Here is an 83,497-nt window from a genome sequence, read left to right as displayed (position 1 = left end):
AACCCCGGAGAGGGGAGTGAAATAGATCCTGAAACCGTATGCGTACAAGCAGTGGGAGCCCACTTTGTTGGGTGACTGCGTACCTTTTGTATAATGGGTCAGCGACTTATTTTCAGTGGCGAGCTTAACCGAATAGGGGAGGCGTAGCGAAAGCGAGTCTTAATAGGGCGTCTAGTCGCTGGGAATAGACCCGAAACCGGGCGATCTATCCATGGGCAGGTTGAAGGTTAGGTAACACTGACTGGAGGACCGAACCGACTACCGTTGAAAAGTTAGCGGATGACCTGTGGATCGGAGTGAAAGGCTAATCAAGCTCGGAGATAGCTGGTTCTCCTCGAAAGCTATTTAGGTAGCGCCTCATGTATCACTGTAGGGGGTAGAGCACTGTTTCGGCTAGGGGGTCATCCCGACTTACCAAACCGATGCAAACTCCGAATACCTACAAGTGCCGAGCATGGGAGACACACGGCGGGTGCTAACGTCCGTCGTGAAAAGGGAAACAACCCAGACCGTCAGCTAAGGTCCCAAAGTTATGGTTAAGTGGGAAACGATGTGGGAAGGCTTAGACAGCTAGGAGGTTGGCTTAGAAGCAGCCACCCTTTAAAGAAAGCGTAATAGCTCACTAGTCGAGTCGGCCTGCGCGGAAGATGTAACGGGGCTCAAACCATACACCGAAGCTACGGGTATCACTTAGGTGATGCGGTAGAGGAGCGTTCTGTAAGCCTGTGAAGGTGAGTTGAGAAGCTTGCTGGAGGTATCAGAAGTGCGAATGCTGACATGAGTAACGACAATGGGTGTGAAAAACACCCACGCCGAAAGACCAAGGTTTCCTGCGCAACGTTAATCGACGCAGGGTTAGTCGGTCCCTAAGGCGAGGCTGAAAAGCGTAGTCGATGGAAAACAGGTTAATATTCCTGTACTTCTGGTTATTGCGATGGAGGGACGGAGAAGGCTAGGCCAGCTTGGCGTTGGTTGTCCAAGTTTAAGGTGGTAGGCTGAGATCTTAGGTAAATCCGGGATCTTAAGGCCGAGAGCTGATGACGAGTTACCCTTTGGGTGACGAAGTGGTTGATGCCATGCTTCCAAGAAAAGCTTCTAAGCTTCAGGTAACCAGGAACCGTACCCCAAACCGACACAGGTGGTTGGGTAGAGAATACCAAGGCGCTTGAGAGAACTCGGGTGAAGGAACTAGGCAAAATGGCACCGTAACTTCGGGAGAAGGTGCGCCGGTGAGGGTGAAGGACTTGCTCCGTAAGCTCATGCCGGTCGAAGATACCAGGCCGCTGCGACTGTTTATTAAAAACACAGCACTCTGCAAACACGAAAGTGGACGTATAGGGTGTGACGCCTGCCCGGTGCCGGAAGGTTAATTGATGGGGTTAGCTAACGCGAAGCTCTTGATCGAAGCCCCGGTAAACGGCGGCCGTAACTATAACGGTCCTAAGGTAGCGAAATTCCTTGTCGGGTAAGTTCCGACCTGCACGAATGGCGTAACGATGGCGGCGCTGTCTCCACCCGAGACTCAGTGAAATTGAAATCGCTGTGAAGATGCAGTGTATCCGCGGCTAGACGGAAAGACCCCGTGAACCTTTACTATAGCTTTGCACTGGACTTTGAATTTGCTTGTGTAGGATAGGTGGGAGGCTTTGAAGCGTGGACGCCAGTTCGCGTGGAGCCATCCTTGAAATACCACCCTGGCAACTTTGAGGTTCTAACTCAGGTCCGTTATCCGGATCGAGGACAGTGTATGGTGGGTAGTTTGACTGGGGCGGTCTCCTCCTAAAGAGTAACGGAGGAGTACGAAGGTGCGCTCAGACCGGTCGGAAATCGGTCGTAGAGTATAAAGGCAAAAGCGCGCTTGACTGCGAGACAGACACGTCGAGCAGGTACGAAAGTAGGTCTTAGTGATCCGGTGGTTCTGTATGGAAGGGCCATCGCTCAACGGATAAAAGGTACTCCGGGGATAACAGGCTGATACCGCCCAAGAGTTCATATCGACGGCGGTGTTTGGCACCTCGATGTCGGCTCATCACATCCTGGGGCTGAAGCCGGTCCCAAGGGTATGGCTGTTCGCCATTTAAAGTGGTACGCGAGCTGGGTTTAGAACGTCGTGAGACAGTTCGGTCCCTATCTGCCGTGGACGTTTGAGATTTGAGAGGGGCTGCTCCTAGTACGAGAGGACCGGAGTGGACGAACCTCTGGTGTTCCGGTTGTCACGCCAGTGGCATTGCCGGGTAGCTATGTTCGGGAAAGATAACCGCTGAAAGCATCTAAGCGGGAAACTTGCCTCAAGATGAGATCTCACTGGAACCTTGAGTTCCCTGAAGGGCCGTCGAAGACTACGACGTTGATAGGTTGGGTGTGTAAGCGCTGTGAGGCGTTGAGCTAACCAATACTAATTGCCCGTGAGGCTTGACCATATAACACCCAAGCAATTTGCGAACTCGAGAGAGGCCAGATTGCGGTGTGTGAAGACGAAATGAACCGAAAGTTCGAGAGAAACACACAAACTATCGCATACCCAATTTGCTGAAGCGTCGAAAGACGAGTCGGCACACCGAATTTCTTGACGACCATAGAGCGTTGGAACCACCTGATCCCATCCCGAACTCAGCAGTGAAACGATGCATCGCCGATGGTAGTGTGGGGTTTCCCCATGTGAGAGTAGGTCATCGTCAAGATTAAATTCCGAAACCCCAATTGCGAAAGCAATTGGGGTTTTGTTTTGCCCGCAGGAAAGTGGTTTGCTTTCCGCGCAAGGCGCTGCAAGGGGAGGGACGGCCGTTCCAACCGTCGCCAGGACTGCCATTGGGGAAAAACCTTCTGAAGTGGTCACTCGGTTTTTGGTATGGTGCAGCTCGTTTTTAATGGACTGATGTCATGCCCACGGATCGGCACTCAATTTTTGTCAAAGAGTTGCTGTAGAAATGCCAGAACCCATCCCGATCAAGGATCACGAGAAAGAGAAGCGCCTGGTCAACAAGCGGTTGATCGCCTGTGCTCTGTTCGTTTTTGCTATCAGCTGTGCGCTGGTAGTGCGCCTGTATATCCTGCAAGTGGTTGAATACGACTACCACTCGACCATCTCCGAAAACAACCGCGTGCACGTCTTGCCGATCCCGCCGACTCGCGGCCTGATCTATGATCGCAACGGTGTGCTGCTCGCCGATAACCGCCCCAGTTACAACCTGATCATCACCCGCGAACGCGCCACTGACGTCAATCAGGAGCTGGACGAGGTCATCAATCTTCTGCATCTGCCGGCAGAAGACCGCACCGTTTTCGATAAAGCCATGAAGCAGTCCCGCCACCCGTTTACCCCGGTGACGCTGTTCTACGAGCTGACGGAAGAACAGATCGCCGTGTTGGCGGTTAATGAATTCCGCTTGCCGGGTCTGGATGTCGAGCCGCAGTTCGTTCGGCATTATCCGCTGGGCCCGCATTTCGCACATTCAATCGGCTACGTTGGCCGGATCAACGAGAAAGAGTCCAAGACGCTGGACTCGGTCGAATACCGCGGCACGCAATCTATCGGCAAAACCGGCATCGAACGCTTCTACGAAGCGCAGCTTCACGGCCACGTTGGTTATGAAGAAGTGGAGACCAATGCCCAAGGCCGAGTACTGCGGGTGCTGAAACACACCGATCCGGTGCCCGGCAAAAACATTGTGCTGAGCCTCGACGTCAAACTGCAGGAGGCTGCCGAAGCCGCACTAGGGGACCGTCGTGGTTCGGTGGTGGCACTGGATCCGTCCACTGGCGAAGTGCTGGCCATGGTCAGCAACCCGAGTTTCGACCCGAACCTGTTCGTCACCGGTATCAGTTCCAAGGAATACTCGGCGCTACGCGACTCCATCGACCGGCCGCTATTCAACCGTGTGCTGCGCGGCTTGTACGCGCCAGGTTCGACGATCAAGCCGGAGGTGGCGATTGCCGGTCTCGATACTGGTGTGGTTACTCCGCAGACCCGGGTCTTCGACCCGGGCTACTACCAACTCCCCGATTTCGATCACAAGTACCGCAACTGGAACCACAGCGGCGACGGTTGGGTGGACATGGACGCGGCGATCATGCGTTCCAACGACACGTATTTCTACGACCTGGCGCACAAGCTCGGCATCGATCGGCTGCATGACTACATGGCGATGTTCGGTCTCGGCGAAAAAGTTTCGCTGGACATGTTCGAAGAGTCGCCCGGTTTGATGCCGTCGCAGGCCTGGAAGCGCGCCACACGCCGTCAGGCGTGGTTCCCGGGGGAGACCGTGATCCTCGGCATCGGTCAGGGCTATATGCAGGTCACGCCGCTGCAGTTGGCCCAGGCCACTGCGCTGATTGCCAACAAGGGGGTGTGGAACCGTCCGCACCTGGCCAAGACAGTCGATGGCGTGGCACCGGTCGACGAACATCCAATGCCCAACATCCTGCTGAAGAATCCGCGTGACTGGGATCAGGTCAACCATGGCATGCAGATGGTGATGCACGATGCCCGAGGCATTGCCCGCGCGGCTGCGGCCGGCGCGCAATACCGCATTGCCGGCAAGAGTGGTACCGCGCAAGTGGTGGCGATCAAGCAGGGCGAGCGCTACAACCGCGAGAAAACCCTCGAACGCCATCGCGACAACGCCTTGTTTGTCGGCTTTGCCCCGGCGGAGCATCCGAAGATTGCCATCTCGGTAATGATTGAAAATGGCGAGGCCGGTGGTCGGGTGGCCGGCCCTGTGGTACGGCAGATCATGGACGCCTGGTTACTGGACCAGTACGGCCACCTTAAGCCGCAATACGCTGCACCGGCCAAGCCTCCCGGTGATCCGCACGTGTAACCGGAAGCTGCTTCACAGCACAGGCTCAAGTAGGTTGAGCCTGTGCGGGAAGATGTTTGGGCAACTGACTATTTGCAGCTGTAACCCTCAGGCATCGTGACGCTGTAGTTGCGTTGCACACGGTCCTGAAAATTCAGGTTCTGCAGACCTTGCCCCACCAGAAAGGCCTCGACCTTGGCGGCCTGGCAGTCCTCGTTATAAGACGACGCCCGAAGCAGATACACCGTACGTTTGCTGACTTCATCCCGGGCAGTGGCAACGAAGGTACTGAGGGTGGTGTAGCCGATTCGCTCTGAAGTACCCACCGGGCCATAGGTCGTATTGGGCTTACTGGTGCAGGTCAGTCGGTCATCTTTTTTCTTGGTGTTCTTGCACACGGTCGTAGTGCTGGTCGGCACTTGCCCATAGTCGGTGGCGGTATAGCGGTAAGACACCTGTCGGCTGCCGATATCGAGAGTGATGGTCATTTTGATCGGCGCGTGGTTCCTGGGCAGGCTGGCGTCGGTGTAGACCTCCTGGAAGCCCCTGTCTTTCAGTGCGTTGACCATGTCGCGAAGATAGTAGCGGGCATTGAGTGCGTTCTCATCGGCGCCGTTCGCCGAGGTCACAAGTACTGTTGCCTTTCGGTCGAACTGATAGTCCGGATCAGGTATTGCATTGAGTGCTACGTCTATTTGCGTGGCGCAACCGCCAAGCAACGCTGTGAGCATTAGTAGGACGCAGAACAAATAACGGGACATGACAAAGACGCCTTGCAACTAAGGATTGAATAGAGGTTAAACGGATGAGGCGCGCGATAAATAACTCATCGTCAGCAAGGCTCAGTCTTTCTGGTATTCCAGCAGATCACCTGGCTGGCAATCGAGCGCTGCGCAGAGTTTGTCGAGAGTGGCCATTTTCACGCCCTTGACCTTGCCATTTTTCAGCAATGACAGGTTGGCCTCGGTGATGCCCAGCAGGGTGGCTAACTCTTTCGAGCGAATTTTTTGCGTGGCCATGACAACGTCAAGGCGGACGATAATGGTCATTGTATTGTTCTATATGTATTGACTTTGCTCATCGCTGAGAACTTTTGCGTCACGCATGATAATTGAAAATATACAGAGCAATACGCCTTTGATTATCTCGTAGGCAGAAGCGGAAGACAGGCCGATCGAGAACTGAAAAATCCGATCCCCCGGCGGCAGATCTATCGACAACGCCAAACCTTGCAAGGTCTCCACCAGCGGGTAGGTTGCCGGCGAAACAATGCACAGTACGCCCACTCGCCACAGGACCCTGATGTTGCGGTCGGTCCAGGTTTCGCCGCGCGACAAACGCAGGAAAAACAACCCTGTTAGCCATAACGCGTAGCCCGACAGAACAACGGGCAGGAAATCCAGAAAAACGATCAGGGCAGTGACCATTGACGACAGCCATGTGTCGGGATCAAGCAGCGCGCCCTCGACAAACGGGTCAAGCAATTGCGGTGAGCCTTCAGCAAAGGCGTAGAGCAGGCCCGCCAGTATTTCATCCTTTTTGATGAACCAGATCGTCGCGTTGCCGCTAACCTCCGTCACACCCAGAACCCAGACAAGAATCGCTGCCAGCAGCCCGACCCAATGCATGCGTTGCGGCGCCAATCCGTTGATGTGAGTACGCATGAAAATTCCTGGTTGTTTCAATTAGGTAGCGAATTCTCGATGATAAATTATCGATTAACAATAATTAATTTTGATTTGTTTGCGTCGGTATCCTCTTCTCGATCGGCTCCGCACGGCTGCTTTTAACGGTGCGGGGAGTCGATTTACTAGCCAGCGCGCCGAAGGTGCTCTAAATGTGGGTCAGCAAACCTACCGGCAAGACCGAAACCATTACAAAATCAGGCCCCTGGCACCGGGCAACTCATGTCGCCTTCCTCACACTTCAAATACTGCTTCAGCGCTTCGACCCGCACCTTGGTCACCCCGGTCAGGCAGTTGCTGTAAATCAACGGATAAACGCTCCCGCCGCCTACCCCGGACGCCGAAAACTTGCATTCGGCATCACGAAACTCGATCCATGCCCGCTGTGCACTCACCAGCATTTTTTTGGCGTCGGCGTTGCCCTTCAATCGACCGGTGATCTGCTGATACACCGCGTTCAGCTCCTTGTCCGCCGCCTTGAATTCCTGCCCGGCACACTGGTTCATGGTGGCCTGATCGCTGGCATTGGCGCAGTCGACGGCGGCGTGGGCGATAGGCGTGAACAGGAAGGGTGTCAGGACCATGAGCAGGCGTGGGGACATGGGTAATCTCACTGTGTCGGATGAAAGTGCAGAGCAGTTTAGCGGCTGTGGTGCTTCTATTCAGGAACGCGTAGCCGGGAGGCTTCGAGCAGGCGATCTGCGGTGGCTGCAATCTCCTCGCCGTCATGGAGCATTTCCAGCCAGTGGGCAGGAATCGCCCGAACGCCATAATAGGCCCCGGCCAATTGACCGACGATCGCGGCAGTGGTGTCGGCGTCATCGCCCAGGTTGGCGGCTTGCAGAATCGCTGCTTCGAAACTGTTGGTGTGATGAAAACACCACAGCGCGGCTTCCAATGACTCAACGCTGTAGCCACTGCCACGGATTTCAGTGGCTGACCTGGCCAGATAATCTCCTCGAGCAATTGCGGCGACTTTAGGTTGAGTGAAGGTTGAGAGCGGCAGTCTGCACAGCTCGGTTTTGGAGGCGCCGAGCAGCGCGTTGGCGATCAGTTCGGCAAACAACTGGCAGCATTCGATGGCTTCGGGGGCCGCGTGGGTTGTCCGCGAACTGTCACTGGCGAACTGGCGGATTTGCTGGACGACAGGGAAGAAAAACAGCACCACCGGCGCCAACCGCATCAGCGAGCCGTTGCCGGCGGTAAACGGGTCGGTTGATCCAGCAAAGGGCTGACCGGTTTGCTGGTACTGCGACAGTGCCTGACTGACGGTCATGCCAATATCGAAACAATCCCCCGTCGAGCTGAGATACCCCCATTGCCACCAGTTCAGATAGCGTCCCATCTGGTCCGTCGCATCGAATGTGTTTCTGGTCAGCAGACTCTCTGCCAGGCACAGCGCCATCGAGGTGTCATCCGTCCATTGCCCAGGCTTCAAGTGAAAGGGGCCTCCGCCGACCATGTCTGTCAGCGGCTGGAATGAGCCCCGCGGTTTGAACTCCACCGTGGTGCCAACGGCGTCGCCGCAAGCCAGGCCGAGCAGGGCGCCGCGATAACGTTCTGATAGGGAGGGCTGCATGCTTCGTCCTTGTTTGTTTCCGTTTCGCTGGAAAAGGTAACAGGTTCACTGGGAGGGGGGCGTCAGTCATTCACTCTTTCAACGATCGGAAATGCCGCCGAATGTTTCCTTTGGACAGAACAGGTGCAGCCCTTTGATACAACTTCAGGTTGGACATGTGGTCATACAAGCCTACTGTTCAGAACAGGAGGTGACTTATGAAACCAGTACCCAATAGTTTCGAACGCAAAATCATGCTCAAGGCACCGCGTTCTTATGTCTGGCGCGCATTGGTCGATGCCGAGGCGTTTGGTCAGTGGTTTGGTGTGGCGCTGGAGGACAGGCGGTTCATTGCCGGTGAATGGACCCAGGGGCAGGTCACCTATCCGGGTTATGAACACGTGTTGTGGAACGTGCTGGTCGAGCGGGTCGAGCCGCAGCAGTTGTTTTCGTTTCGCTGGCACCCGTACGCGGTCAATCCGAAAATCGATTACTCCCAGGAGCCGACGACGCTGGTCAGGTTCGAGCTGCAGGATTACGAGGGTGGCACGTTGCTCAAGGTGTCCGAATCCGGTTTTGCGCATATTCCTGATGTGCGGCAGAAGGAGGCGTATTACATGGACAGCCGTGGCTGGGAGGAACAACTGAGTCGACTTGAACAGTTTCTCGCCGAAAGCGCCAAGACCCGCGAGCGTGCCGATGACTGATAGCACCATGTTCAAGCCGTGGTTACAACGCTGGGCGCTGGTGCCAGACGGTGAACCGATCATCACCCCGGGCAGTCGTCTGTTACGGGTACGTTTCGGCGATGCACCGGCCATGCTCAAGATTGCGCTGGATACCGACGAACAGTACGGCAATCGGCTGATGACCTGGTGGGGCGGTGATGGCGCCGCGCAGGTGCTGGCCCATCATGAAGACGGTTTGTTGATGGAGCGGGCCATGGGGCGGCGTTCGCTGATGCACATGGCGCTCAACGGTGAAGACGACGCCGCCACACGGATCATGTGCACGGCGCTGGCGCACCTGCATGCACCGCGTCCGACACCGCCACCGCCGCTGGTGGAGCTGGCGCCGTGGTTCGCGTCACTGCGAATGGCCGCCGCCGAACATGGCGGCGCTTATGCCGTGAGCGTGCGAACGGCTGAAGCGTTGCTCGCTGAACCGCAGGACGTGGTGGTGCTGCACGGTGACATGCACCACGACAACGTCCTCGATTTCGGTACGCGCGGGTGGCTGGCGATTGATCCCAAGCGGGTACGCGGCGAGCGGGGTTTCGATTACGCGAACCTGATCTGCAACCCCGAACTGCCCACAGCTGGCGATCCCGAGCGCTTTCGGCGACAGGTCGAGGTGATTGTCGAGGCAGCCGGACTGGAGCGCCGACGCTTGCTGCAATGGGTGCTGGCGTTCGCGGGGTTGTCCGCCGCGTGGTTTCTGGAGGATGACCAGCAGCAGGCCGCCGGGCAGCTGAAAGTTGCGCACATTGCGGCGTGCATGCTCGACGCCTGACGGGCGTAAGGGTTTTCGGAAGGCGTTCTATAGCGAATGTCTTACACGCATTGGTAGCTTTTTCGACTATTGCCGATTGGATCCACCGCGTAATCTACACCCATCAACTGAGACACAGGGAGTGTTTCAGGATCAAGGATGATCGACCATTAGCAAGGATCGCTGCCGACAGGGAGTCGATAATGGTCTTGGGAAAAACCCGCTTCGGCGGGTTTTTTTTCGCCTGTAGAAACGCCTCTGATACCTCTGTCGGGTGAAATTGTGGTGAGGGGATTTATCCCCGATGGCCTGCCTGGCAGGCCATTTCTTGGGGGCGCTTCGCAACCCATCGGGGATGGGTCCCCTCGCCACAGGGGATCAAACGCTCAAGAGGCGATCAACTGCCGCAACACGTAATGCAGGATCCCGCCGGACTTGAAGTACTCCACCTCATTCAACGTATCGATGCGGCATAGCACTTCGATTTTCTCCTGCTGCCCGTCTTCACGGGTGATCACCAGAGTCAGGTTCATGCGCGGCGTCAGTTCGACGTTGGTCAGGCCCTGAATATCCACGGTTTCCTTGCCTGTTAGATTCAGGCTCTTGCGGTTCTGATCGAGCTTGAACTGCAGCGGCAACACGCCCATGCCCACCAGATTGGAACGGTGAATGCGTTCGAAACTTTCAGCGATCACCGCTTTGACGCCCAGCAGGTTGGTGCCCTTGGCCGCCCAGTCGCGGCTGGAGCCAGTGCCGTATTCCTGACCGGCAATCACCACCAGCGGTGTGCCGTCGGCCTGATAACGCATGGCAGCGTCATAGATTGCCATCTTCTCGCCGCTCGGGATGTAGATCGTGTTGCCACCTTCTTCGCCACCGAGCATTTCGTTGCGGATACGGATGTTGGCGAATGTGCCGCGCATCATCACTTCATGGTTGCCACGGCGTGAGCCGTAGGAGTTGAAGTCTCGTGGTTCCACGCCTTTTTCCCGCAGATAGCGCCCGGCCGGACTGTCAGCCTTGATGTTGCCGGCAGGGGAGATGTGGTCGGTGGTCACCGAATCGCCGAGCAGCGCCAAGACCCGCGCGCCCTTGACGTCAGTGATTACCGGCAACGGGCCGGAAATGTCGTCGAAGAATGGTGGATGCTGGATGTAGGTCGAGTCGTCCTGCCACACATAGGTGGCGGCTTGCGGTACCTGAATCGCCTGCCATTGCTCGTCGCCAGCGAACACCTCGGCGTATTCCTTGTGGAACATCGCGGTGTTGACCTGGCTTACCGCGTCGGCGATTTCCTTGCTGCTCGGCCAGATGTCACGCAGGTACACCGGATTGCCTTGCTGGTCGTTGCCCAGTGGTTCCGTGCTGATGTCGGTGCGCACGCTGCCGGCCAGGGCATAAGCGACCACCAGTGGCGGCGAGGCTAGCCAGTTGGTCTTGACCAGCGGATGCACCCGGCCTTCGAAGTTGCGGTTGCCGGACAGCACCGACGCGACAGTGAGGTCGGCTTTCTGAATGGCTTTCTCGATCGGTTCCGGCAATGGCCCGGAGTTGCCGATGCACGTCGTACAGCCGTAACCGACCAGCGAAAACCCGAGCTGATCGAGGTACTGCGTCAACCCGGCAGCCTTGTAGTAGTCGGTCACCACTTTCGAACCGGGTGCCAGTGAACTCTTGACCCACGGTTTGCGCGTCAGGCCTTTCTCCACGGCTTTTTTCGCCAGCAGACCGGCCGCCATCATCACACTCGGGTTGGAGGTGTTGGTGCAGGAAGTGATTGCGGCGATCACCACCGCGCCGTTTTTCAGGCGATAGGTATGGCCTTCGTATTCGTATTCGGTTTCGCCGACCAGATCGGCGTTGCCCACGGCCACACCACCGCCGCCTTCGCTTTCCAGGCGGCCTTCTTCCTTGCTGGTGGGCTTGAATTGCAGGTCCATGAAATCACTGAAGGCCTGCGCGACGTTCGGCAGCGAGACGCGATCCTGCGGGCGTTTCGGCCCGGCAAGGCTGGCTTCGACGCTACCCATGTCCAGCGCCAGGCTGTCGGTGAACACCGGTTCCTGACCCGGCACGCGCCACAGGCCCTGGGCCTTGGTGTAGGCCTCGACCAGTTTCACCACTTCCGGCGGTCGGCCGGACAGGCGCAGGTACTCCAGGGTCACGTCATCGACCGGGAAGAAGCCGCAGGTCGCACCGTATTCCGGGGCCATGTTGGCGATGGTCGCGCGGTCGGCCAGCGGCAGGTCGGCGAGGCCGTCCCCGTAGAACTCGACGAATTTGCCGACCACGCCTTTCTTGCGCAGCATCTGCGTGACCGTCAGCACCAGGTCGGTGGCGGTGATGCCTTCCTTGAGCTTGCCGATGAGCTTGAAGCCGATCACTTCCGGAATCAGCATCGACACCGGTTGGCCGAGCATCGCCGCTTCCGCCTCGATCCCGCCGACGCCCCAGCCGAGTACACCGAGGCCGTTGATCATGGTGGTGTGCGAGTCGGTGCCGACCAGCGTGTCGGGGAATGCGTAGGTGTGGCCGTCCTCATCCTTGGTCCACACCGTGCGCCCGAGGTATTCGAGGTTGACCTGGTGGCAGATCCCGGTGCCCGGTGGCACCACGCTGAAGTTGTCGAAGGCGCTCTGACCCCAGCGCAGGAACGCATAACGTTCGCCGTTACGCTGCATCTCGATGTCGACGTTCTGTTCGAAAGCACTGGCGGTGGCGAATTTGTCGACCATCACCGAGTGGTCGATCACCAGATCTACTGGCGACAATGGGTTGATTCGCTGCGGATCACCGCCGGCCTTGGCCATGGCGGCACGCATCGCGGCGAGGTCGACCACCGCGGGGACGCCGGTAAAGTCCTGCATCAATACGCGGGCAGGGCGGTACTGGATTTCCCGGTCGGAGCGCCGCTCCTTGAGCCAGGCGGCGATCGCCTTGAGGTCGGCGCCGGTAACGGTTTTTTCATCTTCCCAGCGCAACAGGTTTTCCAGCAGGACCTTCAGCGACATTGGCAGCTTGTCGATATTGCCAAGGCTTTTCGCTGCATCCGGCAGACTGAAATAGTGGTAGGTCTTTTGGTCGATCTGCAGTGTTTTAAGGGTCTTCAGACTATCGAGGGACGGCATTACGATCACTCCTTTGAGTCCGCACGGCTACGGACTGAGGGGACGGGCAGAGCTATCAACGTAGCCCTGTTTTCAGTAGCTGGCTAATAACTGGACTCTATGGGCAAGTCCAAGGTTCCGACATCGGCTATCATGCGCCGGTTTTCGTGACAGGCTTTGCTTCACCGCAAGGCTTGAGCATCGTGCAGGGGCCGAATGTCCGCCCTCTGCCCAGGAGTAAGAATGAACACCCTATTCATGCATTGCCGGCCAGGCTTCGAAGGTGAAGTCTGTTCGGAGATTTCCGACCTCGCCGCCCAGTTGAACGTCGCCGGTTACGCCAAGGCCAAAGCGGCCACCGCGTACGCCGAGTTCGTCTGCACTGAAGCAGACGGCGCTGAACGCCTGATGCGCGGCCAGCGTTTCGCCGAACTGATTTTTCCGCGGCAATGGGCGCGCGGGATCTTTATCGATTTGCCGGAAAACGACCGCATCAGTGTAATCCTCGCGCACATGGCCGATTTCCCGGTGTTCGGCAGCCTGTGGCTGGAAGTCGTCGACACCAACGACGGCAAGGAACTGTCGAACTTCTGCAAGAAATTCGAAGGCCCGCTGCGCAAGGCACTGACCGCCGCCGGCAAACTGGTGGAGGACGCCAGCAAGCCGCGTCTGCTGCTGACGTTCAAAAGTGGTCGTGAAGTGTTCCTCGGCATGGCCGATGCCGGTAACTCGGCGATGTGGCCGATGGGCATTCCGCGCCTGAAGTTTCCGCGCGAGGCGCCGAGCCGTTCGACGTTGAAGCTGGAAGAAGCCTGGCACCACTTCATCCCGCGTGATCAGTGGGACGAGCGCCTGCACAGCGACATGACCGGCGTCGACCTCGGTGCAGCCCCGGGCGGCTGGACCTGGCAACTGGTCAACCGCGGCATGCTGGTGACTGCCATCGACAACGGCCCGATGGCCGAAAGCCTGATGGACACCGGCCTGGTGCAGCACTTGATGGCTGACGGTTTCACCTTCAAGCCCAAGCAACCGGTGGACTGGATGGTCTGCGACATCGTCGAGAAACCGGCACGTAATGCCGCGATGCTCGAAGAGTGGATCGGCGAGGGGCATTGCCGCGAGGCGGTGGTCAACCTGAAGTTGCCGATGAAGCAGCGCTATGCCGAGGTGAAGCGCTTGCTCGAACGCATCGCCGATGGCTTCAAGGCCCGTGGGATCAAGGTCGATATTGGCTGCAAGCAGCTGTATCACGACCGCGAAGAAGTGACCTGCCATTTGCGTCGTCACGACATCAAAAAAAGCAAATCCCGCTGAAACAACACCAAACCCTGTGGGAGTGATCTCTGTGGTGAGGGATAAATCCCCTCACCACAGATGACTGAGCACCCGGCAATGCGCGACAATGCCGGCCAGTTTCAGGAGTGAATCATGAGTGAAATGATCGATACCCCGGTCGACGGCACCCTCGACGCCACCGGCCTCAATTGCCCGGAGCCGGTGATGATGCTGCATCAGCACATTCGTGATCTGGTGCCCGGCGGCCTGCTCAAGGTGATCGCCACCGATCCCTCGACCCGTCGCGACATTCCCAAGTTCTGCGTGTTTCTCGACCACGAACTGGTCGGTCAGCACGAAGAGGCTGGTACTTATCTGTACTGGATCCGCAAGAAACAAGCCTGAGTCCGAGCCAAGCACAGAACCAATGTGGGAGCGGGCTTGCTCGCGAAAGCGGTATGTCAGTCACTATCAATGGCGACTGATACACCGCATTCGCGAGCAAGCCCGCACATTGTTTGTCCAGCGTCAGGCTTTCTTTAGCCAGTGCTGCGACTGATCCGAATACGCTTGCGCGCACTGCGCGTCAGGCGGATCGACAGCATCAGCGCGGCACAGCTCAGGCCGACGATCAGGCCTTGCCACAAGCCGCTCGGGCCACGCGGTTCACCGAGCCAGTCGGTCAGGCCGAGGGCGTAACCCACCGGCAGGCCGATGCCCCAGTAAGCGAACAGGGTCAGGATCATCGTTACCCGGGTGTCCTGATAACCGCGCAGGGCGCCAGCCGCCGTGACCTGAATCGCGTCGGAAAACTGGAACAGCGCCGAGTACACAATCAGCATCGCCGCGATGTGGATCACTGTCGGGTCGGCGGTGTAGATCGAGGCAATCGGCTCGCGCAGCAACAGCATCATGCTCGCCGACAAACAGGCGTAGGCCAGCGCGGCGCCCATACCAACGCCAGCGGCGAAGCGCGCCTCACGCGGTTCTTCACGGCCCAGAGCCTGGCCGACTCGTACGGTCACCGCCATGCCCAGCGAATACGGAATCATGAACACCAGCGAACTGACGTTCAGTGCGATCTGATGCCCGGCAACCACAGTGGCGCCGAGGCTGCCGATCAGCAGGGCGATCACGGCGAAGATGCTCGACTCGGCAAACACTGCGATGCCGATCGGCAGACCGATCGCCAGCAGACGCTTGATCACCGCCCATTGCGGCCAGTCGAAGCGGCTGAAAATCTCACTCGAGCGATAGGCCGGCGCCCAACGTTCCCAACCGGCCAGGCCCAGCGCCATCACCCACATCACAATGGCCGTGGCCCAGCCGCAGCCGACGCCGCCCATGGCCGGCACGCCGAAGTGGCCATAAATGAAGATGTAGTTCAGCGGAATGTTCAGCGCCAGACCGCACAGGCCCAGCACCATCGCCGGGCGGGTACGGCCGATGCCGTCACTGGTGCAGCGCAGCACGTGGTAGAACGCCACCGCCGGCAGGCCGCTGGCAATGCCGTGCAGATACTGCATGCACGGGCCGATCAGCTCGGGATCGACCTTCATCAAGTGCAGTACCGGCTCGGCGGCCACCAGCATCGCCGTCGCGATCAGTCCGACCACCAGCGCCAGCCACAATGCCTGACGCACGATCGGGCCGATCTCGCTGTGGGTTCCGGCGCCGAAACGCTGGGCGACTTTCGGTGTGGTGGCCAGCAGGGTACCGGTCATCAGCAGGAAAACCGGGACCCAGATCGAGTTGCCCAGTGCCACCGCCGCCAGATCCTTTGGCCCGACGCGGCCAGCCATCACCGCATCGACGAAGCCCATGGCCGTGGTCGCCAGTTGCGCGATGATGATCGGCAACGCCAGGGCGAGCAGGTTCTTGAACTCCAGACGAATCCGCGCGGGGCGGGTGAGGGAGACGGCGACAGGTTGTTCAGTTACAGAATTCACAGGCAAAGCGTCCACAGGTGTTGATGCGCAAGGCGCCGCATTCTACGCCGCTGACGTGACAGTCAGGAAAAATCCTCTGTTGCGGATTTGTAATCGCACGGCCTGCTGGCCCAACCGCCCATCTGCACCTAAACTGCCGATCCGCCAAAGGAGCCCGCCATGCTGATTGTTGCCGACGAAAATATCCCGCTGCTCGATGCCTTTTTTGCCGGTTTCGGCGAGATCCGCCGGGTGCCGGGCCGTTCCATCGACCGTGCGACGGTCGAACAGGCCGATGTGTTGCTGGTGCGTTCGGTGACCAACGTCAACCGGGCGTTGCTTGAGGGCAGCAAGGTTCGCTTTGTCGGCACCTGCACCATCGGTACTGATCATCTGGATCTCGAGTACTTCAATGAGGCCGGCATTACCTGGTCCAGCGCGCCCGGTTGCAACGCCCGGGGGGTGGTCGATTACGTGCTCGGCAGCCTGATGACCCTCGCCGAAATCGAAGGCGTCGATCTGACGCAGCGCACCTATGGCGTGGTCGGTGCCGGTGAGGTCGGTGGTCGGCTGGTCAAGGTTCTGAAAGGACTGGGCTGGAACGTGAAAGTCTGCGATCCACCGCGTCAGGCAGCCGAGGGTGGCGACTATGTCAGCCTCGAGCAGATCATCGAGCAGTGCGACGTGATCAGCCTGCACACCCCGTTGACCCGCAGCGGTGGCGGTGCGACCTGGCATCTGTTCGATCAGCAGCGCTTGCAGCAGCTCAAGCCCGGCGCCTGGCTGATCAATGCCGCGCGTGGCCCTGTGGTGGATAACGCCGCGCTGCGCAAAGTGCTGCTGCAGCGCGAAGACCTGCAAGCGGTGCTCGACGTCTGGGAAGCAGAACCCGAGGTCGATGTGGCGCTGGCCGAACTCTGCGTGCTGGCAACACCGCACATTGCCGGTTACAGCCTGGATGGCAAACAGCGCGGCACGGCGCAGATCTATGAGGCGTACTGCGAGTTCATCGGCCAACCGGTGAGCATCCAGCTCAGTGAGCTGCTGCCAGCACCGTGGCTGTCACAAGTGACCCTGCACGCCGACAGTGATCCGGCTTGGGCGCTGGCGATGTTGTGCCGTGGGGTATACGACCCGCGCCGCGACGATGCGGACTTTCGCCGCAGTCTTGTAGGCAATGTCGGTGAGCAGCGTGCGGCGTTCGATGTGTTGCGCAAGCAGTATCCGGTGCGACGCGAGATTGAGGGCTTGAAGGTGCGAATCGAAGGGAACTCGCCGCAGTTGCAACAGATTGTGGCGGCGCTGGGGGCGGAGGCTGTCTAGAACCGAGTCGGCCTTTTTCGCGAGCAGGCTCGCTCCCACATGGATCTCTCATTAACTGAAGATCTCCTGTGGGAGCGAGCCTGCTCGCGAAGGGCGCACTGCGGTCTGATTGGCAGGCAGAAAAAACCCGGCCAAAAGGGGCCGGGTCAGGAAGACGGTGGCTATATCACTTTTGTTCGGCAGGCTTGACCAATCGCTTCTCCAGTTCGCGGCATGCGTTCTGGATCATGTCTTCAGTGATCGGTACTTCACGCCCATCCTTGTCAATAATGGAGCAACCCAGAGGTTGGCCGGGCTTGGTGCGGATCACTTGAATCTTGTCTTCGCTGCTGTGTTGCAAGGACATGGCCTGTCTCCTCATCAGGTTGTACGCGTAGATTAAAACCGCCACGTGACCAGGCTGTGACAACACCTTTGGGTCTGTCAAAAGCGGCACCTCCACTCCAACAGAAATGACCGCTTGTCTCAACCGGGACATTAGACCAATAGCAACTATGGCCTAGTCTTTGGGGGCATATTTAACCTGACTCATTGTGATTTACAGAGTTGCGCCCCATAGAAGGTTTAGGCTAGCCCTTTCACCAACACGGATGTGTACCTGAATGATCTCGAAGCTTTCCTCCCGGCACCGTCGAGCGCTGAGTCTGACCAGTCGATTTCTGGCGCCTTACCGTTGGCAAGTTTGTGGTGCGCTGTTGGCGTTGATCGTCACCGCGGCCGTCACGTTGTCGATGGGGCAGGGGATCAAGTTGCTGGTCGATCGGGGCTTCATGACGCAGTCGCCGCACCAACTGAACCAGAGCATCGGCATCTTCATGTTGATGGTGCTTGGCCTGGCGATCGGCACGTTCGCGCGGTTTTACTGGGTGTCGTGGATCGGTGAGCGCTGCGTGGCGGATATCCGGCGCGAGGTGTTCAACCATCTGGTGTACTTGCACCCCGGTTTCTACGAGAACAACCGCAGTTCGGAAATTCAGTCGCGACTGACCGCTGATACGACGTTGCTGCAATCGGTGATCGGTTCGTCACTCTCGATGTTTCTACGCAACCTGTTGATGGTGATCGGCGGGGTGGTCCTGCTGTTCGTCACCAACCCGAAACTCACCAGCATCGTGGTGATTGCCTTGCCGTTCGTGGTTGCTCCCATTCTGATTTTCGGTCGGCGCGTGCGCAATCTGTCGCGGCTGAGCCAGGACCGGGTCGCGGATATCGGCAGCTACGTTTCCGAAACCCTGGGTCAGATCAAGACCGTGCAGGCCTACAACCATCAGGTGCAGGATGAGCGACGTTTCGCGTCAACGGTCGAGGACGCATTCGACACGGCGCGTAAACGTATTTTTCAGCGTTCCTGGATGATCACCATGGTGATCGTTCTGGTGCTGGGCGCGGTGGCGGTGATGTTGTGGGTGGGCGGCATGGACGTGATTGCCGGTCGAATCACCGGTGGTGAACTGGCAGCGTTCGTCTTCTACAGCCTGATCGTCGGCAGTGCCATCGGTACCCTGAGCGAGGTGATCGGTGAATTGCAGCGTGCGGCGGGTGCCGCCGAACGGATCGCCGAACTGCTGGGTTCGCAGAACATCATCCTGCCACCGACTACCGGACTGGTGACCTTGCCGGAACGGATCAAGGGCGAACTGCAATTGCAGGATGTGCGCTTTTCCTATCCTTCGCGTCCCGAAAGCTACGCTGTCAACGGTCTGACTCTGACCATCAAGGCCGGCGAGACGCTGGCGCTGGTGGGACCGTCCGGCGCCGGCAAGTCCACGGTGTACGACCTGCTGCTGCGCTTCTATGACCCGCTTGAAGGGCGGATCCTGATCGACGGTGTGCCGCTGAGCAGTCTCGATCCGCTGGATCTGCGCCGTAATTTCGCCTTGGTCTCGCAATCGCCTGCGCTGTTTTTCGGCAGCGTCGAAGAGAATATTCGTTACGGTAATGCCGGCGCGACGCTGGAGCAGGTCAAGGAAGCGGCGCGAATCGCCCATGCCCATGACTTCATCGAGAAAATGCCCAACGGTTACCAGACGCATCTGGGCGATGGCGGCCTCGGCCTTTCTGGTGGCCAGCGTCAGCGCTTGGCGATCGCCCGCGCGTTGCTGGTGGATGCACCGATCCTGTTGCTGGACGAAGCCACCAGCGCCCTCGATGCGCAGAGTGAGCACTTGATTCAGGAAGCTCTGCCCAGCCTGATGCAAAACCGCACCACGCTGGTGATTGCGCATCGCCTGGCCACGGTGAAAAACGCCGACCGGATCGCGGTAATGGATCAGGGCAAACTGGTGGCGATCGGTACGCATCAGGAGCTGATCGTGAGCAATCCGCTGTACGCGCGGCTGGCGTCGTTGCAGTTCAATGATGGTCACGGCGCTACAACTAACTCCGTCACCGAACCTGTAATCGACTAAGTGATCGACCCGGCAGCGCACATAAAAAATGCCCTTGTCTTGGGATAAGGGCATTTTTCATTACGCGCTGTCAGCCGTGTAATCACTGATCATCAAAATACCGCTCATGCCAATCCACCAGCGGTTGCGGCGAGTTGAGTTTCTGGCCGTAGATCACCGAATACGACAGCACGTTCTGCACGTACTGGCGGGTTTCGTCGAACGGGATGCTTTCCACCCACACGTCGAAGCTCAGGTGATCGGCGCCGCGCAGCCACTGACGGACGCGACCGGGGCCGGCGTTGTAGGCAGCGGAGGCGAGGACGCGGTTTCCGTTGAACTGGCTGTGCACCTGGCTCAGGTAAGCGGCGCCGAGCTGGATGTTCTTGTCTGGGTCGAGCACTTGCTGTGGCGAAGCCAGCGGGATGCTGAACTTGCGCGCGGTTTCCTTGGCGGTGCCCGGCATCAGTTGCATCAGGCCGCTGGCGCCGACGCCGGAGCGGGCGTCGTCCATGAACGCACTTTCCTGACGGGTGATGGCGAACACCCAGCTCGAATGCAGTCCACGCGTCTTGGCTTCACGCACGAGGGTGTCGCGGTGCGCCATCGGGAAACGGATGTCCAGGTCGTCCCAGTATTGCGCCTGACTGATGGTGCGAATGGCCGGGAAGTACCATTTCAGGTCGTAGGCCAGTCTGGCCTGGGCGACCATTTCGTCACGATTGAAATGACGGCTGACGTGATACCACTCGCGGCGACCGTCGACGATCTGCCCGCGGGCATGGAATTCCAGGGCGCGACGCACGCCGGGGGTGTTGCGCACCTTGTTGATGGTGGCCTGACTGAGTACCAGCGGCTTGTTCATCAGCGAGTAAGGCAGTTGCGAGCGGTCGGCGGCGAGGAAGCCATAGAAATCGCGTTCCTTCGCCAGATTCTTGTACAGCGTCTGTGCTTCCGGGTTCTGTGGCTGTGCCAGTTCCAGGCTGCGGGCCTGCCAGTAACGCCAGCGGTTGGTGGTCGCCAGATCCTGCGGCAGACGACGCGTCAACTGATACGCATCGTCCCAGCGTGCCAGACGCAACAGCAAACGCAGGCGCCATTCGGAAACGGTGTTGTCACGCAGCTCAGGATCGTATTTGGTCATCACGTCAAGCGCACGGCTGTCGAAACGCCGGGCCAGGGTCAGGCCGATTTCCCGGGCAATCGCGACTTTCTCGTCACGGGAGAAATGCATGCTGCTGGCGTAACCGTCGAGCAGGGCCATGGCCTTATCCGGATCCTGACGGGCGAGGCGGCGCAGGCCGAGGCTGACCACGTCGGACATCGGCTCGTCGGCCGGGGTGAAGCGCGACGGCTGGTTGAGCAGCTCGGGTTTCTGCGCCACATCCACCAGCAAGCGACCGCGCGGGGCGAGGGTGGTCAGGCCGTTGACCAGACTGTTGGCCAATGGATAGTTGCGCGCCTGGGCTGCGAGTTTGGTGCGTTCCCAGCGTTTCTGTTCGGTCAACTGGCCGTCGGCGGCCCAGATCCCGAACAGTCCGTCACAGGCCGCCGGTTGCGATTTGCCGGTCAGCCACAGTTTGTCGGCGTTGGCGTAACCATCGGCTTTGTGGCCGCTGCTGATCTGGTACTGCGCATTCAGGCAGTCCAGTTCGGTGAAATTGAGTTTCGGGTCGTAATACTTGACGAAGGTTGCCCAGTCACCACGGTCGGCGAGCCAGCGCAACCAGCGCAGTTTCATCCAGTTGGCCTGAGGCAGGTCACCGTGTTCGGCGAGAAATTTCTCGATCTCGGCGTTGCTCGCGGTCTTTAGACGTGCGGTCAGTTCGTCGTAGGCCAGGTACGGTTCCAGCGGATAATCGGCCAGGGCCTGGCTGTAACGGAAGTACGGGCCGGTATCGCCCTTGGCCAGGGCGCGCTTGGCTTCATCGTAATACTGGCGTTGGGTGGACAGGTCCACCGCCTGGGCGGATTGAGCGGCAGCGGCGGTAAGTAGCAAACAGGACAAGACACTGAAAAGGCGACTGCGCATGAGACATCCGGGCAGAGAAATCATGACAAGCACCGGCCGCAGCCAGCACTGAATTGTCTGTAGCTTAGCCTTTTGCCAGCAACCGGCGAAAGCTTTGCCGGTCTCGCAGCACAAGTTCGCAACAAATGTTGTGCAGAGTGCTTCGACAGACAAATTGCCGGCCTGTTGAGGGCCTAACTCAGGTAGAATGCGCGCCCGGTTTTTGGAGAAGCTCATGACCCTGCTCAAATTCAGCGATGTGTCCCTTGCATTCGGCGCGATGCCGTTGTTGGACAAGGTGTCCTGGCAGATCGCCCGTGGTGAGCGGGTGTGCATCATCGGCCGCAACGGCACTGGCAAGTCCAGCATGATGAAACTGGTCAAGGGCGACCAGAAGCCCGATGACGGCTCGGTGTGGCGTGCCCCCGGTCTGAAAATTGGCGAGTTGCCGCAAGAATTGCCTGTGGCCGACGGACGGACTGTGTTCGACGTGGTTGCCGAGGGTCTCGACGGTGTTGGCGCCTTGCTCGCCGAATACCATCACCTGAGCCAGAACATCGTCACCGATGCCGACCTGGACAAGCTGATGCACGTTCAGCACGACCTCGAAGCCCGTGATGGCTGGCGCTTGCAGACCCTGGTCGACAGCACCCTGAGTCGCCTGCAACTGCCGGCCGACAAGACCCTCGCCGAGTTGTCCGGCGGCTGGCGTCGTCGCGTGCTGCTGGCGCAGGCGCTGGTGTCCGAACCGGATCTGCTGTTGCTCGACGAACCGACCAACCACCTGGACATCGGTGCGATCGCCTGGCTCGAAGAAGCACTCAAGGATTTCCAGGGCGCCGTGCTGTTCATCACGCACGACCGTTCCTTCCTGCAAAACCTTGCCACGCGCATCCTCGAACTGGATCGCGGCGGCCTGATCGACTGGAACGGCGACTACGCCAGCTTCCTGGTACACAAAGAGGCCGCGCTGGCCGCTGAAGAAACCGCCAACGCGCTGTTCGACAAGCGTCTGGCCCAGGAAGAAGTGTGGATTCGTCAGGGCATCAAGGCCCGTCGTACCCGTAACGAAGGCCGCGTGCGCGCCCTGAAAGCCCTGCGTGTTGAGCGCAGCGAACGTCGCGAACGCACCGGCAAGGCCAACATCCAGCTGGAAACCGCCGACAAGTCCGGCAAGCAAGTGATGGTGCTGGAAAATGTCAGCTTCCATCACCCGGACGGCCCGTTCCTGATCAAGGACTTCTCGATGGTCCTGCAGCGCGGCGACCGTATCGGTCTGCTCGGCGCCAACGGTACTGGCAAGACCACCCTGCTCAAGCTGATGCTCAACGGTCTGCAACCGACCAGCGGCAAAGTGGAAGAGGGCACCCGGATCGACGTGGCCTACTTCGACCAGTTGCGTCATCAGCTGGATCTGGAAAAGACCGTGATCGACAACGTCGCCGAAGGTCGCGATTTCATCGACATCGACGGCCAGAGCCGCCACGTGCTGAGCTACCTTGGCGACTTCCTGTTCAGCCCGCAGCGTGCCCGCACGCCGGTCAAGGCGCTGTCCGGTGGCGAGCGTGCACGCTTGTTGCTGGCGAAACTGTTCAGCAAACCGGCGAACCTGCTGGTACTCGACGAGCCGACCAACGACCTCGACGTGGAAACCCTCGAACTGCTCGAAGAGGTGCTGCTGACCTTCAACGGCACTGTACTGATGGTCAGCCACGACCGGGCATTCCTCGACAACGTGGTCACCAGCACCCTGGTCTTCGAAGGTGAAGGCAAGGTTCGTGAATATGTCGGTGGCTATCAGGACTGGATCCGTCAGGGCGGCTCGCCGCGCCTGCTGGGCGTGACCGAGAGCAAGTCGGGCAAGGCTGACCTGAATTCAGCGGTGGTGACCGCTGAGCCTGCTGTGGTTGCTGCGCCTGCTGCCGCACCGGTTGCCAAGAAGAAGCTGAGCTACAAGCTGCAGCGCGAGCTGGAAGCGTTACCGGGCGATATCGACGCGAAGGAACAGCAGATTGCTGCCGTGGAAGCCGAAATGGCTGAAGCTGGCTTCTATCAGCGCCCTGCGGCAGAGACGGCCAAGGTGATTGCTTCGCTGGAGCAATTGCAGGCTGAGCTGGATGCATTGGTTGAGCGTTGGGCCGAGCTGGATGCCTGATTGATCCGGTAACAAAAAAGCCCGGCGCTCAGTGATGAGCGCCGGGCTTTTCATATGCGGGTGGAGACCTAATGGGGGAGCGAGCCTGCTCGCGAATGCGGTGTGTCAGGCGGCATTAATGCTGAATGTGCCGACGCCTTCGCGAGCAGGCTCGCTCCCACAATGAACAGTGTTTCAGCGTTTGATCAGGTGAACGGCGAGGACATCGCAAGGCGCGCCGTGTAGCACGTCATTGGCCGTGGAACCGAGCAGCAATGCCAAGCCATGACGGCCATGGCTGCCGACCACGATCAGATCGCAATGGTTTTCCTTGGCGAAATGATGGATTTCCTGACGTGGCTGGCCATAGGTCAGATGGCAGTTGGCGCCTTCAAGTTCTGAGTATTTGGCTTTCAGGCGCTCAAGACGCTCCTTGGCCTGATCGAACTGTTGCTGTTGCAGTTGTGACAGATCCATCGGCACATCGCCGCCGAACGCCATCGCCATTGGTTCGACGATATGCACCAGCGACAGCTTGGCGCCATTGCTCACCGACAGCTCTCGGGCGCGGTGGATCACTGGGTCGCACTCTTCGGTCAGATCTACGGCGACCAGGATATGGGAGTAGGGCATGAGGTGCTCCTCGTGACGGTTCAATATTGTTAAGTATGGCTGGTTTCAAGCGCATTGGTTCCAAAGTGACACAATGCGCTCACCTATAAGTCGGGAGTAGAGATATGACGGTCTGGTTAGTGGTGTCAATCCTGCTGGTGGTTCTGAGTCCACTGGCATGGTTGCGCCCATCGCGCGTGCAGAGCGGCCGGATGGCCCTGCGCATGGAGGCGCGGCGCATCGGGCTGGCCATGCAGCTGGCGCCTCAGGAGTGGCCGCACTGGCTGTCTCAGGAGCCTCCGAGTCCATGTGCGCAATATCATCGACCGCGGCGTGGCAGTCAGCCAGCGTGCTGGACCTACTGGCAGAAATCGCCTGGTGTGTGGGTCAATCAATGGCAGGAAGTCTGCGAAGACCGGGCGCTGCTCAATCATTTCGAAAAGTTGCCAGGCAACGTCTTCAAGGTCGAGGCAGACAAGCAGATGATCGCCTTGTACTGGGGTGAGAAGGGCGAAGCGACGGTTTTGCAGGATATTGATGCGACTCTGAAAGCGCTGGCGTGACTCGCGGACTTTTCCCACTGCAATGGTGGGGAGCGTCCGGCAGACGAGCAATAAAAAGCCCGACATGATTCATCGGGCGGGGTTGGCCAGGCAGGCCGGTAACTGTTTTTATCGCTGATTCGATTTTGCGCGGTCAACGAATCTCCCTTTAGTCCAGCCAGCGTAGCCTGTTAAACAAGGCTCGCTGCGAATTAGGGCGACTTTTCTAACTATTGATTCTATGAATGGCTTTGCATGCAGCGCCGTGTTGCAGCTCTGCGTGCGACGGAAGTGACCGCAAAGTCGCATTTCAACCCGTATTTTGGGCGATTGACAATTGTTGGAAATTCCGTGAAGGTGACGTACCCAAATCAAACGGGCGTATGAATTGAGCGTTTGTCTTACAGACTGCTCCTACAGAATCCCGACTATCGCGTTGGCGGGTGTGCCGGGTGGATTGGCGTCAGCATCGACGAAAAAGCGTCCTGCCGAGCCGTTTACCTGCGTCCGACGTGTACTGTTCAGCTTCCATATCGTGGAGATCAGTTGATGATTTACGAAGGTAAAGCCATCACGGTTAAAGCTCTTGAAAGTGGCATCGTCGAATTGAAATTCGACCTCAAGGGTGAGTCCGTCAACAAGTTCAACCGTCTTACCCTGAACGAACTGCGTCAGGCCGTAGACGCCATCAAGGCAGATGCTTCGATCAAGGGCGTGATCGTCAGCAGTGGCAAGGACGTGTTCATCGTCGGCGCCGACATCACCGAATTTGTCGACAACTTCAAGCTGCCGGATGCCGAGCTGGTTGCTGGCAATCTCGAAGCCAACAAGATCTTCAGCGATTTCGAAGACCTCAACGTTCCGACCGTAGCAGCCATCAACGGCATCGCCCTGGGTGGCGGTCTGGAAATGTGCCTGGCGGCGGACTACCGCGTCATGTCGACCAAGGCCAAGATCGGCCTGCCGGAAGTCAAACTGGGCATCTACCCAGGCTTCGGCGGTACCGTGCGTCTGCCACGCCTGATCGGCGTCGATAACGCCATCGAGTGGATTGCCGCCGGCAAGGAAAACCGCCCTGAAGACGCCCTGAAAGTCAGCGCCGTCGACGCCGTGGTTGCTCCGGAGAAGCTGCAGGAAGCTGCCCTTGAACTGATCAAACGCGCCATTTCCGGCGAGTTCGACTTCAAGGCCAAGCGTCAGCCAAAACTTGAAAAACTCAAGTTGAACGCCATTGAACAAATGATGGCTTTCGAAACCGCCAAAGGTTTCGTTGCCGGTCAAGCTGGCCCGAACTACCCGGCGCCGGTTGAAGCGATCAAGACCATCCAGAAAGCCGCGAACTTCGGTCGTGACAAGGCGCTGGAAGTCGAAGCCTTCGGTTTCGTCAAACTGGCCAAGACCTCTGCAGCGCAGAGCTTGATCGGTCTGTTCCTGAACGATCAGGAGCTGAAGAAAAAGGCCAAGGCCTACGACGAAATCGCCAAGGACGTGAAGCAGGCTGCTGTATTGGGCGCCGGCATCATGGGTGGCGGTATTGCTTATCAGTCGGCCTCCAAAGGTACGCCGATCCTGATGAAGGACATCAACGAGCACGGTATCGAGCAGGGGCTGGCCGAAGCTGCCAAACTGCTGGTTGGCCGCGTTGACAAAGGTCGCATGACCGCCGCGAAAATGGCTGAAGTACTCAACGGCATTCGTCCGACCTTGTCCTACGGCGACTTCGGTCACGTCGATCTGGTTGTTGAAGCCGTGGTCGAGAACCCGAAGGTCAAGCAAGCCGTGCTGGCTGAAGTCGAAGGCCAGGTCAAAGAGGACACCATCCTCGCGTCCAACACCTCGACCATTTCCATCAGCCTGCTGGCCAAGGCCCTCAAGCGTCCGGAAAACTTCGTTGGCATGCACTTCTTCAACCCGGTGCACATGATGCCGCTGGTGGAAGTGATCCGTGGCGAGAAGTCCAGCGAGCTGGCTGTTGCCACCACCGTTGCCTACGCCAAGAAAATGGGCAAGAACCCGATCGTCGTCAACGACTGCCCGGGCTTCCTGGTCAACCGTGTACTGTTCCCGTACTTCGGCGGTTTCGCCAAACTGGTCAGTGCCGGTGTGGACTTCGTCCGTATCGACAAGGTCATGGAAAAATTCGGCTGGCCGATGGGCCCGGCGTACCTGATGGACGTGGTCGGCATCGACACCGGTCACCATGGTCGTGACGTAATGGCAGAAGGCTTCCCGGATCGCATGAAGGATGACCGTCGTTCGGCCATCGACGTGCTCTACGAAGCCAAGCGCCTGGGCCAGAAGAACGGCAAGGGCTTCTACGCCTACGAGGCCGACAAGAAAGGCAAGCAGAAGAAAGTCGCCGATCCGTCGGTACTGGAAGTGCTCAAGCCGATCGTCTACGAGCAGCGCGAAGTCACTGACGAAGACATCATCAACTGGATGATGATCCCGCTGTGCCTGGAAACCGTGCGTTGCCTGGAAGATGGCATCGTTGAAACCGCCGCCGAAGCCGACATGGGTCTGGTCTACGGTATCGGTTTCCCTCCATTCCGTGGCGGTGCGCTGCGCTACATCGATTCGATCGGTGTTGCCGAGTTCGTTGCCCTGGCTGACCAGTACGCTGATTTGGGCGCGCTGTACCACCCGACCGCGAAGCTGCGCGAAATGGCCAAAAACGGCCAGAGCTTCTTCGGTTAAGCGCCCCCAACTAGAGTGAGAGTGAACTTATGAGCTTGAATCCTAGAGACGTCGTGATTGTCGACTTCGGTCGTACTCCGATGGGCCGCTCCAAGGGCGGCATGCACCGCAACACCCGCGCCGAAGACATGTCGGCGCACCTGATCAGCAAATTGCTGGAACGCAACTCCAAGGTCGATCCTGCTGAAGTCGAGGACGTGATCTGGGGCTGCGTCAACCAGACCCTGGAGCAGGGCTGGAACATCGCGCGCATGGCGTCGCTGATGACCCAGATCCCGCACACCTCGGCCGGCCAGACTGTCAGCCGTCTGTGCGGCTCGTCGATGAGTGCTCTGCACACTGCTGCGCAAGCGATCATGACCGGTAACGGTGACGTGTTCGTGGTTGGCGGCGTCGAGCATATGGGCCACGTGAGCATGATGCACGGTGTCGATCCGAACCCGCACATGTCGCTGTACGCAGCGAAAGCCTCGGGCATGATGGGCCTGACCGCTGAAATGCTCGGCAAGATGCACGGCATCACCCGTGAGCAGCAGGATGCCTTTGGCGTGCGCTCCCACCAGCTCGCCCATAAAGCGACGGTGGAAGGCAAGTTCAAAGACGAAATCATCCCGATGCAGGGCTACGATGAAAACGGCTTCCTGAAGCTGTTCGACTACGACGAAACCATTCGTCCGGAAACCACCCTGGAAAGCCTGGCGGCCCTCAAGCCTGCCTTCAATCCAAAGGGCGGCACCGTGACTGCAGGTACCTCGTCGCAGATCACCGATGGTGCTTCGTGCATGATCGTGATGTCGGCGCAGCGTGCGCAGGACCTGGGGATCCAGCCAATGGCCGTGATCCGTTCGATGGCAGTGGCGGGTGTGGATCCGGCAATCATGGGCTATGGTCCAGTGCCGGCTACACAAAAAGCCCTGAAGCGTGCGGGCCTGGGCATCAACGATATCGACTTCTTCGAGCTCAACGAAGCTTTCGCTGCACAGGCCCTGCCAGTGCTGAAAGATCTGAAAGTACTCGACAAGATGAACGAGAAGGTTAACCTGCACGGCGGCGCGATCGCTCTGGGTCACCCGTTCGGTTGCTCCGGTGCCCGTATCTCCGGCACCTTGCTGAACGTGATGAAGCAGAATAGCGGCACCTTCGGGGTGGCCACTATGTGCATTGGTCTCGGCCAAGGCATCTCCACCGTCTTCGAACGCGTTTAAGCGTCTCGTCGATGGAAGCCGGGGCCAAGTGCCCCGGTTTTTGTTTTTGTGGATTTATTTTTGTATTTATTTTGAAAAAATTTGAGTGAGGGCCAAAACATGCCGATACAACCTGGGCTCTACCAACATTACAAAGGTCCGCAGTACCGCGTATTCAGTGTCGCGCGGCATTCCGAGACCGAAGAAGAAGTGGTCTTTTACCAAGCCCTGTATGGCGATTACGGCTTTTGGGTGCGCCCTTTGAGCATGTTCGTCGAGTCAGTCGAGGTTGACGGCGAGCAGGTGCCACGCTTTGCTTTGGTGCAAGCCGAACCGAGCCTTTTTTCCAAGGCATAAGGCGAGTGCGCACAGAACCCTGTGCTTGACCTCACCTTGTAGCCACTATATATAGCGGTGCCGCGTCAGGCGCCAACCGCCTTTCACTTCTAGAATTCAGGAATTTTCTGATCCATGGGCAAATCGCTGGTCATTGTGGAATCCCCGGCTAAGGCCAAGACCATCAACAAGTATCTGGGCAACCAATACGTGGTGAAGTCGAGTATCGGCCATATCCGAGACCTGCCCACCAGCGGTTCGGCTAGCGCCAGCAAAGAGCCTGCCGCCAAGCGCGGCAAGGCTGCCGCGGGCGAAGGGCCGGTGCTCACGCCGAAAGAGAAAGCGCGCAAGCAGTTGGTCTCGCGCATGGGTGTCGATCCCGATCATGGCTGGAAAGCCAAGTACGAGATCCTCCCAGGCAAAGAGAAGGTCATCGAAGAGCTGCGCCGGCTCGCCAAGGATGCTGACACCATCTATCTCGCAACCGACTTGGATCGCGAGGGGGAAGCCATTGCCTGGCACCTGCGCGAAGCCATCGGTGGTGATGACAGCCGCTACAAGCGCGTGGTGTTCAACGAAATCACCAAGAAGGCGATTCAGGAAGCCTTTTCGGAGCCTGGCGAACTGGACATCGATCGTGTAAACGCTCAGCAGGCGCGGCGCTTCCTTGACCGCGTCGTGGGCTACATGGTCTCGCCACTGCTGTGGTCGAAAATCGCCCGTGGCCTGTCCGCCGGTCGCGTGCAATCGGTTGCCGTGAAGCTGGTAGTCGAGCGTGAGCGTGAAATCCGTGCGTTCAACCCGGAAGAGTACTGGGAAGTGCATGCCGATCTCGGCACCACCAAAGGCTCGACCGTGCGTTTCGAAGTAGCTCGCGAGAAAGGCGAAGCCTTCAAGCCGCTCAACGAAGCTCAGGCCATGGCCGCGCTGGAGAAACTCAAGTCTTCCAGCTACAGCATCGTCAAGCGCGAAGACAAGCCGACCAGCAGCAAGCCTTCGGCGCCGTTCATCACGTCTACTCTGCAGCAGGCCGCGAGCAACCGCCTGGGCTTCGGCGTGAAGAAAACCATGATGATGGCCCAGCGTCTGTATGAAGCCGGCTACATCACTTATATGCGTACCGACTCGACCAACCTCTCGGCCGATGCCGTGACGATGGCGCGTACCTACATCGAAGACGAGTTCGGCAAGAAGTACCTGCCGGAAACGCCAAACGTCTATAGCAGCAAAGAAGGCGCACAAGAGGCTCACGAAGCGATTCGTCCTTCTGACGCCAACACCACGCCGAGCAAGCTGGCGGGTATGGAGCGTGATGCTGAGCGCCTCTATGAGCTGATCTGGCGCCAGTTCCTCGCTTGCCAGATGCTGCCGGCGCAATACCTGTCGACCACCGTCAGCGTAGGTGCTGGCGACTTCGAGCTGCGCGCCAAGGGCCGTATCCTCAAGTTCGACGGTTACACCCGCGTTATGCCGCAGATCGCCAAGCCTGGCGATGACGACGTTCTGCCGGACATGGCACAGGGCGACGTGATGAAGCTGATCAAGCTTGATCCGTCCCAGCACTTCACCAAGCCGCCGGCGCGTTACTCCGAAGCCAGTCTGGTCAAGGAAATGGAAAAGCGCGGTATCGGTCGTCCTTCGACCTACGCAGCGATCATTTCGACCATTCAGGATCGCGGCTACGTGACCCTGCACAACCGTCGTTTCTATTCGGAAAAGATGGGTGACATCGTCACCGAGCGTCTGTCGGAAAGCTTCTCGAATCTCATGGACTACGGTTTCACCGCCGGCATGGAAGAGAACCTCGATGACGTGGCTCAAGGCGAGCGCGACTGGAAAAACGTGCTGGATGAGTTCTACGGTGACTTCAAGAAGAAGCTTGAAGTGGCGGAGAATCCGGACAGCGGCATGCGTGCCAACCAGCCGGTCATGACCGACATTCCGTGCACGACTTGTGGTCGTCCGATGCAGATCCGTACTGCTTCGACCGGTGTGTTCCTCGGTTGCTCGGGCTACAGCCTGCCGCCGAAAGAACGCTGCAAGGCCACCGTCAACCTGGTGCCGGGCGACGAGATTGCTGCGGATGATGAAGGCGAGTCGGAATCGCTGGTACTGCGCGGCAAGCATCGCTGCCCGATCTGCAGCACGGCGATGGACGCCTATCTGCTCGACGAGAAGCGCAAGTTGCACATCTGCGGCAACAACCCGGATTGCGCTGGCTACGAAATCGAAGAGGGCAACTACCGCATCAAGGGCTATGAAGGTCCTAGCCTGGAATGCGACAAGTGCGGCAGCGAGATGCAGCTCAAGACCGGCCGTTTCGGCAAGTTCTTTGGTTGCACCAACCCGACCTGCAAGAACACCCGCAAACTGCTGAAGAGCGGTGATGCGGCGCCGCCGAAGATGGATCCGGTGAAGATGCCTGAGCTCAAATGCGAAAAGGTCAACGACACCTACATCCTGCGCGACGGTGCTTCCGGTCTGTTCCTGGCGGCCAGTCAGTTCCCGAAAAACCGCGAGACTCGTGCTCCGCTGGTGATCGAGATTTTGCCGCACAAGGACGAGATCGATCCGAAGTACCACTTCCTGTGCGAAGCGCCGAAGAAGGATCCTGATGGTCTGCCTGCGGTTATCCGTTACAGCCGCAAGACCAAGGAGCAATACGTGCAGACCGAGGTCGACGGCAAGCCTACCGGCTGGAAAGCATACTACGACGGTGGCAAGTGGACAGTTGAAGACAAGCGCACGAAAGCCAAGGCTGAGTAAGCGTTAGTCCGATACACAAAAGGCCGCATTGATGACCCTAGGGTTTTCATGCGGCCTTTTTGTTTTGTGCTTGCGGTGGGATCGGCTGATCTATGACACTGTCCGGCCTGTGTGACGCAATTATTTCGCTGTGGAGACTGCCGGCATGGCGCACGAACTCTATACCCGCACCAATCAGAAGATCTATTTCGCTGGCCTGTCGCTGGAAGCTCTGGCTCGCGCCGAAGAAGGGCGGGCGATGAACTCGTTGGCGTTGATTCAGGCTGGACGTGAATCGGCGTTGTTTCACCTCTACGGCGCGCTTCTGGGGCTGTGCCATGAGATCGCCGGTTTCTACCGTCTGCCTCAGGCCAATGCGCCGCGGGCAGAGACGCTGCTGACTCCCGAGGTGCTGGAGTCGATTGCGATCCCGGAGCTGGCCGAGATGGTTGAGCTGGCGGGCAATCCTGGAACCTGGTTGGCGAAACTGCTGGTGGCGCATTCGGCGATGTTCCAGCCACCACGAGTGCCACACAAGCCAAAGGGTGATGTGACCCAGCCACTGATTCAGGCCGTTAATCTGGATGAAACAGAGGAGCCGCAGGAGTTGAGTCGCGAAGAACTGGAGAGCTGGCGGCAGAACCTCAAGGGTCTGGCCATCCGTTTTCGCGAAGGCTTGAATGAGTGCTGAGGACAATTGACGCGGTGGCAATCTGAAACATGCTGCTGGTCAAGATCCCGAGCGAAGCCTGAATGATGTCTATATAATCCCTGCCTTTCGTGGAGAACAGACCTATATGCCAACGTCCTTTCTAGAAATTGTCGAGTTACCAGACGGCCGAATCGAACTGCGCAGGGCTGAGGACGAGGGTTCTCTGGTGACGCTGGATTTCTCCGAGGATGCCAAGGCGTTCCTGCAAGGCCAGCACGTGGAAATCGCCAAGGCGATGTTGAGCGTCGGCGTGCAGATGGCCGGTCGTATGGTTGAAGGCGAGTTTGATAAGGAAGAGGGGCCGCGGGTTCTTCACTGATCCCCTGCCTTTCGGCGTTTGCCGATACCGCATCAAGTCGGCTTCTCTGTCCTTGGAGAAGCCATGCGCTTCACACAGCGCGCGTTACAAGTGAATCAACCCAATCGAATGTTCAGGCTCTGAGCGTCGCCCGTGCGTGCAGCGCTGATCAGTTGTTGCCGTGCACCGGTGTTCATTGGGTTGAGCCAGGTCACGACCGTATGGCTTCGACCCAGACGCAGTGCTTCGCAGGCCAGTTGCTGAGCACTTTGCGCGCCCCGGGGTTGCAGCAGCAGAATGCGCTCGCGGTTAAGGCCGGCCTCGCGCAGCCAGGTCTGGGTCAGGCTGGCGGGAGGGGCGATCAGCGTCAGCCAGCGTGCGTCCTGATCTTCGCTCAGTTCGCGAAGGATCGGGGCGAGCAGGTTCAGGCAGTTCCCCGCCGCACCGCGCAGTGACAGCTCACTGAATACTTCCGGTTCGGCATTCCAGGGGCGCTCGACCACGTCTTTCAGGGTCGGCGCCATCGGTTGTGCCAGAAACGCTTCGAATAAAGGCAGTTGTGTTTGCTGAGGTGTGTGTGGGAACTGCATAAAGCCTCCTTTAGCGGCGGATTACGCCGACACTCAAGCCTTCGATCACCAGTTCCTGATCTTTCAGGTCGACTTCGATAGGGGCGAACTCGGGGTTTTCAGCAATCAGCCAGACTTTGCTGCCTTCGCGCTTGAAGCGCTTGACGGTCACTTCATCACCGATACGTGCCACGACGACCTGACCATTGCGTGCCTCGCGAGTGGTATGCACCGCCAGCAGGTCACCGTCGAAGATGCCGATGTCCTTCATGCTCATGCCGTGCACGCGCAGCAGGTAGTCGGCGCGGGGATGGAAGAAAGCCGGGTTGATGTTGCAGGATTCTTCGATGTGCTGCTGCGCGAGGATCGGTGCGCCTGCGGCGACCCGGCCAATGATCGGCAGGGTGGAGTCGTCAGCCTTGGCTTCGAAGCCCGGGATGCGAATGCCGCGCGAGGCGCCCGGGGTCATCTCGATGGCGCCTTTGCGTGCGAGGGCCTTGAGATGTTCTTCGGCCGCGTTCGGCGATTTGAAGCCCAGCTCCTGAGCGATTTCCGCGCGGGTTGGCGGGTAGCCGTTGTCTTCGAGGCAGCGTTTGATAAAGGCCAGAATCTCGGCTTGGCGTGGCGTCAGCTTTAGCATATTGATCGCTCTGTCTTTTTATACAGTGACTGGGATTATATACAGTGAAGCGGTCTTGGCAATGCCCGTTTTTTTGCAGGCCGCCGGACGGTCGGTGGTCGTGCTTATAAATGGGGCGGGCGAGTGTGGTTAAATAGCTGACCGACCATTCCCAAAACGAACTGGCAGGCTTGACAAGGCACAGGCTGAAACGTATGTTTCAAACAAGTGTTTGTCAGGCGGAGTAGCCATGGCCCAGTCGGAAACCGTTGAACGCATTCTTGATGCTGCCGAGCAGTTGTTCGCGGAGAAAGGTTTCGCCGAAACCTCATTGCGTTTGATCACCAGCAAGGCCGGCGTCAACCTGGCCGCGGTGAACTATCATTTCGGCTCCAAGAAAGCGCTGATCCAGGCGGTTTTCTCGCGCTTCCTCGGGCCGTTCTGCATCAGCCTCGACAAAGAGCTGGAGCGGCGTCAGGCCAAGCCTGAAAACAAGCCGACGCTTGAAGAACTGCTGGAAATCCTCGTTGAACAGGCGCTGGTGGTTCAGCCACGCAGTGGTAACGATCTGTCGATCTTCATGCGCTTGCTCGGCCTGGCGTTCAGCCAGAGCCAGGGCCACCTGCGTCGTTACCTGGAAGATATGTACGGCAAGGTATTCCGCCGCTACATGCTGCTGGTCAATGAAGCGGCACCACGCATTCCACCGATCGAGCTGTTCTGGCGCGTGCACTTCATGCTCGGCGCTGCTGCGTTCAGCATGTCGGGTATCAAGGCCTTGCGCGCGATTGCCGAGACCGATTTCGGCGTCAACACCTCGATCGAGCAGGTGATGCGCCTGATGGTGCCGTTCCTCGCGGCCGGCATGCGTGCCGAAACCGGTGTCACCGACCCGGCCATGGCGACAGCCCAACTGCGCCCGCGCAGCAAATCGACCCCGGTGGCCGCCAAGGTTTAACCGCACACGGGTGGGCGCAGCAGTTTACATCCGCTAAGCTAGCCGCCCATGTCGACTCTCGTTTTGAACCCGTTTCCCCTGACCATCGCCAACCTGCCGGGCATTGCCCTCGGTGGCGATGTCGTGCGAGACGGGTTTTTCGTTTTCAAGGAATCTCTATGACTGCTGGCCTGCAAGGCTCGTTGATGGTGGACGTCGCCGGTACCTGGCTGACGGCCGAGGATCGCCAATTGTTGCGCCAGCCCGAAGTGGGCGGCCTGATCATTTTTGCCCGCAACATCGAGCATCCGCGCCAGGTGCGTGAGCTGAGCGCCGCCATTCGCGCGATTCGCCCGGATCTGTTGCTGGCGGTGGACCAGGAAGGTGGTCGCGTGCAGCGCCTGCGCCAAGGCTTCGTGCGCCTGCCGGCGATGCGTGCCATTGCCGACAATCCGAATGCCGAATACCTCGCTGAGCAATGTGGCTGGATCATGGCCACCGAAGTGCTGGCGGTCGGCCTCGACCTGAGTTTCGCCCCGGTGCTGGATCTGGATTACCAGCGCAGCGCCGTGGTCGGCACCCGTTCGTTCGAGGGTGATCCCGAGCGCGCCGCTTTGCTCGCCGGGGCTTTCATCCGTGGCATGAACAGTGCCGGCATGGCCGCCACCGGCAAGCATTTCCCCGGTCACGGTTGGGCCGAAGCCGACTCCCACGTCGCGATCCCGAACGATGAACGCAGCCTCGACGAGATCCGCGCCAATGACCTCGTGCCGTTCGCACGGCTCAGCAAGCAGTTGGCGGCGGTCATGCCGGCGCACGTCATCTATCCGCAAGTCGATTCGCAACCTGCCGGGTTCTCCCGTCGCTGGTTGCAGGACATCCTGCGCGGCGAGCTGCAGTTCGACGGCGTGATCTTCAGTGACGACCTGTCGATGGCCGGTGCCCACGTGGTCGGCGATGCCGCCAGCCGTATCGAAGCTGCGCTCAGCGCCGGTTGCGACATGGGCCTGGTGTGCAACGACCGTGCTGCGGCCGAACTGGCCCTGAGTGCTGCACAACGAATGAAGGTCAAGCCGTCCGCGCGCATTGCGCGGATGCGCGGGCAGGCGTTCGCCAGCACCGACTACCGTCAGGACCCGCGCTGGCTTACCGCCATCGGCGCGCTCAAAGATGCTCAATTGATCGATTAAGGACTCATTCGTTATGACGGTTTACGCAATCATCGGTGGCACCGGCCTGACCCAGCTCGAAGGCTTGACCATTCGCCAGTCGCTGGCAGTCGACACGCCCTACGGCGCGCCATCGGCCGACGTGCAAATTGGCGAATACGCCGGCAAGGAAGTGCTGTTCCTCGCCCGTCACGGCCATCCGCACCGTTTCCCGCCGCACAAGGTCAACTACCGCGCCAACCTGTGGGCACTGAAGCAGGCTGGCGCCGAGGCGATCATCGCGGTCAACGCGGTGGGCGGGATTCACCCGGTCATGGGCACCGGACATTTCTGCGTGCCGCATCAGATCGTCGACTACACCAGCGGTCGCGAACACACGTTTTTCGCCGATGATCTGGAACATGTCACCCACATCGACTTCAGCTTTCCCTACAGCGAGCCGCTGCGTCAGCAATTGATCGCCGCGCTGGCGGCCGAAGGCTGCGAATACAGTGATCAAGGCGTTTACGCCTGCACCCAGGGCCCGCGTCTGGAAACCGTGGCCGAGATCGTGCGACTGGAGCGCGACGGCTGCGACATCGTCGGCATGACCGGTATGCCGGAAGCGGCACTGGCCCGCGAGCTGGATCTGGACTACGCCTGTCTGGCGCTGGTGGTGAATCCGGCAGCGGGCAAGACCACCGAAGTGATCACCATGGCCGAGATCGAGCAGGCGCTGCATGACGGCATGGGCAAGGTGAAGTCGACGTTGGCGCGGGTGTTGGCCAGCTAAGGGCTGCCCATGAGCATTTTCATCGAACAGCTCAAGTCGTTGGCCTGGACTCAGGAATTCACTAGCACCGCGCTGGCCAAGGCTCGGGCTTATGCAGCCGAGGATCGGGTAGAGATCATCGAGATCGATGACAGAAAGATCGAGGCGTTCTGCGTCGGTTCGCAAGATCAGGCGTATGAACAAACCATTTGCCTGTCCGAAGATCGGCTGGGCGTCAACTTGCGTTGCCTGTGCACCTGTCCTGTCGCTATCGACTGCAAGCATTGCGCTGCGGTGCTTTATCACCTGCAGGGCAGTGATCATAGTGCGTCTGAACGTGACGCACAGATCCCGCTGGGTCGGGCGCTGGAACATTGGCTTTCGACAATTCCGGTACCGGCCAAGCCCGCCGTAGAAGGCGCACAAACCGCAGGCACGCGCCTGTTTTACAAGCTCAAGCCAACGTCAGTGAGCGGCAAGTGGCTGCTCGATATTTTCAAGGTCTCCCAGCTCAAGAGCGGCGAGTTACGCGAAGTCAAACCAATGTATTCGCTGGCGGAAATGCTCATGCGTCAGCCCGGCTACCTGTCCGAGCTGGATCTGCGCGTCGCCAGGCTGCTGGTTGCCATGCACTCCCATCACGCCTATTACAGCGGCTATCCGCTGGAAGGCAGCAGCGGCGCCGAACTGCTGGAAATGCTCCTGCGCACCTCGCGGCTGTTCCTCGATTTCGAAGATTTGCGACCGTTGGTGTCGGGCGCGAAACGCATCGGCCAGTTCGCCTGGGCCGAGCAGGCCGACGGCGGCTTCCGCGCGCAGTGGAGCAGTGCCGAGGCTGCGCAAGAAACTGTGCTGGCGCTGGAGCCGCTTTTTTACCTGGATCGTGAACAGCGGCAGATTGGCCCTCTGTTCAATGAACTGGAAGAAAAACTGGCCAGTCATTTGACGCTGGCGCCGGACATTCCGGCGCGTCAGGCCATGCAGTTCAGCCATCGCATGAGTGCGGCAACGAGAATCCCGGCGCCACACCGATTGACCGAACGAGTCATCGACGACGTACTTCCGCAGCCGCAACTGACCCTCGTCAGCGGTCGTGAGCGGTCTCGCTGGGAATACGTTCTGGAGCACCGCGCCGCCCTGGTGTTTACCTACAACGGCCAGCCGACGGTGGATCGCAACCCGGAAGTGATGATCCTCAACGGCACCGAAACCCAGCGCATTCAACGCCAGCCAGCGGTGGAAAAGAAACTGCGCCAGATCCTGCAAAAGCTCGGCTTCAAGAAAGCCACGCGCAAGAGCTCGCTGGATCGTCCCGGTGAGACGTTCACCTTGCCGGATGATTCCGCCTGGCTCGGGTTTATGCACGAAGGGCTTGCCACGTTGCGCGCCTCGAACTGGGAAGTGGAGATGAGTCCCGGCTTTCATTTCAATGTGCAACCGGTCGAGCATTGGTACGCCGAGGTCGAAGAAGAGGCTGGGCATCAGTGGTTTGATTTGCAGTTGGGTATCGTCGTCAATGGCCAGCGCTACAGTTTGCTACCGATCCTTCTGCACTTGTTGCGCACCCAGCCGCGCTTGCTTGACCCGGTCAATCTGGCACAACGCAGCGATGACGAAAAACTCCTGATCGAACTGAAGCCCAGCGGTTTTGGCGACCCTTCGGGCGCCAAGGTCGCGCTACCGCTGAGTCGGGTCAAACCGCTGATGGCCACGCTGGGCGAGTTGTACCTGGGCGGTCATCAGGGCGATGCACTGCGCTTGAGTGTCCCGGATGCCGCGCGCTTGAGCATGCTTGATGGTGTGCCGCTGGATTGGCAGGGTGGCGAGCGGCTGCGCACCTTCGCCAAGCGATTGCAGAATTCCAGTCGCACCCACGTCGCTGCGCCGGCCGGTCTTAACGCGCAACTGCGCCCGTATCAGCTCGAAGGCCTGAACTGGATGCAGACCCTGCGTGAGCTTGAGGTCGGCGGCATTCTGGGCGATGACATGGGGCTGGGTAAAACGCTGCAAACCTTGGCGCATCTGCTCACGGAAAAACACGCCGGTCGCCTCGATTGCCCGGCTCTTGCGGTGATGCCGACCAGCCTGATTCCCAACTGGCTCGACGAGGCAGAGCGTTTCACTCCGCAGTTGGAAGTTTTGGCGCTGCACGGCACGGGGCGGCAAAAGGATTTCGCTAATCTGGCTGAATACGATCTGGTGCTGACCACTTACGCTTTGCTGCCGAGGGATCTCGAGGTTCTACAGCCGCAGTTGTGGAGCGTGCTGATTCTCGACGAAGCGCAGAACATCAAAAACCCGATCAGCAAAGCGGCGCAAGCGGCCCGTGATCTGCAGGCCCGCCAGCGCTTGTGCCTGAGCGGCACGCCACTGGAAAACCACTTGGGCGAGCTGTGGTCGCAGTTCCACTTTTTGATGCCCGGTTGGCTTGGCGACAGCAAGTCCTTCAACCGCGATTACCGTACGCCAATCGAGAAGCACGGCAATGTTCAACGCATGCAGCACCTGACAGCGCGGATCAAGCCGTTTCTGTTGCGCCGTAAAAAGGATCAGGTGGCCACCGAGTTGCCGCCGAAAACCGAAATTGTCCATTGGGTCGATCTCAGCGACGGCCAGCGCGATGTCTATGAAACGGTTCGCGTGGCGATGGACAAAAAAGTGCGCGACGAAATCGCCCGCAGTGGTGTGGCGCGCAGTCAGATCATCATTCTCGATGCCTTGCTCAAGCTGCGGCAGGTCTGTTGCGACTTGCGCCTGATCAAGATGCCAATGACGGCCAAAGCGCTGCGTTCCGGCAGCGGCAAGCTGGTCAGTTTGATGGAGATGCTTGAAGAGCTGCTCGGCGAAGGTCGCAGAGTCCTGCTGTTCTCCCAGTTCACTTCGATGCTCGCTTTGATCGAGGAAGAATTGCAGCAACGGGACATTGCCTATTCGCTGCTGACCGGTGACACCACGGATCGGCGCACACCGGTCAAGGATTTTCAGGGTGGCAAGGTGCCGTTGTTTCTGATCAGTCTGAAGGCGGGCGGTACCGGTTTGAACCTGACCGCTGCGGACACGGTGATCCACTTCGACCCTTGGTGGAACCCGGCTGTGGAGAATCAGGCAACCGATCGTGCGTATCGAATCGGGCAAAACAACCCGGTGTTTGTTTACAAGCTGATTGCCCGTGGCACGGTGGAGGAGAAGATACAGGCGTTGCAGCAGGAGAAGGCTGCGTTGGCCGGGGCGGTACTTGAAGGCGGGTCGACGGGTGGCTGGAAGCTGGAGCAGAGTGACATCGAGGCATTGTTCGCGCCGTTGCCTGTTTCCAAGGGTTGAGCCTGGGTTTTAACCGTTAGACCGAGGTGCCCCTATTCGCGAGCAAGCCCGCTCCCACATTGGATCTGTGGCGTTCACCAATCCAGTTTTTACAGGGATCTTGTGAATGCCAAAATTCTAATGTGGGAGCGGGCTTGCTCGCGAAAGCCATCTAATAGGCGACGAGGATCTCAACGCTTATCGAGCTTATCCGGCAACGGCGCAAACAGCGCTTCAATATCATCACTCTGCAACTTCCAGTCCCCAGCCTTGCGCCCATCCAGCACGCCCGCCGCCAAGTCGGATTTTTCCTTCTGCAGGTGCTGAATCTTCTCTTCCACCGTGCCCCGGGCAATCATCTTGTAGACGAACACCGGTTTCTCCTGGCCGATCCGATAAGCCCGGTCGGTTGCCTGATTCTCGGTCGCCGGGTTCCACCACGGGTCGTAATGAATCACCGTGTCCGCTTCGGTCAGGTTCAAGCCAACGCCGCCGGCCTTCAGGCTGATCAGAAAGATCTGACGCTTGCCGCTCTGAAATTCCTTCACCGGCGTGCGCCGATCGCGAGTCTGTCCGGTCAGCAGGGCGTAGGCGACATTGCGTTTTTTCAGTTCGTCCTCAATCAGCGACAGCATCGAGGTGAACTGCGAGAACAACAGAATCCGCCGACCTTCCTCGAACAACTCCTCAAGCATTTCCATCAGGCTGTCGAGCTTGCCGGAACTGCTGCCGCGAGCGGGCAGGGTGGCGTCGTTGACCAGGCGCAGATCGCAGCAGACCTGACGCAGTTTGAGCAAGGCTTCCAGAATGATGATCTGACTGCGCGCCACGCCCTTGCGGGTGATCTCGTCGCGGACTTTCTTGTCCATCGCCAGGCGCATGGTCTCATAGACATCTCGCTGGGCTTCGTTGAGTTCGACCCAGTGGATGATCTCGGTCTTGGGCGGCAGCTCGGTGGCCACCTGTTCCTTTGTGCGGCGCAACAGAAACGGTTTTATCCGACCATTGAGGTGCTGAAGTCTGACTTCACTGGCACGCTTTTCGATGGGTACGCGGTAATCGGCGTTGAAGCTTTTGACGTCGCCGAGCCAGCCGGGCAGCAGAAAGTGGAACAGCGACCACAACTCACCGAGGTGGTTTTCCAGCGGCGTACCGCTCAGGCACAGGCGTTGACGCGCGTTGAGTTCGCGGGCAGCCTGCGCCGCTTTGCTGTTGGGGTTCTTGATGTACTGCGCTTCGTCCAGCACCAGCACGTGCAGCGGCTGTTGCGCCAGGCGCTCGACGTCCTTGGGCAGCAGCGCGTAGGTGGTCAGGATCAGGTCGAAGTCGGCCAGATGGTCGAAATGTTTTTTACGGCTGGCACCGTACAGCGCGACCACTTTCAGTTGCGGCGTGAAGTGCGCGGCTTCGTCGAGCCAGTTCGGAATCAGGCTGGTGGGCATGACCACCATGCACGGTCGATCCAGGCGTCCGGCGTTTTTCTCGCTGAGAATATGCGCCAGGGTCTGTAGGGTTTTACCCAGGCCCATGTCGTCCGCGAGAATCCCGCCGACCTCAAGTTGACGCAGTGACTGCATCCAGCTCAACCCTTCGAGCTGATAAGGGCGCAGCGTCGCGTTCAAACCTTTCGGTGTCTCGGCGGTGTAATCACGAATGTCGCGCAGACGTTGGGCGAAGCTGCGGATCTGTTCGCCACCTTCCCACAGCAGTGGAATGCCTTCCAGCGAGTTGAGCCGCGTGGCGTCGGCCTTGCTCAGACGCAGGGTGGTTTCGCCCGGCTCCTGCAAGTAAAACTCGCCCAGCGTCGCCAATACCGGTTTCAATCGGCCAAGGGGCAGGGCCACCTGCAGCGGCCCGTGCTCACTGTTGCGTTGCGGAATATTGACCAGAATCAGCTCGTCATCGCGCCGGCGCGCCAGGCGTTCCGGGTTGAGGATTTCCGTGTGCGAACGCATCAGGTTGAGCAGGATCGGCAACAGGCTCAGGCGTTCGCCATTGACGATGATCCCCAGTTCCAGATCGAACCAGTCGCGCTCCGGGGCCTGCTCGACGGTGGCGTACCAGTCGTCGACGGCGGTCAGATCGAAGCCGAATTCCTCGTCGATCTGCAATTCCCAGCCTTGGGTGCGCAACTTCGGCAGTTCGTTGAGGGTGAACGTCAGCCAGGCGCTGTCGTTGACCATCTCGTACAGCTCGCCGGCGCTTTCCGGCAGGGCTTTGCTCTGGCGGGTGGCGATACGAAAGCCGAGGATGCGTAACTGTTCGCGGTAGGACTGTTCCACTTCGGGGTGGCGTTTTATCCGCAGGGTCTGTGCTTCCTGGCGGATCAGGATGTCGCTGTTTTTCTGTCCGCTGACGTATTCATCCAGATAGCTGAACGACAGCGCCGCCCGATGCTGGATGTAGCGCTGCATCTTGCCGTTGCGCGGTTCGAACGCACTGAACTCGACGCTGGCCAGCCACAGGCGCGGCACCGGTTGCACGTTGTCCACCAGCACTTGCGGCGGTGCCTTGGGGCTGCGGTTTTCGAGGACGGCCTGGAGCTTTTCCAGCAGTTCGGCGTCTTTTGCGGCGGCAGGGTATTCGAGGGTTTCCTGCACTTGCAGTAGCACCGCTGCGCAGTGTTTGCAGTTGGTTCGTACCGGGCAGGTACAAGCGGCGTCAACCAGCAGCAGGGTGCCTTTGGCTGACTCGCGCAGGTGAATGGTCTGTCGGTAGACGTTACCGCCAGAGCCTTCGCAACTGGCGGTGATGGTGGCGTCGCCGACCTGGGCGATGCGTACTCGATTCTCCAGGGCGTAGCGGCGGCCACGCTCCAGGCTCTGTTCCTTGAATCGGCTGACCCAGGAGGGTGCCAACGGTTTACTCAGAGGCGGGGACATAAGGACTTCGATCAGTCCGGAATCGCTTCAGGGGCTTGCCGTGGGGCGGGCGCCGTCAGGGAGGTAATCTTGATCAGCAGGGCCAGGTGGCCGTTGTCGAGATAATTGAGTTGGCCGTACTTGGTGTGGCTGTCCTGTTTCAGGCGTTCGCTGGCGGTGACCATGCCGTTGGCGTCGATCTGATTGACCCAGAAGTCGGCGTTCACGTCGGTGAAACGTCCCAGTTTCAGCTCCAGGGTACCCTCGATCGGGAACTGACCGAACTGTTCCTTGCCGTCGCTGACGGCCACCTTGGTCGGCGCTTCGCCGAGGGTCTGCTGCCAGGCCTTGTGCAGCAGCACGCTGTAATCGCCGCTGGCGGTGAGTTTGCTGGCAACCTCACCCAGTGCAGGTGTGCGCTGGCTGGCAGCGTCCAGTCGCTGGGCGCCGGCGGCCCAGTCTTCCGGGGCGGCACGGCTGATGATCGCCGGCACGGCGTTTTGCCGCACCAGGATCATTTCGACCTGATACAGGTCATCGGCAAACGCCATCGGTGCTACGAAGGTCAGTAGCAAAGTCAGTGAGCGAAACAGGCGCATGCGGCGTCCTTCAAACAGTTTTCGGGAGGAGGCGCTCGAACAGCGCCTCTACAGTATTAAAGCGCTCTTCCGGGCGCTCCATCGGCACCTGGAACTTGAACATCGTGGCGCCTTCGAATTTGTAGCGTTTTGGCTGAGTCTGGATCAGTTTGATCAAGGTCATCGGGTCGACTGGCGTCTGCGTGGCGAACTCGATGCGTCCACCTTGCGGGCCGCCATCGACCTTCTTGATGCCCAGCTGTTCAGCCTGCAACTTCAGCGCGGTGATGCGCACCAGGTTCTTGGTCGGCTCCGGCAACAGGCCGAAACGGTCGATCATCTCGACTTGCAGATCCTTCAGGCCTTCCTCGTCGGTGGCCGACGCGATGCGCTTGTAAAGAATCAGGCGTGCATGCACATCCGGCAGATAGTCTTCCGGAATCAGCGCCGGCACGCGCAGGTTGACCTCCGGGCCACCGCCGAGCGGTTGGTCGAGGTTCGGTTGCTCGCCCTTGCGGATCGATTTCACTGCGCGCTCGAGCATTTCCATGTACAGCGTGAAACCCACGGCCTGAATCTGCCCGCTCTGACCGTCGCCGAGCAGTTCGCCCGCGCCACGGATTTCCAGGTCGTTGGTCGCCAACACGAAGCCGGCACCGAGGTCCTGAGTATTGGCAATCGCTTCCAGACGTTTTTCGGCGTCCGAGGTGATTTGCTGGCGCGGCGGGGTCAGCAGGTAGGCGTAAGCCTGGTGGTGGCTGCGGCCGACGCGACCACGCAACTGGTGCAGTTGTGCCAGCCCGAACTTGTCGGCGCGCTCGATGATGATGGTGTTGGCGCTCGGCACGTCGATGCCGGTCTCGATGATGGTCGAGGCAATCAGCACGTTGAAGCGCTTGTGATAGAAGTCGCTCATCACCTGTTCGAGTTCGCGTTCGCGCATCTGCCCGTGGCCGATGCCGATCCGTGCTTCCGGCACCAGTTCGGCGAGATCCGCCGCGCACTTCTCGATGGTCTTCACGTCGTTGTGCAGGTAGTAGACCTGGCCACCGCGCAGCAGCTCACGCAGCAGGGCCTCTTTGACCGTGCTCTTGTTCTGCTCCATGACGAAAGTGCGCACCGACAAGCGTCGCGCCGGCGGTGTGGCGATGATCGACAGGTCACGCATGCCCGACACCGCCATGTTCAGCGTGCGCGGAATCGGCGTGGCGGTCAGCGTAAGAATGTCGACTTCGCTGCGCAGGGCCTTGAGCTGTTCCTTCTGACGGACACCGAAGCGGTGTTCTTCGTCGATGATCACAAGGCCAAGGTTTTTGATCTTCACATCGTCGGACAGCAGCTTGTGCGTACCTATGACGATGTCGATCTTGCCCTCGGCCAGATCGGCAATCGCCGCATTCACTTCCTTGGTCGATTTGAAGCGGCTCATCACTTCCACGGTCACCGGCCAGTCGGCGAAGCGGTCGCGGAAGCTGTTGTAGTGTTGCTGGGCGAGCAGGGTGGTCGGCACCAGAATTGCCACCTGACGACCGCCGTGCACGGCGATGAAGGCGGCGCGCATCGCCACTTCGGTCTTGCCGAAACCGACGTCGCCGCAGACCAGGCGGTCCATCGGTTTTGGCGCGAGCATGTCTTCACGCACCGCTTCGATGGTCGACTGCTGGTCTGGGGTTTCTTCAAACGGGAAGCCGGCGCTGAACGTGGCGTAATCGGCTTTCGGGTCGGCAAACGCGTAGCCTTCGCGGGCGGCGCGACGGGCGTAGATGTCGAGCAGTTCGGCGGCGACGTCGCGCACCTGTTCGGCCGCTTTGCGCTTGGCTTTCTGCCAGGTCTCGGAGCCGAGGCGGTGCAGTGGCGCCAGTGCGTCATCGCTGCCGGTGTAGCGGGCGATCAGGTGCAGGTTGGCCACTGGTACGTAAAGCTTGGCGTTCTCGGCGTATTCCAGGGTGAGGAATTCGGCAGCCTGATTGTCGATTTCCAGAATCGTCAGTCCCAGATAACGCCCGACACCGTGATCGATGTGCACCACCGGTGCGCCTTCGCGCAGCTCGGTGAGGTTCTTGATCACTGCGTCGTTGTTGCCGTCTGCACGCTTCTCGCGACGACGACGCTGCATCACGCGTTGCCCGAACAACGGACTTTCCGCGACCAGTGCCAGCGCTGGATCATCCAGCATCAAGCCTTCGTCGAGCGGCGCGATGGTGATCGCCAGACGATCCTTGCTCGCAACGAAATCCGGCCAGCTGTCGACGGTTTTTGGTCGCAGCTTGAGGCGTTCGAGCAACTCCAGCAGGACTTCACGACGGCCCGCAGATTCGGCGGTGAACAGCACGCGCCCGGGGAATTCGTCGAGGAATGCCGAAAGCGCCGCCAGCGGTTGCGTGGCCTTGGCTTCGATCGCCAGATTCGGCAGCGCCTGTGCCGGAAAGCGTTCGCGGCCGGCACCGGTTTCCACGTCCTGCTGACTGGCGACCACGCGTGGCCAGCTCTTCAGGCGGGCAAAGCAGTCTTCCACCGGCAGGAACAATTCGGCGGGCGGCAATAAAGGACGCGAAGGGTCGACGCGGCGCTCTTCGTAGCGATTGCGCACGTCGTTCCAGAAGTTTTCCGCTGCTTGCTCGATGCCCGGCAGCGAGAACACCTGGGTGTCCTGCGGCAGGTAGTCGAACAGGGTCGAGGTTTCGTCGAAGAACAGCGGCAGGTAGTACTCGATACCGGCCGGAGTGATCCCGCTGCTCAGGTCCTGGAAGATCGGGCAGCGACGGAAATCGACGTCGAAACGCTCGCGAAAGCGCGCCTTGAAGCGGGTCACCGCATCTTTCTGCAGCGGAAACTCGCGGGCCGGCAGCAGCTTGACCGAATCGACCTTGTCGATGGAGCGCTGGTTTTCCGGATCGAAGGTGCGCAGGGTTTCGATTTCGTCGTCGAACAGGTCGATGCGGTACGGCAGCTTGCTGCCCATCGGGAACAGGTCGATCAGTGCACCGCGAACGGTGAACTCGCCGTGCTCGTAGACCGTGTCGACGTAGCGATAGCCACTGGCTTCAAGCCGCGAGCGCATCTGTTCGACGTCGAGCTTCTGCCCGACATCCAGCACCAGGCTGCTGCCGAGCAGGAACTTGGTCGGCGCCAGGCGGTGCAGGGCGGTGGTGATCGGCACCACCAGCACACCGTGGGCCAGCTCCGGCAACCTATATAGGCTGGCGATGCGCTGGGAAATGATGTCCTGGTGCGGCGAGAACAGGTCGTAGGGCAGGGTTTCCCAGTCGGGAAAATGCAGGACGGGCAATTCCGGGGCGAAGAAACTCAGCTCCTGTTCCAGCCGTTCGGCACTCTGGCTGTCGGCGGTCAGTAGCAGGGTGAAGCGCTTGGCAGCGCTGGCAGCCTCGGCAATCGCGAGGCTGAGGGCAGCACCGGGCAGATTGCCCCAATGCTGTTTACCTGCCGCAGCAGGGAGAAGCGGTAGACGCAGAACGGGCACGGAAGGTTGAGCTCCAGGCTTTGCGACAAAGTCGGTAATTGTAGCGGCGTCCGGTGCCGCCTGTCAGTTGCAGACTGCGTCTATCTTCGCTGTTTGTACGAAATGTAGTGGTAACCATAAAAACGAGCACTTTTTTTGCGGTTATGTAGTGCCGAAATCGGCTGGTGTTACGGAGGGTTACAGACATCGTCTAACAGTCGTCGAAAAATTGACTTCGCTGAAAGCCCCGGTTTTACTGGGCTTGCGCGGGGCGTAATTTTTTTGAACGGGATTTTGTTACCGATTGCGCGACAAGCGCGCATTGCTACGCGAGGTTCTGGGCGGCATAATGTAGCCCCTTTTTTCTGCCCCTACATGTGGAAGGTTACCGTGACTCAGAAGCCCGACCAGTGTCTTGGTGAATGGATCGACCGTGAAGCACTCGCAGAAGCGATGATCCCGCTTATCGGTCAGCTCTACCGCAATAACAACGTGGTGAGCTCGATCTATGGCCGCAGCCTGATCAACCAGTCTGTCATCGCGATTCTCAAAGCTCACCGCTTTGCTCGCCACCGTTCTTCCGACGACAGCGAACTCTCCGTCCACGAAACATTCCCACTGCTCAAGGCGATGAGCGAGCTCAAGCTCGGCGCGGCTTCGGTAGACCTGGGCAAGTTGGCGTTCAAATTCCGCAGCGAAGGCAATGGCCGCAGTGCCGAGCAGTTCGTTCGCGAAGAACTGGCTGACGTGGTTGGCCAGCAAAACGCTTCGGCCCGCAAAGGCACTGACGTGGTTCTGTACGGCTTCGGTCGTATCGGCCGTCTGCTGGCGCGCATCCTGATCGAGAAAACCGGTGGTGGCGACGGTCTGCGTCTGCGTGCCATCGTCGTGCGCAAAGGCGCCGACAACGACCTGACCAAGCGCGCCAGCCTGCTGCGTCGCGATTCGGTACACGGTCCGTTCAACGGCACCATCGTCATCGACGAAGAAAACAACACCATCACCGCCAACGGTAACCTGATCCAGGTGATCTACGCGAAGAACCCGACCGAGGTGGATTACACCCAGTACGGGATCAAAGACGCGCTGCTGGTGGACAACACCGGTGTATGGCGTGACGCCGATGGTCTGGGTCAGCACCTGCAATGCCCGGGTGTATCCCGCGTTGTTCTGACCGCGCCTGGCAAAGGCAAGCTGAAGAACATCGTTCACGGTATCAACCACAACGAAATCACCGCTGACGACAAGATCGTGTCCGCCGCTTCCTGCACCACCAACGCCATTGTGCCGGTGCTGAAGGCTGTGAATGACAAGTTCGGCATCATTAACGGTCACGTCGAAACCGTTCACTCGTACACCAACGACCAGAACCTGATCGACAACTTCCACAAGGGTGATCGTCGTGGCCGTAGCGCCGCGCTGAACATGGTAATCACCGAGACCGGTGCTGCCACCGCTGCTGCCAAGGCCCTGCCTGAGCTGGCCGGCAAGCTGACCGGTAACGCAATCCGTGTTCCGACGCCAAACGTGTCGATGGCCATTCTCAACCTGAACCTTGAGAAAGCCGCCACCCGTGAAGAGATGAACGAGTACCTGCGCTACATGGCGCTGCACTCCGATCTGCACAAGCAAATCGACTTCGTCAACTCGCAGGAAGTGGTGTCCACCGACTTCGTGGGTTCGCGTCACGCCGGTGTGGTCGACGCTGAAGCGACCATCGTGCAGGACAACCGCGTTGTTCTGTACGTCTGGTACGACAACGAGTTTGGCTACAGCTGCCAGGTCGTTCGTGTGATGGAAGACATGGCCGGTGTAAACCCGCCAGCGTTCCCGCGCTAAGCACTCGCTGCAAATGAAAACGCCCCGACTTAGGTCGGGGCGTTTTTGTTTGTGTGTCCGGTGAATCTCTATTGCCTGTGCTGGCCTCTTCGGGAGCAGGCCCCCTCCCACAGGTTCCCATGATGTTCACAGGTTTCTTGTACGACACAAAACCCTGTGGGAGGGGGGCTTGTTCCCGAAGGCGTCCTAACGGGCGCCGCCGACTATCGAGGCTTGCGCAGTGCGCAATTCATGTTTATTACCCCGGAACAGTACCAGTGTCGCAATCAACCCCAGCACCGCCGCACCGCTGAGCCAGATCCCCGGCGCAGCCTTGTTGTCCAGCACGTGAATCAGGTAAGTGCAGGCTGCCGGCGTGAAGCCGCCGAAGGTTGCGGTCGCCAGGCTATAGGCCAGCGAGAACCCGGTGGTCCGCACTTCCACCGGCATGATTTCGGTCAGCGCCACCACCATCGCACCGTTGTACGAGCCGTACAGGAACGACAACCAGAGTTCGACGATCAGCAGATGACTGAAGCTCGGATTCGCCACCAGCCACGACAGCGCAGGGTAAGCGGTCAGGATCGCCAGAATGGTCGCCGCCAGCAGCAAGGGTTTGCGACCGATCTTGTCGGACAGCGATCCCATCACTGGAAGCCAGAAGAAGTTCGACAGACCGATGCACACCGTCACCAGCAGCGCGTCGAAATCCGACAGATGCAGTTCAGCCTTGCCGAAAGTCGGGGTGTAGGCGGTGATCAGGTAGAACGACACCGTGGTCATCACCACCAGCGCCATGCCGGCGATGACGATGCCGAAGTTCTGGCCGATCGAACGGACGATTTCCCGCAGGGTAGGGCGGTGTTTGCGCGCCTGGAATTCCGGGGTTTCCTCCAGCGAGCGACGAATGATGAAGATCGCCGGAACGATCATGCAGCCAATCAGGAACGGCACGCGCCAGCCCCATTCACCCATTTGCTCCGGACTCAGCCAGTGGTTGAGGCCGACTCCGAGCAGGCCGGCAAACACCACCGCCGCTTGCTGGCTGGCAGACTGCCAACTGACGAAAAAGCCCTTGCGGCCCGGCGTGGCGATTTCCGCCAGATACACCGAGACACCGCCCAGTTCGACGCCGGCCGAGAAGCCTTGCAGCAAGCGGCCGAACAGCACGATCAGTGGGGCGGCGACGCCGAGGGTGGCATAGCCCGGCACGCAGGCGATCAGGATCGTACCGGCGGCCATCAGCGCGAGGGTAATGATCAGGCCCTTGCGACGACCATGGCGGTCAATGTAGGCGCCGAGGAAGATCGCCCCCAGCGGACGCATCAGGAAGCCGGCACCGAACGTCGCCAGGGAGAGCATCAGGGAAGCGAAGGCGCTGTCGGCCGGGAAGAAGGTTTTGGCGATGGCCGTGGCGTAGAAGCCGTAGACCATGAAGTCGAACATCTCGAGAAAATTGCCGCTGACAACGCGAAAAATCGCTTTGCCTTTGCCCGTGGTGGAGGACATTGGTTCGTACTCTCTGTTGGCTGTCTTATTGGAAATCCCTGATCTAGACACGTCCTCGCCGTCACGCGGCAAACTCAGGCAGTACCCGTGAACAGTTTTGTAACCATATGTGTATAAAGATCGTTAGGCAACAACTGGTTAGGGCACTGCTTAAACGATATAGCCATTACGAAGGCCAGCATGACGCTATCAAGCGAATGAAAAACCTGTAGGAGTGAGCCTGCTCGCGATGGCGTCGTATCAGCCAATAGATCTTTTGCTGGGCCACCGCTATCGCGAACAGGCTCACTCCTGCAGGTTCTGGCGCATAATCTTCAGTTTTATACTGTGTCAGAGGATTCGTTGTGGGGAGCAGGGGATTTGTCTAAAGGTTGGCTGATTGGCCTTTTGATGCTGGTGGGCACCTTGTCTGGCTGCGGCAGCGGCGATTCGATGGAAAGCTTCGGTGGCCCGACCATGGGCAGCACCTATTCGATCAAGTACGTGCGCCATGCCGGTCTTCCCGAGCCCGCGCGGGTTCAGCTTGAAGTGGAAAAAATCCTCGCCGAGGTCGACAGCCAGATGTCGACCTATCGCAATGACTCCGACATCGAGCGCTTCAATGCCTTGCCGGCGAACAGCTGTCAGACGATGCCGGCCTCCGTGCTCGAATTGGTCCGGGTTGGCGAACAACTGTCAGCCCAAAGCGAAGGCTCCTACGACCTGACCGTCGAGCCGCTGATGAACCTGTGGGGGTTCGGCCCGCAAGGTCGTGAAGAAAAAGTCCCCAGCGCAGCCGCAGTGGCCGAAACCCTGCAACGGGTCGGCTACCGGCATTTGCATATCGACGCTGACCGTTTGTGCAAGGATGCGCCGGTCGAAGTCGACTTCAACAGCATCGCCGCCGGTTATGCCGTCGACACCATTGCCGCCAGGCTCGAAGCCATGGGCATCCGCGACTATCTCGCCGAAGCCACGGGCGAACTGAAGGCCAAGGGCAAAAAGCTCGATGGCTCGGCATGGCGTATCGCGCTGGAGGAGCCGCGAGATGATCAGCAGGTGGCTGAGCGCGTCATCAATGTCGATGGTTACGGCGTTTCCACTTCCGGTGATTACCGCAATTATTTCCTGCAGGACGGTCGGCGCTATTCCCACACCTTCGATGCGCATAGCGGGGCGCCGGTCCTACACAACCTGGCGTCGGTCACGGTAATTCATCCTTCAGCGTTGATGGCCGATGGACTATCGACGCTGTTGCTGATTCTCGGGCCTGAACGGGCCTGGGACTATGCCGAAAAACATGACATTGGTGCATTCTTCGTGATTCGTGCCGATACAGGTTTCGTCATCCGCACCAGTGCGGCTTTCGAGCGCCTCAGTGGCGCAAAAGTTGACTGAGAACAGTACGAAAGCTGGCGTTGTAGTGCAGGCAAAAGTAGCCTACGACGCGACCAAGGGTTAATGTGCGCGGCGTTGACGCTTCTATAGACTGTGTCCGGGTTCTTTACTGGCCCCCAATTGTTCCTTCGCGCCGCGATTCGGCGTGATTTAGCCGCCGGTGCTGCTGGCACCGCGGCCTGTTCTGAGGAGTACGCATGGCTGTCTACAACTACGACGTGGTGGTGTTGGGTTCCGGCCCGGCGGGAGAAGGCGCGGCAATGAACGCCGCCAAAGCAGGGCGCAAGGTGGCGATGGTCGACAGCCGTCGCCAGGTCGGCGGTAACTGCACCCACCTGGGTACCATCCCGTCCAAGGCCCTGCGTCACTCGGTCCGGCAGATCATGCAGTTCAACACCAACCCGATGTTCCGGGCGATCGGCGAGCCACGCTGGTTCTCCTTCCCGGACGTGTTGAAAAGCGCCGAGAAAGTCATTTCCAAACAAGTCGCTTCGCGTACCGGCTACTACGCCCGTAACCGCGTCGACGTGTTCTTCGGCACCGGCAGCTTCGCCGACGAGCAGACCATCGAAGTGGTCTGCGCCAACGGCGTGGTCGAAAAGCTGGTGGCCAAGCACATCATCATCGCCACCGGTTCGCGCCCGTATCGCCCGGCGGACATCGATTTCCACCACCCGCGTATTTACGATAGCGACACCATCCTCAGCCTCGGCCACACCCCGCGCAAACTCATCGTTTACGGCGCCGGCGTGATTGGCTGCGAATACGCCTCGATCTTCAGCGGTCTGGGTGTACTGGTTGAACTGGTGGACAACCGCGGTCAGTTGCTGAGCTTCCTCGACTCGGAAATCTCCCAGGCGTTGAGCTACCACTTCAGCAACAACAACATCACCGTGCGCCACAACGAAGACTACGACCGTGTCGAAGGCGTGGACAACGGCGTGATCCTGCACCTCAAGTCCGGCAAGAAGATCAAGGCAGACGCCTTGCTCTGGTGCAACGGCCGTACCGGCAACACCGACGCGCTGGGTCTGGAAAATATCGGCGTGAAGGTCAACAGCCGTGGCCAGATCGAAGTCGACGAAGCCTATCGCACCTGCGTGCCGAACATTTATGGCGCCGGTGACGTGATCGGCTGGCCGAGCCTGGCCAGTGCCGCGCACGACCAGGGCCGTTCGGCAGCCGGCAGCATCGTCGATAACGGTAGCTGGCGCTTTGTGAATGACGTGCCGACCGGCATCTACACCATTCCGGAGATCAGCTCGATCGGCAAGAACGAGCAGGAACTGACCCAGGCCAAAGTGCCGTACGAAGTCGGCAAGGCGTTCTTCAAGAGCATGGCGCGTGCACAGATCGCCGGCGAGCCGCAAGGCATGCTGAAGATCCTGTTCCACCGTGAAACCCTGGAAGTGCTGGGCGTTCACTGCTTCGGTTATCAGGCTTCGGAGATCGTGCACATCGGTCAGGCGATCATGAACCAGCCGGGCGAACTGAACACGTTGAAGTACTTCGTCAACACCACGTTCAACTACCCGACCATGGCCGAAGCCTATCGGGTAGCGGCGTATGACGGCCTCAACCGGCTTTTTTGACGGGCTCCGGCCGGTGGCCTGAGCCGGCCGGGGAGACCGATTTCAGCAATTCTCGAGGATGGCAGTGGCCAAACCGGGAAAGTCTGTAATCAGGCTGTCAACGCCGAAGTCGGCGAGTCTGCGCATCAGCGCAGGCTCGTTGACGGTCCACACCGACACATGCAGCCCCTGACGCTGCGCCTTCTGCAAGCGTTCCGGCGTACACAGCGTCCAGTTCAACGCCAGAATCTCACAGCCATAGCTGGCCGCGACCTTCAACGGGTCGAGCCAGGCGTACTCGGCCACCAGTCCCCGTGACACGTCCGGCACCAGATCCAGCGCCGCTTTCAATACTTCCCGCGAACTCGAGGTGATCGTCACCTTGTCGAGCAGGCCATGACGCTGGGCCATTTCGCGAATCGCCAGCACCGTGGTTGCGGCGCGGGTGCGCGAGGCACTTTTGACTTCCAGTTGCCAGTGCTCGAAATCACACTTCTCGAACAACTCTTCCAGCGTCGGAATCGGGCACGGCTTGATCCAGCCCGGGCCGCCCTTGCGCGCGTCGTAGGTCACCAACTCGGCGGCGGAGTGCTCGACCACCTTGCCGCGACGGTCAGTGGTGCGCTTGAGGGTCGGGTCGTGGATGACCATCAACTCGCCGTCCTTGGACAGGTGCAGATCCAGTTCGCAACGGCGTACGCCGTGCTTGAGACATTCCTGAAAACTGCTCAGGGTATTTTCCGGTGCTTCGCCCTTGGCGCCGCGGTGGCCGTAGATGAGGGTCACGGTGCTTCCTTAATTTAAATGCCGGATTCGTTCTGTTCGCGAGCCAGGCGTCGTTCCTGGGCCTGCTTCTGCAAGATATAACGGGCGAGCAACTGGCGCTGGGCGTCGGTCAAGTGTTCGAACTCGGTGCCGACGTCGTAGCCGTCGCCCTTGCGGTCGCAATGGGTGACACGGGCACGCAGCAGCAGGCCGAGCGCCTGGGGCATCAGCACCAGTTTGACCGACAGGTGCGCGCCGCTGGCGAGCGCTGTCGGGTGCTGAAAGTCGATCCCGCCTTCGGAAATGATCACCGGTTGCGGCTCGCCGATGTGGCCGAGCACGGTCAGGGCCACCACCTGGCTGAGCAGGTCGATGCGTTTGTTCTGGGATTTGAGGAACGCGGCAATGGCCCGATCGCGTTCGCTGATCTGGCGCAACAGGTGCTGCGACTCGAATTCGCTCAGGTGCAGTTCGCTGAGCAGGTTGAACAGCGGGGAAGCATCCTGCAACACTTCCTGGCCTGCGGCTTCGGGAGCGGACAGGGGCCGAATTTCCAGTGCGATCGTGTCCTCGATACGGTAGTATTCGCGGCGATCTTCTTCATCTAATGTCGACATGGCGAACCCATGGTAGCGGCGGTGGTCTGAGTGTAAAGCTGGTTATCGACCCCCGCCACAAGGACGTTCCTTTTCCCTCCGAACAAGCCCCGACATGTTCAGACCTCTCTTCGTATTTATCGGCACGCGTTATACCCGTGCAAAGCGTCGCAATCATTTTGTGTCTTTCATTTCCCTGACTTCGATGATCGGGCTCGCCCTTGGCGTGGTCGTGATGATCGTGGTGCTATCGGTGATGAACGGCTTCGATCATGAGATGCGCACCCGCGTGCTGGGCATGGTGCCCCACGCGACCCTTGAATCTGGCGAGCCAATCAACGATTGGCAAAGCCTGGCCGCCAAGGTCAAACGCAACCCGGAGGTGACGGCCGTTGCGCCGTTCACCCAGATGCAGGGCTTGCTGACCAACAACGGTCAGGTGTCCAAGGTGTTGCTCAACGCCATCGACCCTGCGCTGGAGCGCAACGTGTCGATCATCGACAACTTCATGAAACAGGGCAAACTCGACGATTTGACGCCGGGCAGCTTCGGCATCGTCATCGGCGACAAGGCCGCGACCAAGCTGGGCGTGGGCCTCGGTGACAAGGTCACCTTCGTCGCGCCGGAAGTCAGCGTGACCCCAGCCGGGATGTTCCCGCGCATGAAGCGCTTCACCGTGGTCGGCATCTTCCATGTCGGCGCCGGTGAGCTGGATGGCTATCTGGGCGTCACCAACCTGCAGGATCTGGCGAAGATGCACCGCTGGAAGCCTGATCAGGTGCAGGGCATCCGGTTGAAGTTCGATGATCTGTTCCAGGCGCCGCGCGTGGCCTGGACCATCGCCCAGCAGTTGGGCGAAGACCATTACTACGCCCGCGACTGGACCCGTACCCACGGCAATCTGTATCAGGCGATTCGCATGGAAAAAGCCATGATCGGCCTGCTGTTGCTGCTGATCGTCGCGGTGGCCGCGTTCAATATCATTTCCACGCTGGTGATGGTGGTGAACGACAAGAAGAGCGACATCGCCATTCTGCGTACCCTTGGCGCCACGCCGGGGACGATCATGCGCACGTTCATGGTGCAAGGCACGGTGATTGGCGTGGTCGGTACGGCCATTGGCGCGGTGGTCGGGATCTTCGCCGCGCTCAATGTCAGCGCCGCAATTTCCGCCCTCGAAGGGCTGATCGGCCACAAATTCCTCAACGCCGACGTGTACTTCATCGATTACCTGCCGTCGCAGGTGCAGAGCCAGGACGTGGTCATGGTTTGCGCCGCTGCGTTGGTCCTGAGTTTCCTCGCCACCCTGTATCCCGCCTGGCGTGCTGCGCGCACCCAGCCGGCGGAGGCGCTACGTTATGAGTGAGTCGGGCATGAGTGATAAAGCAATCTTGAGCTGCCGCAACCTGGGCAAATCCTACGAGGAAGGTCCGGAGTCGGTGCAAGTGTTGGCCGGTTTGCAACTGGAGTTGCACCCGGGCGAGCGTGTGGCGATCGTCGGCAAGTCCGGTTCGGGCAAAAGTACCTTGCTCAACCTGCTGGGCGGCCTCGACACGCCCACCCAGGGCAGCGTCTGGCTCGATGGTGAAGAGCTCTCGGCACTGAGCGAGAAGAAGCGTGGCCTGCTGCGTAACCGCGCCCTCGGGTTCGTGTACCAGTTTCACCACTTGCTGCCGGAATTCACCGCGCTGGAAAACGTCTGCATGCCGCTGCTGATCGGCAAGACCGCGATCCCCGAGGCGCGTCAGCGCGCCACGGCATTGCTGGAGCGCGTAGGGCTGGGTCATCGTCTGGAGCACAAACCGGCGGAACTGTCCGGTGGCGAACGCCAGCGTGTGGCCATCGCCCGGGCGCTGGTGAACAATCCAGGCCTGGTGATGCTTGATGAACCGACCGGCAACCTCGACTCGCACACTGCCGAAGGCATTCAGGATCTGATGCTGGAACTCAGCACCTCGATGCGCACGGCGTTCCTGGTGGTGACTCACGACATGAACCTGGCCCGCCAGATGGATCGCGTCCTGCAGTTGCAGGAAGGTTGCCTGACCGCCATCTGACCGACCGAAACCCGCTGCCTGTAAAGGCATCGGGTCTTTTATTTTTATACGGTGCCCCAGCGAATGTTCAGACCGTTATCGATCTTTATCGGCACGCGCTATACCCGCGCCAAGCGCCGCAATCGCTTTGTTTCGTTCATTTCGATGACCTCGATGATCGGGCTCGCCCTCGGCGTGCTGGCGATGATCGTGGTGCTGTCGGTGATGAACGGCTTCCAGCGCGAGATGAGCTCGCGGATCCTCGGCATGGTGCCGCACGCGACCATCGTCGGCGTAAAGCCGATTGATGACTGGCAACCGGTGGCCGCCGCCGCGCTGAAAAATCCTGAAGTGACCGCCGCCGTGCCGTTCACCGAGATGGAAGGCATGCTCTCCTACAAGGGCTTGATGCAGCCGATCCAGATCAGCGGCGTCGACCCGGCCCAGGAAGGCAAGGTATCGATTGTCGCCCAGCACATTGTGCAGGGCCGTCTCGATGACCTGAAACCGGGCGAATTCGGCGTGGTGATCGGTGAAATCACCGCGCGCCGCTTCCGCCTCAACGTCGGTGACAAGATCACCCTGATCGTGCCGGAAGTCAGCACCGCACCGGGCGGCATCACCCCACGCATGCAGCGTCTGAACGTGGTCGGTGTGTTCAAGGTCGGTGCCGAGCTGGACGGTTCCATGGGCCTGATCCACGTCGCCGATGCCGCAACCATGCAGCACTGGCAGCCGAATCAGGTGCAAAGCGTGCGTCTGGCGGTAAAGGACCTGTACGCCGCGCCGAAAGTCTCTTCGGACATCGCCGCAGGCCTGGGCGCCGAGTTCAAGGCTGACGACTGGACCCACACCCAGGGCAGTCTGTTCAGCGCGATGAAAATGGAAAAAACCATGATCGGCCTGCTGTTGCTGATGATCGTCGCGGTGGCGGCGTTCAACATCATCGCCACGCTGATCATGGTGGTGAACGACAAGGGCGCGGACATCGCGATCCTGCGCACCATCGGTGCCACGCCGCGGCAGATCATGGCGATCTTCATGGTGCAGGGCACGGTGATCGGCATTGTCGGGACCATTATCGGCGGCGTGCTCGGCGTGATTGCCGCGCTGAACGTCAGTGAGATGGTCGGCTGGGTCGAGCGGGTCACCGGGCAGCACATCTTCAGTTCCGACGTGTATTTCGTCAGTAACCTGCCTTCGGAATTGCAGGGTGGGGACGTGCTGTTGATTTGCTCGGCAGGCTTTATTCTGAGCTTCCTGGCGACGGTGTATCCGGCGTTGCGGGCGGCGAAGATCGAGCCGGCTCACGCATTGAGATATTCGTAAGCGACTCCATGCTCGTTCCCACGCTCTGCGTGGGAATGCCTCAACGGACGCTCCGCGTTCGGCTCTGGAAGGGACGTGGAGCGTCCCGGGCTGCATTCCCACGCAGAGCGTGGGAACGATCAGGTTCGAGGCAGCTCAATCACAAACCGCGTCCATCCTGCTTCAGATTCGCAATGAATCTGCCCACCATGGGCCCGAACGATCGATTGCGTAATCGCCAGCCCCAGCCCCGCATGTTCACTGCTGCCTTCCTGCCGCGCCGGATCGGCCCGATAAAACCGGTCAAACAGCCGTGGCAACAACTCCGCTGAAATCCCTTCGCCACTGTTCTCGACTGAAATGCGTACCGCGTTCGGTTGATCAACGATCCGCAAGCTCACAAAGCCCGCCGCCGGGGTAAAGCGCAACGCGTTATCCAGCAAGTTCGACAAGGCCCGACGCAGCATGCTGCGATCACCCTCAATGCGCGCCAGGCCTTCGCGACTCAGCGTCACCCCGGCGTCCTCAGCCAAGGGCGCAAAAAACTCCAGCAGCACATCGGTCTCATCCGCCAACTCCAGCGGCTCGCGCTTGGGCATCAGCAAACCATGGTCCGCCTTGGCCAGGTACAGCATGTCGTTGACCAGTTGCGCCATCCATTGCAGCTCTTCGAGGTTGCTGTGCAGGGCTTCGCGATAATCTTCGATCGGGCGTGGGCGGGTGAGGGTGACCTGAGTGTGGGTCAGCAGGTTCGACAGCGGTGTGCGCAGTTCATGGGCGATGTCGGCAGAGAACGCCGACAACCGTTGAAACGAGTCGTCGAGGCGTCCGAGCATGGCGTTGAAGCTGTGGGCCATTTCCGCAAGCTCTGGCGGCATGTGCGCTTCCGGCAGTCGGGCGTTGAGCGATTGTGCTGAAATCCCACGGGCGACAGCACTCATGCGCCGCAGTGGACGCAGACCGCTACGCGCTGCCCAGGCACCGAGCAACGCGGTGGCCAATGCCGACAACCCGACGGTCAGCCAGATCAGATGCTGCATGCGCTGCAGGAAATGCTGGTGGTGGGTGATGTCCAGCAACAGCGTCAGTTGTGGCGAGTCGGTTTTGTCCGGGTAGAGCGGGGCGTTGAGCACCCGATAATCAGTGCCTTCCTGACTCACGGTCGCCAGGCCGGATTGTTTTGGCAACTCTGCAGGGATCTGTGTCGAACTGTCGTACCAGCGTTGGCCGTCACTACCAGTAATGCGCAGCGCCAGATCGGCCTGGCGGCTCAGCTCATCCGCCAGCCGCGCCTCACGTTGGCCGGGTTGCACATCCTGCAAGGCCCGGCGCAGGCCGATCAGCTTGCCGTCCAGCAGTTGCTGGTCGAGTTCGATGAAGTGCGTTTCGCTGGCGCGGCTGAACAGTACGCCGGCAAACAGCGAGACCACGGCGGTGCAGGCGGCGAACAGCAAAGCCAGACGAGAACTCAGGGACAGACGACGCATCAGGCGGGACGCTCTTCAAGCACGTAACCCATGCCGCGTACGGTGTGGATCAGTTTGTCGGGGAAATCATCGTCGATCTTCAGGCGCAGGCGGCGGATCGCCACTTCGATCACGTTGGTGTCGCTGTCGAAGTTCATGTCCCAGACCTGCGAGGCAATCAGCGATTTGGGCAGCACTTCACCCTGACGGCGCAGGAGCATTTCCAGCAGGGCGAACTCCTTGGCGGTCAGGTCGATACGTTGGCCGCTACGTTCGACGCGGCGGCGAATCAGGTCCAGGCGCAGATCGGCCAGTTGCAGGCTGGTTTCCTGTGGCGTGGCGCTGCCTCGACGCAGCAGGCTGCGCACCCGGGCCAGCAATTCGGAGAAGGCAAACGGTTTGACCAGATAGTCGTCGGCGCCGAGTTCGAGGCCATGAACCCGGTCCTCCACGGCATCCTTGGCGGTCAGAAACAGCACCGGCGTGTCGAGGCCGGCGCTGCGCACCGCTTGCAGGATCTGCCAGCCACTGCGTCCGGGCAGCATCACGTCGAGGATCAGCAGCGCATAATCACCGCTCAAGGCCAGTTGCTGGCCGCTGTTGCCGTCGGCCACCAGTTCCGTGTTGAACCCGGCCTCGGTCAGCCCCTGGCGCAGGTAGTGGCCGGTTTTCGGTTGGTCTTCGACGATCAGCAGTTTCATGGGCGGCTCGGGTTGATTCAGGTTCTGGAAACGAAAGCTTTATACCGTGAGCGCAGGCGACAGGCGCCAAGCTGACAAAGTTGTAATCTGCCTGTCAGGTAGCTGCCAGCGCAGGCGGGCTAGAGTTTCCCACAGGCTGAACCTTTTCTTGTTGGAGTATGACTATGTTTTTGCGCAACCCTCTGGCCGTCGCCGCCTGTTTGCTGGCGCTGAGTTCACCTGTCTGGGCCGCGCCCGCGCACACGTATGACTTCGGTCAGCCGGCACCGGCGGCCAAGGCCACCCGCAGCATCGAAGTGGTGCTGAACGACATGTCGTTCGACCCCAAGTCCATTCAGGTCAAGGCCGGTGAGACGGTTCGCTTTGTGCTGGTGAATAAAGGCCAGTTGCTGCATGAATTCAACCTCGGTGACGCGGCGATGCATGCCAGACACCAGCAGGAAATGCTGCAAATGCAGCAAAGTGGCATGCTCACGCCTACCGGGATGAAAGAAATGTCCCACGACATGGCAGGCATGGATCACGCGGCCATGGGCCACGGCATGAAGCACGACGACCCGAACAGCGTGCTGGTCGAGCCAGGCAAAACCGCCGAACTGACCTGGACTTTCAACAAGGCCACCAGCCTGGAGTTCGCCTGCAATATTCCCGGACATTACCAGGCCGGCATGGTCGGCAAACTGACTGTCAGTCAGTAAGCACTCAAAGGCGGGAGCAAAGGCTGGTAGAATCCGCTGATTATTCAGTCAGGTTTCCGCCATGCATCCCGCAGCCGAACATTCGCCGCTGGGCAAATCCAGCGAATACATCGCCACGTACACGCCGTCCCTGCTGTTCCCGATTCCGCGCACCGCGAAGTGGGCCGAACTGGGCCTGACCGCCGACACCCTGCCGTACCAAGGTGTGGATTTCTGGAACTGCTTCGAGCTGTCGTGGCTGCTGCCGTCGGGCAAACCGGTGGTGGCGATTGGTGAGTTCAGTATTCCGGCCGATTCGCCGAACATCATCGAGTCCAAGTCGTTCAAGCTGTACCTGAACTCGCTGAACCAGACACCATTTGCCGACATCGCGAGCCTGGAAGCGACGCTGGTCAAAGACCTGTCCGCCGCTGCCGGCAAACCGGTCGGCGTGCGGGTGCGCAGCCTGAAGGATGTCGAGGCCGAAGGCGTCGTGGCGTTGCCGGGCGTGTGCATCGACGATCTGGACATCCGCGTCAGCAACTATGAGCATCCGCGTCCGGAGCTGCTGCGTTGCGATGATTCGAAAATTGTCGAGGAGAGCGTGCACAGCCATCTGCTCAAATCCAACTGCCCGGTGACCAGTCAGCCGGACTGGGGCAGCGTTGTGGTGGAATATCGCGGCGCGGCGCTGGATCACGCCAGCCTGCTGGAATACATCGTCAGCTTCCGCCAGCACTCGGACTTCCATGAGCAGTGCGTGGAGCGGATCTTCCTTGATCTGCAGCGTCTGCTGAAGCCGGAGAAACTCACGGTGTTTGCGCGCTATGTACGTCGCGGCGGGCTGGACATCAACCCGTATCGCAGTACTGAAGCGGTACAACTGCCGAACCATCGCTTGGTGCGCCAGTAAACAACCCCTGTAGGCGTTCGCCTGCTCGCGATAGCGCACTGACATTCAACATTGATGTCGACTGACACACCGCTATCGCGAGCAGGCTCACTCCTACAAAGGACTGCGTTTCGAATCGCGCCCATGAAAAAGCCCTGCCATCACTGGCAGGGCTTTTTGCATTTCAGCGGGAGGGCGATCAGATACCCATGCTGCCCAGCGCATTGACGATATTGCGCAGGGTGCCGGCGATGGTGGGATGGTCAACCTCAAAGCGTTCAACGGCCAGATTCACGCCGTCGGCAATGTTGGAATCTTTGGTCTTGGTTTCGAGTTCAAGTTCCAGTTCGATCTGCGCCATCAGCGCATGCAGATCCTCACGTTCAGCTTCCGACAGCGGCGGATTCTGCTCCAGTTGCTCGCGCAGGGTGTCGAGTTGTTTTTGCAGTTCTTGGGCGGGCATGGTGTGATTCCTTTTATCAAGAGGCACTGGCATTGACCGCAGCCGCGCGCCAAAGGTCTATGGCTGACCTTTAGATTAATCCACTCTGCTTCAACCTGCATGATCCCGATCAGGGCTTTTCGCCTTTGAGGCGGCGCAGGCTGATGTCGGCCAGACAGGTGTCGAGTTCGCCCAGATGATCGATCACCGAATGCACGCCTAGCCCGAACAGCTGCAGGGTTGCCTTGCCGCGCCGCTGTTCGCGTTCCTTCTGGCTCAGGGCTTGCCACTCGCTCGGCGACAGGCCGCACAACGAACCGCAGGACGCCAGGCCAATGGTCCACAGCCCGGCGTTGAGGCCTGATTGCAGCAATCGAGGCTCACCGCTGACCAGTACGCAGCCGTCCAGACGACTGACGTTCAACCCCATCAGCGCTTGCCAGCAGGCATTCGGCGCCGGCCATGGGTTGATTGTTGCTGAATGTTGCGTCGGTTTGATCCACGCCGGCAGCGCGGCCGACAGCGGTCGCGCGAGGGCAGGGGGCAACTCATCGATCCAGGCGCAGGGGATCTGCTGGCGCTGCAAACTGAGCAAGCTGTCGAGGGCACCGGGTGTGGCGTCGGCGTGCTCGGGCAGCGCGCTAGCGTGTTGCTGGGCGCGGGCACCGAAATCCACCAGGCAACCGCTGAGTCCGAACAGCACGGCGGTCAGACCGGGTGCGGCGACAGGCAAGGCTTCAGCGTGTGTCATGAAAACGTCCCTGAAATAGTCATGAGGTTAGGGGACGCCGGTGACAGTTGGATGACAAGCGTGTGAAGGAGGCTTCAGGAAACGTCCTACACTACTGTTCACGGGTGGACTGCCCAAAATGGCTTTTGCGCTTATACTAGCGGTCTTAACGCTTGGGCCGACGGTGCCCGCGCCAGTAAAAATCCAAGGAGCTTTTCTATGCGCTGGAGCAACCCTCTCGCTCAGCTATGTGTATGTGCCAGCGTCTTGCTGGTTCCGTTCGCCGCCAACGCCGCAACGGAAGAAGATCCTTGGGAAAGCGTCAACCGCCCGATCTTCCAGTTCAACGACTTCGTCGACACCTACGCGCTCAAGCCGATTGCGCAGGGTTATGAATACGTGACGCCGCAGTTCCTCGAAGACGGCATCCACAACATGTTCCGCAACGTCGGTGACGTCACCAACCTGGCGAACAACATTCTGCAGGCCAAACCTGCAGCGGCCGGTGTCGATACCGCGCGTATCATCTTCAACACCACCTTCGGCCTGCTGGGCTTCTTCGACGTCGGCACCAAAATGGGCCTGCATCGCAGCGACGAAGACTTCGGCCAGACCCTCGGCTATTGGGGTGTCAGCAGCGGTCCGTACGTGATGCTGCCGTTGCTCGGCCCAAGCACCCTGCGTGATGCACCGTCGAAATACGTCGACAGCTACACCGGTCCGTACCGCTACATCAACGACATTCCGGTGCGTAACTCGACGTTCGGCCTGAACATCGTCGACACCCGCGCCAGCCTGCTGTCGAGCGAGAAGCTGATCAGCGGCGACAAGTACACCTTCATCCGCAATGCGTACCTGCAGAACCGCGAGTTCAAGGTCAAGGATGGTCAGGTCGAAGACGATTTTTAAGCTCGACCGATAAAAACAAGGCGGCCGATGAGGCCGCCTTTTTTGTGTGCGCTTATTTCATCTTCAAGATGGTCAGGCCGAGCTTCTGGCTGTCGCCTTCCTGGGCCTTGACCCAGACCACCTCGGTGTCCGCTTCCAGCCCGCTCAGCGCCGCATGATCGGAGTCGATACGCACGTTCAAACGGTCGCCGACCGCGAACTGGCGCGGCGCTTCGACCTGCATGCCACTGCTGGAGAGGTCGATGCACACGCCTGACACCTCATCCCCTTCATGAATCAGCACGACATCGGCATCGACCCGCATGCGGATGAAATCGCGCTTTTCGCTGTAGTCCCGACCGGTTTGACTCATGGCTTTGTCCTTCCATTGGGTTACGGTTCGAGCTGTTCTTATAACTCTCGGTGATTTGACAAGTAAAGTCGTCAAGCGACCATCGGCGCATGCTTGAAACGCCCCGCGGATGGGAGTACCGTCTGCGCCTTAGAAGGGCACCTCTGGTGCAATCGTGTTCCGGGCCAATGCTCGAAAGCGGTGCAGCAGAGAGGCTAGAAAGCGAATCCAGTAGTCTGAGCCGGGCCGATGCCCCGCCTGCTACGCCAACCTAATTCTGGCGCCGTTTGCCCACATGCCAAAAACCAGTGCCACGCTGCTGATAATCGATGATGACGAAGTAGTGCGCGCGAGCCTCGCGGCCTATTTGGAAGACAGTGGTTTCAGCGTCCTGCAGGCCAGCAACGGTCAACAGGGTCTTCAGGTATTCGAGCAAGACAAGCCCGACTTGGTCATCTGCGATCTGCGCATGCCGCAGATGGGCGGTCTCGAACTCATCCGTCAGGTCACCGAGCGGTCACCGCAAACGCCGATGATCGTCGTTTCGGGTGCCGGCGTGATGAACGACGCGGTCGAGGCGCTGCGCCTGGGTGCGGCGGACTACCTGATCAAGCCTCTCGAAGATCTGGCCGTGCTCGAGCATTCCGTGCGTCGGGCGCTGGATCGTGCGCGCCTGCTGCTGGAGAACCAGCGCTACCGCGAGAAGCTGGAAAAGGCCAACCGCGAACTCGAAGCCAGCCTGAACCTGCTCCAGGAAGACCAGAACGCCGGTCGCCAGGTGCAGATGAACATGCTGCCGGAAAGCCCGTGGCGCGTGGACGAGTTCCAGTTTGCCCACCAGATCATCCCGTCGTTGTACCTGTCGGGTGATTTTGTCGATTATTTCCGGGTCGATGAGCGCCGGGTGGCGTTCTACCTGGCCGACGTATCGGGCCATGGCGCCTCTTCGGCGTTCGTCACCGTGCTGTTGAAGTTCATGACCACGCGCTTGCTGTTCGAGTCCAAGCGCAACGGCACCTTGCCGGAATTCAAGCCTTCGGAAGTCCTTGGTCATATCAACCGGGGGCTGATCAGTTGTAAGCTGGGCAAACACGTCACAATGGTCGGTGGAGTCATCGACGAGGAGACCGGTTTGTTGACCTATAGCATCGGCGGCCATCTGCCGTTGCCTGTGTTGTACACGCCTGACAGTGTTCGTTACCTCGAAGGCCGCGGTTTACCGGTGGGCCTGTTCAACGAGGCCACCTACGAAGATCACGTGCTTGAGCTGCCACCGACCTTCAGCCTGACGCTGATGTCCGACGGCATTCTGGATCTATTGCCAGAACCTACGCTCAAAGAAAAAGAAGCTGCTTTGCCTCAACGGGTGAAGTCGGCGGGCGGCAGCCTGGATGGTCTGCGGCAAGTGTTTGGATTGGCCACGCTAGGGGAGATGCCGGATGATATCGCCCTGTTGGTGTTGAGCAGGAACCTTCAATGAGTACCGGTAGAATCCAGTTCGCCGAGCAGGACGGCACCTTCGTCCTGAAGTTCGTCGGTGAAGTTCGCCTGACCCTGTGTTCGGCGTTGGATGCGACTATTGAGAAAATCTTCACCGCGTTGAATTTCAACGCGATCGTGATCGATTTGACCGAAACCCGTAGCATCGACAGCACCACTTTGGGCTTGCTGGCCAAGCTGTCGATCCTGTCGCGGCAAAAGGTCGGCCTGCTGCCGACTGTCGTCACCACCCACGAAGACATCACGCGTCTGCTGCAGTCCATGGGCTTCGAGCAGGTGTTCAACATCGTCAACCACCCGGTGCCGTGCCCCGAGTGCCTGGACGACCTGCCGGATCAGGATCAATCCGAAGAAGTGGTGCGGATCAAGGTGCTGGAAGCGCACAAGATCCTCATGGGGCTGAACGATTCCAACCGTGAAGCCTTCCATGACCTGGTGAATGCCCTAGAGCGGCATTGATCCCCTGAGGTGATGTTGTCTGGGCTGGCCCCTTCGCGAGCAAGCCCGCTCCCACATTTGAAATGCATTCCCCCTGTGGGAGCGAGCTTGCTCGCGAAGGCTTCAGTTCAGTCAATGCGCCTCTCAATGCAGAATGAAAAAGGGCGAACCCGTGAAGGTTCGCCCTTTTTGCATTTCAACCGCTCAGATCACAGCTTGGCCTGCAACAGCGCCTCAAGTTTCTCCTGGTCACGGGCAAACTGACGAATGCCCTCAGCCAGTTTCTCGGTGGCCATCGCGTCTTCGTTGGATAACCAGCGGAACTGCGCTTCGTTCAGGCTCAGGCGCGCTTCGCCGGTGTGGCCCGGAGCGAGTTTGCGCTCCAGTTTGCCGGTGTCTGCTGCCAGCTTGTCGATCAGGTCCGGGCTGATGGTCAGGCGGTCGCAACCGGCCAGTTGCTCGATCTGGTTCAGATTGCGGAAGCTGGCGCCCATGACCACGGTCTTGTAGTCATTGGCCTTGTAATAGTTGTAGATGCGCGTGACTGACTGTACGCCTGGATCATCGGCGCCGGTGTAGTCGTTGCCGTTGGCCTTCTTGTACCAGTCGTAGATGCGGCCCACGAACGGCGAGATCAGGAACACCCCGGCGTCGGCGCAAGCAGCAGCCTGCGCGAAGGAGAACAGCAGGGTCAGGTTGGTCTGGATACCTTCTTTCTCGAGGATTTCGGCAGCGCGGATGCCTTCCCAGGTCGAAGCGATCTTGATCAGCACACGGTCACGGCCGATGCCGGCCTTGTCGTAGAGCTCAATCAGGCGATGCGCACGCTTGAGCACGGCGTCCTGGTCGAACGACAGGCGCGCATCCACTTCGGTGGAAATACGGCCCGGGATCACTTTGAGGATTTCCTGGCCCACGGCGACGCCAAAACGGTCGCTGGCCAGGCCCACGTCGCCCTTGCAGTCGCTGACGCACGCGTTCAGCAGCTCGGCGTAGGCCGGAATGGCTGCGGCTTTGAGCAGCAGGGAAGGGTTGGTAGTGGCGTCGACCGGCTTGACCCGGGCGATCGCTTCGAAGTCGCCGGTGTCGGCAACCACGGTGGTCATCTGTTTGAGTTGTTCCAGCTTGGAAGTCATGGGTGTGCTCTGTCCTGTGGGTTTGACGACATTACCCGAGCGCTGACAGCCACTCAAGGGCATCAAGGCGTAACGGGTACCCCGGTGGCAACAACCTGAGTACGGCTGTTTGAAAGGTGGGGCGCGGTATCGATGAATACGATGCCAAAATCGGCCGCAGGTTCAAAGCAACTGACGGCCAGCGCCCCCTGAGCGCATCGATGAGAGTTATTGCTGGCTCAATTGGGTTTTGACTGCGGTTTCCGCCGGTTTCGGCTGGCCGTCGGAAGTCAGCAGGCCGAAATTCTTCTCGCGGTCGTTGCTGCCCGTGTCGCTGTTTTTCCATTCGTAGATCGAGGTCAGCGCAATGTTGCGGGTTTTGATATCGGCGACGAACGCACTGATTTTACTGGCCTGACCCTCTGTCCCGCCGTTGGAACTGAGCGCCGAGATGCCCCATTCGCTGATGACCCCAGGCAGATGGAAGTTCTGCTGGATAAACGCCTGGGCATTGCTGATCTGCGTGCCCGTCATGCCGTACGGATGATAGGAGATCGCGCTGAGGCATTTGGGGTATTGGCTGACGATTCGGTTGAGCGCCACCGTGGATGCCGAGCCGGCCGTCGGCGGCCGGGCGAAGCCAAAGCCGATCACTGGGGGCGTCTGAGGTTTGCCCTGCAGCGTCTTGCACGCTGCGCTCATGAACGGCACGAACGTCGTGTCGAAATTGCCGGTCGGCCAGTAGGTGTCCAGGTCCGGCTCATTCCACAGCTCGATCGCGACCAGTTGCGTGCTGTAGGTCGTTGCCAGGCTGGTCAGCGCGTTGGCGTACGCGACGCCAGCGTTTGCCAGATCATTGGTCGGCAATGGCTTGGTCGCACGCAGGGTCATCAATACTGGCAGGCCTGCGGTGCGGGCCACGGCGAACGCATCGCTGATCTGCTTCTGGTAGGCCGGGCTATTCAGGCTGTCGGTCCAGACACCAAAGCGCACGAAACTGAAGCCGGTGCTTTTGACCTGCTGGGCGTCGGCGGCGGAGAAGGTCTGGACCTTGACCTGAACACCGATGGTTTTATTGGCGGGCAGTGCCGGGAACAGTTCATTGGCGTGACTCTGGCCGGTTGCCGCCAGCAGCAACAGCGTCAGGGTGCCCAGTCGTTTGAAAGGTGCTGATTTCATGTCGGTTCTCCGGTGAGAAGTGACAACGGCGAAAAGTATCTCGTGATAACCGATTCGAAACTAACAATGCCACTAAGTGCGCAAATGTTATTTTTTGTCAGGAAACCAAGGCCTGAAAATCACAGTTATTTTTAGTCCGGTAATTCCGTTTGGGCGACTTTTGGTGCTGTGGTACTTAATACGCTGGTACTAACAGGGCGAATCTATTTCTGAGTGCAGGATGATCTAGTGGGTTCACTAAGAATCGCACTAGATGTTGGCAGAATGATATTACACAGGAAAGTAAACCTTGTTCAGAAATATCCTTGTCGTGTGCGTTGGCAATATTTGCCGAAGTCCGACAGCAGAACTTCTGCTGCGTAACGCGCTGACCTCCTCAACTATCTCGGTAACCTCCGCAGGCCTCGCGGCGCGGGTTGGCGAAGGCATGGAAGCGTCGGCGCGCCAGGTCCTCGAAGACCGCGGTCACAGCGCCGAGGGTTTCACCGCCCGGCAATTGACCGCCGATATCGTCAATCAATCGGACCTGATTCTGGTCATGGAAAAACAACACATGAATCAGGTGCTCAAGATTGCCTCGCACGCCAGAGGCAAAGTGTTCCTCCTTGGCAAGTGGCAGAGCGAACGCGAAATACAGGATCCGTATCGTCAAGGTAAGGCCGCTTTTATTCATGCCCATGCATTGATTGAAGATGCTGTTAGCTCGTGGGCGCAGCGCCTCGGACATTGATGAATATTCTTCAGATCAGTGAATGGTAAGAACAGACTTATGCAGTTACCGTCAGTAATCGCCAACCGTGATAACGATCAGGACAGTATTGATCTTCTCGGCATATTTGGCAGTTTGATCGACCAGAAATGGCTGATTGGTGCATTCACCGGTGCCTTCATGGCCGCCGGCGTTGCCTATGCGGTATTGGCGACGCCGGTGTACCTGGCGAACGCGCTGGTGCAGGTCGAACCGAAAAAGAACGACATGCTCGGGTTTTCCGACCTCAGCAGCATGCTCGGCGGGCAATCGCCGTCGGTGACCGAAATCGGCATCATCAAGTCCCGCGCAGTGATCGGCAAAACCGTCGACGACCTGCGCCTGGACATCGACGTTACCCCCAACACGTTCCCGGTGATCGGCGGTTTTCTTGCGCGGCGTTATCGCGGCGAAACCGAGTTCAGCGTGGCGCCGCCGCGTTTCGGCTTCAACAGCTACGCCTGGGGCGGTGAGCGTCTGGAATTCGCCCGGCTCAATCTGCCCAAGGAACTGTTGGGCAAGAAGCTCACTCTGGTGACGGGCGAACAGCAGCACTTTCAGTTGCTCGATGACAACGGCAACCTGTTGGTCGAGGGCGTTGCGGGCGAAGCCTTCGCGCAGGACGGCGTTGAGGGTTTGATCGAGCGCCTGCAAGCCAATCCTGGCACTCGCTTCGAAGTGGTGCGCAATCCACGGATCGTGACCATTCAGGGTTACCAGGATGCGCTGGATATTTCCGAGCAGGGTAAAGAGTCGGGGATTATCCGTCTGGCGCTGGCCAGCGCCGATGCCGCCGAGGCGGTGAAGATCCTCAACAAGATTGCTGCGCTGTATGTCGACCAGAACGTGCGCCGCACCTCGGCGGAAGCGGCGCAGAGCCTGGCGTTCCTGCAAAGCCAGTTGCCGCAGGTCAAGCGCGATCTGGCCAAGGCCAGCGATGCGCTCAACGCCTACCAGACTCACGGCAAGACCGTGAATATTTCTCTGGAAACCCAGTCGGTGCTCGGCCAGTCGGTCGCGCTCGAAACGCGGATTTCCGAGCTGAAAATGCAGCAGGCCGAGATGGATCGCAAGTTCACCAAGCAGCATCCGGCGTACCGCGCCTTGATGTCGCAGATCGGCGAACTGACCCAGCAGCAGAAGTCGCTGGAAGGCAAGGTTGGCGATCTGCCGGCCACGCAGCAGGAACTGCTGAACCTGACCCGTGATGTGGAAGTGGCTTCGCAGATCTACACGCAGTTGCTGAACAAGTCCCAGGAACTGGACATCGTCCGTGCCGGTGCGGTGGGTAACGTGCGTTTGATCGACGCGGCGGATGTCGACCTGACCAGCCCGGTCAAACCGAAAAAAGCCCTGATCGTGCTGATTGCAACGTTCCTCGGCGCGTTTGTCGGCGTGGCGCTGGTGCTGCTGCGCAAGTCCCTGAGCAAAGGCCTGGAAGGCCCGGAAGCCATCGAACAGCTCGGCCTGCCGGTGTACGCCTCGATTCCCTACAGCGCATTGCAACGCGAAGAGGACACTAAAAAGGGCCGGGTCAAAAGCACCGCAGAGACGCCGGCCTATCTGCTGGCCCTGCGCAATCCGACCGACCTGTCCATCGAGTCGATCCGCAGCCTGCGCACCAGTCTGCATTTCGCGGCACTGGACTCGACCAACAACCGGATCATGATCTCCGGCCCGAGCCCGCAGGTCGGCAAGACGTTCGTTTCGTCCAACCTCGCGGCGGTCATGGCGCAAAGCGGTCAGCGCGTGTTGCTGATCGACGCCGACATGCGCAAGGGCCACCTGCACAAGTCGCTCAACGTACCGATCGCCAATGGCTTGTCGGACCTGCTGGCCAAGCGTTGCAGCATCGAGCAGGCGGTCAACACGGTGGAAATCGACAACCTGCACTTCATCAGCCGTGGGCAGGTTCCACCGAATCCTTCCGAGCTGTTGATGCACGCCAACTTCCGCGACTTGCTGGCTGAACTCAGCGAGCGCTACGACGTGGTGATCATCGACACGCCGCCACTGCTGGCGGTGACCGACGCGGCGATTGTCGGGCGTGAGGCGGGCATCAGCCTGATCGTCACCCGGTTTGCGGTGAACCCGGCCAAAGAGATTGAAATAACCATCCGCCGCTTCGCCCAGAACGGCATCGAGCTCAAGGGCGCGGTGTTCAACGGCGTCGAGAAGCGCGCAGCCAGTTACTACGGCAACGGCAACTACGGTTATTACAACTACGAATACGCGTCCGACAAATCCTGAGTGTCAGTGATTGTCCTTACAGGCAAGGAAGTGGGTGGGTTGTGAAAAAAATACTGCACGTGGCTGAAACGATAAAAGGTGGGGTCGCCACCGTTATCCGCACCATCTCGGCTTCCCCCGAGGGCCAGGACTTGAACTATGAGCTGGTCTATCTGGTGCCGCTCGATCAGAAAAAAGAGCTGCACGGCATCGATGAGCAGCAGATTCGCACGTTCGAACGCAGCGGCCGCGATGTGCGCTCACTGCTGCGTTTTGCCTGGCAACTGACCCGGGTGATGCTCAAGGAAAAACCCGATGTGGTGCATTTGCACAGCACCTTTTCCGGGGTGATCGGCCGTGTTGTCTGCGTGCTCCTGCGGCCGTGGCGCAAACCGAAAATCGTCTATTGTCCGCATGCGTTTTCGTTCCTGATGGAAAGCTCGCCGACCAAGCAAAGGATCTATGCGTGGATCGAGCGGGTCCTGCAGCGGGTCACCGACGTGATCATCTGCGTCAGCCGTTACGAGATGGACAAGGCCGCGCGGTTTGGCATTCAGCGCTCGCGCATGAAGCTGATCTACAACGGCATCCATCAGCGTGACGAGGCGCCGAAGGTCGATAGTCCCGAGCCGATTCATCTGCTGTTCGTCGGCCGTCTCGACTATCAGAAAGGCTTCGACGTGTTGCTCAAGGCCTTCGCCAAGGTGCAGCGCAGCGATCTGAAACTGACGGTGGTCGGCAGTGCGGTCAACGAGGACACGGTCGAGTGCCCGGAAATGGACGCCGTCGAGTACCTGCCGTGGGTCACTCCGGCCGAGGTGCAGGCGCTGTATCAACAGGCCGATGCGCTCATCGTCCCGAGTCGCTGGGAAGGTTTTGCCATGGTGCCGCTCGAAGGCATGGCCATGGGTTTGCCGGTGATCGCCAGCAATTGCACGTCGCTGCCCGAACTGGTCACCCATGAGGTGTCCGGCTATGTCTTCCCCACCGGTGACCACCAGGCGCTGGCCGATGTGCTGGCGCGAATCCAGAAGCCACGGTTGCTCGACCTCGGCAGCGAAGGCCGGAACATCGTGCGCGAACGCTTCAGCGCCGCGCTGATGATCCGCCAGACCTACGACGTGTATTGCGCTCCCACTTATTAAGTAGAACTCAGCTTATGAACGTAACGATTTTGCACGGCTACAGTGCCTCCAACTCCGGTGACGGCCTGCTCGTCGATCTGGCCATCGCGTTGGTGCAGCGCAACTTTGGCGAAGACACCGCGATCAATGTCGTGGCGTCCGATCCGCAGTCTTTCGCCTACTTGCCGCACCCGCGTTTCAACGCACCGGTGATGGCGGCCAAGGGCCTGGGACGGGTCAAACAGGCAGTGTTCCTCAATCAGTCGTATGCCGGTCTGGCGGATCTGTTGCGCAAAACCGATCTGATCGTTGGCGTGGGTGGCGGCTACATGCGCTCCAAAAGCGCCTTCGAACACATCAAGCTGAAACTCGGCCACGCCAAGCAACTGGAAACGGCGATCCTCAGCAAGGTGCCGTCGGTGTACCTGCCGCAAAGCATCGGCCCGTTCCATGGCGAGAGCCGCAAGATCGTCGAGCACTACGCCAGCGCCGACGCGGTGTTCGTGCGCGATAACCGTTCCTCGGCAATGTTCGATGCCTGCGAAAACGTCTACCGCGCGCCGGACCTGGCGGTGCAGTCACTGGCCAGCAAGATCCTCCAGCAACCCAAGTTCACCCGCTGCGCCGCCTCGCCGGCCACTGTCTGCGTGGTACTGCGCAAGCCGCCAGAGTGGAGCAAGGAAAAAAAGGTCGCTTACGTTGCCAACCTTAAGTTGCTGCTGCAGCGCCTGAAGAACAAAAGCAAAGTGGTCTGCGCGGTACAGAGCGCTGTTCGCGGCAACGATGACGGTGCGTTCTATCGCGAGCTGGGCATTACCGAAGACCTGCTGCCTTTGAAGGCCACGATTGCCAAATATCAGCCCGACCTGGTGATCTCGGTGCGTCTGCACGGCGCCATCGAATCGCTGCTGTCCGGTGTTCCGGCGTACCACATCAGTTATGAGCGCAAAGGCTTTGGCGCCTATCAGGACATGGGCGTGGAAGACTGGGTGATCAACGGCGGCGACATCAATGTCGACACCATCATCGACACCGTTTACGCGCCGAACGCACTGGCGAATTTCGGCAAGCGGCTGACCGATACCTGCCGCGAGATCGAGGCAAAGACCGTGGCCATGGACGAGATCATCAAAGGGATCGTTCGATGATATTTCGCCTGCTGCTTCGCGGTGGAGCCTTGGGCGCGAAGTTTTTGCTGGTGTTGGCCATCACCCATTACCTGGGCTACGAAGCGTTGGGGTTTTACGGGGTGGTGGTTGCGGCTTCGCTGATCGCTTCGAAGTTCTACAGCGTCGGTTTCAGTTCCGAGATCAATCGGCTGATCAGTGTCGGCGGCAGCTCGCGGCGGGTGGTCGACAAAGTCCTGCTGCTGTACCTGGCGGTGGGGCTGCTGCTGTCGCTGCTGACGGTGGGGGTTTACTCGTTGTTCCAGCAGGTTGAGGCGAGCACTGCGCTGATCCTCTGCGTGACGCTGGTGCTGCTCACCGAACACCTGTCGTTCGAGATCAACTCGTTCGTGTTTTCCGCGCAGAAAGCCACGGCGGGCGCGTTGCTGTTTTTCATCAAGACCGGCCTCTGGGCACTGCTGGCGGTGGGCGGGATGATGCTCGACTGGGTGTCGGGCATCGCCAGTGTGCTGTGGCTGTGGGTGGCCGCGAACGTATTGGTGATCATCGCCGGTTACCTGATCGTGGTGAATGTGCACAAGGGCCGGGTCAGCGAGACACTGACGACGGCGACCGTGTGGAAGGCCGGGCTACCGTTCTATTTCGGCACCGGGTTGATCGCGTTGAGTCAGTACGCCGAGCGCTTTCTGATCGCCGACCTCGAGCCCTACGCCAGCCTCGGTAAATACGTGTACGCGTGGTCGGCGGCGAACACCTTGCAGGCGTTGTCTTACGCGGTGGTGGCGGTGGTCGGCATTCCAGTGCTGGCCAAGCGTTTTCAGGCTGATCAACAGGCTTTCACGCTCAAGCAGTTGTTCGTCAACAAATGGGTGATGCGTTCGCTAGTGGTGTCGGCGGCGGTGGCGGTGCTGATTTATCTGTTCTTCAACGTGGTGCTCGATTACGTCGCCACCAGCGTGCCGCGTCCGGACAACGCGATCCTCGGCGTGCTGATCTTTTCCTTTGCCCTGCGGGCCATCGGCGACATTGTCTGGGGCGGTCTGATCGCTTCGAAAAACAGTCGAGTGTCATTCGCCAGCGCGGCGATCTGCCTGCTGGTGTCGGTGCCGGTCAGCTATCTGCTGATCAAGCACTATTCGATTTATGGCGCGGCGTGGGGCAATGTCTTCGCGATCGTCGTGCAGCTCGGCGTGATCGCTCTGTTGACCCGGGCGACCCGCGCAAAAGGGGCGCTGGCATGGGGTTGAAGTTGCCGTGCATCGAGTTTCGCGGACGCAGACTCGATTCCTCGCTGTCGTTCCTGATTCTGTTCACCGGGTTGTTTCTGTCCGTGGCGATGCCGCTGTTGATCCCGCGTGATCCGGGCCCGGATGCGATGACGTTGTGGTCGTCCTACGCGCGCGCCGACAACTGTAATTTCTGGAACCCGTTCTCGCCGGACCGCTCTTCCTACGAGTGTTCGGCGTTCCTGCTGCGGCCCACCGGGATCAACCTGACCAACGCCTGGGCCTACGGGATGTTCTGCAATTTCTTCCTCACGGCGATTCCGGTGGTGGTGTTCCGGCGCATGCCGCTGGCGATCTTCGGCACCCTGTGCCTGTGGGGCGTGGTGCGTTCGTTCTTTCTGGAAAACCTGACCAAGGAAATCATTGTGTCGGTGGCGGTGTTGAGCATTTTGTTCAGCTCGCTGTCGCGTAAATATCGCGGCGGTTTTTTCCTCTCGGCGGTGATCTACGGCGTGCTGATCCGGCCTTACTGGATTCTGTTTTCGCTGTCCTGGGTCGGCGTTTGCATGATGAAAAAGTACGTGTCGCGCTTCACCTTCTTCCTGATGCTGTTCCTGTTTTACCTGGCGGTGGCCATGGCGATTCAGTTGGCGCTGGGGTTTCCAGTGTCGTCGATCCGCGCCAGCAACAACGAGTTGCGCACGGCGGGCGAGGAGGGCTCGAAATCGCTGATTGTCTCGTGGCTCACCGGCAGTGATTTCGTCTCGCAGGCACTGGACTCGATGATCATCTTCTTCCGGTTGTCGTTTCCGGTGGAGCTGATTCTGTTGTCGGGGCCCGGTCAGGTGATCTTTGTTGCGCTGATGATCATGACCGCGCTGCTGCTGTTCAAAGTCATCACCTCCACCGATTACAAAGGCGCGCCGATCGAGACCAAACCCAAGGAACTGATCGCGATTCCGCTGGCGTTTCTGCTGGTTCAAGGTTTGTTCGAGCCGGACTTCGGCTCCTTCGCCCGGCACTTTTCCATGGTGGTGCCGGTGCTGTTTGTCGGGCTGGGCCTGATGTTGCGCGCGAACAAACCGGTGCGGGTTGAATCAAGAGTTCTGAATTGAGGCAGGTGCTGTATGTCGAGCAAGAAAAAGTCCCTGGAGATCGAAACCCTGCGCGGCCTGGCGTGCCTGCTGCTGGTGCTCTATCACGTCATCGGCCCGTTGGGCGGAGGGCTGAAAATCGATATCGGCTCGCCGTTCCGGGTCATCGCCGACTCCATGGTGTACGTGCGCATGCCGCTGTTCACCTTCATTTCCGGCTACATCTATTCGATCTACAAAATTCGCGGCAATGACTTTTCCGCGTTTTTCAGTGGCAAGGTGCGGCGGCTGATCGTGCCGCTGTTTTGCGTCGGCGTGCCGTTCTCGGTGTTGCAGGCGGTGGGGCCGGGCGTGAACAAGGACGTCGGGGTGATCGATGCGCTGTTGTCGTTCTGGGTGCCGGTCAACCACTTCTGGTTCTTGCAGGCGGTGTTCATCATTTTCATGTTCGTCGGTCTGCTGGAATGGCGCGGGATGCTGCGCTCGATGACGCGCTTGTATGTGCTGTTCGCGTTCGCGGCGGCGGTGTTTCTGCTGCCGCCGTTCAAGCTCGATGCGTTCGGCATCAATGGCGCGATTTACCTGCTGCCGTTTTTCGTGGCCGGGATGATCGGGCAGGAAAATGTCGAGGCGTTGAAGCAACGGTTCAAGGTGATCGGGCCGCTGGTGTTTGTGCTGATTTCGTTGACGTTGCTGTACGTGGCGGCGATTGATCGCGAGTTGATTGTCGATCGCCGCAGTCTGATCGGGTTGAGCGTGGGGTGTGTGTCCTGCATCGCTTTGCTGTCGAGTGACATGCGCTCGAAGTGGTTGACCTGGCTGGGCGGGTACTCTTACGCGATCTTTCTGTTCCATGTGCTGTTCGCGGCGACTTCGCGATTTGTCATGGGGCGGTTGGGTGTGAAAGACGAAAGCATTCTGGTGCTCGGCGGACTGCTGTCTGGCCTGTTGGGGCCGGTGGTGCTGTCGATGATTTTCAGTCGCTTCAATGTTACTTCGGTGCTGTTTCTGGGAGAGCGTGCGGCGAAGAAAAAACCGGCGACGAGCATTGCTCCGGTGGTGCAGACCCATAGCTGAAAGCTTCGCGAGCAAGCCTGCTCCCACAAGGATCGGGTGATTGCCACAAATCCAGTCCTCTGATTCCAGATTGAAGGAAATAAAACATGTTGGCAGTGGATGACGCTCAACCCGTTGCGGCGTCGGTGGTTGAGGTGGGCGATGCCCGCGAACGTTTTGCACAGTGGCGCGAAGGCAAGGCCGGGAGGGTTCTGTCGGTCTCGGTGATCGGCGACAGCTACAGCGCCGGGCAGGATTTCTACCTGAACAAACTGGTGCAGCGCGTGGCTGGGGAGGTCGGTTTTGCCGGTCCCGGTCATGTCGGCTTCAACCATGGCGCGGCGCTGGGCGGCACGCATTTCAAATACACCCGCAGCAGTGAGAAGTACTTCGGCGGTGGCTGGCAGGTGTCCGGCCTCGGTCAGGCCAGCCCCGACAGCCGCACGGTCACCGGCAAACCCGGTGCCTGGCTTCAGATCGACGCCCGTCCGACACCGACGATCAACACCGTCGTCACCCAAGCGAAATTGCTCTACCTGGGCAACGGCGAGTCCGCAGAGCTGCGCTACCGCTGGACGCCCTCGGAAGACTGGAAACCGCTGAAACTTGAAGGCTCGGGCGTTCAGCAAGTGCCGCTTGCAGGTCTCTCGTCAGCGGCAGACTGGTCGTTCAAACTGGAAGTCGTGAAGGGCGCGCCGACGTTGTTTGGCCTGTGGATGAGCAACGATCAAAACGGCGTGCGCGTATCAAAACTGGCGGCATCGGGCGCGGCATCGGCGGACTTCTATCACCAGGATCCGCAATGGCAGGCGCAGTGGAAAGCCGCCGTGTCGACGATCCCCGCCGACATTTACCTGATCATGCTCGGCGGCAACGACCAGGGCTTCGGCGTCAAACCCGAACAGTATCTGCAGAACGTTCAGGGTCTGGTGGCGATGATCCGCGAGATTCAACCGGCGGCGAGCATCAACCTGATCATGCGTCAGGACACCACGCGCTCCAGCGCCTATCCGATGTCAGCGTACGCACAGGTCTTGCAGCCGTGGGCGCATGAGCAGCATCTGGGTTTCGCCAATCTGCAATGCGCCTTTGGGCCTGACGTCAAACGGTATGCCGCCGCGATGATCGGCCCGGACAAGATTCATCCGCAGCCGGCCACGGGCGGGAAGGTGATTGCCGATTATTTCTATGGCTGGATCACCGGCACCAAGGATCGTTGCGACGTGTCGCCACGATGATCGTTCCCCACGCTCTGCGTGAGGTCGATCAGGTGTCCTGCTGAAAAGCGTCGACTTGACTCAGCAACTCCGCGAGCTTCTGCGGCATCAGTTGCGTGGCACAACGAGTCTCGACATTGATGATGATCGCCGGTTCGTTGCAGCACAGGCGCACGCGGAAGCGCCAGTCGCTGAAGATCACTTTCAGGCCGTCACGGTCGTCCATTTCCAGCGCCTGCTCGGCATAGCTTTTTTTCAGGTGAGCGAGCAGGGGATAGGGATCCGCCAGCGTCCGCCGAATGTCGCCGGACGCGGGGAACATGCCGATACGCTCCACCAGCAGAATGCTCCCCAGCCAGGACTCGTTGGCGCTGGGCAACGGCTGATGGCGTGACAGCCAGTTCACCACCCCGAGGTTGCCCACCTCCCGCTCAATGTCCGCTGAATGTTGTGCCATGTTCATGCTGGTCTCCTGAAAGAGAAGTGGGCGGGGAACCGTCTCAGCGGCCCTTGAGGTACACGTTGTCGTAGCAGAAATTGGTCGCCTGCAAGTAACCCTCGGCGTCGCCGCAGTCGAAGCGCAGGCCCTTGAACTTGTAGGCCAGCACGCAACCGTTTTGCGCCTGTTTCATCAGTGCGTCGGTGATCTGGATCTCCCCACCCTTGCCAGGTTCAGTGTCGGCGATCAGGTCGAAGATGTCCGGGGTCAGGATGTAGCGCCCGATAATTGCCAGGTTCGATGGGGCGTCTTGCGGCGCCGGTTTTTCCACCATGTGGTTGACCCGGTAGATGCCGTCGGAAATCAGCTCGCCGGCGATGACTCCGTACTTGTGGGTCTGGTCGGCCGGGACTTCCTGGATGGCGACGATCGAGCAGCGGAATTTCTTGTACAGCTGGATCATCTGCGTGAGCACGCCGTCACCTTCCAGGTTCAGGCACAGGTCATCGGCCAGCACCACGGCGAAGGGTTCGTCGCCGATCAGCGGACGGCCGCTGAGAATCGCGTGGCCCAGACCCTTCATTTCCACCTGACGGGTGTAGGAGAAGGTGCAGGTGTCGATCAGCTCGCGGGTGCCGGCGAGAAATTTCTCTTTCTCGGTACCACGGATCTGGTGTTCGAGTTCGTAGCTGATGTCGAAGTGGTCTTCCAGCGCACGCTTGCCCCGACCGGTGACGATGGCCATGTGTTGCAGGCCGGCGTCCCGTGCTTCTTCGACGGCGTATTCGATCAACGGCTTGTTGACGATCGGCAGCATTTCTTTGGGCATGGCTTTGGTGGCCGGCAAGAAACGCGTGCCGTAACCGGCGGCGGGGAACAAACATTTACGAATCATAAAAGTATCCTGAACAGTCATGGAGCACAGCCAACGGGTGCGCGCACTAACGAAGGTGTGCAAGTTTCAATGAATATTGAAAGACTGCTTTAATACCTGAGTCGGGTAGTTAATGGCAATTAGCAGGCGCGGTAAAACATGACAATGTTATGAGATGTCGGTGACAGTCTTGTTAGTTATTTTTAGTCGGTATCTGTTGATAGTGACGAGTGTACTTGGGGTGCTAATAAGTACCGGGCAATACAGTTTGACCTGCAAAAATACTTATTGCCAGTGGTTGAACTGATTTTGTTTGAGGTTGTTGTCGTCCCTGATTGTGCGGTGCGCCACAGAATCAATAAAAGGGACTTGACACGCTACTTGTCACTTATTCAATGACGGACCGCGCTATGAAGATTCTGGTAACGGGTGGTGCCGGCTATATCGGCTCGCACACCACACTTGCGCTGCTTGAAGCAGGTTATGAAGTTGTTGTACTGGATAATCTTTGCAACAGCAGCGATGCGGCACTGCACGCGGTGGAAGGTATTTGCGGCAAAAGTGCGTTGATGATTCGCGGCGATGTCTGCGACCGGGCGTTGCTGGACCGGATTTTTCGCGAACACCCCATCGACGCCGTCCTGCATTTCGCCGGGCTCAAGGCCGTCGGCGAGAGCGTGCGCAAGCCGCTGGAGTACTACGAGAACAACGTCGGTGGCAGCGTTACGCTGTGCCAGGCGATGGCCGCGGCAGGGGTATTCCGCCTGGTGTTCAGCTCGTCGGCCACGGTGTATGGCGAGCCCGAGCAGATGCCGATCCGCGAGGATTTCCCCACCGGCACCCCAACCAACCCTTACGGCCAATCCAAGCTGATCGTCGAGAACGTGCTGCGCGACCTGAGTCAGGCCGAGCCGCGCTGGAGTATCGCCTTGCTGCGCTACTTCAACCCGATCGGCGCCCACCACAGCGGGCACATGGGCGAAGACCCCAGCGGCATTCCCAACAACCTGCTGCCTTATATCAGCCAGGTGGCGGTCGGCAGCCTGCAGGAGTTGTCGATCTTCGGCGACGATTACCCGACGATCGACGGCACCGGCGTGCGCGATTACATCCATGTCGTCGACCTCGCCGACGGCCACCTGAAGGCGTTGCAGTCGATTGCCGGACGCCCGGGCATTCACACCTGGAACCTCGGGACCGGCGACGGTTACAGCGTGATGCAAGTGCTGCATGCCTTCGAACAGGCCAGCGGGAGACCGGTGCCATACCGGGTCATGCCGCGTCGCAGCGGGGATATTGCCGAGAGCTGGGCCGACGCCTCGAAAGCGGCCAAAGAGCTCGGCTGGAAAGCCACGCGCAATTTGCAGGACATGGTCACCGATACCTGGCGCTGGCAATCGAACCATCCGCGCGGTTATCTCGAATGATGTCGTTCTAATACTGAACGTTAGTTTCGGTCAGCTGTTAGATATCGTCGGGAAAATACGCTGGAAATGCCTTTTGCAAGTCCGTAGATATAAACCTGCCGTTCGACTTTTATCAGTTGCGTAAGACTGTGAAAGAACGACGGATCTTGTTCGCGCTTTTCGCGGACTTGAACGCTACCACCTCTAACACAGGCCGGTTTTTAACAGGCCGACTGTTAGAAAGGAGTTGATATGAAAAAAGTGATGGCGATTGCCCTGTTGACGATGTTGACCAACTGGGCGTCCGCCGCTGAAGCGCCGCTTACTGCGGTAACCAATGTATCTGGCAGTGTCGCGGCTTCTACAGCGCCTGCTGCCAGTACGGCAATGGTTGCCAGTGCAGTCGCAGCGTCCAACAGCGGCGGAAGTGCCAACGGCGGTACCACTGGCACCACCGGTACTACCGGCACCACCGGCACGCACAACTAACAGGAACATTTGTTAGTGCAGTACAGGGTCGCCCGACGCCAGTCGGGTGACTTTATTTTTAGATTTGCCTTGAATAGCGTAGTGCCATTATGACTCGTAGTTTTTCTCTCTTGATGTTGGCAAGTTTCGCTTTGCAAGGTTGCATGTTTTCCCCCGGTCAGTACCTGAGCACCAGTGACATCACGCGCCAGGGCGCCAGCGAAAGCAGTCGGGTCGAGCTGATCCCGATCACGCCCAAGCTGATCTCGATGACGCGCGCCACGCAAAAGCGTGAGTCGGTGCCGGCGGAACTGCTGGCAACGCCTGCCGAATACCACATCGGCAGCAACGACGTGCTGTACATCACGGTGTGGGATCACCCGGAGCTGACCGCGCCATCGGGGGCACAACAGCAGATCGACGCCAACGGTCGTCTGGTGCGCTCCGATGGCACGCTGTACTACCCGTTCATCAAGGAAGTGCAGGCGGCCGGCAAAACCATCCAGCAACTGCGCGCGGACATCGAAACACGACTGTCGGCGTTCATCGCCGAGCCGCAAGTGGATGTTGCGGTGCTGCGTTTCGCCAGTCAGAAAGTGGTGGTCTCGGGCGCTGTGGCCAAGGCCGGTCCGCAGCCGATTTCGACCAACCCGTTGAGCGTGGTCGAGGCCCTCGGCTCTGCCGGCATCGACACCAACAATGCCGATTTGTCCGGCCTGCTGCTGACCCGCAATGGTCGGGTGTATCCGCTCAATCTCGACGCGCTCAATCAGCATGATTCCGAGTTGCAGAACGTCTACCTCAAGGGCGGTGATCAGTTGTATCTGCCGTACAACGACAACAAACGCATTTACGTCATGGGCGAAGTCAATCAGCCCCGTGCGCTGAGCTTCAAGACTGCGACGATGAACCTGTCCGATGTACTCGGTTCGGTCGGCGGCCTGAGTCAGACCACCTCCAACGGCAACGCGGTGTACGTCATTCGCGGGGTGGAAAACCTCGATGTCGAGCCGGCGAAGATCTATCAGCTGGAAGCCGAATCGCCAACGGCCATGGCGCTCGCTTCGCACTTCCAGGTACGTCCCCAGGACGTGGTGTATGTCGGGCCTGCCAACGTGACACGCTGGAACCGCCTGATCAGCCAGTTGGTGCCATCGGCATCGATTGTCGGCACCGGCGCTTCCGCTGCGAAGAACTGGAGCGAATTCAGCAACAACAACGCCAAATAAGGCCTGACTGTGAAAACCTTGAAAGTTGGCGTCTGCCTGACGGCGGCCTTGTTGCTGTGTGGCTGTAACCCGTTGATGACCGCTTCGGTGCGCAACCTCAAGTCAGCGTTGCTCGGCCCGGATGATCTGGACGTGACCGCGGCCCAGGTGGCCGAGGTCAAGTACCCGCAAATCAAACTGACCACGCCCTCCGGCTCCGGGGTGCTGGCGCTGATGCGCGAGCGTGAAGATCTGCAGTTCTGGGTCGCCTCCGGCAAGCAGGTGTTGTTGCTGCGTGACGGCCTCGCCGTGCGCACCATCGGCCTGGGCGTGGAGGGCGATCTGGACGGTACGCGGCTGGCCGACGACGCACCATTCAAGCAAGGCCTGCACCGCGTCGCCGATGGCTTCACCAGCCGGCGCTGGATCGACCTCTACAAGGGCCAGGAAGTGGGCTTGATCGTCAACAGCCGCTTCGTGCGCCGGTCCACGCAAACCCTGGACATTCTCGACAAGGAATACACCGTGCTGCGTGTCGATGAGCAGATCGACGTCCCGGCCATCGGCCTGCGGGCGACCAACCATTATTGGGTCGATCCGGTGGACGGTTTCATTGTGCAGAGCGAGCAACAACTGACCTCGCAACTGCGCGTGCGCATCGTGCAGCTGACCCCTGATCGCAGGCATCTGCCGTGAAGCGCTGGCGGATGTTATCGGCGTGCCTGCTGTTGACCAGCGGCGTCAGTCAGGCAGCGGTCACTGTCAGCGGCGATGTCACGAATCCGGGGCCGGTCGAGTTGCCGCCGGGCGGGCGCTTGCTCGACGTGATCAGCGTGGCGCAACCGAATGC

The 83,497-nt window shown here is 59.4% G+C and carries 70 protein-coding genes and 2 rRNA genes (2 of these 72 only partly in view); 45 read left to right on the top strand and 27 right to left on the bottom strand.

Annotation, left to right across the window (positions count from 1 at the left end):
* The 3 genes from QMK55_RS04020 to mrdA form a co-directional block, all read left to right on the top strand.
* A 23S ribosomal RNA gene (locus tag QMK55_RS04020) occupies positions 1-2,420 on the top strand; it begins 472 nt to the left of the window's first position.
* 145 nt (positions 2,421-2,565) lie between these two features.
* A 5S ribosomal RNA gene (gene rrf, locus QMK55_RS04015) occupies positions 2,566-2,681 on the top strand.
* Positions 2,682-2,927: 246 nt separating this feature from the next.
* Positions 2,928-4,820, top strand: coding sequence for a penicillin-binding protein 2 (gene mrdA / locus QMK55_RS04010; protein WP_320328708.1), 1,893 nt, complete (start codon positions 2,928-2,930; stop codon positions 4,818-4,820).
* A gap of 68 nt (positions 4,821-4,888) precedes the next feature.
* Here the strand turns inward: mrdA and QMK55_RS04005 are convergent, their stop codons facing one another.
* The 5 genes from QMK55_RS04005 to QMK55_RS03985 all read right to left on the bottom strand — a co-directional run bounded on the left by QMK55_RS04005 (position 4,889) and on the right by QMK55_RS03985 (position 8,063).
* Positions 4,889-5,560 carry a hypothetical protein gene (locus QMK55_RS04005; protein ID WP_102356382.1) on the bottom strand — a complete coding sequence of 224 codons (672 nt, stop codon included), beginning with the start codon at positions 5,558-5,560 and terminating at the stop codon, positions 4,889-4,891.
* Positions 5,561-5,641: 81 nt separating this feature from the next.
* Entirely contained in the window at positions 5,642-5,848 is a 207-nt protein-coding gene (locus QMK55_RS04000; RefSeq protein ID WP_102356381.1) for a helix-turn-helix domain-containing protein, read from the bottom strand.
* A gap of 9 nt (positions 5,849-5,857) precedes the next feature.
* Entirely contained in the window at positions 5,858-6,463 is a 606-nt protein-coding gene (locus QMK55_RS03995) for a hypothetical protein (protein WP_320328707.1), read from the bottom strand.
* Between the two features lie 218 nt (positions 6,464-6,681).
* Complete coding sequence (locus QMK55_RS03990) at positions 6,682-7,086, bottom strand: lysozyme inhibitor LprI family protein (protein WP_320328706.1); 405 nt, start codon at positions 7,084-7,086, stop codon at positions 6,682-6,684.
* Between the two features lie 56 nt (positions 7,087-7,142).
* Complete coding sequence (locus tag QMK55_RS03985) at positions 7,143-8,063, bottom strand: ADP-ribosylglycohydrolase family protein (protein ID WP_320328705.1); 921 nt, start codon at positions 8,061-8,063, stop codon at positions 7,143-7,145.
* A gap of 197 nt (positions 8,064-8,260) precedes the next feature.
* Here QMK55_RS03985 and QMK55_RS03980 point away from each other — a divergent pair, with 197 nt between their 5' ends.
* Complete coding sequence (locus QMK55_RS03980) at positions 8,261-8,749, top strand: SRPBCC family protein (RefSeq protein ID WP_102356377.1); 489 nt, start codon at positions 8,261-8,263, stop codon at positions 8,747-8,749.
* A gap of 7 nt (positions 8,750-8,756) precedes the next feature.
* Positions 8,757-9,554: an aminoglycoside phosphotransferase family protein gene (locus tag QMK55_RS03975; protein WP_413787281.1), complete on the top strand. Its 798-nt coding sequence runs from the start codon at positions 8,757-8,759 to the stop codon at positions 9,552-9,554.
* A 365-nt stretch (positions 9,555-9,919) separates the two neighbouring features.
* On the opposite strand, the gene acnA is transcribed toward QMK55_RS03975, so the two are convergent.
* Positions 9,920-12,661, bottom strand: a complete 2,742-nt coding sequence (gene acnA, locus QMK55_RS03970; RefSeq protein ID WP_320328703.1) for an aconitate hydratase AcnA — start codon at positions 12,659-12,661, stop codon at positions 9,920-9,922.
* A 222-nt stretch (positions 12,662-12,883) separates the two neighbouring features.
* Between acnA and rlmM the strand changes: the two genes are divergently transcribed.
* Positions 12,884-13,957, top strand: coding sequence for a 23S rRNA (cytidine(2498)-2'-O)-methyltransferase RlmM (rlmM, locus tag QMK55_RS03965; protein WP_102356374.1), 1,074 nt, complete (start codon positions 12,884-12,886; stop codon positions 13,955-13,957).
* Between the two features lie 114 nt (positions 13,958-14,071).
* Positions 14,072-14,323, top strand: a complete 252-nt coding sequence (tusA, locus tag QMK55_RS03960; protein ID WP_003226616.1) for a sulfurtransferase TusA — start codon at positions 14,072-14,074, stop codon at positions 14,321-14,323.
* A 134-nt stretch (positions 14,324-14,457) separates the two neighbouring features.
* Here tusA and QMK55_RS03955 read toward each other — a convergent pair whose 3' ends face one another.
* Positions 14,458-15,867, bottom strand: coding sequence for an MATE family efflux transporter (locus QMK55_RS03955; protein WP_320328702.1), 1,410 nt, complete (start codon positions 15,865-15,867; stop codon positions 14,458-14,460).
* Between the two features lie 159 nt (positions 15,868-16,026).
* Between QMK55_RS03955 and pdxB the strand changes: the two genes are divergently transcribed.
* Positions 16,027-17,169: a 4-phosphoerythronate dehydrogenase PdxB gene (gene pdxB, locus QMK55_RS03950; protein WP_320328701.1), complete on the top strand. Its 1,143-nt coding sequence runs from the start codon at positions 16,027-16,029 to the stop codon at positions 17,167-17,169.
* A gap of 166 nt (positions 17,170-17,335) precedes the next feature.
* Here the strand turns inward: pdxB and QMK55_RS03945 are convergent, their stop codons facing one another.
* Entirely contained in the window at positions 17,336-17,515 is a 180-nt protein-coding gene (locus QMK55_RS03945; RefSeq protein ID WP_102356371.1) for a PA1571 family protein, read from the bottom strand.
* Positions 17,516-17,771: 256 nt separating this feature from the next.
* Between QMK55_RS03945 and QMK55_RS03940 the strand changes: the two genes are divergently transcribed.
* Positions 17,772-19,577 (top strand): ABC transporter transmembrane domain-containing protein, encoded by a 1,806-nt coding sequence (locus tag QMK55_RS03940; protein ID WP_102356370.1) that lies wholly within the window; start codon positions 17,772-17,774, stop codon positions 19,575-19,577.
* An 82-nt stretch (positions 19,578-19,659) separates the two neighbouring features.
* On the opposite strand, the gene QMK55_RS03935 is transcribed toward QMK55_RS03940, so the two are convergent.
* Positions 19,660-21,588 (bottom strand): transglycosylase SLT domain-containing protein, encoded by a 1,929-nt coding sequence (locus QMK55_RS03935; RefSeq protein WP_102356369.1) that lies wholly within the window; start codon positions 21,586-21,588, stop codon positions 19,660-19,662.
* 214 nt (positions 21,589-21,802) lie between these two features.
* On the opposite strand from QMK55_RS03935, the gene QMK55_RS03930 reads away from it, so the two are divergent.
* Complete coding sequence (locus QMK55_RS03930) at positions 21,803-23,722, top strand: ATP-binding cassette domain-containing protein (protein WP_102356368.1); 1,920 nt, start codon at positions 21,803-21,805, stop codon at positions 23,720-23,722.
* Between the two features lie 174 nt (positions 23,723-23,896).
* On the opposite strand, the gene QMK55_RS03925 is transcribed toward QMK55_RS03930, so the two are convergent.
* The gene (locus tag QMK55_RS03925; protein WP_102356367.1) at positions 23,897-24,334 is read right to left on the bottom strand and encodes a universal stress protein; all 438 of its coding nucleotides are present in this window, start codon (positions 24,332-24,334) and stop codon (positions 23,897-23,899) included.
* A gap of 104 nt (positions 24,335-24,438) precedes the next feature.
* Here QMK55_RS03925 and QMK55_RS03920 point away from each other — a divergent pair, with 104 nt between their 5' ends.
* From QMK55_RS03920 to QMK55_RS03890, 7 genes are all read left to right on the top strand, one after another.
* Positions 24,439-24,876, top strand: coding sequence for a hypothetical protein (locus QMK55_RS03920; RefSeq protein ID WP_025111052.1), 438 nt, complete (start codon positions 24,439-24,441; stop codon positions 24,874-24,876).
* Positions 24,877-25,404: 528 nt separating this feature from the next.
* A complete protein-coding gene (gene fadB, locus QMK55_RS03915) occupies positions 25,405-27,552 on the top strand; it encodes a fatty acid oxidation complex subunit alpha FadB (RefSeq protein ID WP_320328700.1) in 2,148 nt (715 codons plus the stop codon).
* A 29-nt stretch (positions 27,553-27,581) separates the two neighbouring features.
* Entirely contained in the window at positions 27,582-28,757 is a 1,176-nt protein-coding gene (gene fadA / locus QMK55_RS03910) for an acetyl-CoA C-acyltransferase FadA (RefSeq protein WP_102356365.1), read from the top strand.
* A 99-nt stretch (positions 28,758-28,856) separates the two neighbouring features.
* Positions 28,857-29,093, top strand: a complete 237-nt coding sequence (locus QMK55_RS03905) for a DUF1653 domain-containing protein (RefSeq protein WP_007961814.1) — start codon at positions 28,857-28,859, stop codon at positions 29,091-29,093.
* 114 nt (positions 29,094-29,207) lie between these two features.
* The gene (gene topA, locus QMK55_RS03900) at positions 29,208-31,838 is read left to right on the top strand and encodes a type I DNA topoisomerase (RefSeq protein WP_102356364.1); all 2,631 of its coding nucleotides are present in this window, start codon (positions 29,208-29,210) and stop codon (positions 31,836-31,838) included.
* Positions 31,839-31,983: 145 nt separating this feature from the next.
* Positions 31,984-32,508: a DUF6586 family protein gene (locus tag QMK55_RS03895; protein ID WP_102356363.1), complete on the top strand. Its 525-nt coding sequence runs from the start codon at positions 31,984-31,986 to the stop codon at positions 32,506-32,508.
* Positions 32,509-32,614: 106 nt separating this feature from the next.
* Complete coding sequence (locus tag QMK55_RS03890) at positions 32,615-32,848, top strand: hypothetical protein (RefSeq protein WP_003226592.1); 234 nt, start codon at positions 32,615-32,617, stop codon at positions 32,846-32,848.
* Positions 32,849-32,943: 95 nt separating this feature from the next.
* Here QMK55_RS03890 and sulA read toward each other — a convergent pair whose 3' ends face one another.
* Both sulA and lexA read right to left on the bottom strand, forming a co-directional pair.
* The gene (gene sulA / locus QMK55_RS03885; protein WP_102356362.1) at positions 32,944-33,417 is read right to left on the bottom strand and encodes an SOS-induced cell division inhibitor SulA; all 474 of its coding nucleotides are present in this window, start codon (positions 33,415-33,417) and stop codon (positions 32,944-32,946) included.
* A 10-nt stretch (positions 33,418-33,427) separates the two neighbouring features.
* Positions 33,428-34,036, bottom strand: coding sequence for a transcriptional repressor LexA (gene lexA, locus QMK55_RS03880; protein WP_003226590.1), 609 nt, complete (start codon positions 34,034-34,036; stop codon positions 33,428-33,430).
* A 229-nt stretch (positions 34,037-34,265) separates the two neighbouring features.
* Between lexA and QMK55_RS03875 the strand changes: the two genes are divergently transcribed.
* From QMK55_RS03875 to QMK55_RS03860, 4 genes are all read left to right on the top strand, one after another.
* The gene (locus QMK55_RS03875; protein ID WP_007961819.1) at positions 34,266-34,973 is read left to right on the top strand and encodes a TetR/AcrR family transcriptional regulator; all 708 of its coding nucleotides are present in this window, start codon (positions 34,266-34,268) and stop codon (positions 34,971-34,973) included.
* Between the two features lie 158 nt (positions 34,974-35,131).
* Entirely contained in the window at positions 35,132-36,142 is a 1,011-nt protein-coding gene (gene nagZ, locus QMK55_RS03870; protein WP_025111059.1) for a beta-N-acetylhexosaminidase, read from the top strand.
* A gap of 13 nt (positions 36,143-36,155) precedes the next feature.
* A complete protein-coding gene (locus tag QMK55_RS03865) occupies positions 36,156-36,893 on the top strand; it encodes an S-methyl-5'-thioinosine phosphorylase (RefSeq protein WP_320328699.1) in 738 nt (245 codons plus the stop codon).
* A 9-nt stretch (positions 36,894-36,902) separates the two neighbouring features.
* On the top strand, positions 36,903-40,193 hold the full coding sequence (locus QMK55_RS03860) for a DEAD/DEAH box helicase (RefSeq protein WP_320328698.1): 3,291 nt from the start codon (positions 36,903-36,905) through the stop codon (positions 40,191-40,193).
* A 170-nt stretch (positions 40,194-40,363) separates the two neighbouring features.
* Here QMK55_RS03860 and QMK55_RS03855 read toward each other — a convergent pair whose 3' ends face one another.
* Genes QMK55_RS03855 through mfd form a run of 3 tightly spaced genes read right to left on the bottom strand, consistent with a single transcriptional unit; the run spans position 40,364 to position 47,092 of the window.
* Positions 40,364-43,054 (bottom strand): DEAD/DEAH box helicase, encoded by a 2,691-nt coding sequence (locus QMK55_RS03855; protein ID WP_320328697.1) that lies wholly within the window; start codon positions 43,052-43,054, stop codon positions 40,364-40,366.
* An 11-nt stretch (positions 43,055-43,065) separates the two neighbouring features.
* The gene (locus QMK55_RS03850) at positions 43,066-43,632 is read right to left on the bottom strand and encodes a CsiV family protein (protein ID WP_320328696.1); all 567 of its coding nucleotides are present in this window, start codon (positions 43,630-43,632) and stop codon (positions 43,066-43,068) included.
* Between the two features lie 10 nt (positions 43,633-43,642).
* On the bottom strand, positions 43,643-47,092 hold the full coding sequence (gene mfd / locus QMK55_RS03845) for a transcription-repair coupling factor (RefSeq protein ID WP_102356356.1): 3,450 nt from the start codon (positions 47,090-47,092) through the stop codon (positions 43,643-43,645).
* Between the two features lie 354 nt (positions 47,093-47,446).
* Here mfd and QMK55_RS03840 point away from each other — a divergent pair, with 354 nt between their 5' ends.
* Entirely contained in the window at positions 47,447-48,910 is a 1,464-nt protein-coding gene (locus tag QMK55_RS03840) for a glyceraldehyde-3-phosphate dehydrogenase (RefSeq protein WP_025111064.1), read from the top strand.
* A 186-nt stretch (positions 48,911-49,096) separates the two neighbouring features.
* Here the strand turns inward: QMK55_RS03840 and QMK55_RS03835 are convergent, their stop codons facing one another.
* Positions 49,097-50,398, bottom strand: coding sequence for an MFS transporter (locus QMK55_RS03835; protein WP_320328695.1), 1,302 nt, complete (start codon positions 50,396-50,398; stop codon positions 49,097-49,099).
* Positions 50,399-50,788: 390 nt separating this feature from the next.
* Here QMK55_RS03835 and QMK55_RS03830 point away from each other — a divergent pair, with 390 nt between their 5' ends.
* Positions 50,789-51,775: an FAD:protein FMN transferase gene (locus tag QMK55_RS03830; protein ID WP_102356354.1), complete on the top strand. Its 987-nt coding sequence runs from the start codon at positions 50,789-50,791 to the stop codon at positions 51,773-51,775.
* A 197-nt stretch (positions 51,776-51,972) separates the two neighbouring features.
* Positions 51,973-53,367: a Si-specific NAD(P)(+) transhydrogenase gene (sthA, locus tag QMK55_RS03825; RefSeq protein WP_102356353.1), complete on the top strand. Its 1,395-nt coding sequence runs from the start codon at positions 51,973-51,975 to the stop codon at positions 53,365-53,367.
* A gap of 42 nt (positions 53,368-53,409) precedes the next feature.
* Here sthA and QMK55_RS03820 read toward each other — a convergent pair whose 3' ends face one another.
* Complete coding sequence (locus tag QMK55_RS03820; protein WP_320328694.1) at positions 53,410-54,132, bottom strand: glycerophosphodiester phosphodiesterase; 723 nt, start codon at positions 54,130-54,132, stop codon at positions 53,410-53,412.
* Between the two features lie 14 nt (positions 54,133-54,146).
* Positions 54,147-54,728 carry a PilZ domain-containing protein gene (locus tag QMK55_RS03815; protein ID WP_320328693.1) on the bottom strand — a complete coding sequence of 194 codons (582 nt, stop codon included), beginning with the start codon at positions 54,726-54,728 and terminating at the stop codon, positions 54,147-54,149.
* Between the two features lie 94 nt (positions 54,729-54,822).
* On the opposite strand from QMK55_RS03815, the gene QMK55_RS03810 reads away from it, so the two are divergent.
* From QMK55_RS03810 to QMK55_RS03800, 3 genes are all read left to right on the top strand, one after another.
* Positions 54,823-56,073 carry a lipoprotein-releasing ABC transporter permease subunit gene (locus QMK55_RS03810; protein ID WP_102356350.1) on the top strand — a complete coding sequence of 417 codons (1,251 nt, stop codon included), beginning with the start codon at positions 54,823-54,825 and terminating at the stop codon, positions 56,071-56,073.
* Positions 56,074-56,080: 7 nt separating this feature from the next.
* Positions 56,081-56,764, top strand: a complete 684-nt coding sequence (lolD, locus tag QMK55_RS03805; protein ID WP_177482384.1) for a lipoprotein-releasing ABC transporter ATP-binding protein LolD — start codon at positions 56,081-56,083, stop codon at positions 56,762-56,764.
* Between the two features lie 63 nt (positions 56,765-56,827).
* Positions 56,828-58,072: a lipoprotein-releasing ABC transporter permease subunit gene (locus tag QMK55_RS03800; protein ID WP_102356348.1), complete on the top strand. Its 1,245-nt coding sequence runs from the start codon at positions 56,828-56,830 to the stop codon at positions 58,070-58,072.
* 119 nt (positions 58,073-58,191) lie between these two features.
* On the opposite strand, the gene QMK55_RS03795 is transcribed toward QMK55_RS03800, so the two are convergent.
* Positions 58,192-59,538: a heavy metal sensor histidine kinase gene (locus QMK55_RS03795; RefSeq protein WP_102356347.1), complete on the bottom strand. Its 1,347-nt coding sequence runs from the start codon at positions 59,536-59,538 to the stop codon at positions 58,192-58,194.
* Positions 59,538-60,218: a heavy metal response regulator transcription factor gene (locus QMK55_RS03790; protein ID WP_102356346.1), complete on the bottom strand. Its 681-nt coding sequence runs from the start codon at positions 60,216-60,218 to the stop codon at positions 59,538-59,540. The genes QMK55_RS03795 and QMK55_RS03790 overlap by 1 nt, the downstream gene beginning before the upstream one ends.
* Positions 60,219-60,382: 164 nt before the next feature.
* On the opposite strand from QMK55_RS03790, the gene QMK55_RS03785 reads away from it, so the two are divergent.
* Positions 60,383-60,916 carry a cupredoxin family protein gene (locus QMK55_RS03785; RefSeq protein WP_320328692.1) on the top strand — a complete coding sequence of 178 codons (534 nt, stop codon included), beginning with the start codon at positions 60,383-60,385 and terminating at the stop codon, positions 60,914-60,916.
* 61 nt (positions 60,917-60,977) lie between these two features.
* Positions 60,978-61,808 carry an NADPH-dependent 7-cyano-7-deazaguanine reductase QueF gene (queF, locus tag QMK55_RS03780; RefSeq protein ID WP_102356344.1) on the top strand — a complete coding sequence of 277 codons (831 nt, stop codon included), beginning with the start codon at positions 60,978-60,980 and terminating at the stop codon, positions 61,806-61,808.
* Positions 61,809-61,986: 178 nt separating this feature from the next.
* On the opposite strand, the gene QMK55_RS03775 is transcribed toward queF, so the two are convergent.
* Both QMK55_RS03775 and QMK55_RS03770 read right to left on the bottom strand, forming a co-directional pair.
* Positions 61,987-62,250 carry a DUF4404 family protein gene (locus QMK55_RS03775; protein ID WP_102356342.1) on the bottom strand — a complete coding sequence of 88 codons (264 nt, stop codon included), beginning with the start codon at positions 62,248-62,250 and terminating at the stop codon, positions 61,987-61,989.
* Between the two features lie 109 nt (positions 62,251-62,359).
* On the bottom strand, positions 62,360-62,980 hold the full coding sequence (locus tag QMK55_RS03770; protein ID WP_320328691.1) for an HAD family phosphatase: 621 nt from the start codon (positions 62,978-62,980) through the stop codon (positions 62,360-62,362).
* 198 nt (positions 62,981-63,178) lie between these two features.
* Here QMK55_RS03770 and QMK55_RS03765 point away from each other — a divergent pair, with 198 nt between their 5' ends.
* Positions 63,179-63,868 (top strand): VacJ family lipoprotein, encoded by a 690-nt coding sequence (locus QMK55_RS03765; RefSeq protein WP_102356340.1) that lies wholly within the window; start codon positions 63,179-63,181, stop codon positions 63,866-63,868.
* 52 nt (positions 63,869-63,920) lie between these two features.
* Here QMK55_RS03765 and QMK55_RS03760 read toward each other — a convergent pair whose 3' ends face one another.
* Positions 63,921-64,220 (bottom strand): PilZ domain-containing protein, encoded by a 300-nt coding sequence (locus QMK55_RS03760; RefSeq protein ID WP_102356339.1) that lies wholly within the window; start codon positions 64,218-64,220, stop codon positions 63,921-63,923.
* Positions 64,221-64,494: 274 nt separating this feature from the next.
* Between QMK55_RS03760 and rssB the strand changes: the two genes are divergently transcribed.
* Positions 64,495-65,679, top strand: a complete 1,185-nt coding sequence (gene rssB, locus QMK55_RS03755) for a two-component system response regulator RssB (protein ID WP_083368392.1) — start codon at positions 64,495-64,497, stop codon at positions 65,677-65,679.
* A complete protein-coding gene (rssC, locus tag QMK55_RS03750; protein ID WP_003226553.1) occupies positions 65,676-66,158 on the top strand; it encodes an anti-sigma factor antagonist RssC in 483 nt (160 codons plus the stop codon). Before rssB ends, rssC begins: the two co-directional genes overlap by 4 nt.
* A 188-nt stretch (positions 66,159-66,346) precedes the next feature.
* On the opposite strand, the gene tal is transcribed toward rssC, so the two are convergent.
* Positions 66,347-67,273, bottom strand: a complete 927-nt coding sequence (gene tal / locus QMK55_RS03745) for a transaldolase (RefSeq protein WP_102356338.1) — start codon at positions 67,271-67,273, stop codon at positions 66,347-66,349.
* Positions 67,274-67,480: 207 nt separating this feature from the next.
* Positions 67,481-68,431 (bottom strand): glycosyl hydrolase family 5, encoded by a 951-nt coding sequence (locus tag QMK55_RS03740; protein WP_102356337.1) that lies wholly within the window; start codon positions 68,429-68,431, stop codon positions 67,481-67,483.
* 289 nt (positions 68,432-68,720) lie between these two features.
* Between QMK55_RS03740 and QMK55_RS03735 the strand changes: the two genes are divergently transcribed.
* From QMK55_RS03735 to QMK55_RS03700, 8 genes are all read left to right on the top strand, one after another.
* Complete coding sequence (locus tag QMK55_RS03735; protein ID WP_102356336.1) at positions 68,721-69,161, top strand: low molecular weight protein-tyrosine-phosphatase; 441 nt, start codon at positions 68,721-68,723, stop codon at positions 69,159-69,161.
* A gap of 39 nt (positions 69,162-69,200) precedes the next feature.
* On the top strand, positions 69,201-71,429 hold the full coding sequence (locus tag QMK55_RS03730; RefSeq protein WP_102356335.1) for a polysaccharide biosynthesis tyrosine autokinase: 2,229 nt from the start codon (positions 69,201-69,203) through the stop codon (positions 71,427-71,429).
* 41 nt (positions 71,430-71,470) lie between these two features.
* Entirely contained in the window at positions 71,471-72,553 is a 1,083-nt protein-coding gene (locus QMK55_RS03725) for a glycosyltransferase (RefSeq protein WP_102356334.1), read from the top strand.
* Between the two features lie 14 nt (positions 72,554-72,567).
* Positions 72,568-73,680: a polysaccharide pyruvyl transferase family protein gene (locus QMK55_RS03720; RefSeq protein ID WP_102356333.1), complete on the top strand. Its 1,113-nt coding sequence runs from the start codon at positions 72,568-72,570 to the stop codon at positions 73,678-73,680.
* Positions 73,677-74,906 (top strand): polysaccharide biosynthesis C-terminal domain-containing protein, encoded by a 1,230-nt coding sequence (locus QMK55_RS03715; protein WP_320328690.1) that lies wholly within the window; start codon positions 73,677-73,679, stop codon positions 74,904-74,906. The genes QMK55_RS03720 and QMK55_RS03715 overlap by 4 nt, the downstream gene beginning before the upstream one ends.
* Positions 74,897-76,000 carry a hypothetical protein gene (locus QMK55_RS03710; protein WP_102356331.1) on the top strand — a complete coding sequence of 368 codons (1,104 nt, stop codon included), beginning with the start codon at positions 74,897-74,899 and terminating at the stop codon, positions 75,998-76,000. Before QMK55_RS03715 ends, QMK55_RS03710 begins: the two co-directional genes overlap by 10 nt.
* Positions 76,001-76,012: 12 nt before the next feature.
* A complete protein-coding gene (locus QMK55_RS03705) occupies positions 76,013-77,056 on the top strand; it encodes an acyltransferase (protein WP_320328689.1) in 1,044 nt (347 codons plus the stop codon).
* Between the two features lie 86 nt (positions 77,057-77,142).
* Entirely contained in the window at positions 77,143-78,273 is a 1,131-nt protein-coding gene (locus tag QMK55_RS03700; protein WP_102356329.1) for an SGNH/GDSL hydrolase family protein, read from the top strand.
* Between the two features lie 28 nt (positions 78,274-78,301).
* Here QMK55_RS03700 and QMK55_RS03695 read toward each other — a convergent pair whose 3' ends face one another.
* Both QMK55_RS03695 and galU read right to left on the bottom strand, forming a co-directional pair.
* Positions 78,302-78,715: a mannose-1-phosphate guanylyltransferase gene (locus QMK55_RS03695; protein WP_102356328.1), complete on the bottom strand. Its 414-nt coding sequence runs from the start codon at positions 78,713-78,715 to the stop codon at positions 78,302-78,304.
* 37 nt (positions 78,716-78,752) lie between these two features.
* Positions 78,753-79,586 carry a UTP--glucose-1-phosphate uridylyltransferase GalU gene (gene galU, locus QMK55_RS03690; protein ID WP_102356327.1) on the bottom strand — a complete coding sequence of 278 codons (834 nt, stop codon included), beginning with the start codon at positions 79,584-79,586 and terminating at the stop codon, positions 78,753-78,755.
* A 389-nt stretch (positions 79,587-79,975) separates the two neighbouring features.
* On the opposite strand from galU, the gene galE reads away from it, so the two are divergent.
* From galE to QMK55_RS03665, 5 genes are all read left to right on the top strand, one after another.
* Complete coding sequence (gene galE / locus QMK55_RS03685; RefSeq protein WP_102356326.1) at positions 79,976-80,992, top strand: UDP-glucose 4-epimerase GalE; 1,017 nt, start codon at positions 79,976-79,978, stop codon at positions 80,990-80,992.
* Between the two features lie 231 nt (positions 80,993-81,223).
* On the top strand, positions 81,224-81,460 hold the full coding sequence (locus QMK55_RS03680) for a hypothetical protein (RefSeq protein WP_102356325.1): 237 nt from the start codon (positions 81,224-81,226) through the stop codon (positions 81,458-81,460).
* 143 nt (positions 81,461-81,603) lie between these two features.
* Positions 81,604-82,668 (top strand): polysaccharide biosynthesis/export family protein, encoded by a 1,065-nt coding sequence (locus tag QMK55_RS03675; RefSeq protein WP_102356324.1) that lies wholly within the window; start codon positions 81,604-81,606, stop codon positions 82,666-82,668.
* Positions 82,669-82,677: 9 nt separating this feature from the next.
* Positions 82,678-83,343 carry a YjbF family lipoprotein gene (locus tag QMK55_RS03670; protein ID WP_320328688.1) on the top strand — a complete coding sequence of 222 codons (666 nt, stop codon included), beginning with the start codon at positions 82,678-82,680 and terminating at the stop codon, positions 83,341-83,343.
* Positions 83,344-83,354: 11 nt separating this feature from the next.
* On the top strand, positions 83,355-83,497 hold the 5' portion of the coding sequence (locus QMK55_RS03665) for a capsule biosynthesis GfcC family protein (RefSeq protein WP_102356384.1). Its footprint extends 604 nt past the window's final position; 143 of the gene's 747 nt are visible here — the first part of the coding sequence; its start codon is at positions 83,355-83,357; its stop codon lies beyond the right edge, outside the window.

It is taken from the genome of Pseudomonas sp. P8_229 (assembly GCF_034008635.1).
Lineage (GTDB): Bacteria > Pseudomonadota > Gammaproteobacteria > Pseudomonadales > Pseudomonadaceae > Aquipseudomonas.
This window is presented reverse-complemented; position numbering and strand designations above follow the sequence as displayed.

Coding starts and splice junctions, on each gene's coding strand:
- mrdA (WP_320328708.1), top strand. CDS start 2,928: ATGCCAGAACCCATCCCGATCAAGGATCACGAGAAAGAGAAGCGCCTG.
- QMK55_RS04005 (WP_102356382.1), bottom strand. CDS start 5,560: ATGTCCCGTTATTTGTTCTGCGTCCTACTAATGCTCACAGCGTTGCTT.
- QMK55_RS04000 (WP_102356381.1), bottom strand. CDS start 5,848: ATGACCATTATCGTCCGCCTTGACGTTGTCATGGCCACGCAAAAAATT.
- QMK55_RS03995 (WP_320328707.1), bottom strand. CDS start 6,463: ATGCGTACTCACATCAACGGATTGGCGCCGCAACGCATGCATTGGGTC.
- QMK55_RS03990 (WP_320328706.1), bottom strand. CDS start 7,086: ATGTCCCCACGCCTGCTCATGGTCCTGACACCCTTCCTGTTCACGCCT.
- QMK55_RS03985 (WP_320328705.1), bottom strand. CDS start 8,063: ATGCAGCCCTCCCTATCAGAACGTTATCGCGGCGCCCTGCTCGGCCTG.
- QMK55_RS03980 (WP_102356377.1), top strand. CDS start 8,261: ATGAAACCAGTACCCAATAGTTTCGAACGCAAAATCATGCTCAAGGCA.
- QMK55_RS03975 (WP_413787281.1), top strand. CDS start 8,757: ATGTTCAAGCCGTGGTTACAACGCTGGGCGCTGGTGCCAGACGGTGAA.
- acnA (WP_320328703.1), bottom strand. CDS start 12,661: ATGCCGTCCCTCGATAGTCTGAAGACCCTTAAAACACTGCAGATCGAC.
- rlmM (WP_102356374.1), top strand. CDS start 12,884: ATGAACACCCTATTCATGCATTGCCGGCCAGGCTTCGAAGGTGAAGTC.
- tusA (WP_003226616.1), top strand. CDS start 14,072: ATGAGTGAAATGATCGATACCCCGGTCGACGGCACCCTCGACGCCACC.
- pdxB (WP_320328701.1), top strand. CDS start 16,027: ATGCTGATTGTTGCCGACGAAAATATCCCGCTGCTCGATGCCTTTTTT.
- QMK55_RS03945 (WP_102356371.1), bottom strand. CDS start 17,515: ATGTCCTTGCAACACAGCAGCGAAGACAAGATTCAAGTGATCCGCACC.
- QMK55_RS03940 (WP_102356370.1), top strand. CDS start 17,772: ATGATCTCGAAGCTTTCCTCCCGGCACCGTCGAGCGCTGAGTCTGACC.
- QMK55_RS03935 (WP_102356369.1), bottom strand. CDS start 21,588: ATGCGCAGTCGCCTTTTCAGTGTCTTGTCCTGTTTGCTACTTACCGCC.
- QMK55_RS03930 (WP_102356368.1), top strand. CDS start 21,803: ATGACCCTGCTCAAATTCAGCGATGTGTCCCTTGCATTCGGCGCGATG.
- QMK55_RS03925 (WP_102356367.1), bottom strand. CDS start 24,334: ATGCCCTACTCCCATATCCTGGTCGCCGTAGATCTGACCGAAGAGTGC.
- QMK55_RS03920 (WP_025111052.1), top strand. CDS start 24,439: ATGACGGTCTGGTTAGTGGTGTCAATCCTGCTGGTGGTTCTGAGTCCA.
- fadB (WP_320328700.1), top strand. CDS start 25,405: ATGATTTACGAAGGTAAAGCCATCACGGTTAAAGCTCTTGAAAGTGGC.
- fadA (WP_102356365.1), top strand. CDS start 27,582: ATGAGCTTGAATCCTAGAGACGTCGTGATTGTCGACTTCGGTCGTACT.
- QMK55_RS03905 (WP_007961814.1), top strand. CDS start 28,857: ATGCCGATACAACCTGGGCTCTACCAACATTACAAAGGTCCGCAGTAC.
- topA (WP_102356364.1), top strand. CDS start 29,208: ATGGGCAAATCGCTGGTCATTGTGGAATCCCCGGCTAAGGCCAAGACC.
- QMK55_RS03895 (WP_102356363.1), top strand. CDS start 31,984: ATGGCGCACGAACTCTATACCCGCACCAATCAGAAGATCTATTTCGCT.
- QMK55_RS03890 (WP_003226592.1), top strand. CDS start 32,615: ATGCCAACGTCCTTTCTAGAAATTGTCGAGTTACCAGACGGCCGAATC.
- sulA (WP_102356362.1), bottom strand. CDS start 33,417: ATGCAGTTCCCACACACACCTCAGCAAACACAACTGCCTTTATTCGAA.
- lexA (WP_003226590.1), bottom strand. CDS start 34,036: ATGCTAAAGCTGACGCCACGCCAAGCCGAGATTCTGGCCTTTATCAAA.
- QMK55_RS03875 (WP_007961819.1), top strand. CDS start 34,266: ATGGCCCAGTCGGAAACCGTTGAACGCATTCTTGATGCTGCCGAGCAG.
- nagZ (WP_025111059.1), top strand. CDS start 35,132: ATGACTGCTGGCCTGCAAGGCTCGTTGATGGTGGACGTCGCCGGTACC.
- QMK55_RS03865 (WP_320328699.1), top strand. CDS start 36,156: ATGACGGTTTACGCAATCATCGGTGGCACCGGCCTGACCCAGCTCGAA.
- QMK55_RS03860 (WP_320328698.1), top strand. CDS start 36,903: ATGAGCATTTTCATCGAACAGCTCAAGTCGTTGGCCTGGACTCAGGAA.
- QMK55_RS03855 (WP_320328697.1), bottom strand. CDS start 43,054: ATGTCCCCGCCTCTGAGTAAACCGTTGGCACCCTCCTGGGTCAGCCGA.
- QMK55_RS03850 (WP_320328696.1), bottom strand. CDS start 43,632: ATGCGCCTGTTTCGCTCACTGACTTTGCTACTGACCTTCGTAGCACCG.
- QMK55_RS03840 (WP_025111064.1), top strand. CDS start 47,447: ATGTGGAAGGTTACCGTGACTCAGAAGCCCGACCAGTGTCTTGGTGAA.
- QMK55_RS03835 (WP_320328695.1), bottom strand. CDS start 50,398: ATGTCCTCCACCACGGGCAAAGGCAAAGCGATTTTTCGCGTTGTCAGC.
- QMK55_RS03830 (WP_102356354.1), top strand. CDS start 50,789: ATGCTGGTGGGCACCTTGTCTGGCTGCGGCAGCGGCGATTCGATGGAA.
- sthA (WP_102356353.1), top strand. CDS start 51,973: ATGGCTGTCTACAACTACGACGTGGTGGTGTTGGGTTCCGGCCCGGCG.
- QMK55_RS03815 (WP_320328693.1), bottom strand. CDS start 54,728: ATGTCGACATTAGATGAAGAAGATCGCCGCGAATACTACCGTATCGAG.
- QMK55_RS03810 (WP_102356350.1), top strand. CDS start 54,823: ATGTTCAGACCTCTCTTCGTATTTATCGGCACGCGTTATACCCGTGCA.
- lolD (WP_177482384.1), top strand. CDS start 56,081: ATGAGTGATAAAGCAATCTTGAGCTGCCGCAACCTGGGCAAATCCTAC.
- QMK55_RS03800 (WP_102356348.1), top strand. CDS start 56,828: ATGTTCAGACCGTTATCGATCTTTATCGGCACGCGCTATACCCGCGCC.
- QMK55_RS03795 (WP_102356347.1), bottom strand. CDS start 59,538: ATGCGTCGTCTGTCCCTGAGTTCTCGTCTGGCTTTGCTGTTCGCCGCC.
- QMK55_RS03790 (WP_102356346.1), bottom strand. CDS start 60,218: ATGAAACTGCTGATCGTCGAAGACCAACCGAAAACCGGCCACTACCTG.
- QMK55_RS03785 (WP_320328692.1), top strand. CDS start 60,383: ATGTTTTTGCGCAACCCTCTGGCCGTCGCCGCCTGTTTGCTGGCGCTG.
- queF (WP_102356344.1), top strand. CDS start 60,978: ATGCATCCCGCAGCCGAACATTCGCCGCTGGGCAAATCCAGCGAATAC.
- QMK55_RS03775 (WP_102356342.1), bottom strand. CDS start 62,250: ATGCCCGCCCAAGAACTGCAAAAACAACTCGACACCCTGCGCGAGCAA.
- QMK55_RS03770 (WP_320328691.1), bottom strand. CDS start 62,980: ATGACACACGCTGAAGCCTTGCCTGTCGCCGCACCCGGTCTGACCGCC.
- QMK55_RS03765 (WP_102356340.1), top strand. CDS start 63,179: ATGCGCTGGAGCAACCCTCTCGCTCAGCTATGTGTATGTGCCAGCGTC.
- QMK55_RS03760 (WP_102356339.1), bottom strand. CDS start 64,220: ATGAGTCAAACCGGTCGGGACTACAGCGAAAAGCGCGATTTCATCCGC.
- rssB (WP_083368392.1), top strand. CDS start 64,495: ATGCCAAAAACCAGTGCCACGCTGCTGATAATCGATGATGACGAAGTA.
- rssC (WP_003226553.1), top strand. CDS start 65,676: ATGAGTACCGGTAGAATCCAGTTCGCCGAGCAGGACGGCACCTTCGTC.
- tal (WP_102356338.1), bottom strand. CDS start 67,273: ATGACTTCCAAGCTGGAACAACTCAAACAGATGACCACCGTGGTTGCC.
- QMK55_RS03740 (WP_102356337.1), bottom strand. CDS start 68,431: ATGAAATCAGCACCTTTCAAACGACTGGGCACCCTGACGCTGTTGCTG.
- QMK55_RS03730 (WP_102356335.1), top strand. CDS start 69,201: ATGCAGTTACCGTCAGTAATCGCCAACCGTGATAACGATCAGGACAGT.
- QMK55_RS03720 (WP_102356333.1), top strand. CDS start 72,568: ATGAACGTAACGATTTTGCACGGCTACAGTGCCTCCAACTCCGGTGAC.
- QMK55_RS03715 (WP_320328690.1), top strand. CDS start 73,677: ATGATATTTCGCCTGCTGCTTCGCGGTGGAGCCTTGGGCGCGAAGTTT.
- QMK55_RS03710 (WP_102356331.1), top strand. CDS start 74,897: ATGGGGTTGAAGTTGCCGTGCATCGAGTTTCGCGGACGCAGACTCGAT.
- QMK55_RS03705 (WP_320328689.1), top strand. CDS start 76,013: ATGTCGAGCAAGAAAAAGTCCCTGGAGATCGAAACCCTGCGCGGCCTG.
- QMK55_RS03700 (WP_102356329.1), top strand. CDS start 77,143: ATGTTGGCAGTGGATGACGCTCAACCCGTTGCGGCGTCGGTGGTTGAG.
- QMK55_RS03695 (WP_102356328.1), bottom strand. CDS start 78,715: ATGAACATGGCACAACATTCAGCGGACATTGAGCGGGAGGTGGGCAAC.
- galU (WP_102356327.1), bottom strand. CDS start 79,586: ATGATTCGTAAATGTTTGTTCCCCGCCGCCGGTTACGGCACGCGTTTC.
- galE (WP_102356326.1), top strand. CDS start 79,976: ATGAAGATTCTGGTAACGGGTGGTGCCGGCTATATCGGCTCGCACACC.
- QMK55_RS03680 (WP_102356325.1), top strand. CDS start 81,224: ATGAAAAAAGTGATGGCGATTGCCCTGTTGACGATGTTGACCAACTGG.
- QMK55_RS03675 (WP_102356324.1), top strand. CDS start 81,604: ATGTTTTCCCCCGGTCAGTACCTGAGCACCAGTGACATCACGCGCCAG.